The organism is Streptomyces sp. NPDC050121 (genome assembly GCF_044460385.1).
GTDB classification, from domain to species: Bacteria; Actinomycetota; Actinomycetes; order Streptomycetales; family Streptomycetaceae; genus Streptomyces; species Streptomyces soliscabiei.
This window is the reverse complement of sequence record NZ_JBITJV010000034.1, coordinates 1-107,813: the sequence shown is the minus strand read 5'-3', so window position 1 is coordinate 107,813 and position 107,813 is coordinate 1. Positions and strand designations below refer to the sequence as shown.

The window sequence follows — 107,813 nt, the reverse complement described above, 5'->3', positions numbered from 1 at the left end:
CGACCCGGGCGTCAATCGACCTCCCCGGCAGGGGCGCGTAGTTCCTGATCTCCCCCCCCCCGCAGCTCTGCCGCTCACCCCCCCCGGCGCCCCGCGGCCGGCCGGGGGGCGCACCCCACCTCTGGAAGGACACACCACCCGTGAGCACTGCCCCCCTGACCCCGATCTCCGCCCTGGACGACGCCATAGCGAAGGCGTGCGCCGCGGCGAAAGCGATGCTGCCGCTCATCGGCACGACCCTGCACGCCCAGTTCCCGACCGGCGCGTACCTCGTGCTGACCCGGCCGGTCGACTACGACACCGACTACGACTCGGTGCGCCTGGACTCCGTCCGTGACATCGAGGGCAACACCGTGCACGAGTTCGACGAGTGGGCGAAGGACGCCCCGGAACTCCCCGCGGTGCCCGACGAAATCACCGCCCTGTGGGGCACCGCCGACCCGCGCAACCCGAGCGAGGTCCTGAACCTGATCCAACGCGTCGACGAGGTCGAGCCGTACCAGTTCCTCGCGTTCCTGCCCGAGGAGCTGCGCACGGACGAGGAGATCGAGGCGGAGGACTCGGGCGGCCGTACGCCGCTGGGCATCCCGCTCGCCCCGGCCGTCTGCGTGCTGCACGGCGAGGAGTGCCCGGTGTTTGGCCACGCCGAGCCGCCCGTGCCCGTCGACTGACCGGCCGTCCCGAGGCGCCGGTGTCACAGACCGGCGTCCCTGCCCGTTCCCTTCCGCGCCCGGCACTGCTCGCCGGGCGCGGCCCAACCCACTGGAGAGACCACATGCCCACGCACAAGCCGACCCGTGAGCACCGCCCCGGCGAAGACCCGCTGCCCGACGAGCGGCTGGCGGAGATCCGCGCCGCCGCGGGCACACCGGAGGTGCGCGATCTGCTCGGGGAGCTGGACCGCGTCCGCGCGCTGCTGAGCACCACCCTGGAGGCGAACGGCACGCTCCTCAACAACTGGGCCCGGCTGGAGGGCGTAGCCCCGCACCCGTTCCTCGGTGTGTTCTGCCGGACGTGCCGCGCCGAGGTGCAGGTGGGCACGGAGGGGTGCCCGCGGCACTCGCCCACGGTGATCGGTCGCGCCCTGTACGCGATGCACGCGGAGAACCGGTCGCTCCTCGACGCGGAGGAGGCGGGCAACCGCGCGGTCGCGATGCTGGACGCGGCGCTGCCGCTGCTCGCCGCGGTGCTGAACCCGGTGGACCACAAGGAGGGGTGCCGCCCGCACGACTGCCGGTGTGCGTGCGACCGGCGGCAGAACTGCCAGGACTGCCACCGGTGCGTGTGCTGGCGGTCGGAGTGCTGCGCCGAGAAGGCGATCCGGTGGCACGCCGAGGACCGGTGGGCGCGGCTCGTCGCCGAGGCCGGCCTCGGGGCCGAGGGGTCCGGCGCCGACGCCGAGGGCCCGCGGTGCGCGGTGTGCCTGACCCCGATCTCCGAGCACGCCGGGCGGCACTGCGAGCGCCCGGCCACCCGGTACTGCTGAGCGTTGCGCCCGGTCCCGTTCGTCCACGGGGTCGGGCGCACTCGTGATTGATGGTGCAGCCGTGAGACTCGCACGAACATTTTCCCTGTTCTCCTATTGCGTGAGTCTCATTGCTGTACTGTTCGGGGTGTTGGTGGAGAGCAGCCGCCGACAGTCCCGAACGAAGGAACGCCGCAATGAGGACCCTCCCGGCCAAGGTTCAGACCGCCGTCCACGTCGCCACGCTCGCTCGCAAGGCCGGTCTGCCCATCCCCGCCAAGGTGCTCCCGGTCCTCGAAGAGGCCGCCGCCCCGTGGCCTGCCGAGTGGCTCCTCGCCCCGCTCCCCGGTGACCCGATCCGTGTCGTCGAACTGTTCGCGGGCCCCGGCGGCTGGTCCGAGGGCATCGCCGCCGTCCTCGGCGTGGCCGTCGACTCCTGCGGCGTCGACATCTCCCCGGACGCCTGCGCCACCGCCCGCGCCGCCGGTCACCGCCGGATCTGCGCCGACATCACCACCCTCGACCCCGAGCACATCGCGCTGCGCCACACCGCCGCCGTCATCGTCAGCCCGCCGTGCCCCACCTTCTCGCCCGGCGGCAAGCTCTCCGGCCTGGAGCTGGGCAACATCCAGACCCTCGGCGACGCCATCGCCTACGTCGGCGAGACCGCCGGGTTCATCCCCATGGACTGGCACCACAGCGACTACGACGACGGCGAGTGCGAGTGCGACCCGGACGCCCCCGACGGCAAGGGATGCCACGGCGACGGCTTCGCCCCCCGCTCCGGCGCCACCTGGGACGAGGTCCGCGAGATGGCCGCGGGCGTCAGTGACCCGCGCATCGCGCTCATGCTCGAGGTCGCCATCTGGCCGATCGCCCTGCAGGCCGCCGGTGCGCCGATCCGCTGGATGGCCATGGAGCAGTCCAGCAACCTGCCCGAGGAGATCATCAGCGACCTGACCATCGAGTTCCAGTGCGCTGAGTGGTTCTACACCAGCCACGAGATCAAGGAGGCCGCCGACTACGGCCTGCCGTCCCGCCGCAAGCGCGTCTACATGATCGCCTCCCGCTCCTACTCCCCCACCGTCACCCGCTGCATCCGCCCGCTGCCCTCCACCACCATGGCGCAGGCCCTCGGCTGGCAGCCGGGGGAGCGCGTCAACACCCGCGGCAACCGCCCCGTCGACCCGAAGACCGGCCGCGCCAAGGGCGGCAACGCGTTCTCCGCCGACGGCCCGTCCTGGTGCCTCACTGGCAAGTCCCGCACCTGGAAGCGTGAGAGCGACGGGTACCGCCTCACGGAGGCCGAGGCCGGGCTGCTCGTCGGGTTCCGCCGCTCCTACCCGTGGCAGGGAAGCCGCTCCAGCGCCTTCCAGCAGGCCGCCGACGTCGTCTCACCGGTCATGGCCGCGATCGTCCTCAGCGGCGTCCTGGGCGGTCTCGGCGAGGCTCTGGTGCGCGACTACCTCGCCCAGCTCTACGACATGGACGACATGCTCAGCCCGGACGACTACGACCTGGTCAGCTAGCCCGGAGCGCCCGGTCCCCGCCCCCCGCGGAGGCCGGGCGTTCTGGCGTTCCCGGGACGGCCGTAACAGCCCTGGATGGCCCGGCGTTCCCTCGAACATGAGCAACCCCGCCCCGTCCAGCCCCGTGTACGGCGCGGCCTTCAACCCGTTCGGACCGTTCGTCATCCTGGCCGCGACGGTCGCCGTGGACGGCGAGGAGGTCACGGTCCAGCAGCAGATAGACCGCGCCGCCTGGCGAATCATCGACGGCGATCCGCAGCTCCGCGCCGACTACGAGCGAAGCCTCCGCAACGGGCTCGCCGGGGCCCTCGTCGACCGCCTTGCCCCGGCCATCACCGTGTACGAACCGACCCTGCCGGGCGAAGCGGTGTCCGACGCCCCAGCGCGCACCGACGCCACGATGCGGAATGAGCCGGAGCTCTGTCAGTCGCTCGAACTAGGCTCCGAAGCATGAGCACAGCCGCCCCCGCCTCACCGCCGGCCTCCAGCGACCCGGCGCCGTTCGACCCGATGGCCTTCCCCTCCGACCTGATCGACCACCAGCGCCAGGCCGCCGAGCTGCACGCCTTCCAGAAGACCCTCCCCTGGTCCCGAGTACCGCACGAGGGTTGGCCGGAGGGGACCGAGCGGGGCCGGGAATCCTCCGGACGGGATGCGACGGACGGCTGGGAGCCCTGGCAGGCCGCCGAGTACGACCGGCTGTTCGAGGCACTCAGAAGTGCCACGGCGGCCGTACAGACGCACGGCTGGTGGGATCGCTGCAAGCGGGAGGGCGCCGACCTGTTCAAGATCCGGCAGGCCCTCAAGCGCGCCCCCGGCGCCGCCCCTCTCGGGCAGGCGGACGCGGAATGACGGGATCGGACGCGGCCGACGTCGCCCGACGGCCGCGGGGGAGCTGCGGCTCCTCCTCCGGCGGCCCGGTCTCGGGGGCAGGCATCGCGCACGCCCACGCCCCCAATTCCTTGACCATCCTCAGCACCATCTCCTGACGGGCAGTCGGGAGGAACACCCAGAGCAGCCACGCCGGGGCTGACAGGACGACGATGACGAGTACGGGAAGTACGCGAGCAGGAACCAAGCACCACTTGGCCAGGGCCAGCGACGGCATCAGGAATCGCTTTCGGATCGAGAAGGGGCAGGGCGACATGTCCGGTGACCTAGGCCGTTCAGACATTTTTTTTGAGGCCGTGCGCGGCGGACGTTTCGAAACGTCGGGCTCAGAGCTGAGCGCGCGCAGAGACCACAACCGCCCGGGGTGACCCGGGCGTCCGCCTTCCCTTTCTCGAAGGTCCTTAGTGGACCCCTTCGGTTTTCCGATGGCACGAATACTGTACGTCCCGCCATACATGATCGGTTCCGCGTCCTAAGACCGCGGCTGTGAGAGCGGGCGCGTTGCTGCTTCGGCTCGGGGCGGTGCGTACGGTGGGACATGACGGTCTCCGTTCAGGGGATGAGTCGGCTGCCCCCGCACCGCTTGTTCCTGGCCGGGATACGGTGCGGGGCGCAGTTTCTACTGCCTCAAGCCTGCTGGGTGACGTCCGCTGAATGCAGCTCCCGGCTCTCGAATCTCGATGTAAGTTCGGCGCCATGAACGAAAGTCGGCTCACCCCCTGGATCGAGGGGACGGCGGCAGATCTGGTCGCCGACGCTCTCGCTCTGGAAGTGAAGGCCAGCCCCAGGATGGTGACCTCCTGGATCGAGGACGGGCTGCTCGCCAACCCTGAGCCGCGCAAGACGAGCGCGCACGGCAGCGATCCGCGGGTCTTCCCCCGCGAGCAACGCGAGTTGTTCGCCAGACTTCTGGAAGCCCGAGAGCGCTCCCCGCTGGGGCGTATCCCGCAACGCTCGCTGGTCCGGGTCGTGCTGTACCTGTGGCTGATCGACGACACCGTGGTACTCACCCCGCAGGCGCGCCGAGCCTTGCGGACCCACGCGCGGGCCACTGGCCAGACGACCGCCGTAAGGCGACGCGAGAACGTCCGCGCCATCGTCGAGCAACTCGCCCACCCCTCGGCCACCCTCAAGCAACGGCGTGCCGCTCAGCTCGTCCTCGAGGAGGGCGAGCGGACCGGGCGGATCGACCTGGACAGGCTGACGGCGGTCCTCACGGAGTTGTACTCGCCCTGGCCAGTCCAGCCCGGAATGCCGAGGATCGAACGGGCCATGCCCGGCCCGTTCGGGCCCGTCCCCGTCCAGCACCACATCGCGATGTGGAAGGCCAGACAGCAGACGATCCGCCGCCTACGGCACGAGGAGATCGACGAGCTAGAGCTCGACAGGGTGCGCGCCGTCTTCCGGCCAGAGTGGGCGGATTACCAGGCTCGTCGGCCCGCCCTGGCGACCATCGGCGCCGGAGAGTTCGCGGCGTACTTTGCTGAGCCCGACACCATGGAGGGCCGCGCCATCGAGGCGGTCGATGCGTTCGTGTCGACGCTCGCCGGTGAACTCGGGCTGATCGAAGCCGCGTCACATGCCGCAGAGACGGCACGCCTCAGACTGGCGCGCTGAACGCCGCCAACACCCGACGATCTCCCCTGGTGCCCCTTGTCGGCCGCCCTGGGTGACTCCAAGCTGCTCGCACGCCCCATCCTCAACCCAGGCTGGGGCCGCCGGTACCTGCGGATCGTGACGGAGCGCTGGGCGGTCGCCGTACGACCATGCCACGCCCTTCGGAGGGAGACCCGTCTTCCCGGCGCCTTGGGCGGGCCGGCTGCGGCTCCGGCCTAGTGCTCACACCTCCACACTCCCGAACAGGTGTCCGATCCCCGCCGTGCACCCCGGGTCGTCAGGCTCTAGAGTTATCGAACTGGAGTGCGAATTAGGACGGCGGAAGGGGCGAGGGCATGAGCGATCGACACCTCGACGCGCTAACCGCCGCGCGTGTCCTTCATCTACGGGTACCTCCGGGCACCTCCGCGGACCGTTACCAGCAGCTTCTGGACCTGCTTACCTACGACATCTCGCCTATCGTCCAGGCCCTTCCACCTGCCGCAGCACTCGTCGACGTGGGGGGAGCACTCCGCTTCCACCGCCGTACTCCGCCCCAACTCGCCACCTTGATCCGTCTGCGGGCCATGGCATGGACCGACCTGGACGTCCACATCGGAGTGGCAGCAACGTGGGCACTGGCAGCAACCGCCTCCGCGCATCCCGGCCCCAACGGCATCTGCGTCATCCCCGACGATCCGATGTCCCTGGCCGAGTGGCTGTGGCCCTTGCCCATCGACGCCCTTCACGGCATCGGTCGACAGCAGGCGAGCACTCTGCGCCACTTCGGGCTCCACACGATCGGTGCCCTGGCAGGCGTCCCGGAGGAGACCGCGCAGCGCGTCCTCGGCGGCCGTGCCGGTCGGGAGTTGCGCGATCGTGCCTGGGGCCTGGACCCTCGCGCAGTGACCCCGACGGCGTTGCCCCGGTCGACCAGCGAGCGCCGCGACTTCGCCCGTGACGTCCTGGACCCCGAGACGATCCGAACCGCGCTCCTCGACACCGTGGTGGCCATCGCCTCCCGGCTGCGCGAACGAGAGCAGGCCGCCGCCGGCCTGGAGCTCCAACTGAGATTCGCCGACCACACGCACCTGACCCGCTCGCGACGGCTGCCCGTACCGTCTGCCCACACCGACGAACTCCGCACGCTGGCCTACGAGATGTTCGCTCGACTCGGCCTTGAGCGAGCACGTATCCGCGGCGTCAGCGTGCGAGCCACTGGGCTTCTCGACGCCGATCAGGTCGCCGAGCAGATCACGTTCGACCGGACCACGGAGAACGGGCGGTTGGCAGAGAGCGCCGTGGACCAAGCCAACCGACGCTTCGGCGCAGGGACCGTACGGCCCGCGCGGCTCGCCCATCAACCCCGGATCGCCTGACAGCGCCCCCCTCCTGCACCACGCCCTTCGCCCAGACACGGCAGGAGGAGCGTAAGTCGGCTCCATGGGACTCGAACACCCTCAAGGCGCTGGAGCAGTGATCGGTCCGAGTCCGGCCGGGGTCCGTACGGGCAAGCCGATTCGGCACCGCGCGACGCAAGACGGTCCCGGCCTCCACGATCCGCGGCCTCATCTCTTCGTCTGGAAGGCCGCACCGTGACCAAGCTCCTGTCCCCGCCGAACGACCGCACGTCCCGCCTGGTCGTCTCCGTCGCCGTCGGCCTCTTTGTGTTCGGCTTGGTAATCCTGTTCTCGCTCCTGGCCGCCGACATCGACGTCGACGACGACAGCGACGGTTCATCCGGGCGCTGTGCCCCGGCCGTCGTCGGCGCCGTCGACCCCGTGACGTGCCTGCCGTACGGCAGTACGGGCGCCGCCAGTACCAGCAACTCCGGGAGCAGTACGCAGAAGCAGCCGAAGGCGCCCGCCCCGCCGCCGGTCCGGCTCACCAAGTGATGCCGCGACGCAAGGCACCCGAGTCGGACACGGTCCGGCCTTCCAGTTCCCGAACCGAAGGACCCACCGTGTCAGAACCCGCCCCCAGGTCCGCCTGCAGCTCCCTGTGCCCGGTCGCTCTGGAGCCCGCCGAACTCGTCTCGGACGGCAACTGCCGCACCTGCATCCGGTACAGCCGCGCGATCCTGGTGCTGCTCGTGGTCAACCTGCTCGCCTCGGTCGTCTTCGGCGTGCTCGGTGCCGTACGGGACGACTCGACGGAGCCGAGCCCGAAGCCGTCGCCGACCGCCACGGCCACGCCGAGCCCCAGCGATCCGGACCCGTCCGGCGGCCCGACGCCCACCCCGGAGCCGACTCCGACGGCGTCCATGCCGCCGGACCCGACTGACGGCGGATGCAACATCTTCGACCCGGAGTGTTCCAGCACGGGCGGCAGCTCGAACGGCACCACGGGCGGCGTCGAGGCGTAGCCCCTCGACGGCGCCCCGGCCGCACCCCGCGGTCGGGGCGCAACCATGTCCAGTGCCCCGTGGCCGGCCCGGAGCCGGTGACCCCGGCACGCCTCGATCGCCCCGCACGTGATCAAGGTCTCTCCTCCTGACCTGCGATTCCACCGGACGTAAGCCGCTCGTCGTCGGCACCGTGCCCGCTCGCCCGCGCCGCGACCCCGCGGCCGCCACCTCGGCGCCCCACGGCCTGGGCAGATGGGAGAGGACGTGGAAGCACACGTCAAGGAAGCCCTCGATAGCTGGTACGGCGCGTGGGAGCTGCACCAGGAGACGGCTCAGGAAGCCTTCACCGCGGCGTTCCCCGCCCTCAGTCCGGCCACCAGGTGTCAGTGCTTCGGGCCCACCCTGCGGTGGACGACGCCCGGGGAAGGCGGGGGGAAGGTCTGCTTGGACGATCACGGCCGCGCGACGATCGAGTTCGAGAAGGTCCCGAAAGTCGCGGTCGGTACGGCCATGACGGAGTGCTGGGGCGCGGACTGGTTCGACGAAGGATCGGGCGGATTCGCTGAGGCGGAGCCCGGCCAGTACCACTACGAGGACGAGCAGACCTATGCGGAGTACGAGTTCGAGGTGAACGCCGACGGCACCGTGACGTTCGGGATCTCCTACGTGAAGGTCGACGACATCGTCACGATGCTCGACGCCCTCGAGCGGGCGCTCGCCGAACACCGCACCGCTCGACCCGGGTGAGGTGAGGAGACCCGATCGCGTCCGCCAGAGATCGTCCCCAGAGTGCCGGGAACCGGCGGGGGCGTGGAGGGCAGCACCTCCACGCCCCCGGCCTTCAAGATCAGCGGAGGTTAACCTCGACCTTGACCTGCAGGCAGGTTCCGGCGGTGATGAGCGGGCCGCCGACGAAGGGGAAGCCGGTGAAGCACAGGGCGACTCCGGAACCGACGCAAAGCACGGAGAACCCGAGCTGGCACCAGCCGAACGCCCCCTCGGAGCGCCTCCTGCTCACGGAGACGACGGGCTGGTGCTGTGCCGGATCTGCTGGGGTACCGTCGTTGGTACTCAGGACGGACCACCTCTTTCCTGTAAGCGCAGGCCCAGGGCAGTTCTGCTTGCCGGCTCTCTGCCCGGGGCCTGCGGGACTTCTACGGCTGGAGGGTTCCAGCTCGTGAGATCCATGGTGCGTGGGCTTGACAGGCCCTCGGGGTACACTGGTCTACGGATTGATCCGCATGCGTCGAGTCTCAGTTAAACGGAGCTGAAACCAGGAGATGGATAGCTGGACTAGTAACCCGGCATGCGGATCAATCGGTAGCGGATAAACCGTAGCAGTTTTTTTGAGGAGGCCGGGGCTGTGGCCCATGAGAGGGACGGCAAGGTCGAGGTCCGCATGGAGCAACTGGCGGCCTTGATGGGGAACGACCTCCCCGAGGCGGTCCGGAAGGCTCGGGAGATCTACGAGCGGGGCAGGAAGCCGAAGACAGTGCGCGTACGGCGGTCCTTCGTGCGGCTGGAGAAGTTCGGCGGGACGGTCGAGAACGAGCGCAAGCCTCTGCCTAGGTCAGAGCGCCCCTTCTCCGCACAGATGATCACGCCGAAGGGGCTCAGCCTGAAGCTCTACCTCGTGATGCTGTTCGCGGCGCAGTGCGAGGCGGCGATCGGGAAGGAGTGGCCCCAGCCGTACCCAATCGAGCCGAACGCCCAGACGACCGACTCGTGGGAGGGGTTGGTGGCGACCGTCGCCAAGTACGCCGGTCCCGGTGTTCAGGCGTCCTCGGTCCGCACGAACAAGCTGAGGCAGATCACCCAGGCGATGAAGACGCTGGAGGGGATGGAGCTGCTCAGGTCGGCGACCGGGGTCAAGGGACAGGTCGGCCGCGGCGTCCTGCTCCTGTGCGAGAACGGGAAGAGCAAGGACACCGGCGCCGCGAGTATCGCGTACACGGTGCCGGCGGATGCCGAGCTCTTCCTTGAGATCCCCGTGGGGTTCTTCACCAACGGCTGGATCTACGCGCTCACCAACAGCGAGATCGCCGCCATGTTGATGTGGTTCGACGTCCTGAAGTTCGACGGCATGAAGGTGACGCCGGATGGCGGGACACCGATGAACCTCGGCTTCGTGCTGAGTAACGTGCGCCACGGCTTCTACGGCCTCGGCCGGGACGCGTACGAGACGCACCGGCCGCTGGAGGCCTTCGGGGTCCTTGAGGTCCACCGCCACTGGAAGCGGTACGACAGCGGCAAGTGGATGGACTTCAAGGAAGAGAGCAGCGACATGGTGTGCCACCGGGTGACGCTCCAGGACGGCGCCTTCGACAGGGAGGCGGGGGCGGTCGTGCACGAGGTGCTCCGGCGGCGTGACGCCACCAACGAGTGGCGGCAGCCCATGAGCGGGTTTCTACAGCCCGGAAGGCTGTAGAAACCCGCCGCCGCAGAGTGTCACGCGCGCCTGATCGCGACGTAAGCCTCCTCGGCGCCCCATGGTCCCGCCTCGCTCCAGCCGTCCTCCCGTGGCCGCCGCTCCTGGCCGGTCCGACGAGCCGGGGCAGGACGGACGAACCTCGTGGCGGCAACGAACCTCGCCCCCGCCGGGCAGGAAGCCCTGATACCTGTGGAGGAGCTGACGGGCCCCGAGCCGGTCGTGCACTGCGCGGACGCCCTCGACCACCTTCGGACCCTCCCCGATGCCTCCGTGGACGCGGTCGTGACCGATCCGCCGTACGAGTTGGGGTTTCTCGGGAAGGCGTGGGACGCCTCCGGCATCGCGTACAGCGTGGACATGTGGGCGGAGTGCTTCCGCGTCCTCAAACCGGGCGGGCACCTGGCCGCGTTCGGCGCGACCCGCACCTACCACCGCATGGCCGTGGCCGTCGAGGACGCCGGATTCGAGATCCGTGACTCCCTGCACTGGCTGTACGGCACCGGCTTCCCCAAGGGACAGGACGTCGGGAAGCTGATCGACCGGCGCCGCGACGACCACCCCGCCCGCCGCCGCTTCACCGCCGAGTTCGCCGCGCTCCGCGACTCCGTCGGCTGGACGAACCCGCAGATCGACGCCCTGTTCGGCTTCAACGGCATGGCGCAGCACTGGACGACACAGAGCAAGACCGCCGCCGTCCCGACCGTCGAGCAGTGGGAGCAGTTGAAGGCAGAGATGGGGTTCGAGGCCCCGATCAGCGTCGAGGACCTGGTGCACGAGCTGAACGGGCGGAAGAACGCGCCCGGGGAGGCGTGGGAGGACCGGGAGGTCATCGGCAAGGGGCACCGGGCCCGGGGCGGCTCCGGGGTGTTCCCACAGCTCCAGTCCGAGACGTTCGACGTGACCGCCCCGGCGACCGCCGAGGCCGCTCGCTGGGACGGCTGGAACACCGCCCTCAAGCCCGGCCATGAGCCGATCGTCCTGGCGCGGAAGCCACTCGACGGCACGGTCGCCTCCAACGTCCTGGCGTACGGCACCGGCGCGATGAACACCGCAGCGTGCAAGACCCCGCCCGGCGACGCGGAGGGGCGTTGGCCGACCAACGTGCTGCTGTCGCACGCGTGGGCCATCGACGAGGCGGGATGGATCGTCGACGGCTGCGCGGACGGCTGCGCGGAGGGGTGCCCGGCCGCCGAGCTGGACGGCCAGTCGGGGCGGCTCACCTCCGGGGCGAACCCGCGGCGCCGCGGTTCGGACAAGTTCCGCGACGTGTACGGCGACTTCAAGGGCCAGACCGCGTGCAAGCCGGTCCGGGGCGCGGACTCCGGCGGCGCCTCCCGCTTCTACCCGGCGTTCCGCTACCAGGCCAAGGCCCCCACCAGTGAGCGGCCGCGGCTGCCGGACGGCACCGTGCACCCCACGGTGAAGCCGGTCGCGCTGATGCGCTGGCTGGTCCGGCTGCTCACCGCGCCCGGCGGGATCGTCCTGGACCCGTTCGCCGGTACCGGAACGACGCTCGAGGCCGCCCGGCTGGAGGGCTTCGACTCCATGGGCGTGGAGGCCAAGGCCGAGTACGCCGAGCTGTGCCGTCTCCGGCTGCGCCGCGAGACCGTGAGGAGCAACTGATGCGCATGACCGGCTTCAACTCCACGCACCTGCCCGGCGGCGTGTACCTCGGCTTCCAGCGGTTCGCGGACGAGGGCGCCACCTCTCGCACCTGGTACCTGAGCGGTCTGGGGGCGCCGAAGCTGTCGCTCAGCACCCTCGTGCAGACCCGGGACGAGTTCTACGGGCCCCGGGACAAGCGGCCGCCGGGGCTGTGGAAGCGAGTGCTGCGCGCGGTCGTCAAGAGCAACGGGCGTACGACGTCGTACTACTGCCCGGACATCCGGCCATCCCGGCTCGGGATCTCCCTGGCCGTGCCCCGCTACATCGTCCAACTGCGATGGGAGACGCGCCGCTGGCACCAGGCGGTGACCGAGCACCTGGGACGGCCGTGTCCGGCGTGCACGGCCGCGGGCTGGCGCCGGGCCGAGGACGCGACGTAAGGAGCGGCCGCCGTCCACTCTCCCCGCCTCGCCCCGGGGCGCGCCACCAGGACCGTGAACGACGCGGTCCGGCGCCCGGGGCAGACGAGGAGACCAGTGCTGTGGCACGACGACGGACCGGCCCCACCGACGTGGTAAAGGCCATGGTCTACGACCGCGACGGCGGCGCCTGTGTGCGCTGCGGAGCGCCGGAGAACCTGACCGTCCACCACAGGGTGAACCGCGGCATGGGCGGGGCGCGGGAGCCCTGGATCAACCAGGCGCATAACCTGCTGACCGCCTGCACCGTGTGCAACGGCTGGTTCGAGGACAACCCGCGGGAGTCGTACGAGGCCGGGTGGAAGGTGCGCCGGCCGCAGCTCCCCGGCGAGGTCCTGGTGCGCTACCCAGACGGCAGCGAATACCGGCTCACCCCGGACGGCGTCCGCGCCACGACCGTGGCGGCCGCCCGATGAAGCGCCGCCGCCGCACCCGCGGCTACTCGACGTCCCGAACGGACTGGATCGCCGCCGCGGTGGAAGGCCTCTTCGACGCCGTGGCCGAGTTCCTGTGCTCCTGGGGGCCGCGATGAAGCGCCGTCGCCAGTGCCCGGCGACGCCGGCCGCGCTCATCGGCTCCCAGGGCTGGCGGTGCCAGCGCCTCGTCGACCACGACGGCCGGCACAAGGCCTCGTACTCCGACCGGTCGACCATGCACTACTCGTGGGAAGGCGACGCCACCAGCATCTTCGGGTACCAGACGCTCCCCGGCACCGTCCGCTTCCGGTCGCCGTTCTGGACGCCGCAGCGCCGGTACCGCGCCGGCGAATGGACCGTGAGCCTGCTGATCGCCCTGACGCTGGGGTGGTGCTGGTCGCTGAGCGCGGCCGCCGTGTTCCTCGTGCTGGAGCTGTTCACGCCCATCCGGCGGGCGCACTTCGTCAACGTCGGCCGGTTCACCGCCGGCGTGTACCTCGTACGCCGGGACCACTACCCGGCGTTCTTCGCGATCGGCTTTGCCCGGTACGGGCCGGAGGCCAACGCGAAGAGGAGCGGCCTGCAGGTCGTCGTCGGGCGCCTGTCGCTGATCGTGTGCGCACTGCTGCCGCGAGACGAGTGGGCCGACTACCAGCACCGCAAGGCCGAGCGCGAGGCACTGCGGAAGGACGGCCCCCGATGAGCCCCCGAATCACGATGAAGACCCGCGTACGGCGACCTCGCGAGCTGCGCCTCGGGCCGTGGCTGCTGTGGGTCGTCCGCCTCCCGCAGGGACCGAACCTTGGTGTCGGGCGGATCGCGATCACGGACACGCCCCGCGACCCAGCTCCCGGCCAGACCCGGGCGAGAGACGGCCAAGGACGGGTTCTGATCGTCGGCGGCGTCGCGTTCGCAGTGCTCCGATGCAGGTCAGTACCTGTGCACTGACACGGCGCTCTCGTGGCTGTATCATTTCCGGCTGTGCGCAGGCGTGGGGTTACCCCAGTCGGCGTGAGGCGCAGCCCCGCGCCACAGCTTGAGACGGGAAATGGCAGCCATGCCCAAGGCCGGGATCACCTACTCGAAGAAGAAGATCGAGAAGACCGACTTCAAAGCCCTCCGCGAGGCCGCGGAGCGCGCCGTGACGGAGGAGCTGGGCAGGATCACCCGCCCGGACGACCGGATCGAGCGCGCCGCCGAGATCATCCGCCAAGCGGACGCCGAGGTCGCGCTGCACCTCGATGACCGCGACAAGGCCGTGGCCTCCCTCTGGTTCTACGAGCACGTTCCTGGTCTCGCCGGCGCGATCGGTGTCACGCCGACCGCCTACCGCGAGGTCCTGAGTAAGGCGTTCTACGGCGGCCCCGAGCGAGTGCGCACCGACAGCGGGCACTACGAGCTGCGACCCGTTCCCGACCTCCCGGGCCCCAAGCTCGTCGAGGCGGCCCGGGAAGCGGGCGTGCCGTTCGTCGAGGACGCCGACGAGAAGCTGCCGAAGCTGGCTACCGTCGTCGCCGAGGCGCGCGCCCGCCGCGGCGCCGCCGTGGTGTTCATGCGGGATGCCGCGCTGGCCCTGTCGGAGGAGCCGTACGGCTGGGACGGGCCGAGGATCGCCGAGCACGCCGGCGTGCAGAAGAAGCTGATCTGGCAGCAGCAGGCAGCCGCCCGCGCGGCCCGCGAGCGCGCTGCCAAGCGCTGACCGATCCGCCACACACCCCAGACCGGCCCCGAGCACCCACGGGCGGGTCTTGCCTTTGCTCCCAGGTCAGACCGGGGCCTGATTATCAGGCGCCGGTCACCGGGGCCTGGAAATCCGGCTTCCGGTAGGACGGACACCGGTAGTCCGGTCGCCGGTAGATCAGGCGCCTTCAGTAACAAGATCAAGCACCACAATGAAGTAAGAGTTCCGATGCCTTCGCTTCGCTCAGGCATCGGCGTGCATCGCCTCCGAAGGATCCTCGAACCGACCTCCAGCGCAGCAGCAGGGCGGCGAAGTAGGAGGGGTGTCACAGAATCCGGCCGTTGGCGTTCTCCCAGACATGACGATGCGATCCATGCCCACGCGCACGATGCTCCCGCCGAACCTGACCCGGCACTTCTACGAGACCCGCCGGGCGTTCCTCAAGAGCGCCGGACAGGACTCCACCCCGTGGTTCCAGCTCTCCCCGTTGGAGCGCGGCGTCGTCGAGTCGGAGATGGAGATCTTCCGGCAGTCGATACGGCGGGCCGAGGAGGAGCAGGACCTGCTCGCCAGCCTCGACGCCACCCGGACTGCCGCCATCGACGAGCCGGCCGCCGAGGAGGCACCGGAAGCCGCAGCCGACGAGGACTCCGAGGAGGAATGCTGCCTCGGGTGCGCGGCCGTCGCCGCAGTCCTGGCCCTCATCCAGGCGACGGACGGCAAGCCGGAGTCGGCCGCCCAGACTCCGGGCCGGAACTACTTCCCGTTCAATATCGCCGAGGTCACCAACGCCCCGCTCGACACCCGCCCCTGGGGCGTACCTCTGAGCGAAGACGAGAAGGCGCGCCTGCAGGCGGCCCCCAAGGGCAATATGCCCGCGTGGCTGATGACCGCGGGCATCGACCTCGACGTCCTCGACGGCACGGTGCCCGGCCTGCCGCTCACCTTCGACTCCCGTCCGATCAGCGTCATGCGCCTGCTGGTTGAGGACTCCCCCTTCGACGACGTTCGCGCCGAGTTCTGGCGCAAGAAGCCCCCGATCGGCGACAAGGCGTAACGGAATTCGGCGCACGACGTACTACAGAGTGCGGCTGGCCCTCTGACCCCGACGCCCCCGCGGGGAAAGCACTCCAGCCGCGGCCCCTCGGCCGGGGCGAAGCCCCTGCTCCATCTCCCCGGTGCAGGGCCATCGCCCCGGCACAGACTTCCGGCACAAGCCCCCTGAGAGGCGGGGTGGCTTCGTTCTCGAGATCGTGCCGGAACCTCGCGGCCTGGTCGGCGGTCTGGGCATGGGCCCCGGCCAGGCCGCGACACTAGATCCCTGCGGGCGGCACCTTCCCCGCCATGTCCCGCACGCAGCTCCCGCCCCCCGTACGCTCCCGCGTGGTCCCACCGGCCCGGGACCTACGGAACGGGCGTCAGCCCGGCGTCGTATCCCGTGACGCCTCCAACGTCGCCGACATCCTGCTCCGCGCCCCCGCGGGCGCCCGCCGCCACGCCTTCAAGCACGACATCACCGCCCGCGAACGCCCACACGTCATGCGGGAAGTCGAGCGGGCCACCGGCTCGATGTACGGGCTCTGGCACGACACCCCCAGCGGCTTCATCGAGGACGTACTGGGGGAGAGCATCTGGAGCCGTCAGCGCGAGATCGTCGACGCCGTCCCCTTCAAGAAGCGCATCGCCGTCCCGGCCGGCTTCGGCGTCGGCAAAACGTGGATCGCGGGCAGGCTCGTCGCCTGGGCCGGAGCCGTCAACGCCCCCGGAACCATGGTCATCGTCACCACGGCGACCCGATTCCGCCAGGTCAGGAACCAGCTCTGGCCCCACATCAGGAAGACCGTCGCCCGCGCGGGCCTGCCCGGATACTGCGACACAACCCAGTGGAAGATCCCCGACCAGTGGGGCAATGACGTCATCGTCGCGTACGGCTTCACCGCGCCGGAGAACGACGAAGCGGCCATGCAGGGCATCCACGGCACGCCCAAGCTGCTCATCGTCGTCGACGAGGCCGGCGGTATCGCCCGCACCATCGGCAACGGCACCAACAACCTCTTGACCGGCGACGCCAGGATGTTGGCGATCGGCAACCCCGCGATGGACGACCCGCGGAGCTGGTTCGAGACGCTGTGCGAGGAGGGCGAGGACCCCGAGGAACCGTCCACGGTCACCATCCCCATCGCGACCTTCGACTCCCCGGCCATCACCCGCGAGCGTGTCCCCTACTGCAACGACTGCCCCGACGGCGTACCCCCGCACTCCCTCGCGATCCACCTCCCAGACCAGGACTGGGTGGACCGCACCATCAGGGAGTACGGAGAAGATCACCCGTACGTCATCGCCAAGGTGCACGCCCGCTTCCCCAAGGGCGGAGGCGGCCTCGCGATACCCGTGACCTGGGTCGAGGACGCCCAGAACAACGACGACCCGACCGGCCCCGGCTGGCACCGACTGTGTGACCTCGGCCTGGAAGGGGAGACCGCCAAGCACACCGTGAAGGAAGGCGCCTGGATCAGGCTCGGCGTCGACGTCGCCGCCGACGGAGGCGACGAATTCACGATCTACAGGGCGGTCGGAGACGCGATCGAGATGCGGCACGCCAGCTCCGGCACCGCCAACGACAACCAGGTGAAGGTCGCAGAGAAGATCCTCGAGGAGATCCGCGCAGCGCAGCGCCTCGCGGCCGCCCTGAACTCCCCACACCCCGTCCGCGTGAAGATCGACAAAAACGGCATCGGCCACGGCGCCACCAGCATGCTGGAGGTCTGGGCGGAGAACGGCACCCACCAGGCACAGATCGTGGGCGTCATGGTGTCCGAGTCCCCCAGCCAGGACGACCCGGGCGCCGTCATGCGCCCGTACCGCAAGCGTGACGAGATGTGGCTCGCCACCAGGGCACTCCTCCAGCCGGACCCATCGACCGGCACCGGCCGCCTGCGCCTCCGCGTCGACCGGCAGGCCGGTATCCAGCTCTCCACCCCGAAGCTCGGATCGAACACGGCCGGGTACAGCATCATCGAGTCGAAGAAGACCATGAAGGCCCGCGGCATGAAGAGTCCCGACCGGGCCGAGGCCGCCCTGCTGGCCGTGTACGAGCCCGAGCCGCTGAACCAGCCGCGCCGTCGCGGCCTCCTCAACTGACGGGGCTTCCGGTCTCGGATGTAGCCATGCTGATAGCAGGCCGGGAATCTGCGGGTGCCAGAGGATCGATTCAGACCCTCGGCCTGGGGCTCACCAGTAGGGTTATGGGGATTCCGGTGTTAGGCCACGCAGCGCGCACATGCGCGCTACCGAGTGTGATGGGGTGCGAAGCGCGTTGAGCGGGACCACGACGACGGTGCACGACGTTCTGAGGGCGATCCGTGACGGCTCCACCGGGAATCGGGACCGGGGGACCCGCTTCGAGGAGTTCATGGTCCAGTACCTGAGCACCGATCCGCAGTGGACCGAGCAGTTCAGCCGTGTGTGGATGTGGGCCGACTGGCCGGGCGCCGAGCACGACAAACGGGACACGGGCATCGACCTTGTCGCGCAGGACCGGGAAACCGGCGGCTTCTGTGCCATCCAGTGCAAGTTCTACGAACCGCAGCACACGATCCACAAGGAGGACATCGACTCCTTCTTCACGGCCTCGGGCAAGGGCGCCTTCACCCGCCGGATGATCATCTCCACGACGGACAAGTGGAGCGTCCACGCCGAGGAGGCGCTGGACGACCAGCAGATCCCCGTCACCCGGCTCGGCCTGTCGGACATCGCGAGCAGCCCGGTGGAGTGGCGCATGCCCACGCCGGGCCTGCACGTCGAGTTCGAGATGACGCTGCGTCAGAAGAAGAAGCCGCGCCCTCACCAGCGTGAGGCGATCGACGACGTCTTCGCCGGCTTCGCCGAGCACGAGCGCGGCAAGCTCATCATGGCCTGCGGAACCGGCAAGACCTTCACCAGCTTGAAGATTGCCGAGCGTCTCCAGCAGGAGCGGGCGGAGGCAGGCCAGGGGGAGCACACCACTGTCCTGTTCCTGGTCCCCTCCATCGCACTCCTTTCGCAGACACTGCGCGAGTGGTCGTACGAGGCTGAGGTGCCGCTGCGCGCCTTCGCTGTCTGCTCCGACACCAAGGTCGGCAAGCAGAAGGCCCAGGGTGACGACAAGGACATGTCCACCCATGACCTGGCCCTGCCCGCCACCACCGACCCGGACCGACTGGTCGCGCAGATGGCGAGCGTGGAGGCGACGCCGGGCCTCACGGTGGTGTTCTCCACCTACCAGTCGATCGCGACCGTTTCCGCGGCCCAGCAGCAGGGCCTGCCCCGCTTCGATCTGATCCTGTGCGATGAAGCCCACCGCACCACGGGCGTCACCCTCTCCGGTCACGACGAGTCCGCGTTCGTCCGTGTCCACGACGACTCCTTCCTCGGCGCGGACCGCCGCCTGTACATGACCGCGACCCCGCGGGTGTACAACGACGACACCAAGCAGGACGCCAAGCACGCCGACGCGGCCGTCGCCTCGATGGACGACGAAGCGACGTATGGCCCCGAGTTCCACCGGCTCGGCTTCGGCAAGGCCGTGGAGCAGGGGCTGCTCACCGACTACAAAGTCCTCATCCTCACGATCGATGAGGGCGCCGTCGCCAAGACCCTCCAGGAGAGCCTGGCCGGGGCGGACGCCGAGTTGAGCCTCGACGACGCAGCGAAGATCATCGGCTGCTGGAACGCGATGGCCAAGCGCACCGGCACCTTCGCCGACGGCTCCGGTTTCGGCAAGGACGAGGCCCCGATGAAGCGGGCCGTCGCCTTCGCCCGCTCCATCGCCGACTCCAAGTCCGTCGCCGCCCGGTTCAACGAGGTCGTCGACGCCTACGACGACGCGGATGACGAGGTGCTGCACTGCGAGGTCGACCACGTCGACGGCACCTTCAACACCCTCCAGCGCAACCGGCTCCTCGACTGGCTCAAGCAGGACCCCGGCCCGGCCAACGCCCGCATTCTGTCCAACGCCCGCTGCCTGTCCGAGGGCGTCGACGTGCCGAGCCTGGACGCGGTGCTGTTCCTGCACCCGCGCAACTCCGTGGTGGACGTCGTCCAGTCCGTCGGCCGCGTCATGCGCACCGCCCCCGGCAAGAACTACGGCTACATCATCCTGCCCGTCGCCGTCCCCGCGGGTATGCCGCCGGAGAAGGCACTCGCGGACAACCAGCGCTTCAAGACCGTCTGGCAGGTTCTCCAGGCCCTGCGCGCCCACGACGACCGCTTCAACGCCACCGTCAACCAGATCGAGCTCAACAAGAAGAAGCCCGACACCATCGGCATCGGCCACATCGGCGCGGGCGACGAGACGGTCGGCGACCAGGACGGCTCCAGCACCGCCGACAGCGCCCAGGCCGCCAAGGAGAAGGAAGCTCAGAGCGCCCAGCACATCCAGGACGCCCTGTTCTCCGTGAGCGACTGGCGGGACGCTATCTACGCCCGCATCGTCGACAAGGTCGGCGAGCGCCACTACTGGGAGGACTGGGCCAAGGACATCGCCCAGATCGCCGACCGCCACGTCACCCGCATCAAGGCCGCGCTTGTCCTTCCCGAAAAGCAGGCCGCATTCGAGGAGTTTGTCGCCGAGCTGCGGGTGACCATAAACCCAGGTGTGACCGATGACGCGGCCGTCGACATGCTCGCCCAGCACATTGTCACAAAGCCCGTCTTCGACGCCCTCTTCAAGGATTACGGCTTCGCCCAGCACAACCCAGTCTCGAAGGCTATGCAGGGCATGCTCGACATCCTCGATGATCAGGGCCTCGATACAGAGACCAAGACCCTGGGGGCGTTCTACGAGTCGGTGCGGGTGCGCGCCGAGGGCATCGATAACCACGAAGGCCGCCAGCGCGTCATCGTCGAGCTCTATGACAAGTTCTTCAAGACCGCCCTGCCCAAGACAGCCGACGCCTTGGGCATCGTCTACACCCCGATCGAAGTCGTCGACTTTATAATCCGCTCCACCGAGCAGGCGCTGTCTAAGCACTTCGGCAAGTCCCTATCCGACGCAGGCGTCCAGATTATCGACCCCTTCGTTGGCACCGGCACGTTTCCTGTGCGGCTGCTCCAGTCCGGCCTGATCAAGCCGGAGGACTTGCTGCGCAAGTACACCAGCGAACTGCACGCCAACGAAATCGTGCTGCTGGCCTACTACATCGCCGCAGTCAACATCGAGGCTGCCTTCCACGACCTGGCTGGCGGTGATTACCAGCCATTCGAAGGCATCGTCCTGACCGACACCTTCCAGCTCGCCGAGGGTGGTGTGGCCAAGCTTGACGGCATGGAGGTGCTCGAGGGCAACAGTGAGCGCGCGATGAAGCAGCGCGAGCAGCCCATCACAGTCGTCGTCGGCAACCCGCCTTACTCAGTTGGGCAGGACAGCATGAACGACGACAACCAGAACCTCAAGTACGAGGTGCTCGATCGCCGCATCGCTGAGACTTACGCGGCTCGGTCAGTGGCAGCGAACAAGAGCAGGCTGTACGACTCGTACATCCGCGCCATTCGATGGGCTTCCGATCGCATTACGGACGAGGGCGTTGTGGCTTTCGTTTCCAACGGCGGGTATATCGACGGCACCAGCGCAGATGGCTTGCGTAAGTCGTTGGTCAGCGAGTTTGACGCTATCTACTGCTACAACCTACGCGGCAACCAGCGCACCGCTGGCGAGCAGTCTCGGAGGGAAGGCGGTAAAATTTTCGGCTCGGGTAGCCGGAATACCGTCGCCATCCTGATTCTCGTTAAGGGCAGTAAAATAAATACCGCCGCCTCAGGCTGCACCCTTTATTATCGCGACATCGGAGATAACCTTAGTCGCGAGGAAAAGCTTCGCATCCTCAGTGCGGAGAGCCTCAACACTTTGAAATGGAAGGAACTCAGTCCGAACCCCGAAGGTGACTGGATCAACCAGCGAGACGAGAGTTTCGCCACTTTTCAGCAGCTTGGTGACAAGTCTCGTAAGGCCGATTCGACTCCGGTGTTTGAGACTTATTCTGCGGGACTCCAGACGAACCGCGACGTATGGGTCTACAACTACTCGGCCGACCGCATGCGCGAGAACGCCGAGTCGATGATTGATTTCTACAATTCGCAGGTACTGGCCTTCGGTGCGCACTGTGAGGGACATAGAGTCACCCAACCCCGTGACCATGTTGACGGTTTCATCGACCTCGACCCGAAAAAGATCAGCTGGTCCCGGAGCCTCAAGGGGTATTTGGCCAAGAAAGAGAAGGTCGCGTTTGAGGCGGACCACGTCTCTCTCTCGATGTATCGACCGTTCATGAAGCAGGCTGTCTACTTCGATCGTCACCTGAATCATGAGCGGGCGCAGCTCCCTCGAGTTTTCCCCACGGCGGAGCATGAGAACTTCGGTTTCTACATGACTGGAGTAAGTGCGCTCAAGCCTTACTCGATTCTGATGGTCGGCTTTATCCCCGATCTAAACTTCTGGGGTTCGGAAGGTGGTCAATTTTTCCCCCGCTACACCTACCGCGAGCTCGGCCAGGGCGACGACCTGTTCTCTGTTGAAGAGGAAGGTGGCGGATATGAGCGCATCGACAACATCACCGACGCCGCCCTCACCGCCTACCGCAAGACCTACAGCCCCGCCATCGACAAAGACGATATCTTCTACTACACCTACGCCCTGCTCCACTCCCCGGAGTACCGCGAGCGCTTCGCCGCAGACCTGAAGAAGTCTCTTCCGCGTATTCCTAAGGTCCGGGATTTCCAGGGCTTTGCCGCCGCTGGCCGCGCGCTTGCGAACCTGCACATCGGCTACGAACAGTCTGAGCCGTACAAGGGCATCGTCGAAACGCCTCCGGTCGGCGCCTCCGCAACCCCGCCTGGCGAGCTGTATCGGGTCGCCAAGATGAAGATCCCCAAGGTGAAGGGCCAGCCGGATCGTTCGACGATCGTCTACAACAACCGGGTCACCCTCACCAATATCCCGGAGGAGGCGTACCGCTATCAGCTCGGTGCGCGTTCCGCGATCGAGTGGATCATCGATCGCTACCAGATCAAGGTTGACAAGGCATCGGAGATCGTCAACGACCCCAACGACTGGTCCGACGACCCGCGCTACATCATCGACCTGCTCAAGCGAATCGTGACCGTGAGCCTGGAGACCATGAAGATCGTGGATACACTGCCTGCCCTGGACATCCTGGAATAGCAACCAGCCTGGCACGGGTACGCGCTCGCCGAGGCGTACCCGTGCGGCCCGTCAGCGTTGGGAAGTCGCCCGCCCGCTGTTTCTCCAGATCACCTCTGCGTTTTGCCCTCCGGGTCGTGCATCGGGACCTTCTTGAAGGGGTCCTTGGACGGGTCCTTTGCCGGGCGTACGTACCTTTCCCGAGGGATGCGCGAGCCCTTCTTCCACCGGCCAGCCAGCTCGAGTTCTTCGTCCGTCGCGCCGTTCATACCGAGGTCGGTGGCGCCGCCGGCGCGAAGGCTATGGGAGGACACGGGGCGGCCGTCGGTCTTGAGCCCGGCCGCCGCGAACCACAACTTCACGCGCTCATTGACAGTCTGCGGGCGCAGGTGGGCACCGCGCTTGGTGGCCCCCCGCCTCGCCCGTGTCTCCGACGATGCGACCTTGCCGCTCCGTAGAACCTCGCGGAATACGGGGCCGGTGGTGATGCCCTGCTCGGCGAGATAGCCAACCCAACGGCGCAGCCGGAAGATCAGGTTGAGGTCCGGCCGGTCATGAAGGACGAGCGTCTGTTCCTCACCCTTGTGGGTCTTGTCCTCGGCGAGCCACACCAACACGCGGTCGTCGAGGATGGTCACGTCCTCGAGCTCCAGGTCGACATCCTCGACACTTCGGCCGAGGAACCGGTATCCGAAGGCGAACATCGCCGAGTCGCGCCAGCCGATCGGTCGGTCGCCAGCCTCCGCCTTCTCCATCATCGGGACCAGGTACGGCAGCGTGATGGGGAACGCTTCCTTTCTGCGTAGCGCTCGCTTGTTCTTCTTCCGGTACTGCGTCAGGAGCAGCAGGAACAGGCTGTTGTCCGGCTTCTTCCCGGGCGGCATGGACGTCCGGATCAGCGACATGTAGTGCCGGATCGTGGTGACCTTGAGCTGCCTCGCCATAAGGTGACGGCCGTACTCTGTGTACGTCGCCGTCGTGCAGGGCTTCGCCACCCGCCCCTGTTCCGCACACCATGCCTCGAACAGGCCCATGGCGGTCCGGCGCTGAGGCGATCCCTCCTCCTCGGCCTCCTTGAGGGCCTGGGCGGTCTCCTCGCTGACATACAGGTCCCGATCCGTGTACGTCGTGCGTGGATCGTCACTGGTTGGGATGGACTCGCCGGGCATCAACACTGTGTGCTCGTCGACGAGCGGACGGGCAGTCGGCGCCGCGGGCACCAGTTCCCCGTCCTCGACGAGTTCGGCGTCAATGATCTCGTGGGTATCACGCAGGCTCATGCCGGTGCCGCGTCCTGGGGGGCTCGCTCGGACGCGCGCTGGTAACCGTCGAGCAGCGTCGACAGCATGAGGATCTGGTCGTTTGTGGTCGTGTCTGCTGTTGCCTGCTCCTCAGCGAGTTGCCGGACTAGGTGCAGGACGGCCCCTAGTCCTGGCTGATCATGCGTGTAAAGCAAGACACGGGCGTTCCGGTCACGAGGAAGCTTGGAAGGGAAGTGGCCGATGGATCGGGCGGCAAGCTCCCGCTCGATACCCGCGACGACGCGGACCCCCGCGGCTTTCGCCCCGGCGAAGACGAGTAGCTCTTCAACGGTCCACCGCAGGTAGCCACCGGTGAAGAGCTTGGGCAGGTTGTCCCACGCGGCGGCCTTCGGGTTTACGGTCATTCTTTCTCCTTGTAGGCGAATCCACAGTGGAAGCACAGCAGGATGTCGGTGTGCTTGTCCGCGGCTACGCTCGCCCACATCATCACGTCATCTTTTTCACACACGGGGCAGTCCCCTGCCCCGTCAGGGTCGGCCGCGTTGAGGACGTCCCTCCAGTAGTTGACGACGGCGTCGGTAGGAAACTCGAACGCCCGCAGGCAGAATCGGCAGGTCAGGGGGGTCTCCCCCACCACTAGTGCCCACTGTCTGCAGCTCGGGCAGACCACGGTACGCTCGGCGACCGCGTCGAGTTCGCTGGCTAGGTCCTGCATACGCTTCTTCACCAGTGCGTCGATGTGCTTCAGCGAGTTCCGAACGGCATCCATCGTCTTCGAGACGATCTCGGCATCGCGTGAGAGCGTTGGGTGTAGATACTGGGAGACGAAGTCGATGAGGAAACTCATCGCGCGGGCAGCGCGTGCCTCCACGGCGTAGGCGTTGCCCGTGTGCCCGTAGTGGGTCAGGGCGTTCCTGGTCTCCGCCAAGTCGGTAATGGCCCTGCGTTGCTTGACTGTGATCGGTACGTTGGCGATTTGGGTGAGGCGGTCCAGGGCGGTGTTTGTGTCACAGCTCTTGAATTTGCCCTGCTCGTACGAGGCGCGCGTGGCACTGCCGGGGTCCGTGAAGACCAGGCACCAGTGCTCGCGTACGAGGCGAGCCTTCAGGAGAACCTCGACGGCCGCTTGGAGGTGAAGGACGCCGTACTTCAGGTGCCGGGCACTGAGCCAGAACGGCGCTGGCTGCGAGAAGACGGAGCCGTGGGCAACCTCCGGCCACAGAGGCTGCGCGTCCATCGGTACCTGGATCTTGCCAGTCAGATACAGCACCGCACTGCTGAGGTAGTCCATGCCGTTGCGCACGAGCGTGAAATCCATCTCGGGGCGCTCGGGCAGTGACTCGACGTCGGCGTTGTGCAAGGTACCCCCTGAGGCTGGTGGCTGACGTGACGCCAGATTACCGACAACAATCACAGTTGTTGTCGGCTACTTGTCAGTAACAACGTAGAGCCCTCTGGAGACTTGAGACGGCGTTCCGGGCAAGCAGTACATCAGCGGCCGCCCCGGACTACATCACGAGATTGCTGAAGTTCGCACCGAGGTGGGGCGGCTGCTCAGGTAGCGTCGGGTCATGCAGTTCCACATCACCGATGAAGAGCTCCGCGCGACTCTGCACGAGGTTGAGCTCAGCGCCGCAGCAATGCGGAGCCAGCTTGAGGCCGAACAGGGAAGCGGCCCTTCTTCGAGTGTCGCTGAGGTGAACCGGCTGTTGAAGGCGATGCGGGACACAGAGCTCGCGCTGCGGGATGGGACCATCTACGCGCTGTACGACCCGCGCACAGTCGAGGTTCGCTATGTGGGCGAGACCATGACCCCGCTGCGCGTGCGCCTGTCCGGCCACCGGAGCAAGGTTGAGCGCCCGGTCGGGCAGTGGTGGGCTGAGTTGAAAGAGCAGGGGCTGGAGCCGCTCGTTGACGATCTGCGCTACGTACCGGCGAAGTTCCGCCGGACGTACGAGCAGCAGACCATCATCCACTACACCTGGCTCGGCTTTGACTTGCTCAACCGCTCGACGGCCGATGACGATGCGGTGGCATACCGCTGGCTCCAGAAGCGCCACGGGTACCCGGCCGAGCCGGAGGCGTCCACTCCTGGGTGGTGGTGGGACGAGGCCGCAGGGGACTGGCACTGGATGCCGCCGGAGTGGCCGGTCTGGCACTCCATGCGCCAGTGGCGCTACCGGGTCCGCGGGGCTCACTGCCCTGAGTGCTCGGCGCGGCCGGGGCAGGCGTGCACCGGCATGCGGCAGTCGGCTGCATCACTGAGCGAGGGACGCTCGAACCACCTCGGGAGGATAGCCGCGCGAGTTCGCCACGAGGGCGGGTGGGAGACCTGGGCGGCTCGCAGGTGGACCGCCGGTCGCCGGCGTTCCTGGCGAGGTGCAAGCGCCCCCTGTCCGGCCGTGTGTTGACTCTCAGAGAGGAACGGCACTCGTACGCCCCGCGCGGTGTCGAGGACGCCTGCTTCAGGTGCTGGCCGCGTCCTACCGGAGGATCGCCACCACCTCCTGGAGGACCGCGTTGAGGCGGACGGGCTCCGGGATGTCGTCCATGCTGATACGCGGCACGGAGGGGCCGATCGGCCGGTGCATCACGTCGTCGGCTATGTCCTTGAAGGCCGCGAGCTTCTGGGCGTGCGACTTGTCGGTCCGCTTCACGGTGAACACGTGTTGGCTCGCGACCACCTTGAAGTCCGTGTGCCCGAAAAGCGGCGGGATGTGGTCCAGGATGGCCCGGATCATCGCGCCGCAGACGTATGGGTTTCCGGCCGCGTAGGCGTCGTTCAGTCCCTCGCACAGCGCGATCAGCTTGTGCACCCGCCACCGCGTCGTCTTCGCCGCCTCATCCAGATCCTTCAGGAGGCCTGGGTCGACGTACGGCCCGCGCGCGGGCTCGGCGGGAAGCGGCGGCCCCTCCGCAACGGTGGCAGGCACGTACTGGGAGGCCGCCTTGGCGACGGTCTCGCACGTTTGTGTGATGTAGTCCTCCAAAGTCTTCGCGTCTCGGAACTGCATCACGCTGCGGGTGATCTGCCGCTCCCAGGAGCCGTCCCCGAGTTGGGCGCCACCGGTGCTGATGAGGGGTTCGTAGGAGAGCAGCTCGGGCAGTGCTTCAACAAACCCAGGCTCGAGGTCCGGCATCGCGGCCATGAGCTCACCGGAACGCAGCATGACGGTGGTGATCTCGCTGGTAATCGGCCGGTCAAGGTACAGCTTGATCATATGGTGGAGGACTCGCAGGAACGGCTCACAGAACTTCGTCCGCCATGGGGTAATCCAGAGAGAGGCGGCTATCGTGAGCCGTACCCTCTCGCCCTCGCCGATGGGGCGGCGCATGGGGGCGGTGAGGCCGTACCCGGACGCGAACGGGGCGCTGTTGCCCACGCGCGGCAGGGAGTGGAACAGTTCCTCGGCGTCCCTGCCTTGCTTGTCGAAGTGGTGCTGGATGTGACCCCACAGTGGCCATTCGCCCTTCGGGAGTCCCTTCGGGGGCCGCGTCCCGTAGATGTAGGGGGTGGCGTAATTTGCCTGGCCCGTATCGAACCACGGCAGGGCGATGGCTTCGAGAAGTTCCCGCTGGGCCTGCGTGAGCTGTACGTCGAGGAGAGTGTCCAAGGAAACCTCTTGGTACGAGGCGGGGGTGACGGACCGCCATGGGGCGCGTCCGTGTCCGACAGAGCGTCAGGCCGCTCATCCTAACGGCGCAATTGGCATCACCCTCGCATAATTTCCCTGATACGTGCCTGGTTGTAAGGGAGGGATCCGCATGGACGGCGCTGTCGAGGCCGGAAGCCAGGGCGCGAGAGGTTCGGGTCTCTGAATCAGGCCGATGCCCTGATGAGGATCTCTGAAATCGGCCAGGGCCGCTCGTCGCCCCACATGCTCCGTCGTTCAAGCGAGTGAGGAGTTTCAGCGAGCGCCTCACAGGTGGTCGACTGTGGCCCCGCTCGTGGAGCGTGGCGTCCGTGCCAGCGGTCGAGGTGCCTAGGGCGGCGGCCGCGCGCCAGCCCGTCGGCGGGGTGTGCCCAGGTACGCCGAAACTCGCTACGGGATGATTTTGAGGATCAGTCGACCCGACGGCTACCGGCCGCTGCGTCCAAGCGCCAGAGCAACGGAGGGTCAGTCCACGTCTTGTTCGACGGAGCAGGGTTGGTCCGCTGCCTGGAATACGCTGGCCATCGCCTCGGCCCACGCTGCCGCCGGCTCAAGGTCCTGGCCCGGAGCGCTGATTCGCGCTCCGGGTTGGCTCTCTGAGGCGCGCCCCGTACGCAGGAGCCACTGAACAAACTCGGTACCAGCGTCTGGGAAACAGACCCACGCGAAGCCTGCCAGCCCCTCAGCAATGACCTCGACTCCCCCTGGGCCCTTCAGCGCCATCGGAGTAGGTCGGCATTCCTGCCTGGCCCGCTCCGCGACCATCAGCGCGATCTCGTAAAGGCTGGCCCAGTCGCCAGGAATGATCGCTGGCGAGTCAACGGCACCAGAGACCTTCTTACCGGGGGTCAGCGTGACAAGTTGGACAGGAGCATCATCCTCGATCTTCCACGCAGCCGTGACCTGCTTGCTCTGGCCGTTTAGACCGACAACCGGAGCACTGATCTCGAACCGGAGATGCTGTGCGTCTCCGTGCGCTGTTTCGTCCCTGAACTTCTTCGGCTCGGCACCATGCAGAGCCGAGAGCAACTGGATCGCGAGGAGTCTCCAGTTGCTCTGCTCGATTCCCAACTCTCGTTGGAAGAACCTGGCCTTCGAGCCGCCAACGGGATGGGCAAGGTTCAGGGCGTAGTCATGCAACTTACTCCGCAGGTCGTCCACCAGGGGCTGCTGACGTCCTACCTTGAAGGACAGGCGACGTTCGGCTTCCTGGTAGTCATGAACGAGTGCCACGATCGACTCTTGGTAGGTCCTGCCCCCGGAGAATGCGAGGGCACCTAGCGTCACCGGAGCCCCGGACGGAACCGGGGCGGGGTTCCACAGAATCTGGCAGTGGGGTTCGGCGATCGGACGATCTTCCAGGCCGATGCCATCCACCGCTATACCCGCGAAGAGTTTCCCCGCCGAGATGCCCTCCTCGCCCGGGTGATCCACCCACCCCCGCGAGTACCTCCACCCGGGAAGCAAGGAGAACACCTCTTGGTGGAGGGGGTCGTTCGGGTCGACTTCCATCGCACCGAGGTACCAGCGAAACGCCCGCAGCCGGTCGTCCAGCGGTGCACGCAGCTCGCTCGGCAGCCGCGAGATCACACCGACGTAGACATTCGATGTCCCGAGAAGCCACGGCGCGTGTGCATCCAGTGTGCTCCAGCGGCCTTCGCCGCCTCGGCACAGCGTGGAGGCTGAAGACCACAGGAGAAACGGATCGCGCGCCAGCGTCAACTTGCCGTCGGACGAGGAACTCTCACAGCGGAAGGTCGGCAACATGAGCGAGCCCCAGTACGTCTGGAACTGGCACCTTCGGGGTTCATCCACGGTGAGGATGGCCGAGAGGATCGCCCGTTTGATCCTCGAACCGTACTCAAACTCGCGCGACAGAACAGGATCGTCCGCGCTGACAAAGATGGCAATGGGCCCCTGGTGAGAGATCGCCGCTGCGGATGCTTCAGCCATGCCCGCCAGTATTCGCGACGGTCCGAGCGCCGAACACACCTGTGACGTAGACAGGTACAGATCGAGCAGGCCGGCAGCCGATCAGCACGGTCAGGGAGAGCCCGCCCCAAGGACAACGACGCGACGGCCGAGAGTGACCACTTCCGCTCGTTGCTCGCCGGGCCAGACAAAGGCGTCGCGGCGGGGGCCAATCCAGGCGGCCCCTTCCTTGTGGTGGTGCCCGCCCGCAGGTCAGGTGCGGACGGGTGAGGAGAGCCACTGAGCAGGTCTGGGGCTACCCAGAGCAAGGGGTGGCCGCTTTCAGAGAGCGCCATCAGCCCGCCGCGCAATAACGCGGCACAGCCCGGCACCTGTTCCCAGATGACGACCACGAGCACCTGCTGGGCCCGAACCCGGTCATGGGCGCGTCCGTCTCCACGGGATTCGCCCGCATGCCGCTGGTCAGCGTCGAACTGACCAACGTCCTGACGTGACGGAGACCCCACGACGGGCCTACCCGGTAGCGGGCGGCTCCTCGTTGTCCGCCCGGGGCCGCCCCTCGGGCTTCTTGAAACGGTGCCACGCGTCGCGTGCTTTCCCGGCGGAGTCGATCACGTCCGGGACCTGGTCGAGCAGCCCCTTTAGAGCGAAGAGGCAGATCGAAGCCACGCCAGCGACGGCGAGAATGAAGAGGATGGCTGCGCCGTCCACCGATCCCTACCTTCCCTGTCATGGGTCGGATCGGGTGCGCAGGCAGCCTCGATCCGAACCCTTACGGTTCGGACCGAGACACCCGCGCCGACGTGTGCGCAAATGTTCTCGGTTCTCAGCAGTCGCCAACAGTCCGAGCGAACAAGCTAGCTCGGAGTCTGGAGCGGTCCGCCTCATTGATTCCAGCTCACGCCGTACAGGTGTGCATTGCGATTGCCGCAGTGCACCCAGCCGGAATGCTCGGAAGCAGCCCGCGAGGCCTCAAGTAGAGAGCCTGACGACTTACCGGTTTGAATGTAGCACGGGTCAAGGTAGGTGCGGCCGAACGTAACTAGACCGCAGCCCGGTCGAGTTGGGGTGGGGTTGACCAGCCGGTTACGAAGAAGATGTAACAGGAACTGGGAGTTCGACGTACAGCAGATGAGGGATGGCCCGGTCTCGCCCCCAGCAAACAGGAGATGCCCCTCTATGAGCACTGAACACGCTGCGCCCCACACACCGATCTCGGATCGCGCCCACTCGGCTGGCCAGGGCGGTCACGCGTGATATCTCCCCTGTCCGTCCTTATCCCGTCCCTGGCCGCGGACGCCGCCCACGACGCCGCACATCAGACGCACGCGCAGTTCCGGCACGGCGTCTACTCCGTGCCGTGCGGGACGTGCCACGTCCCGGCCGGCGAACTGTGCCTATCCCGGCGCGCCGTGCACCCCGCCCGCCGGGACCTGTACCGGAAGAACCAGGAGGCCACCACGCTGGTGCCCCTACTGGTGGGGCGCGTCCGATGAGCGCCCTCGCCATCGAGGTCCTGGCCGCCCCGCCCGAGTGGGACGGTCGCCTGGTCGTGCGCGCCGCGGGCCGCCCCGTCCTGCATATCGGCGCCGAAGGCATCACGGCCCCATCCGTGCCAGTCTTTGCCGTGGCGCTGGAGTGCACGCCGGACGCCGAACGGGCCCCGGGCGTACGGCCGTGGGACGGCCCGGTCACCGAGTCCGCAATCTGCCCGGCCTGCCTGCGCTCCCTACGTGGAGAGGCGGAACCCGAGGCGCCCCACCTCGTTCCCGTCGGCGTCGCCAAGGCCCTGCCCGAGCCTGACCGCCGCGGCCGCCACTTGCAAGTTGTCCTGGACCCGGTCACGTACGCCGAGGCGTGCCTGCCCGACGAGCACGCCGGACGCCCGATCACGTGGTCCCCCTGGAAACCAGCCCCGACCATCTCCCACTACGACCCTTCGTGTGATTGGTGCGGCCGCCAGGACCACAGCGAGCTGAGCAGTGGCTGCCAGGGACACCCCGGATCCAAGACGCCTCCCCCTCGCTTATTCCTCGCCCGCCGGTACACCGCTTGCCAGTTGATGACCGCCTACGAGCAGGTCGGTAGCGAACTCAAGAAGATCGCACACCACAAGTCGCGCGCCCCCAAGGACTGCAACCGATGAGTTCCATCTTCACCCCCGACGCAACCGCCCTCGAGCAGCGCATCGCCTTGGTCGCGTGCGGCCCCCGCCCGGGTAAGACACAGGCCTGCGACCACCACCGGCACAAGGCCCGGGGACTGATGGAGGTCGCCTCTTGGGGCGCCATCGACGCTCTCGCAGCGGCGATATGCGATTCCACGCACCTCCGGGCCTGCGTCGTCTGCGTGGAGAAGGCCGTCGACATCATCCGCGTCGTCAACGGGGAGGTCGAGTGACCACGGCTGTTGCCGACCTTGGGTAGTCCGCGAATCTCCGCGGCCCTTATAAAACTCAAACCGCATTTGAGGTAGAGTCTTTATAAGCCTACTGTCGACTCCCGGAGGTCCCCTTGGCCCTGCCCCTCGTAACGCCGTCCCCTGAACCCGATGACGTACAGGCCCAGTTGGGCGGTATGGGGACCAGGTTGGAGTTCCTGCACGACGTATTGCGCGCAGGCGAGGCGGCGCGACGCACCGCCGTCCCCAATGACCCGACGGGGACGGCGGGCCGACGGGCCTATGAGGCGCACGTGAGGACCATCCGCGAACTGCACATCGAGCGGGAGGGGTGGGCCCGGCTCGTTCACGGTCGCCTCGAGCTTGTCTGCAACGCGGACCGGTCGGTCGCGATGGGCGTGATGGTCGGCGACGCCGCCACAGGGCAGGCAAGCCTCTTCCCGAAGAACGCACGCCGACGCGGACCCGCTACCGACATGGTCACTCGCGCCAATGCCGGTGAGGGCGCCCCGCACGTACAGACGGCTCTGTTCGTAGCCGGTGCCGGCCCTGACGGGGTTGCTCTAAGCGATGAAGAAGCATTCGCCCTGAAGACGTGGTTCCTACTGTCCTATCGCACCCAGATCGGCGAGACGGTGCGGATCGACTGTGAGCTGTCGCAGCCTAAGAGGTTCGAGGACGGCTTCGTGGTCGAATGGGGTCCGCGGATTCCGCTTCCTGCCCTCGTGATGGACGGAATCGAACCTACGAACGATGATGGGCCCGGAGAGATCGACATCCCCGTCGACTTCCGCTGAGGCCCGTCGGTGGGGCGGCGAACCCTGTCGCCCCACCGTGCACCACCAATAACTGAGGCAGCCCACATGGTGACCCCGTCCCGTATCACATTGGCCCGCAAGCGCAGAGGCCTCACTCTCGCCGAGCTCTCGGACCAGGCCGAGGTGTCACTGCAAAGCCTGTCAAACTACGAGACAGGTCGAACCTCGCCACGTTCCGAAACCCTCGACAAGATCGCCTCAGCGCTGGACTTTCCTGTTGCCTTCTTCGAAGGTCCTGCGCTGGACGAGCTCCCCGCGGAAGGCATCTCCTGGCGCGCGCGCAGCAAGACGTCGGCGAGGGTCCTCGAAGCCGCTCGGGCCGGTGGCACGCTGGGCGCGATGTTGTACGACTGGATCGATGAAAGATTCCGCCTGCCAGCAGCGAACGTGCCCTCACTGGGCAAACCCGACCCAGAGACAGCCGCTGCCATGGTCCGCACCCGCTGGGGTCTGGGAGAAGCGCCAGCGCCCAACATGGTGCACCTACTGGAGGCACACGGTGTTCGGGTGTTCTCGCTGGATCCCGATCACGCCGAGGTCGACGCATTCGCGGTATGGCGCGACGGCGTTCCGTTCGTGTTTCTTAACACGCTCAAGTCAGCCGAGCGGGGCCGCTTCGACGCAGCCCACGAACTGGGCCATCTCGTCATGCACGGCAGTGAGCACGCCTGTTCAGGGCCTGAGGCAGAACGGCAAGCGAACGAGTTCGCCTCCGCCTTCTTGATGCCTCGATCGAGCGTTCTGGGGCACATGCCATCAGGTGCGCACGTCGACCAGATCCTTCGCGCCAAGCAGATTTGGAACGTCTCCGCCATGGCATTGACCTACCGCATCCACGATCTGGGGCTACTTTCGGACTGGCAGTACCGGTCCACCTGCGCCGAGCTGAGCCGTTTGGGGTATCGGTCCGGTGAGCCCCAGGGCATGGGCCAGCGCGAAACGTCGCAGGTGTTGACGAAGGTCTTCGCCGCGCTGCGCTCGAAGCGCGTTCGCCCCTCGACCGTCGCCGCCGAGCTCGGGCTCACAAGTAAGGAAATGAACCGACTCCTGTTCGGGCTCACGCTCACCACCTTCGAGGGTCAGGGACGATTCGTGACGGCTTCGGCGAAACGCAGCCTGTCCATCGTCCCCTGAGAAACCACATCCACGCAGAGCGCGGGCAGCGCTATGGCCCCCGGGCAGTTGCGTCCTCGATTCAGCGACCCATGCGATGATCCTCCGTCATGGGGAGACACACATGGGGGAAGACTGCCAGCGCGCTGATCCTGGCCGTGACTGCGGCGGCCGCGAGCGCCTGCAGCAGCTCGAACGACGACGGCGACGCAAAGCCGGCCGCGAAGGCGAAGACGGTGACCGTGGAGGCCGCGACCACCACGTTCCAGGACGCGGTGACCAAGTTCGACACGGACGGCGGCTGTCTTGAGCAGGAGCCGGGTACGTGCTGGGACCAGATGCAGGCGCTCATGAAGCCCACCCGCGACCTGCGGAAGGCCATGAATGCGGAGAAGTCCGTGGGCGCCGACTTCTGGACCGAGGCGTACGCCCTGATCGACACCATGGAAGACGGCATCGCGGTCGGCGAGGACCAGGGCGTTCCGGCTGGCGGCGCCACGGAGCTGACGAACCGGGACGACGTCCTCGGCTCCGCGCACGACCTGTCCGACTGGCTCGACGCCCACCCAATCAAGTAGCGGAGATAGGGCCGCATCCGCGCGGGCAGCCGCTCACCGGCTGCCCGCGCTGGCCTACTCGCCCTTCGGCTCGCCTGCAGCCAAGCGAGGACCGATGCGCCCGCACCGTTCCGCATAAGCCGACAGGTGCCGGGCCTGGAACTCCTCAGCGTCCCAGTCCTCGGTGCGGACATCGACGCCCTGCCAGACGTACGCCAACCCCATCGTGCCGGTGGAGAGGGACAGTTCCCGCAGTTCGTACTGATCGTCCTCGAATGCGTTCAGAATGCGCCACTCCTCGTTGCTCAGATCGGTGAGCACCACGCCAGGCGCCGAGCAGCCGAGAGCTTGGACGACGAGGCCAGGGTAGACACGCCCCTCAAGGGCGGCTGCGCGATAGCCGGGAGCGGACGCGGGCAAGCGGTGGGGAACCCGCCCCAACAGCCCCTTGAGGACGTCATCGAACTGGAGCGTGCCGTAGCAGAACAGCCCCCTGGGGCCTGCCGGGAAGCGATCTAAGCGCCGTGAGTTGCCTGACACCAGGGTATCCACCCTCCATAGGCTTCGACTTGAGCAGAAACCTACCGGTGCCCTCCCCCGCTTCCCGAAGCCCGATACAGACAGGCAGGATCGGCACATGAGGATTCTGGTAATCGGCGGTACCTGGTTCCTGGGGAAGTGCATCGCAGAGGGGGCCTTGGCGAGAGGGTGGTCCGTCACCACCTTCAACCGGGGGCGGTCCGGCCGAGATGTCGAGGGCGTGAGTCCCGTGCACGGCGACCGCACCGACCGGGGAGACCTTCAACGGCTCGCCCAACACGGCCCGTGGGAAGCCGTGGTGGACACCTCCAGCTCCGACTTCCCGCCACGCGACGTGCTGCTCGCAGCAACCGCGCTACGCGGCGCCGCGCGACGCTGGGTGCACATCTCCACCGTATCCGTGTACCAGGGCTGGCCGCACCAGCCGCTCACTGACGCCTCACCAGTCCTGGACTGCCGCACGGATGCTGACGAGTCGTACGGGTACACCGGTGAAGACGGCAGCCCGACCATCTACGGGTTCCAGAAGGCCGGCGGCGAGCGAGCAGTGGCCGAGGCGTTCGGCGACGCCGCGGTTTTCCTCCGGCCCGGAGTCATCCTGGGCCCCGGCGAGTACGTCGGTCGGCTGCCCTGGTGGCTGACCCGGGCCAAACGAGGCGGGCGGATTCTGGCGCCCGCCCCGGCCGATCAGCGCATCCAACCCGTCGACGTCCGTGACGTCGCCGCGTTCGCGCTCGACCAGGCCGCCAGCGACACAAGCGGCGGGTACAACGTCACCCACCCGGAGGGCATCACCTTCGCCGACTTCATCAGCGAGTGCCTGACGGTCACCGGCGGAGCTGGGAAACCGGAGTGGGCGGCGCCGGACGTCCTGATCGACCACGGCGTCGTGCAGTGGACAGAACTCCCCCTGTGGCGGACGCACGCAGGCGTGTGGTCGGTCGACTCCAGCCGGGCCGTGGCCGCGGGCCTACGCTGCCGGCCGATCGTCGACACCATCCGCGACACCTGGGCCTGGCTGGCATCCGACGGACGTCCCGTGGACCACCCGAGGTGGGCGGAGCACGGGATCGCCGAGGAGAAGGAAGCGAAAATCCTCGCCTCCCTCGCCTGAGTCAGGCTTCCAACTGGAGCAGCGCTGAGCGGGTGCTTAGCTGGTGAGTGCTCGCACTGCGGGTGAAGTCCTCGACGCGGTCGCGCAGCTCGCGCGGCAGCGTCGAGGCACGGTAGACCGGCTGGGCGAGGAACTGCTGGATCTGCCCCGTCCGCACTAGGACACCCGTCACCCGCTGGTCTCCCGGGATGTCCCACAGCGGGGTCATCGCGTCGGCAGCTCCCTCGACGTCGTTCGCCAGGAGCCGGGCCATGGCGAGATCGGCAGCAGCACCACCGAGGACATGCGCCGAACGGCTGGCCTGCGGCCTCTGGCCGATGAGCTCCAGGGCACGACGTGCGGACTGCTCCGCCTGCTCCCCGTCGTGGATGAGGAGGGCGGTGGAGCTGCTGGACATGGCCAGGCGCTCCGGGGTGAATCCGAACTCGCCCCCGACACCATCGTGGAGGTCGTCCCGGACGCCGCTCTCCGCCGCCATGGAGAGCTGGAGGGCATGGCGAGCGGAGTCGGTGTCGCCGAGGTATCCGTGCGCCCGCGCCTCGATGGCGAGAAGCCGGCGCCGGGCCACATCGCCCAGTCCGCCGTAGGCCTGCGCCCGGCGGGCCTTGCTGACGGCCTCGCCCGGCATGCCGGTGAAGTACGCGATATACGCCAAGATGCCGTCCGCGTACGCCCGCAGCGGCTCGAACCTGGCGCTCTCGCCGTAGAGGTCAGCCGCGCGGGCCAGACGGCGGGCATTGTCGAAGGAACCGAGGTCGAAGGCCGCTGCGGCGAGCAGCGCCATCGTCTGGCCGGTCAGCTCAAGCAGACGCTGCTGCTGTGTGGGAATCTGCGTGCGATCGCGCTGGCCTTGCAGCTCCTCCTGGAGCGTGCGGCCGCGTCGGAACACGTCCATCGGAGGGAGCGAAGCGTAAGCGCGCGCGAGGGACGCCACGTCATCGGTGAGTTGGTCGAGGCTGGTGTCGGAGACGGACGCTGCGGCTGTTGCGCTGGCGTCGTCCTGAGCATCGCGTGCGGTCATGTTGATCTCGTGCTCCAGGTTGAACGCGGGTGCCTGGGAATCCTCGGTGGGCGGAGGAGCGAACAAGACTGCGACATCACAGCCGAACATGGCTTGTAAAACGCGCCTGGTGTCCGCGGAAAGCGACTCGGGACGGGCCTTGCCCGCCTTCCAACGGAACACTGTCCGCTCACTGCAGGTCGGGTTGTTGCCGCCCTTCCCGACGACCTCGTCAGCGGTTCCGTCGAACAGCGTCACGAAGTCGGGAGCGCCCAAGTTGCGCCTGTCGCAGAGGACCTTGAGCAGCGTCTCGGGTTGTTCGGTCACATCGCCCCCAGATATCGCGCCTCGGCCAGTTGGCGGCCCACCTACGGATCGATCCCTTTGTACGAAGGGGATACCGCCGTCTCGGTCCAGTGCAACACATCTCGCACAGATGGCAGTTGGCTAGCAGTCAGGTGTCAGTCCGCCGCCCCGATGTCGCTGAGACGGCAGCCCCTCGACATGGCGGTGACACCGCGTGCGGGACCACGCTGATCTACACCCTCGCTGAGAGTGTCCAAACACACACGTGGACGTAATCGCCGCAGTGACGGACCAACACCCCTAGAGGACGTGATGACGACGACAGCCGTACGGACGCCTCTCGCGGGTCTACGCCGCGACCAGGACGTGCTGAAGCAGTGGGTCGACATCGGCCCCCGCCAAGCCGACGGCACGCCCGGACGAGCGGCCGCGCACTACGTGGGAGTTCTGCGCCGGATCGCCGTCGCCCGAATCCGGTACCACGGCCTTGGCGCGCTGACCGACGAGGTGATGCTCCTCGTCTCCGAGCTGGTGACCAATGCGGTGCTGCACAGCGGGACCCTCAAGGTCGGCCTGGAGATGGCTGTGAAGGACGGCTTCCTGGACATCGCTGTCATCGACGGCATGCCGGGCGTCGCGACGCTCAAGGAGGCCGACGAGGACGCGGAGTCGGGGCGGGGCCTCGCCTTGGTGCAGATGGTGGTCAAGGAGCGCGGCGGAGCCTGGGGAACGAGGGACGCCGGCGCGACGACTTGGTGCCGCCTCGCCGTACCAGAGGAGGCGGAGGAATGACGGCCGCCGCCCTCTCCCCCGGCTGGGCCCATCCCGTGCGGGCGGCCGTGCCGCCCTTCACCGAGGCTGGTCTGAGACGAGTCCTGGAGAAGGTGCAGCGCTGGGCCCCGTACGTTGACGGTTCCTTACTCGACGACGTCGCGGCCGTCCTGGACGACTACACGCCCCCCGAAGACGAGGTCGAGGAGCACGCGCAGCGGCTCCGCGGCCATCTGATGCGACTCGTCAACCTCGCAGTCACCTCCCAGACAAACCAGAAAGACCAGCGAATAGCCGACCTCGTCGAGCGGGGCCGCCACATCCGATCCGAGGAAGTACCCAGCGACCATCGCCGTGCCGTTGGGCACGTCCGACAGATGGCATGGACGCTCAACGAACTCCTCGAACTGCTGGTGGAGAACCAGTGCCTAACGGAGGAGCCGTGACTTTCCCGTCCCTCAGACTCGCGTACAACCCCCGGGCCATAGAGCCCCGGGACCCGCGCCTGTCCCTAGTGCCCTACATCACGCAGAGGGCTGGGGAAGACGCAGCTCCGGAGAACCTCTTCATCATCCGGCACGCGTCCGGTCCGCGGCTGTACTACCGAGATGAGGACCCCAGGGACCGAGACCCGCGAGGCGCCCTGTGGGCCCGGTGCGGCTGGAACCCCGTCGACGCGCAAGGCCGGATCACCGGTGAACCGCAGTGGAAGCTGATGCACCCCCACCGGCAGATGGTGTGCATGCAGACGATGCTCTGTCAGATCTGCTCACTCCCTGCCAGGACGCCGCTCGGCTTCATCTTCCTCGCCGGCCCCCGGGACCACGCCCCGGCCCAGGCGAGCATCCTCACGAATCAGCCGCCCGTGTGCCGCCGGCACGCTCGTGCAGCCGCGAAGCTCTGTCCGCACCTGGAGGACAACCCGATGGTGTTCCTGGCCAGGAGCGCGCCCCTATACGGCGTGCACGGCACCGTATACGGCCTCGACGGTGGAGGCGTGAAGGTCGTCGCCCAGCCGGACGCACCGTTGCCCTACGGCCACGCGAACATCGGAACGTTCCTCGCCTCGCAGTTGGTCCGCCGCCTCCAGTCGTTCCGCGCCGTCGGCCTCGACGAGCTGCTCGAGGACCTGGCGGCGCCCGCCGCCGCATAGACCCCTGCCTGGTGACCACACGACCGGCTCTGTGGCCATCAGGCAGGCAGCAAGCTCCGCCCGTACGACAACGGCATTCGGCGCGGGCGGAGGACGGCGCTGGGGCCCACGTCCCCCAAAGGCCCCAGCGCCGGACCAATTCGCCGCAATCCGACAGTCGATCGCTGCCCCTGAGGCCCCACGGCCCCACGGCCCCACCCGCTGTCGGGCCGCCTTCGGCGCCCGGGCGGGAGCACCAGCAAAGCGACACCTCGAGGACCCCAAGAGACAAGGAAGCTCCGCGTGTTCATCGACATCCCGAGCGAACTCGAAGCCTCTCTGATCGAACGTTCTCTCCCGCCCTGGGAACTGGACGGTTCGTTCCTGGCGCAGTCCACCATTGCGGAGTACCGGACCGAGCTGACGGCCGCCCCGCGATTCGAGGAGGTCACCGCGACCCTGCGCCACGCGCTGACCGGAGAGGGTGGCGGATACGCCGTCCTGCGCCTGGGAAACCTCGCCAAGGCGCTGGGGATCGACGATGACCGGTTCCTGCGGCTGGTGACGGGCTTCGCGGCCGAGGTGGCTGTCCCCTTCTCGCCCTTCCCGCGGTGGCCCCTTTGGAAGGACATCGGGGTCAAGGTCGACAAGGACCCCGGCAAGTCCAGCGGCATCGGGTACAACGCGTTTCACATGGACCTGGTGAACGGGACCCTGCCCCCGGACTACACCACGCTCCTCTGCGTTCGCCGCGACCCGCTCGGCGGCGGCCCCAGCATCCTTTCCGACGCCCACGCGGCGGTGGCGCGGCTGTCGGAGGACAGCCGCGCTCTGCTGGCCGAGTCGGCCTACCACTACGGGACCTTCTTCGACCTGTTCGGCGTGGGCGAGGAGTACAAGCCGTTTCCGATCCTGGACGGCTCCGACCCGGGCGAGGGGTTCGTCCGGTTCACCGCCAAGATGCTGGAGAGGTCCGAGCTCGGCCAGGCGCACGCCGACGCCGCCAGGGAACTCGCCGAAGAGCTCGTCCGGGGTCAGGTCTCCTTCATGCTTCAGCCCGGGGACTACCTCATCGTGAACCAGCGCCGTTTCCTGCACGGTCGGGAGGCGCTCCACAGCGGTCAGGAAACCGTCCCGGTCTCCGACCGGCGGCTACTCCTCCAGTTGTTCCTGCGCGCGAGGGCCGGCGATGGCTCGGCCGCGTAGCCGGCCGACGGCACCGGTGACCCACCCAGCCCCGCCCCCGGGTCCAGCCCCGGAGCACGCGGCACGGCCACGGGGCTGGGGCCGGTCGGGCGCCCCCGGAAACCGTCGCGCACCCGGTTCCCCGGGCCCGTGCACGGATCTAGATGCGCGAGTTGCTCAGCGACTGCCACACAGCGCCGGCGAGCGCCCGCGTCGCCCGCGGGACCGACAGGCGCTCGTGCCGGCGGTACAGGGACCAGTTGTATTGCACGAGCGACAGCTTGTTGGAGGACAGCGATCCCGCCTGGTGGGCCCTGTAAATCGCAAGTGGCTCAGCCAGGCCACGGGCGTCAGCGCCGTCCCGCATGATCGACAGCCACAGGGCGTAATCCTGGCGTTTGCGCATCTCCGGCATCAGCCTCGTGCCCAGGACATTGCGGTCGTACATGGCGGTGAGTGCACCGATGTGGTCTCGGACCAGCATCGCGCGGTAGTCCACGTGCTCCCGCGCACGGACCACCCGCCCGTTCGGGACCCAGTCGGTGCTCTCGCCGTCGTAGTCGGCGTCCATCTTGAAGTACGAGGTGAACGTCAGCGGCGCACCACCTTCCGCGGCGAAGGCGAGCTGCTTCTCGGTCTTCTCCGGAAGCCACATGTCGTCGCTGTCGAGAAAGGCGATGTAGTCCCCGCGGGCCCGCTCGATCGCGAGGTTGCGGGCCCGGCCCGCACCGCCCCGTTCGGGTGCCGACTGAGGCAGGACGCGCTCGTCCTGCTTGGCGAACTCGCGGAGCAGGTCCATGGAGGCATCGGAGGACTGGTCGTCGGTGACCAGCAGCTCCAGGTCGCTGTGGGTCTGCGTGAGTACCGATCGGACGGCCGCGCCGAGGGTGGCTGCCGAGTTGTACACGGGCATCACGACCGACACCAGGGGCACAGCACTTCTCCTTGCCAGACCAGGAACGACGGTCCATTCAAGCACCGGAATCGAGCAGGAGCTGCCATGCAGATAGTTGTCGCTGGTCAGGGCTATGTAGGGCTTCCCCTGGCCGTACGCGCGGCCGAGGTGGGACACCGTGTCGTCGGCTACGACGTGGACACGGACCGTGTCCAGCAGCTCGCCGCCGGCCAGTCCTACGTGCGGGACGTGGACTCCTCGCGGCTGCGCGCAGTGCTGGACTCCGGGGCCTACTCCTCGACCGCCGACGGTGCCGCGCTGGCCGGCTTCGACATCGCGGTGATCACCGTGCCGACCCCGCTGCGGGACGGCGTGCCCGACCTGACCTACATCGAGTCCTGCGCCCGGACACTGGGGGAGCACCTGTACCCCGGCGCGACGGTGGTCCTGGAGTCCACGAGCTATCCCGGCACCACCGAGGAGCTGCTGCTGCCGATCCTGGAAGAGACCTCGGGCCTCAAGGGCGGGGCGGACTTCCTGGCCGGCTTCAGCCCCGAGCGGATCGGAAACAAGCGGTGGTCGTTCGACGGGACGCCGAAGCTGGTGTCCGGAATCGACGCCAAATCGCTCGACGTGATCAAGGGTTTCTACGACGGCATCTTCGAGACCACGGTGCCGGTGTCAGGGCCGAAGGTCGCCGAGCTGGCCAAGCTGCTGGAGAACACCTTCCGGTTCGTCAACATCTCCATGATCAACGAGATGGCGATGCTGGCCGATGCCCTCGGCGTGAACATCTGGGAGGCGATCGACGCCGCCGCGACCAAGCCGTTCGGATTCACGAAGTTCACCCCGGGGCCGGGGGTCGGCGGGCACTGTCTGCCCGTCGACCCGATGTTCCTCTCGTGGAAGGCCCAGCAGGAGCTTGGCATCCCGTTCCGGTTCGCGGAACTCGCCGCCGACGTGAACTTGCACATGCCCGACTACGTCGTCCGGCGCCTCGTGGAAGCACTCAACAAGCGAGGCATGCCGGTCAACGGATCTCGGATTCTGCTGCTCGGCCTGACCTACAAGTTCAACGCCACCGACCTTCGCAATTCCCCTTCGACACGTGTCGCCGAACTTCTCATCGGCCTCGGCGCCGATGTCCGCGGCGCCGAACCCAACATCCCGGACAACGACGACACCCGGCTGAACGTGCCCCGGGTCGATGCCACCCCGGAAGAGGTGGCCGCCGCTGATGCGGTGGTTCTTCTCATGGATCATCCGCGATTCGACCTCGCGATGATCGAGGAGCACGCGCCGTACGTGCTCGACTGCCGAAACCGCCTGTCCGGAGCGAACGTCGAGACCCTGTAGCTCCCGAACTCCCCTGGCCTGCTGCTGACTTCAACCCCCGGAGTTCCCTTGCGTGAAGAATGGGAGCACGTCCACACGGACTACGCCCGGCCCGCGCAGCGCCCCGCTCCTGCCTCGTTGGCCGAGAGCGAGGGCGACTGGCGCCGCTACCTGGAAGATGACACCCCGAACGGTTGGCTGATCCAGCACAGCGCGATGGCGGAAGCACTCGCCAGCGGCCGACCCATGTACCTGCTGCACACCACCAAGGACATCGCCGCGATCCGCACCAGCGGTGAGCTGCACGTCTCCACCGGGTGCCTGGTCGGGGCCCTGTACTGCTCCCCTCTGGTACGTCAGCGTGAAGGAATGCGTCCGCACAATCTCGGCGCCTACCTGATGCAGACGAAGCCCGACACCACGCCCATGATCTTCGAGGTCATCCCGGACGCTCCGATCCCAACCAAGGGTGTGGATTATCTGCGTCTCGGTGCCATCCACCTGCGTACCTACCTGCGCTACCGGAGCTTTCTCACCCGGGCCGAGAACGGCCAGCTCGACCATGTCGTGCTGGCCGGACTGGGCGCCGCGGCCGGATTCCTCGACCTGGCCCTGCGCAACGCAGTCGGCCGCGCCACGGCGGCCCCCGAGTTCATCGACCAGTTGGCCGCTGCCGTGCCCGCCGTACCGTTTCTCGGCTACCTGTACTTCGAGGTGCTGTCCGAGTACCTGATGCTCAACTCCACGACTCCGGAGACCAAGGGCTACGCCCAGGTCGGAGAGCTGAACAACTGGCTGTACAAGCGACTCGCGTTCGCCGCCGTGGACGGCATGCACCGGTTGTTCGACCTGGCCCGCTTCCATCCGCGCCACCAGCAGCTCGTCCAGCTCATCGCCAGCGTGGAACCGGCGCTCGCTCCGGGAGTCGCCGAGTACGTGCGGCGGCGGCTGTCCCATCTGTTCGCCCGGATCGCGCTGCACCCGTCCCAGGACGCGGCCACGGTGACCTTCCGGGGCATTGATCTCAGCGCGCTCCGGTACGTCGCGCCGGGACTGACCGGGCAGATGATCTTTCGCGAGATCCGGTACATGCCGCGCTATCGGCAGCTCTACCACTGCTTCGAGAAGGCCAAGGCACTGGAGGCTTGGGACTACTGGAACCACGAGGGCATCCCCACGCCCTTCAACGGCATCCTCCCCAAGGGCGAGATCGGGATACATCCCGTCTACCCCCGGTCGGCCGTCAGGGCGTGGACGGCAAAGCAGGACAGCAGAGGCTTCCTGCACCCAGCCCAGGAGATCACCGCGGTTCTCACGCCGCACCTGGCGTCGTGGTGGGCGCCCCCTCGCAACCGCGGACGGGTGATCACCACCGATCCGCAGGTCACAGTGGACCGTAGTGCCCCGTCCTCGGTTCCCGCCCACCGATCATCCATCGAGGGGATCTCCGCGTGACCACGAAACCCTTGACGATCCTCACGGGCATCAACCGCACGTCCGAGCCTTCGTCCGGCAGCATGATCCTCGTCAGCGACCTCTACCGCGCCATGCCCGACACCCATACGACCTTCCTCGGCCGGACACCGGTCCATCACGTGTGGAAGACCGCGTTCGATCACCTGATCCCCCTCTCCACGACGAAACGACCCCAGGGCCCCGGCTTCGACACCTACGTGGACAAGCTGACGCAAGAGGTAGGGACGCTCATCGAGCAGATCCGACCCGACGCCATCCACGCCCAGAACGTCGGGTTCGCGCTCAGCCTCGCGCTCAGTCGCACCGCCGGCACCATCCCGATCATCTCCATCGCTCACGGCCCCGAAGTGATGGCGGCCGAGCGCAACACGGCGGAACACGAGGCCCTGCTCGAAGTCGCCGGCGCCAGCGCCGCGATCGTCACCCCGACCTCCGTCCTCGCCGACCGCATCGACCGCCTCACCGGGCGCCGGTTCACCGACCGCATCGTCATCATCCCGTGGGGCATCCGTCTGGCCGATGCCCATGTACGTGATCAGCCCTCCGCAGGGACCGGACCCCTGTCTCTGGTACAGGCCGGCCGCCTGGACGACAACAAATCCACGATCACCGCCGTCGAATCCCTCGCATTGACCGATCAGCCACACCACTTGACCGTGATCGGCAACGGACCCCTACGCGAGTACCTGGAACAGCGGGCTACCGACCTCGGCCTGCGGGATCGGGTCCATTTTCATCCGTTCCTGCCCCGTGCCGAACTCTGGCGCCGCCTGCCGAACTTCGACGCCTGGGTCTTCACAACCACGGGTCTGGAGGCTTTCGGACTCGTCCTCATTGAGGCTCAAGCCCACGGACTCCCGGTTGTCTACTCCGATCTTCCCGGAGTGAGGGAAATCCTCGGAGGCGCTGGCATCGCCTACACTCCGGGCGACCCGCTCTCGCTGGCTGCGGCCCTAGACGAGATGGGCCGGGACTCCCACCAACGCCGGGCCCTGAACAAAGCGGCTCTCAATAACGCGCGCCGATACGACATCACTACCACCGGCCGCCAGCTTCGCGAACTGACGCTCCGCGTTACCTCCCCACGGGGCAGTCATCGGTGGGGCCCGTGCACCAAGGGCCCCACCGATGTTGGGGTGTAACAGAACGCGGTCGTTGACGTTCCGGCTGTGAAGGGGGTTGCGCTTTACGTCAATCCCGCGTTGATCCGGAGGAACGGTGACGACCGCTATAGCTGCCCTTTCGTCCACGACCGGCAGGTCGCACCTGCAGGAGTCTCTGTTCTCGTGGCTCGCCCCGGAGAGCACTCCGCCCCTGCCCGAGACCAAGGCCCTGGTGGAGTCCGACCCCGAAGGCCCGCCCGAGCCCCCCGCCGAGGAGGAGAAGGCCGACCTCTCCCACGTCTGGGTTGTGGCCGCGGAGATCGAGGTCATCCCGAAGATTGCGAAGGTGGCCGACTACCGCGGCAGCTTCAAGGCGAGCGAGGGCCAGCGCATCGACGCGCTCGAGGTCTACTGCAAGGGATGCCGACGCCCGTACGACGAAGTCACCGGCCAGGACTGCTCAGCGAAGATCGACAACCGGCACTTGATCGGCGGCGACCAGAGCACCCGGGCCAAGCGGAAGATCCCCGTCCCGCCCCGGAACGCCCGGGTCGTGCCCGGCGGCCGTATCCAGCGCCGCGGCATCGAGGCCTACGTGGGAGGGGTGTCGCGGCCCCCGCGCTGACCACGCGACACTAACGCCGCCCGCTGTCCACTGTGCGCGGCGTGACTACTCAGCGAACCTCCTGGGCGCTCGCGCGTGAAGCCGCCGGCCTGTTCCTCACCGCGTTCGGCCTGCTCGGCGTCCTCGTGGCGTTGGGCGCACTCCACTGGGCCGCCGGACTCTCCGCCGCGATGGCCGGTCTCCTCGCCACGGGCCTGTTCATGCGCCCGAAGCCGACCGCAGCGCCCTGGGCGCACCTTGCCCGTGCCGCCGTCTGCATCCTCGGCTACGGCGGTCTCACCGGCTGCGCGTTCGCCCTCTGCACCCCCCTGGGCTGGATCGGCGTCGCCCTGGCGGTCGTGCTCCTCGGCCTGTGGCTCACCACCCGTGAGCACGAGGACGAGGGGGCCGCCTGATGCCCCGCCAGTTCCTCCCCACGCTCCGGGGACTCCTCGTTCCGCGCTCCGCTGCTCCCCCACCCGCACCGACCGCTGAGACCAAGGACCTGCTCGCGGGCAACGCGTACGTGTCGATGACCTACGCCGGCGTCACGAACGTGTGGGGCACGCCCGGCCGAGCGGACGGCTGGGACATGGAACGCGTCATCGTCGAGGGTTACGAGCGCTCCATCTGGACCTTCAAGTCCATCGAGGCGATCAGCAAGCACGCCAGCACCCTCCCGATTCAAATCGGCCGAGGCGGAGACGAACGGCGCTTCGAGGAGACCCTCGACGATCACCCGCTGTTGAAGCTGCTCAACAAGAAGGCCAATCCGCTGGAGAGCGGCGATGTCTTCAAGAAGCGGCTGAGCGCGCAGCTCCTTCTGTCGAAGAAGGGCGTCTTCATCGAGAAGACCTACAGCCGTGGCGGCACCCTCGTACGTCTCGACCTGCTTCCGCCGGACCGCGTCCAGATCATCCCCGACGACCGCAACGCCGACTATGTGAAGCACTTTGAGTTCACGGACTACAGCGGCCACGTCCGGGAGCTGCTGCCCAATCACGTCATTTGGATTCGCGATCCCCACCCCGTCGACCCTTTTTGCGGCGTCACCCCGCTCGAAGCGGCGGGCCTGTCCATCGACCTGGACGTGAAGGCCCGCACCTACAACATCAGTTTTATTGACAATGACGGCAGACCGGGCGGAATTGTCGGTATCGACCTGGACGGCGTCGACCAGCGCGAGGTCGACCGCATCCAGAAGCGACTGGCCCCCGGCGCGCACAACGCCGGCCAGCTCACCCTCGTCGGCACCGGGCCCGGCGGCGTCACCTACGTCGACACCTCCGCCCGCCCCCGCGAGATGGCCTACGAGACGCTGTCCAGTACCTCCAAGGGCGAGATCCTGGCCGCGTTCGGCGTCCCAGAGAGCATCGTCGGCAATGCCTCCGAGCGGACCTACGCGAACGCCGACCGCGAGGAATACAACTTCTGGGACCACACGGAACTGCCCCACCTCAACCTGATCGCGTCCGGGTTCGACGCGGACCTTGATGACGAGTGGATCGTCCGCTTCGACACCTCCAGTGTTCAGGCGTTGGAGTTTCCCCGTCGTCAGGCCCGGGAGGAAGCCCGCAAGGAGTGGGAAGCCGGCCTCATCACGATCGACGAGTACCGGGAGATCGCGGGGCGCCCGGCATTCAACGTCCCACAGTCCCGGGCCCTGTGGATCTCTCCGCAGAAGGCCCCCGTCCCCGCCAACGACCAGGACGCCGCCGCACTGGGCCTCGGCCCCGACCCGGCCGCGGGTGGAACACCCGGAGCCGCGCCCACCGGCGCCCCGCTCCCGCCGACCGCTCCGGACACCGCGGCCGCCGACGTCGCCGCCGCCCGCGCTCTGGACGCTGGCCCGAGCGCCGCCGCGGATGTCGCCGCCGCACGGGCGCAGGGCACTCCCCTCGCCCTGCCTGCCGGTTCGACGGCTACCGACGCCGTCGCCGCGGCCCGCGCCACCACTACCGACAGCGGCCCCGGCGACGCGGCCGCCGACGTCGACCGCGCCCGCAGCACTCAGAACGCTGCACTCCCCGGCGACGCCGCCGAGGACGTCGAAGCCGCACGCGCCACGGTCGAGACCAAGGCCCTGCCCGAGGACGACGGATACGAGGTCACTGACGACGACTTCGACGCTCTGTCTATGGCCGTGGCCACAGCCGTCACCGCGCTCCTCGCACGCCAGGAAGGCGTCATACTCGCCCGGCTCCGCGCCCCGAAAATCCGCAAGTACACGAGGTACTGGGAGCCAGAGAACGACGACGACGTCCGGCACGTCGACACCGACCTCGACCAGGACCGTGTGGTCAGCGCCGCCCGCTGGGCCGAGGAGACCAGCCAATCCCTGACCCCGATCCTGCAGCAGGCGGCCATCGCCACGGCACGCAAGGTCGGCCAGGCCCTCACCAGCACGGACGAGGTCCCGCCGGCCGCGGCCGCGGCCGCCATTGTTACCGCGGCGTACGCCGGCGAGGCCATGACCACGTTCCTCCGCGAACTGGCCACCGCCTTGTTCGACGCGCAGCACGGCGTACCGACGATCAGCGACCTCGAGAACACAGTCGCCTTCTTCTACCGCTCCGCGGCCCCCAGCCTGGTGGCACGGCTGGCCGAAGCCTGCGCCGTGGCGACCATCAACGGCGCCGCAGACGCGGCCGCGGAGCACGCCGGCCCCGATGTCGTCCGGACCTGGATCACCCGCGGAGACACCCGCGTACGGCCCGCTCACAAGGCGCTCCACGGCACGACGCTGCCCGTCGGCACCCCGTACACCGTCGACGGCGCCAGCCTCCGCTACCCCGGCGACCCCTTCGCCCCCATCGCCCTCACGATCAACTGCCGCTGCCGCCTGCACTACGCCACCGACAAGGAGCCCCAGTGAGACGCACAGCCAGCTTCATCCGACGGAACCTCAGCGCGTTTCTCTGGGGCGGCTGGGCGCTGTTCTTCGCCGTCTACGAGACCATCGCGCTGATTACCAAGAAGGACGACGACACGCTGAGCGAGAACACGCGCAAGCTGTTCCGCATTCGCAGCTCGAAGGCAGGACGCGCCGCGTTCACGGTCATCTTGGGCGGGGGCGCAGCGTGGTTCCTCCTGCACATCCTCACCGAGACGATGTAAGAGCGGGCTCGCGGGCGGCTTGCACAATTGTGCAAGAACGATCTTGGGTGCGGAGGGTTGTCCCGCAGCGCGCGACGCTAACCACCCGCACTGTGCATGGTCCGCGCCATGCTGAATCGCCCCACTGCACAGGCTGAGTCGCAGGACCTGAGTCGCGACCTCGAGGTCAAGGTCACGCGCCGGCCGTGGAACCCTGCCCTGCACCCCCGGGACAGCAAGGGCCGCTTCATCGAGACCGGCGGCGTGGTGAGGACCTGGGGCGGCAAGCTCGCGCGCGTCATCCGTGCGCTCCCGCACGACCGCATCCTCGTCCAGGACCAGACCGGCCCGGACGAGTTCCGCGGCCGCAGGCACACCACCAGTGCCAAGTGGGTCAGCATGGTCGCGCGCCCCGACGGCAGCGCGCCCACCGACGACGAAGAGAAGGTCGCCGAAGAGGACGAGCGGCGCACCCAGGACCCGCGCCGCGGCAACGGCGTTGCCCGCGACGACGACGGCGACCCCAACACCCCGAACGAGCCTCACGACCAGGACGACAAGGGCCGCCCGATCGGCGCCGATGACGGCGACGGCCCGGACGACGATGACGACCAGGACGAGCCCGAGGACGGCGCCCACCCGGTCAACGTCGATGCCCTGCCGAACCAGCAGCATGCCGCCGGGGCCCGGTACGCCGATACCGCCGCCGTCCGCCGCCACTTCATGCAGGTAGCCGCCCAGCCCGGCACGAGCACGGACATGGCCACCTTCCTGCGCTCGGTGGCACACGACGACGACCTGCGGACCACACCGTCCGGCCGACTCCTCATCCTCCTCGACGACCGGCCCGAACACGCCGGCCGCTGGAACCTCACCGCAACCGGCTCCGGACAGCGCGTCGACGCCGCCGGCACCTTTGCCACCGCCGAGGACGCCGCCCGATTCGCCGAACACCTCGACAAGACCGCCGTCAACGGTCAGCTCACCAAGTTCCAGCAGCCGTTCGACTTCTCCGACCCACAACTGGACCGGGCCGCCCACGACTGGCGCTCCACCAAGGGCGAGAACATCCAGGGCGCCATCCAGCGGGCCCGCACGGAGTTCGACGGCACCCCGGCACCCGCGGCCGCGCCGAAGGCCACCACGGACAGCCCGACCGACGGCAACGGCCAGCGCTTCAGCACGCTCCAGGCCGTTCGCGCCCACTGGCAGCAGCGCCTCGACCAGATCAACGAACTCGGCCCGGACAGCCTCCGAGAGCAGCGCGCCGCGCGACACCTGGAAGGCCTGATTGGCAACGACCGGATCAAGCTTGTCGGCCGCGGCCAGTTCGTCGTCGGCCAGGACCAGAACGGCGAGTGGTACCTGGTCGCCACTGGCAACGGCCTGCCGCTCCGCCGTCGGTGGACCTCCCAGCAGGAAGCGCAGGCATTCGCCCAGTCCTTCACCGAGAACGCCCCCATGGGCGACGACGGAAAGCCACTGGACCTCTCCGACCCCAACGTCCGCATCGCGACGTGGCGCTCGGACGACAACCGGTCGATCAGCGAGGTCATCGACGCGGCCGCCGAGAGGTTCCAGCGCGACGACGCCGCGGAGGGCGGCCCGGAGGCGACCCCGGCGCCGGCCGCCGCTCCGGAGACGCCCGCCGCCCCGCAGGCACCGGAGACCCCGGAGGAGCCTCAGACGCCCGCACTGCCGGGCAACGCCGAGCCCGTCGAGGGCGTCGAGGGGTACCACTACGTCAACGACGGCGGCTCAATCACGCTGTACGGCCCGGACGGACAGGTCGCCGCGACCAGCGAGCGCGGCTACCCGCCGAAGGCCAAGATCGACGGCGTCACCGTGCCCGTGCCGCAGTACCCGAAGCAAGGCGCCGCGGTGATGGCCCGGCTGCACCGCGCCGCCCAGAACCCCGACCAGCGCGACCGGATCACCGCGGCGTGGGTGATGAAGCCCGGCAAGGAAGGCAAGCCCGCCAAGCGGGTCATGGTCTTCCGCGGCACCATCAAGGGCGACGAGCGGGACTACAGCGCCGTCGGCTCCACGCGTGCCATCAAATGGGCCCCGTCCCTGCGGGGGTACTCGACCCAGTCGAACATGACCGAGGCCACCCGGGACGAGCGGATTACCGAGGTCCTGTCCAAGCTCGCCCGCCAGGGCCGCAACATCCACGTCACCGACGAGACCGCCGCGGGCACCCCCAACGCTCCGGCCAACGCCGTCGACGAGACCGAGGCTCTGCGCGAGGCCATCGCCAACGCGGACGACCCCCGCCTGTCGCAGATGAAGCACGAGCGGTGGGGCATGCTCAACAGCACCCGCTCCGAGGCCAAGCGCAAGCGACTCAACTCCGAGATCGAAATGATCAACGAGGAGTTGAAGCGCCGTCGGCAGGAGCGGGACGAGGCTGCCGCCCGGGACGCCACATCGCTCAGCGACGACGACATCGCCAACCGCATCCGCGAGTCGCAGGAAGAACGCGGCACGTACGGCTCCCGCAGGGGCCAGGAAGCCAACGACGTTGAGCGGGCCATCTACAGCGAGCGCCGCCGCCGTTCGCAGGCCCTCGTCGACGATGACACCGATCTGACCACGGCCGCTGAGGACGACCTGGTAAAGGCCCGCGAGACGATCGCCGAACGGGTCCGCATGCACCAGGCCGCCGGCGACGACCCCGAGGCCGAGCGCATCATGCGCCAGGCCCTGCAGGCGCGGCACGACGCCGTCGTCGGCGAGCAGCAGCGCCGCCATGCCCAGCAGATCGCCGACCGGCCGCCGGTCGTCGACCTCACCGACGAGGAACTGTCGCAGGAGTACAACGACTTGCTCCGGCGCGACTTCCGGAAGGCCCCGCCGGAGGCGCAGCAGGTCCTCGAGGGCCGCATGGAGGACGTCAAGCGGGAGCGCCGCGACCGGGAGAAGCGGGCTATCACCGACCGGGACGCCCCCGAGAACCTGAGTGATGAGGACCTGAAGGCGGAGTACACCGAGCTTCGCCGAACGCGCTCCTCGTACACCGGGACCGACGACGTCAAGGCGGCCCGCAAGGAACGCATGGCCGTGCTGGAGGCCGAGCAGAACCGCCGCAGCACTACGCCGGAGGTCGAGCAGCTCGTCGCGCGCGTCGACAACCCCGACGACAACGGCATGATCAGCATCGGCGGCGGCAGCGATTACGGCTACGTCGACTACCGGGACCAGACACACGGGCACACGACCCGCGAGATCGGATGGACCTGGGGCAAGCACAGTTGGGGGCACGCAGACACCGCCTACCCCTCCCGCGCCGCAGCTCTGGCAGCGATGGTCCAGGCGTACGACAACGACCCCGACACCCGCGGTGAGCGCACCTGGGGCCGTAAGCGCCCCGTGTTCGTGCCGAAGATGTTCGTCGAGCTCTACCAGAACGAGCGTCTTCGCGACCGGCTCGCCGATGCCAGCGAGGAGCGGAAGTACCTCTACAGCCTGTTCCGGGACCGGTACGGCTGGGACGACGGCGTGAACCCCCTGGTGCCCAGCAACAAAAAGGGCCACCACATCAAGGGCCGGAAGCTGTGGGTGCCCGAAGGCCTCCTCGCCGAGCTGAACCGGGTGACGGAGGAGCTTTCCCGGGAGATGTCCGTACGGGCCACGGACCGGGACGCGGACAGTTCCGACCGGCAGAAGGCCAAGACCCGGCTCGCGTCCATCAACGTGGCTCTGCACGGCATTGAGGCGCTGCGCGAGTCAGTCCGCAAGAATGGCGGGGACGACGACCGGAAGGTCATCTCCCGCGAGGAGATCGAGGCACAGCAGGCCGCGCTCCGTGCAGCGCTGGGAGGCGACGATGACGAACATGTTCAGTCCGATGGTCCGGGATCACTGGCGGACGTACCGGCCCAAGGAGTGGGCGGCGATGACCGATCCGGAGGCGTTCGTGGAGACGAAGGCCAGGGAGATCGAGACTCAGATTCTGAAGGCCGAGGAGGCGCTGGAGCAGACGGTTCCGGAGCCGACGGAGTACGAGGAGCAGGTCGGCCGGCACAAGCAGATCAGGGCGGACGCAACGGCGATGGTCCTGGCGGATCTTCTGCCGGAGCCGGAGCCCGGGGCGGAGACGGCGCCGGAGCAGACGCCGATGGAGCAGCACCTGCAGGAGATCAGGGACCTGATGTACGACGCGTAGCGCGGTTCCGGCCGGACCCGGCCGACGCGCCCAAGGGCGCCCGCGCGCGTGCGACGGCCAATGTCGAGGCCATCCGCGTCCTCAAGAAGGTTGAGGCCGAGAACCGGCCGGCCACCGACGAGGAGCGCCGCATCCTCGCCCGCTGGTCCGGCTGGGGCTCGGTTCCGATCCTCTTCGCCAACGAGCCGAACGAGAAGGAGCCCCGCTACCAGCAGGGCGGCACCCGGTACGGCAAGTTCGCCAAGGACCACGAGCGGTGGTCCGAGTACAGCGACATTCGCAGCGAGTTGCAGCGCGTGCTCACGCCTGTGGAGTTCCGGCAGGCATCCCGCGGCGTGCTGTCCATGCACTACACGCCGCAGCCCATCGCTGAGGCGATGTGGGAAGGCCTTCGGGCATTCGGCTTCGAGCGCGGCGACGTCCTTGAAGCCGGCTCCGGCGCGGGCACGTTCTTCGGCGTCGCTCCGGACGGCGCCCGCCTGACCGGCGTCGAACTGGACCCGACCACGGCCCGGATCGCTCAGGCGATCTACCCGCACGCCAACGTTCTCAACGAGTCTTTCGCGGAGACCGACGCCCGGCCGGGCACCTTTGACGCCGCCATCGGCAACGTGCCCTTCGCTCGGGTCCCGTTCGATGACAAGCGGTACCCGGCAGAGAGCCTTCACAACGGCTTCGTCACCAAGGAGATCGCCCTCGTCCGGCCCGGCGGTATCACCGCCGTCATCACCTCCCGCCAGACCCTCGACTCCAAGGGCGACAAGGCCCGCCGCCAGATGGCCAAGTACGGCGACCTGGTCGGCGCCGTCCGCCTGCCCTCCGGCGTCTTCACCGACGCCGGCACCGGGGTCACCACCGACGTCCTCGTGTTCCGCCGCCGCGAGGACGGCACCGAGCCGGCCGACACGTCATGGCTGGACGCCCCTGAGCGGGACATCAACGGCACCGCGCACCACATCAACGCCTACTTCGACGAGCACCCCGAGCACATCCTCGGCACGCTCACCACGCAGTCCGGCCCGTACGGGCCCGAGGTGACCGTCAAGGGCGACCCGGCCAAGGCCGCCGAGCAGCTTCGCGCCGCGCTCGACGACATCGCCACCAAGGCGAAGGCCGACGGCCGCGGCTACGAGCCGCACCCCGACGGCGACAACCGGCCTCCGGTACAGCTCCAGGCGGCCCGGGAGAAGCACGCGAACGACTGGACCGGCCGCCTCTACGAGGGCGACGACGGCCAGTTGTACCAGCACGTGAACGGTGCCGAACCGGTCCTGCTGGAGCCCGCCGACGGCAACACCGCCCAGCTTCGCGCCCTCATGCAGCTCCGCGACGTCGCCGCCGAACTGCGCGAGCTGGACCGGAAGAACGACGAGGAGGAGCGCGCCGAGGCTCTGCGCGCCCAACTCCGCGACTTGCACGCCGCCTACGTCGCCGAGTACGGCCCCCTGTCCAAGCCGGGCCAGCACCGCACCAAGGGCGGCCGCCCGACGGCGTGGGGGTACTTCCGGGCCGACCCGGACGCCGCGGCGGTCCTCGCTCTGGAACGGTGGGACGCCAACAAGGGTGAGCCTGTCCTCTCCCGCGTCTTCACTGAGCGCGCCGCGGCCCGCCGACAGCCGCTCTCCTCGACCAACGACCCGAAGGCGGCCCTGGCCGCGGTCGTCGCTGCCAAGGGCGAAGTGGACCTCGGCGAGATCGCCCGGCTCCTCGACGTCACCCCGCAGGAGGCGGTGAAGCGCCTCGGCAACGAGGTCTTCACCGACCCGGAGACCGGCCGCCTCGAACTGGCCAGCGCCTACCTGTCCGGCGCCGTCCGCGACAAGCTCGACGCCGCCCGCAAGGCCGCCGAGCGCGACCCGGCGTACGCGGTCAACGTCGCCGCGCTGGAGGCCGTGCAGCCGCCGGACCGCACCATCGGCCAGTTCACGCCTGAGATGGGCGCCCACTGGACGCCCCCAGAGCTTCTGCAGGGCTTCCTGCGCGAGTACCTGGGCGACCGCACACTCCGCGTCGCTCATGACGACCGGTACGGCTGGATTCTCAACACCGGCCGCGTGCCCGAGGCCAACAACGTCATGTACGGCGTCCCGGCCGTCGAGCCCGACCCGGAAAAGGGCATCAAGGGCAACAAGGGCAAGAACGCCGTGGAGATCGCCCGCGCGATCCTCGGCTTCGGCTCGCTGACCGTCTACGAGGACGACAAGCGCAAGGAAGTCGACGAGGCGACCTCACGTCTGATCCGGCAGAAGGCCGATCAGATGCGGGCCGAGTTCGCCAAGTACGCCACGGCGAACGCCGAGCGGCTGAGCGTCCTCACCGACTCGTACAACCGCATCATGAACGGGCACATCGTCCGTTCGTACGAGGGCATGTCGCCCACCCTCGAGGGCTTCACCCCCGACCGGAACCCGCACGCCTGGCAGCGCTCCGGCGCGGCCCGGATGCAGTTCGAGCGGGGCGTGATCCTCGCCCATGAGGTGGGCCTCGGTAAGACGTCCACGCTCGTCATGGGTACCCAGGCCCTCAAGGCGTCCGGGCAGATCGAAAAGCCCATGGCCGTGGTGCCGAACCACCTCGCGCGCCAGTGGTACAACGAGGCCCGGTTCCTGTACCCGAACGCCGACATCCACCTGATCACCTCGGCGGACCTGGCCGGCGACCGGCGCGGCAGCACGCTGGAGTGGCTGCGCGCCAACAGGCCGGACCTGGTCATCTTCACTGAAGAGGCGTTCGGCTCGATCAAGATGAGCCCGGAGGCTCAGGACGAGTACGAGTTCCGGGAGCTGGAGGCGCTGCGCGAGCAGCTTGACCGCCAGTACGAGGACGCCGACAACCCGAACCACCCGTTCATCGTCGCGAAGATCGAGCAGCGCATCGCGACGGTCAGCAAGAACATCAACAAGAACGCCGCCCCGATGCGGCGACCGGGTGAGACGTACTGGGACGACCTCGGGTTCGACTACTTCGTCGTCGACGAGGCCCACAGGTACAAGGGCGTCGGCTTCCGCTCCAAGGAGGGTGGCGGCGACCCGGCGTCTATCCGCGGCGTCGACCTGCACCAGAAGACGAGCGACCTGCACCGCCGCCGCCAGGGCCGAGCCACGATCACGCTCGCCACCGGTACGCCGCTGTCGAACAGCATCAGCGAGCAGTTCACCATGCTGATGTTCGCGGCGCCGTGGGTGCTGGACGCCTACAAGGCGGGCGCCCCCGACCTGTGGGCCAACACCTTCGGCCGCAAGACCCTGCGCATCGAGAACGCCCCCGACGGCTCCGGCCTGCGCGTCGTGGAGCGGTTCTCCGAGTTCCACAACAAGCGCGCCATGAAGACCATGTGGGGCCTGGTCGCGGACACCAAGCGCGGTGACGACGTCGGCATTCCCCGTCCGAAGCTCAAGGGCGGCAAGCCGAACCTGATCATGGTCGACGCGACGCCCGACCAGAAGAAGCGTCTCAAGGGGCTCGTCGCCCGCGGCCGCGCGATCCACAACGGTGAGGTCGACCGCCACCAGGACAACATGCTCGCGGTGTCCAACGAGGGCACCAGCGTGGCCCTCGACCCGCGGCTCATCGACGCCAAGGCCCCGGCCGGCAACAAGCTCAAGGCCGTCGCAGACCGGCACATCGAGCGCTACCACCAGAACAAGGACCGGCTCTATCCGGTCGCCCTCGACAGCCTCGTCAACCACCCGGTACCGGGTGCCCTCCAGATGATCTTCCTGAACGAAGGCGTCCCGGGAGGCAAGAACAAGGGCAACTTCGACGCCTACGCCGAACTCAAGCGGCTCATGGTCGCGGGCGGCATCCCCGCGGACAAGATCGCCTTCGTTCAGGACGCCAAGAAGTCCGGCAAGCCCGAGGACATGACGGAGCTGTTCCGGAAGGCCCGCGAAGGTGAAATCGCGGTCCTCATCGGCTCCAGTGCCGTCGCGGGTACGGGCATGAACGCCCAGGACCGCATGATCTCCCTCTCGCACGTCGACCTCGACTGGGGCGCCGCGCAGATGGAGCAGCGCAACGGCCGCATCCTGCGCTACGGCAATCTGAACCCCGAGGTCGAGATCGACATCTACGCGACCAAGGGCTCCATGGACGGCTGGAAGGCCGGATTCGTCGCAGCCAAGGCCGAGGGCCTGGTCGACATCCAGCGGCCGGAGCCGGAAGACGGCGACTCCAGCGACGTCGTCCAGGAGATCGACGGCGCCGAGTTCGACTACGAGACGATGGAAGCCGAGATCGGCGGCAACCCCTACATGAGCCAGCTCATGAAGGCGAAGCGCCGTCTCAAGGACCTGGAGATCGACCAGCACAACGAGGCCGCCGAGCGTATCCGTCGCGCCGAAGCCCTCGATGCGCTGCGCCAGGAAGCCCAGGCCACCCGCGACGGTATCCAGCGCCGCGAGCAGGCCCTGCCCAGCATCCAGGAGGCCGACGACCGGTTCCGCATGACCATCGACGGCTCCCCGTACGGCGAGCGCTCCGACGCCGGCAAGGCCCTGCACCGGCAGATCACCTCCCGCCTCTTGGAGCACAACCGTGAGGGCCTGAGCGACTGGCACATCCTTGGCCAGTTCCGCGGCCTGGACTTCGGTGTCCGCACCGAGAAGACAGCGGACGGCAAGCTCGTCGCGCACGTCGGCTTCCCCGACCTGCGGCACTCCGACTTCGAGCGGACCGTGGAGGACCTGCAGAAGAAGGGCGCCGGGTCGGGCATGATCACCCGCCTCGGCAATGCCCTCGACAAGGCGCCCGCGTTGCAGGAGTCGGACCGGGCCAAGGTGCCGGAGCTGGACGAGCAGATAGCCCTGCTCCAGTCCGCGCACGCGGCCGCTGACCTCACTCCGCAGATCGACCACGCCCGCAAGCGGTCGAACCTGCTCGAGGAGATCGTCGCCCGCGTCACCAACCTGGACGCGAAGCCGGAGATCGACCCCGACGAACTCGACAAGGAGCGGTACAAGAACAAGGACGACCGCGAGAAGATCGCCAAGGGGCGGCGCGAGGAACGCGAGCCGCTGCAGGCCGCCGTCGACGAGGCCGTCGCGAACCTGCACCGCTGGGACGAGGAGAACCCGGCACCGGAGCAGGACGACACGGTTCGCCTCTCTGAGGACGAGGTGCGCGAAGCTCTTGCCCGTCTCCGCCCGGAGCCCAGCACTACCCCGCAGCCGGACGCCCCGGAGACCAGCGACCGCAGTTCCGCGGACGCCGACACCGACGTCGACGAGCCGAACACCGACGAGACGGCGACGCCTGACACCACCGGCGCAGGCAGCAGCGACGAGCCGCTGACCGACACGCCAGCCGCGGGCGACACCGGGGCCCAGAACAACGGCCAAGACCAGGACGACGTCGTTCGCCTCTCCGAGGACGAGGTGAACAACACCCTCGCCAGCATCCAGCCGGACGCCGACACGACCGCCACCGACGAGCCGGACGAGCCCCTTCGGTACGCGTGGGACAAGCCCGAGGACTTCGTCACCCTGACCATGCCGGCCGCACTCGTCAACTTCCTGAACGTCGACGAGACCGCCGCCATGGAGGACCCCGACACCCGGAAGGCTCTCAAGGAAGCCAAGCCGGGGCGCCGTGGCACGCTCCAGGTGACCGGCCCGATCGACGTACACCGCGCCCTCCTCCAGTGGGCATGGACGCTCGAGGGTGGAGAGGGGCTGGAGTCCGACCCCAGCGATGTCCGGGCCTACAAGGCGTACGCCAAGCGCATCGAGGAGGCCGACGCCGACCTGCAGCGCCGTCGCGCCGAGCGGGAGACCGCGGCCGCCGCTGACTCCGACGAGAACGACGACGCCCCGGAGACCGACGGAACGAACGACGGCGGCAGCGACGAGCCGCCGGCCGACGCGCCGAGCACGGCTGAGCCGGGCGACGAGAACGACGACCAGGACCAGCGCACAGCGGAGGACAGCGACACCGTCACCCTGACCCCGGACGAGGTGTCCGACCAGCTCGACTCTGTACGCCCCGAGGGGTCCAAGGCCCCGTCCTCGATGGACGATGGCGAGATCCGCGACGAGATCGTCGACCTGATGGGCCGGGAGATGGCTGATGAGCTGTCCGGCGCGGACCGTACCCGCCTGCAGGTCCTGGAAGCGGAGGAGGCCCGCCGTGCCGGCCGGGCCCCGAAGCAGGAGCCCAAGCCGAAGCGGACGACCGAGGAGCCCGGAGGACTCTTCGACGTCGACCAGCCCACCACCCAGCAGCCGAGCAGCGCCGCCGACGTCGACAACCCCGAGGACCAGCCCGACGACCTCTTCGGCACGCCGGACATGATCGCCGACGCCGAGGGCCGCAGCACCGAGGGCCTGCGCCCGGCGCGCATGCGCAACGCCGCCGACCTGACCCAGGGCGACCGGTACACCGACGCAGACGGCCGCACGCACACCGTGTCCGAGCCGCCGGTCAAGACGCCTCGCGGCCGGACCCGACTCGTCACCGACGACGGCGAGGAGCGCTTCTACAACGCCGATGCCCAGGTGCGCCTGCGCTACCCGGACGAGGAGATCCCCGACAACGAGACCGACGAGCGGTCCGCCGACGACGATGCCGACAACGCCCCGGCCGTCGACGAACCGGAGACCTCCGAGCCGGACGTCGACGAGCCCGCCGCCGACGAGCCGGAAACTACCGCGGACAGCGACCGCAGCAGCACCAAGGACCGCGTCGACCGCATGTCAGGCCTCATCGACCAGGCCACCGACGGGGCGGGCGGTGACGAGCTGCCCGAGGTCAGCGAGATCCGGGACGCCTTGGGCCGGGCCGAGGACTCCGCCGACCCGGACGCCGAGCTGCGTTCCGCCGCCGACCGGCTCGACGACCTTGCGGAGATGTACGAGCTGGGAGGCCCGGACGGAGAGCACGCCGCAGACCTGTTCCGGCAGGCCGCCCGTATCGCGAGGGGCGAGGACGATGACGACCGCCGCGGCGACGACAACGACCGCAGCGAGGACGACAACGACGCCCCCGCCGCGACGAACCAGGACTCCGAGGAGGACCAGGACGACGACGCGGGACGCTTGCAGCGGGACGGAGACGGCAACGCCGCCGACCCGAACGGCACCCCCGACGGAGGCGGCGCCGGTGCGCCCGACGCACCCGCCGACGACGAAGGCGACAGCGACAGCCCCGACGATGCCCCGGACAACGCTGACGACGAGCAGAACGAGCCGGACGCGGAGGACGAAGACGAGCAGGACGACGACCAGGAGCGCCGTCGCCGGCGTCGGCGCCGCCGCAACGGCGGAGGCGGTAACGGTGGCCCCGGCGGGCCTGGCGGCCCCGGACTGCCGCGCCTGAACCTCCCCGACCTCAAGACCCCGAACGCCAGCGGCGACGGCGGTGAAGGAGACAGCGAGGACGGCGCTGCCGCCCGCGGCCGCCGCCCGGCCGCACGGCACCGCGACGTGGCGTCCCTGCGGCGCGCTTGGAAGAACGGCGACGGGCTCACCGCCGCCGAGGACACCCCGGAGCGTCGCGCAGCCCTGGCCCAGGCAGCCGACCGGGACGGCCTGACGCTGTCCCCGGGCAGCGGCCTGGTCACATGGCCCGAACCGCAGGAAGACGGCACCACCCTGTGGCACTTCGCGCAGGCCCGGAACGGCAACAACCTGCCCGGCTTGTCCCTGGCCACGGACAACCCCGAGGAGGCCCGCGCCCTGGCTGGCCGCTTCGAGCAGATCACCGGCAGCGACGGTCAGCCCTTCGACTGGCACCGGCCGTGGGGCCCGAGCACCGTCACCCAGTGGCGCGACGGAGAAGGCCGCAACCTGCAGCGCGCCCTCCACGCCGTCCGCGACGACTTCGAGCAGCAGCGTGCCGCCTCCGCCCAGCCGGAGCCCACGACGGAGCCGGAACGGAGGGCACTGCCGGACGACCTCACCGGCCTGGACGACGACGAGCTGGTCGACGCGTGGAGCAACGACCTCAGCGACGAGGACCAGCAGCGCCTTATGGCGGAGATGGACCGCCGCGACGGCTACACCGACCAGCGCGTTCGTGACGTGCTGCCGGACACCCCGCCGGCCGACGCCGAAGAGGCCGAGCGCCGTGCGAAGGCCGTCGACGAGGCCCTCGGCTTCGGGGGCGTCGACGTCCCGCGCGTGCGCCGCACCCGTGAGGACATCATCCGTGCGGAGTTCGCCGACTTCGACGAGGCCCGCTACCAGGCCGCCATCGACGCCACGAACGGCTACTTCTACGCCCGGAAGTACAAGTACGGCAGCGGCATCAACGAACGAGAGCTGTTCTCCGGCGGTGAACTCGCCAAGTTCGGCCGCTGGGAGGAGTACGCCAGCGAGGAACTGAAGGACTGGTACAAGGCCAACGGCGGCCGCATCACGTACAACCAGTTCCGGCAGACCTACCGGGACAACGATCGCCGGGACCGGCAGCAGTTCGAGGAGGAGCAGCGCCGCCAGGCGGAAGTCGGGCAGACCGAGGAGCCCACGACCCCGGAGACCGAGCCGTACGACCCGGCCACGCCGCGCTTCGCGGACGAGGCGGCCCTTCGGGATCACATCCGCAGCGGGCAGCTCGACGAGGTGCCCGAGGACCAGCGTGGGGACATTCCCTCAGCCGAGGAACGCGCGGAGATCGCCGATGCCGAGAGCACCCAGCTCTCCGACGGCGGCCGACTGCTCATCTACGGCAACGAGGCCGGTCGCGCTGGCAGCCGCCGCGGACAGCGGTTCGACGTGGCCCTTCCAGGCAGCATGCAGCCCCTGTTCCGCAACGGCTTCCACAGCGCCGAGGAGGCCCGCAAGTACGCCAGCGTCCTCGACGGCATCAAGGACACGGACGGCAACGCGTTCCCGTGGGACGCCCCCAACGTCGCCGAGCGCGCCCGCGCGTTCCGCACCGCCGACGGCAACCGCCTGTTCGACGAGATCACGGAACGCCTGTACGGCTTCAACGAGCTCTACGAGCAGTGGAACAGCGACCGCGGCCAGGCATTGCACCACCGGACGTGGAGCCAGCAGGAAGCCGACTGGAACACCCGCGAGGAGGAGGCCGGCTACTCGATCCCCGTCGACCTGACGGACATCCGCCCCGGCGACGAGATCAGCTTCCCCCTGGCCACGAGCCGCGGGCAGAACACGCGGCCGCAGGACGAGTACGTGGGAACCGTGCACGCCACGGTGACCGGCGAGGGAGAGCCCTTCCAGTACCGCTCGCAGTTCTCCGCCTTCGGGAACCAGCAGCTCTACCGGTTCCCGGCCGAAGGCTCTTGGACCAACCAGTACGGAGAGCACAGCGAGATCGATGAGGCGTTCCCGAACCTGGGAGTCGTCCGTCGCCGCCCGCGGCCCGACGAGGTGTCCAGCACGGGCGACGGCCGCGACGACCGTTCGTCCCGCGCGGACACCCCGCAGGCGGAGACGCCGGGCACCGCGACGCCCCCCTCGCGCCGGCAGCCCGCCCCGGACCGCGCTCCTGCGGAGCCGGAGCCCGCCGTGCCCTCGGCGCCGGCCGACGAGCCGCAGGGTGAACCCGAGCCCGTGGGCGGTCAGCCCGCACACTGGGCGCGTGTCCGCGACCTGGTGCCGGGCGACATGGTCCGTATGGAGGGCCGCACGAGGAACGGCCGCGCCATCACGCGGTCTGGTTACGTCTTCACCGGGCCCGTCGACGTGGAGGTCACTCGCAACGGCCGCACGGAGCGGATGCTGCGCACGTACGTCACGGAGAACCCGGACGGCACCGGTAAGAGCGGCAACGTCTTCACGCCGCTGAACGCCACCGCGGCGCGGGCCGAGGCGCCCGACGACGTGGTGCCCGGGTCTCCGGCCAGCGGCGCTCAGAGCACCGTTCAGGCGGGCAGCCTCCCCGACGTGGTCCCCACGGACCGGAACGGCCGGGGCTTGTTCCCGGGTAGCACCGTCACCGGTGTTGACGGGCTGCGTACCCGTGAGGGCACCGTCACGGGCGCCACCAACACCACGGTGTCGGTGCGCTGGGACAACGACGACACCGCCGACGGCCTCTCGCCGAACACCCTCACCGTAACCGGTGGCGACCGCCCCGACGGCTGGACCTCGTCCGGGCAGCGCGTGACCCCGCGGCACATCGTAACCGACACCGAGGGCGCTCTCCTCGGGCCAGTCGACGAGGTCAACGGCGACCGCGTCACCATCACCACCGCCGAAGGCACCATCACGCGGAGCGCCGGAGACCTCCGCGTCGCCGGCGAAGTGCGCGACGACGCCCCGGGCACCGACCCCGTCACCGGCATCGACGACCCGGCGGCCGCGGACCTCAAGGAGGACGACGTCGTGGTCCTGGACCTCGACGGCACGCCGACCACCGTGGCGGTCACCGGTATCAACCGCGAAGGCGACCGCGTCACCATCGACTTCGCCGACACCACCACGGGCGAGATCGGCCAGATCGACGTGGACGCCTCCCAGGTCATCCCCCGGGCCCAGGGCGCCGACGGCACCCCGCCCGACCTCGGGCCGGACGACGCCCCAGACACCCCGGACGACCTAACCGTGCACGAGCCGCCGCACCGCGTCGAACCCGTCACCGGCCCGACCGTCGACCCCGACCTCACGACGGGCGACCGAGACGTCATCGGTGACCTCGCCGACGGCCCGGACGACGACCCCGACGCCCAGCAGGCCGCCGTACGCATCACGGCCGACCTGCCCGTCACCCCGGAGCAGGCCGCCGCACTCGCCGCGCAACTCCGCGATTCCGCCGACCCCTCGACCCCGGAGGGCCGCGCCGCCCTGCGTGCCGCCAACCACCTTGACCGGGCCATCGGCCGGACCCCTCCGCCCGAGCTCAACCGGCCGCGGCCGTCGAACGCCGCACAGGTCGCGGAAGACGACACGATCGCCATCCCCGACAACCAGGGCAACGGCGTACGCGTCTACCGCGTCCGGGGTGTCGAAGACGGCCCCGGCGGTACGCGCAGCCTCTTCCTGGAAGGCGAGGACGGCCGTACACGCCGCCGCGTCGTCCACGGAGCGATGCCGCTGTGGCAGCTCGGTGAGCCCCAGTCGGACGGCGAGAGCGGACCGGACGACACCGCCCTCGTGCCGGGCGCCCCGGCTGCGCCGACCCCGAGCCTGCCGCCGGCCGGTGCTCCGCGGGACCCCAACCCGTCTCCGCAGTCCGACGCCGACCGCATCGTCGCCGACCACCCCCGCGCCGTAGCTGCGCGGATCATCGACGCGGCGATTGCGGGCACCGAACCGCCCGGTGACATCCACGCGCTTCGTGAGCAGATCGCCCAGCGCCTCACCGCCGAGGCCCTGCGCGATGCACGTCAGGCCGCTCGCCAGGACGCCGTGGCCGCGTTGGATGCCGCGGGCATCACCGGCCGCGACCGGTCCGCAGCGCTGCAAGCCCTCAAGAGGGCGCGGCAGAAGGCGCACACCGCGACGGTGCGCGCCGCCCTGCGCACCATCAACGACCTGGAGCCGCTGCCCGACGAGAGCGACGAGGACCTCGCCGCGCGAGCCCGCGACCTCCTCAGCCTCATTCCCGACCAGATGGGAGGCACCCCCAACGGGCTCGACGACGACGGCGATGCAGACGTCGCCCGCACCGTCGCTGGGCACGTCGACGACGCCGTGAACGCGATCATGCAGCAGCTCCAGGCCGCGGGCATGGACCCGGGCGACGCCGACCGCATCGCCCGCCTCCTCACTCAGCAGATGAACGGCTCCCGACAGGCCACCGCCCGGCAGATCGCCCGTCGAGTTACGGCCGTGTCCCCGCAGGCTGGCCGCCAGCCGGGTCTGCTCGCCCGGATCGTGGCCGCGCTCGTCCGTCTCGCCAAGCGCTTCGCGGAACTTGTGCGGGCCGGAGCCCGGAAGATCGCAGGGAAGTACCGCAGTGCCCGCGAGCGGCTGCGTCGTCTGCGCGCCTTCCTCGGCCGCCTCGCCCGTCGCGTGCGGGAGTGGCCGGAGTCCCGGCGCCTGGCTCGCCTGCACCGCGCCCTCGACCTGCCCGGAGCCGACGGCGAGTCCCTGGCCGCCCGGATCTCCCACTGGGCCGGCCTGATGCCGGAGGCCGGACGCTTCGGTCAGGCTCAGCGCCGTGTCACGTGGTGGAGGCCCACGACGTGGGCGCAGCTTGCCGCCGGACGACTCCCTGGCCGAAGCGACCGCACCCAGTGGGCCCCGGACCAGGCCGCGGACGCTGGCCCCGGCCTGACCGCGCTCCGCCACCTGGCAGCGCTGAGGGCGGCCGGCGGCGACGTCGACCAAGACGTGACCCGCCGTCTGGCCGACACTCTCGGCGACGACTTCGGCGGCGACCCTCACGGCACGCTGCAGCGCGCGGACGACTACGTGGCGCTCACCGAACGCCGCCTGGTCAACCTCCAGGCCGCGCGGACGGGCGGCACCCTGCCGGATGACCCCGACCTCGAGGTCGAGATCACTGCGGCTCGGGCCGAAGCCGCGGCCGCGCGCCGAGAGTGGGCGGACCTGCGGGCTCAGTACGCCGCGGCGGTCCCGGACGCGGTCGCGGCGACCCTCGCCGAGATCCGCGACATGGGACCTGCGGGGAACGCCGGCATCGTGTTCGGCCCGGACTCCACGCCGGACGCCGAGCGGGCCGTACGGGGCGTGCAGCGCATCGTGCCTCAGGCGTGGCTCAACACCCCGGCCACGCGCCGACTGACGGCCGTTGACGGCGACGAGGGCCGCTACGAGCCCGACGGACAGCGAATCACCGTCGCCGACCTCGCCGACGACGGGCTGGGCACCGCCGGGCACGCCCTAGCGCAGCACCTTGCCCAACACCTGGGAGACCTGGACGCCGCCCAGCGCGCGTTCTGGTTCAACCAGACCCACACCGGCCGACCGGGCGCCCGCCGCATGCGGCGCAGCACCCTCAGCCGCATCCTGCGTCGCCAGCAGACGCAACCGGACACCGGTGACACCCTCGCCCGGTCCGTTCAGTCGATGTTCAATGGCGACTGGTACCTGGATGACGACCTGCGGGCGTTCCTCCTGGGCCTGCTCGCCACCCGATGAGGAGGTAGCCGTGCCGTTCACTGTCACCGGCGCGTTCGACGACGGGGCGACCTACAGCGTGCAGGTCACCGGGCGGGCCGACCGCCCGGTGATCGGGTCGTACCGGGCCAGCGCCCTGGTGGAGCTCCACCAGGGGAGCCCGATCTCCCTGTCCCCGACCGGCCCCGTCCGTACGGTGGCCGGGGACGATGAAGCGACCGTGCTCGCAGTGCTTCGGGAGTACACCAGGGTCGTCGAGGAGGGGCCTGGCGCTCCCCGGCAGGCCAGTGTTCCCGGGTGATTCAGGCGCTTGTGTAATTGCGCAAGAACGATCTTGGGCCGGGGTGGGGCAGTTGTGGCCGGGACACAAGCGGCCCCGCCCGTCATCCTCCGCCCGTGACCAGATACGGATTCGCCATCAAGGCTCTCCCCAAGGGCGGTAAGCCGTTCGGGGACGAAGAAGACGACGAGCAGCCCGAGGGCACAGAGGAGGAGACGCTCGAAGGTGACGACCCCTCAGCGGCCTTCGAAGACCCTTCCGCCGACATGGGCCAGGACCCCCTGGCGCCGCCCGAGGACCCGGCCGCGCCGCCAGAGGAACCAGCCGCCGAACCACCCGCAGAGAGAGCCGAGCCCCCGGCCGAGGGCGAGGAGCCGGTCGACGCACCGGAGCCGCCAGCCGACGACGCCCGGCCGTGGGCCGGCGACATGTACGACGAGGGAGACGAGACCGACCCGGCCGACTCCTTTTCCGCGTACACCGGCAGCAACGGTGAACAGGCTTGGTTGGACCGGGCCCCAGACGGCACACTGACCGGGTGGGTCAGGGACGGTACGGGCCAGGTGTGGCGCTACACCGATCCGGACGCGTGGGCGATCGACGTGGACGGCGCGCACATGACCCGCACGCACAGCCAGGCCGACGACCCCTCCGCCCCGCCCGCGGACGCCCCACCCGGCAACCGCGGCGTACAGGACTCGATGTTCCAGCAAGGGAGCTGACGTGCAGTTGAACCGCAGCACCGCCCTCGCGCTCCAGCAGGAGGGCAAGGCCGCCTTCGAGGCGGGCGACCCCGCTGACTCCAGCCCGTACAACAGGTTCGGCAACGCGGAGCAGCAGTTCGGCTATCAGTTCTGGACCCGCGGCTACATCACGGCGCGTTCGACGGCCGAGGGCGCCCAGGAACCTGCAGGAGCCAGCGCAGGACGTTAGCCAGACGCGAACGACACGGTGCCCGGCGGCCCACTGTCCACCGCCGGAGGTTCCCCGCCGTGCCGAGCGCTCCACCCACCAGATCGTCACACCCGAACACCCTGCGAGGCACCAGCCGGGCAATCTACGCCGTCACTGGCGTGGTCGACGAGGTCAACGACCTCATCGTCCCCGGCGCCTTCGCCCACACCCTGGCCACCCGTCGCGTCAAGGCTGTATGGCACCACGAATGGAAGGACGCCGTCGGCGTCGTCCTGCACGTGGAGGAGTGGCTACCCGGCGACCCCAGGTTCGCCGACGTCCCCGACTGGCCCGCCGAGGCCGGCGCGCTGGTCGCAACCGTCGAGTACAACCGGCGCACCAGCAAGGGCCGCGACACCTACGAGCAGGTCAAGCAGTGGTACGAGCACGGCGAGGCCGCGTTCTCCATCGGCTACCGCGTGCCCGCAGACGGAGCCACCCGCCGCGGTGACGGCGTCCGCGTCATCCACCGCCTCGACCTGTTCGAAGTGAGCCCCGTCCTGCACGGCGCGCACCCGATGACCCGGGCGCTCGAGGTCAAGGCCGCGGCCAACCCCGGCATGGAGTACAAGGCGACGCCAAACGTCGTCGAACTCGACACAGGGAAAGACGAGGACCGCATCAAGGTCGCCGGACTCGTCCTCAAGGCCGAGGACACCGGCCGCGTCCTGCTCATCCAGCGCGCACTCGACGACGAGGACCCGGCCGCTGGAACCTGGGAGTTCCCCGGCGGCCACCTGGAGAAGGACGAGGACGCGCTCGCCGCGGCGCTGCGCGAGTGGCAGGAAGAGACCGGCGCCGAACTCCCCGGATCGGCAAGCGTAGTCGGCTCCTGGACCGCCCCGAACGGCATCTATCGCGGGTTCGTAGCCATAGTCCCCGGCGAGTCCCACGTACCCCTGAACCAGCCCCCCAGCGAACGACGGGTGACCAACCCTGACGACCCCCAGGGCGAAACGCCAGAGGTCACCGCCTGGTGGCCGATCACCGCCCTCCCCGACATGTCCCTGCTCCGCCCCGCCTGCCGTGAGACCCCCTGGTCCCTCCTGGCAGGCGCCACCCTGCCGCAGGGCCCGGCGGCCAAGAAGCCCAGCGCCGAGGCCGAGCAGTTCGCCGCCGGCGTCATGAACACCTACGCCGCTCTCGGCACCACGGAAGCGAAGTCCGCGCACGTCGCAGTAGCCGCCGCCCGCTCCGTCCAGCCGCGCATCGAGCACAAGTCCGCCCGCTCCACGGTCGCCGAGGCCAAGAGCCATCCCACGCCCCTCTCGGAGGCTTCTGTGATGTCCCGCACCCCCCTGCCCGAGTCCCAAGAGCAGTTCCGTGCCCGCCTCTCCGACAGCGTCCGCGAACTCCTCGACCAGGACGGCCAGACCTGGACGTGCGTCGAAGGCACCTACCCGGACCGCGTCATCGTGTCCGTACACAGCGAGGACGAGCGGCGCAGCAGTTACTACGCCATCCCTTACACGGCCGCCACGAATGGCGAGATCAGCCTCGGCACCCCTCAGCCCGTCGAACTCGCCACGGTCGTACTCCCGGAGGGCGCCAGCGCACAACGCACGGCCACCGACGCGGAAGACGTCGACGCCCGCGTCGTGCAGCCCACAGTGGAAGCCCTCGCCGACGCCACCGCCCGCATCAACACCACCGAGGCTGACCCGGACCAACTCACGGGCGTACGGGACAAGGTGCGCACGCTGATCGCCGCCCTGTCCGCGAAGGGCCTCGACGTCGCCGGCGACGCCAGCGAGCCGACGTCCGCCCCCGCCCGGGACCGCCTGGCCGGCCCCACCGGCATGGACCTGTGGGACGACTACACGTTCGCCGACGACGAGAACGACGAGGTACCCACGGAGGCGGCTCCGCCGCCCGCCGAGGAGGACGTCGACGCGGAGGACGACCCGGACACGGTCCGGCTGGACGAGGACGAAGTGAAGTCCGTGCTCGCCATGATGCGGAGCTGAGTCGCGCGACCCAGCTTCCCCCGCTCTCGGTGCCTTTCCAACGGCATGACGAAAAACCGCAGGTCAAACCTATGCGCTGCCCGCTCTTGACTCCCTGAGCGGGCAGCGCGCGACGTTAACCCCTCTCTCCCTCTTCACTCCCGCCTCGCGTTGAGGCTGTCCCGGTGCTGGCCGGGCGGAGCGACGCACGTCAACCGCACCCCAGCACCAGGGAGAGAGCAGCAATGCCCGACAACGCTCGCATCAAGGAACTGCAGAAGCAGCTCCAGGCCAAGAGCGCCGAGGCCGAGGAGATCAGCAAGTCCTTCAAGGTCGAGGACGGCGGGTTCGTCGTCTCCACCGAGCAGGCCACGAAGTTCCGTAGGATCTCCAGCGAGGCGCAGGAGATCAAGTCCCTCATCGACGCCGAGCAGGGCCTGATCGAGGTCAAGCAGTACCTCGACACCCCGGAGACCACGCCGGCCGCGGCCGCGCACTACGGCAAGACGCCGACCCTGGAGGAGAAGTCCCTCGGTGACCTGTTCATCGAGTCCGACTCCTTCAAGCGCGCCAGCGCCTCTGGGTTCGACGACCGCCCGTACATCCGCTCCGCGATGGAGGGGAAGTCGATCTTCTCCCTGTCCGCGGGCACCGTCACGCACCAGACCCTCGGCAGCGTCCAGAACCTGGGCATCGCCGAACGGCAGTTCCGCAAGTTCCACATCCGGGATCTGTTCCCGAAGTCCTCGACCAAGCAGGCCGTCCTCTACGGCGCCCGAGAGACCGGCTGGACCAACAACGCCCGCCAGGTGAAGGAGCGCTACGCCGCCGACGGGACCAGTCCGGCGACCGGCGCGGACACCGACACCTGGGGCCGCGCACCGCGGTCCAAGCTGGCCCTTACGCCGGTGATGTACCCGGTTGCCGAGATCGCGCATTTGATCGATTCCCACAAGAACATCCTCACGGACGAACCGCGTCTGAAGACGTTCATCAATGGGCGCATGGTCGAGGGGGTCAAGTACCAGGAGGACTGGGACCTGCTCCACTCCGTCGGCGACGGCCAGTCCCTCACCGGCATCTACAACACGCCGGGCGTCCAGCAGTACACCGGCCTTGCGGCCGACAAGTACAGCGTCCAGATCCGGCGCGCCATCACCAAGGCGCTCCTGGCTGAGTACGAGCCGACCGGCATCGTCCTGTCGCCCACGATGTGGGAGCACGTCGAGGTCGAAGAGGACGACAACGGCGCGTTCCGCGTCGCCGTCGCCGTCGCCATCGGCGCGGAGAAGAAAGTGTGGAGGCTGAACGTCGTCGAGACCACGGCCATGGCAGACACGGACTTCCTGATCGGCGCCTTCGGGTTGGGCGCCCAGTTGCACGACAGGGAGAACGTCAGCGTCACCGTCTCCTCGGAGAACGCGGAGAACTTCGAGAAGGGGCTGATCACCTTCCGTGCGGACGAGCGCGTGGCCCTTGAGGTTCCGCGTCCCGAGTCGTTCGTCATCGGCACCTGGACGCAGCCCACCGGCTGACCCGGACGCGGGTGAGGGGTGTGTCCCGCCGTAGGCGGGCGCGCCCCCTCCACGTACCACCACCACGACCACGGAGGACGCCGGTGATCGAGATACAACCCCTTGGCCTCGCGGCAGAGTTGGACGCGCTTGCCAACGCCCCCGCCACCCACCGGGGCCCTCAGTGCAGCATCGGGGCGTTCCTGGCCGCCGCAGATGAGAAGGCAACGGCATCCCTGCGCGCGGCCCTGGACTCTGACCGTGTCACGGCGAAGTCCATCGCCGACACCCTCAGCCGGTACGGCGACGCGGTCACCGCGTACACCGTCGCCCGGCACCGGCGCCGCGGGCAGTCCAACGGATGCCGGTGCGAGCGATGAGCCTGGACAGCGACCTGCAGGCGCTCCTCGAACCGGCCTCCCCCGAGCAGAGCCACCCCGCGCAGGCACAGCGCACGCTGCCGGCCGCCCCCCGCGGCTGGGAGGCAGGAGTCCGGTTCGAGCCCGGCGGCACGATGGTCGTCACGGCCCCGCCCACTGAGGCGAAGCCCGGCGGCGAAGCTGACTGGCGCGAGCGCGTCGAGGAGATGGGACTTGCCGTCCCCGACGGGTTCCGCGTCCGCCTCGTGGAGGCCAAGCACGACCCAGCCGCCTGGCACCGCGACAACCAGGGCGACGACGCCGTCACCCGGGCCGTGTGGCGCTGCCGGTACGTCATCGAACCGGCCGCTCTCGCCTGGCAGTCCACCGGTGACGTCGACGCCCTCGTGCGCGATGCGATGCGCCGCCGCCGCAAGGCCCGACCAACGGTCGACACCGCGGAGCGCGCCCTGGTCGTGGTCTACGCCGACGCCCAGGCCGGAAAGGTCGGGAGGGACGGCGGAACCCCCGAGTTGATCGCGCGCGTCGCCGACCGCTTCGACAAGCTCGACGACCACGTACGCGACCTCAAGGCCATTGGTCGCGGCCCCACCGCGGCGTACTGGATGGACGCCGGAGACTGCGTCGAGAACTACGAGAACACCGCCCAGCAGGCGTACACCAACGACCTGACCATGACGGAGATGATCCGCGTCCACCGTCGGATCACCTTCGAGGGCCTGGACCGCCTAGCCGGACGCTTCGGCCGCGTCGTCGCCGCGACGTGCGGCTCGAATCACGGCCGAGTGCGACGCGGCCGTGAGGCTGTCGGACCGCCCAGCGACGATTGGGGCCTTGAAGTCCTGTCGCAGATCGCCGACGCGTACGCCCGCAACCAGGACGCCTACGGGCACGTCAGCTTCGTCATGCCGGAACGGTGGCGGGAGTCGGTGTCGCTGGACGTTGCCGGCACCATCGTGGGCCTGTCGCACGGGCACCAATACCCGCGGCCGGATAAGGCCGTGGACTGGTGGCGCGGACAGACCTTCGGGCGGCAGCCGATCGCCGACGCGGACGTGTTGATCACCGGCCACTTCCACCACTTCCGCGCCCAGCAGGTCGGCAACGGCCGACTGTGGATTCAAGCCCCCACCCTCGACAACGGGTCCGATTGGTACACCGCGCGCAGTGGAGAGGTGTCCGCGTCCGGCCTCCTCGTGTTCAGCATCGGTCCCGACGGCTGGGACGACCTTCGGCTCCTGTGAGGGGCACCAAGATCGTTCTTGCGTAATTGTGCAAGCCCACCCAGGGCGCGACCGTAGCTTTCTCTGTCCCCCATCCTTCCGCGGCCACCACACCGGAAGCAGCGGAAGGAAACCCATGGGGCTCTACCGAGAGAACGGGCAGCGGATCACGAAGGCGGCGTTCCCGGCCGCCGCGCTCACCGACCCGCCCAAGCGCATCACCGAGAACGTCTACCAGACCGAGCCGTACGGCCGCGGCGACGGCCGCCCCGAAGGCTCCCGCCGTCACCTGCTCTACGAGGCCGGGGACATCGTCCCTCAGTCGGTGATCGACCGGCTGTTCACCACGGCGACGATCGACACCGTCACGCCGGCCACCGGCCCGGCCGCGGGCGGCACCACCGTCACCATTACCGGCAGCGCCCTCGACGGCGTCTCCGCGGTGAACTTCGGCGCGACCGCCGGGACCGAACTCAAGGTCGTCTCCGCGACCGAGCTGCGCGTCAAGACGCCCGCAGGCGCGTCCGGGGCGGCGAACGTCGTCCTCGTCGACGACGCCGGCAACGTCACCAAGACCAACGGCTTCACCTACACCGCCTGATCCCGGGCGCCGGGCGTCCCCTGTGCCCTGTCTGTGGGGACGCCCGGTACCGCTGTGCGTCCGCGCTGCCCACCGCAGCGACAGGGCGCGACACAAGCGCCGCCCGGTGTGCAGGGTGCGCGCCGACCGGACCACCACCCGAGAGGGAGCCACCCATGGCAGGCAACACCACCCGCACCCGTAAGACCACCGCGGCGAAGCCCACGGAGGCCGGCGACACCCCCGTCGCCGAGACCGAGCAGACCACCGCCGATCCCTCGGGCGATCTGGCCACCGAGGAATCCAACTCCTCGGCGGGCGCCGAGGAGTCCCCCGCGGCCGAGACCAGCCCGAAGGCGCCCGACGTGGCCCCGCTGGAGCCTCCGGCCGTTCACGAGGCCCCCGAGCCCCCGGCGGAGCCCGGCTACGTCTCCCCGACCGAGGTCATCCCCGACGACATCGCCGAGGTCATCCTCGACGACGCCACCAAGGAACCCCCGGCCGACATCGACGCCGTGTTCCAGCCCGTCACCCCGTACGGCTCCACCCTCCGCTGCACCGTCCGACTGGTCGAGCGGACCTACGTGGGCCCGCACCGCAACCCGATCGAGCGGCTGCTGCAGCCCAAGGGCGCCCACGTCTCCGAGAGCATCGCCGCCCGCATCCGCGAGCGCCTGGTCGCGCAGGCCGACGCCACCAGCACCGAGAAGTAGGGGAGGCCGGGGTGTCGGTCATCGACTACGAACCCATGTACGGCGGGGCGCACTACGACCCCGAACCGGCCGGAGGGCAGGTCACGAGCCTCGTCCTCTACGACGGCCCGGAACGCACCACCGAAGTTGCCGCGGCAGGGCCGGGCACTCGACTGCGTCCCGGGACGTACCGGTTCGCGCTGCCCGACGTGCTACCCGGCCGGTACTGGGCGACCGTCACTTTCACCCCGAGCAACGGCGCCCAGCCCGTCAAGGACCAGTCCGTACGGCTGGACCTCCCCCTCGGGCTGGGGCTCGCCACCTCCCCGGAAGCCGTCGCCGACGACCTCGGCGTTCCGCTCCCGCTCACCCCCTCCCAGCGCGACTCCCTCACGACCGCGATCCGCCGGGCGCAAGCCGACGTCGAGGGCTACCTCGGCCGCTCCCTCATTCCGCGCGTCGTCACCCGCACCGCGGTCACGCCCTACTGGCGCCCCGGTGAGGACCTGACCGACCCCGAGGCGTGGCCGTTCGACATCGACGACGACTGGCAGGTGTCCGCCTACCGCGACCGCGGGGACGGCGCGTACGACGTCGACCTCCTCGTGGGCCTGGACGGCGCCGCCGAAGACCCGGTCGTCCGCTACGTCACCGCCCACGCCGCGGAGTCCGAACGCAACCGGCCCGGCGGCGTCGGCGCCCAGGGCCGCCGCGTCTCCTCCGTGAGTGCTGAAGGACAGTCGATCTCGTACGACTCAGCGCCCACGACCGGTCAGGCCGGCGCCCTGCCGACCATCGACACCCTGTCCCGGTTGAAGCGCCGCCTGTGGCAGTCGCTCGCCACCCCGCCGCGCCCGCCGTGGCCGTACTCCTCCACCCGCTACCGCCGCCGCTGAACAGGAGCTGCCCCGCATGGCCGTCGTGCTGCCGAATGCCACGCTGACGGTGCGCGCGCTCGCCCACCCCTGGGAGCGCGACGCCAACGGCGTGCCCGTACCGCCGAACCCAAATCAGAAGCCGGCCCCGCGCGGCACCTGGCCCGGGTCGGTCCTCGAGCAGACCGACGGCTCATGGTCGGTACGCCTCGACCCGCAGGCATGGCCGGTCAAGGAGGGCGACACCATCGAGGACGAGACCGGCAGGTCCTGGACCCTGACCAGCGCCCGCAACCACACCGTGCCCAGATACTCCGACGCCGACTATGTCCAGGCAACTGCCACCCTCAACCCGCCGGAGATCCCCTGATGGCGAAGTTCACGGCCGCCCCCGGGCTCGAGGAGGCGCTCGCCCGGATGGTGGCGCCCCACGTCCAACGGATCGCTCAGCAGGTGGAGATCGAGGCCAAGCGGCTCGCCCCGCCGGTCAAGCGCTGGATCACCGTCGGCGACGACAAGGTGCGCCCGACCCACGTCGCCGCCCAGGGCCAAGAGGTCCCGGGCAACCTGCGATTCGCCATCAACTCCATGGACTGGGACCGCCGGCACCGCGGCCTCGGCGACAAGACGTACATGCGAGAGCCCAAGGACCAGTCCTCCCGCGCCGTCGCCAACATCAAGAACTGCCGGTGCACAACCCACAGCGACCCGGACGGCATCGCAAGGAACATCAACACCGGCCCGCCCGTCGTCTCCGGGAAGAAGGTCACCGTGACCGTCACCGCCCGCGGCCACCTGGTCGTCGAGGCCGAAGTCGGCACGGTCTACCCCGGCAACCTCGTCGCCGACGGCGCGCACTTCATGTCCCGTGGCGCTGCCATCGTCGCCAGCCGCCGCTAGGCTCCGATGTCCTCCAGCTCAACGGTCACCCGGCTCACGGTCACAAGGGCGCGAAGTACTTCCCGCGCGGAATTGATGCCGCTGTCGAGGAGACGCAATGATGCGGGGTTTCCGTCTCTTCGGTTACGCAACTCCTGAACGTGATGCTCCACCATGCTGATGGAAGGAGTCTTTTCGAGGACCTGTACCGCCTTCCGCATATCCGAATACCGGGGATTAGGCAGCCACCGCAAGTCCAGCTCTTCGAGACGAGGTCGAACATCTTCGTCGAGAGACCGCCAGCTCAAGATGATCTCGTTGAACCACTCCGAGTCACGGTAGGAAGGATTGGCGGGGAAGAGTGCAGTCAGGGCGTTGTCTCGCGCAGCTGCAGTCTCGCGTAGAACCTCGTATCTTTCGCTGTCCGATCTCTGACGGTAGCGCTGTAGAGCCATCCTGGCCTGGTCGTTCGCATCGGATGCTCTCTCAAAAGCTGAGGGAAGGTTCGCCCGTACGTCTTCTGCGACGCGCAGGTTCAAGGCGTCACGCACGCGTGCAGCGCCCTTCTTGGCCCGTCGCCTGATCGACAGCCGCGCTTGGGTCTCGGCCTGATGAGTGTTCAGCCATCCCAACACGACAAGAGCTGTCGGGATTCCGAAGAGCACACTCGTCATGCTTGACAGCAAGTTAGTCAGGAAGCCGAAGTTGTCCCACCAGCCGACAGTGTCGCCGTAAACCCCAAAAGCTGTCATCGTGACGCCCAGCGGTAGACAAATATAGGTCGCCCACTTTGCCGATGGCGCAGTCTCAGACCAGAAACCGGTCACGCGATTCATGTGTTCCCTCCCCTTAGGTCTAGGAGGCGACGCTAGCGGGCCGTTGCCTCCACAGTGCGCGCTATGGCTACGAACACCACCACCAAGCGGACCGCCGCCGAGACCGAAGAATCCGTCGCGGCCACCACCGAAAGCACTGGGGCCCGCCCCGAGCACACTGCAAGCCGCGCCCCGGTCGTCGGCCCGCCCCTCGGCGAGGGCCAGGAGCCGGTGACCGTCACCCTGTCGCATCACCTGCGCATCGACGGCACCGACTACACGCCCGGCGCCGAGATCATCGTCTCCCCGGACTACGCCCGCCGTCTCCGCGGTCAGGGCTTCACCGCTCGCACCTGATGACCGAGCTGACCCTCGCGGACGCCGACCCGGTATCCGCTCTCCTGGCCTGGCTCCAGCAGAGCGCCGAGGCCGCCGATGCCCTCGGCGGCCCCGGACGAGTATCCGGCATCGCCGAAGCGCCGTGGCCGCACCTGGTCATCGGCCACGGCCCCGGCGGCGACCTCCGCGACTTCCGATGGGCCACCGCTCCGGAGGTGACTCTCGAGGTCCACGGAGACCCGGGCGGCTGGCCGGGCAAGGCCGAACTCCGGCGCATCCTCGTCGGCTGCGCGCAGGCCGCCCAGAGCATCGTCGAGGCCCCACACACGCCCGGCCAGCCGGTCATCAACGGCGTGAAACCCTCCGGCCTCCTCCTCTGGTCACCACTCGTCGACGGCCAACCCCGATGGCTGCTGAACCTCTCCGTGACCCTCCACCCCTGACGACGCGACGCTAACCACCTCGGCTCTCCAAGGTGGCCCGGCCTTACCACCGGACCCCCTTGGAGAGCACGTCATGGCAGGCGAAGCCAACAGCAACCAGATCGTCATCCCCGCAGTCACTCGGATCTACCTGGGACCTGTCGGGTCCACGGCGCCGGCCGACGCCACGTCGGCGATGCCCGAAGCCCTCCGAAATTGCGGCCTTTCCACCGAGGACAGCCTGAAGTTCAACACCGAGCCCAACTTCGAGCAAGTCAGAAGTGCCCAGTCCTCCTACCCGACCCGGACCTTCCAGACCACGGACGCGGCGACGATCGAAATCGACCTGCAGCAGTGGTCCGGCGAGAACTTCAAGGCCGTGTACGGCGGCGGCGAGATCAGCGAGATCACCGTGGCCGGCCAGACCAGTGTCAAGCACTACAAGTTCTCCCCGCCGAAGATCGGCGGCCGTACCGAGGTGATGGCCGTCGTCGAGGTCATCGACGGCGGCAAGCACTACCGGTTCGTCTTTCCGCGCTGCATGCAGATGGAAGGCGTCTCCGGCGACCTCGCCAAGACCAAGGAAGCCGTCCTTCCTCTGCGCCTCGCCGTCCAGGGCGGCGACGACCTCGACGCCTGGTATGTCATCACCGACGACCCGGCGTTCGACCTGACGGCGTGACCTCTCTCGGCAGCGCGCGACACAAGCCCTGACGGCTTGCCACTGTCCGCGCGCTGCCGCACCCCCGCGACTCAGCTACGCAGACACGAGAGGTCACGCACATGTCGTACGTCATCGACCTGGACGCGGAACGCCGTGAGGTCCAGTACCCCGACGGCATCCCGGTCAAGTTCGGCGGAGAGCAGTTCATCTTCCCCGCGGAACTGCCGGCCGAAGCCCTCGACCCGATCCTCTCGGACGAGTTGGACCTGGTCGGGCTCCTCGGCGACGTCATCGACTCCGCCGAAGGTGACGCGGGAATCACCGAGGTCGTCACCGCCCTGTTCCGCCGCCCGTCCCTGCCGCGGAAGTTCCTCGCCGCGATCCGGGAGACGTACGCCGTCCTCCTCCGCGACCAGCATGAGGACTTCCTCAAGCAGCGCCCGTACATCGGCGACTACGTCCGTCTGACGACCGCTCTGACCCGCGTCTACGGGGTGGAGCTGGGGAAACTCTTTCGGTCGGCCGACTCCTCCGCGAACGATTCGCAGACGTCGAAGCCGACCTCTCCCGATACCACCGGATCGACGCCCGACGCGTCTGGCTCCGACCAGGACAGCCCGGATTCCTCGGAGTCCGACGGCTGATCTCCCTCGTCGACGGACTGCCAGACGACTCCCAGGTCCGCTCCGCCCCTGCTGGGGGCTGGACCAAGGTCCTGGAACTCCTGGCCCTGATCGTCGACGAAGTCGGGCTCCTGGCCGCAGACAAGCGGCGTGAGGAGCCGACCCACGTCATCCGCCCGCCCCGCTCCAGCAGCGCAGGGCGCCAGCGCGGCGGTTCCGCACCGCCGCCAGCGCAGCCCCCACCGGAGCAGCAGGCGCCCCGCATGACCGGCCACCGGCAAATGCTCATGGCCGCCATGCAGAGAGGAATGATCCGCAGTGGCTGAGGGCCTGCAGGCCGGTCGCCTCGACGTGCCGGTCGTCGCCGACCTTGCAGGCTTCGCAGCGAAGCTCCGCACCGAGGTCGAATCGGCCGCCGAGGGGCTGGCCGCCAAGATCAAGGTGGAGGTCGACGCCAAGGGGCTGCGACGCCGCCTCAAGGACGTCGTCAAGGAGGCGTCCAAGGGCGTCACCGCCACCGTCAAGGTCAGGGTCGACGAGGAGCGGTTCCGCGCCGAGATCGACGGAATCCGCCGCCGTCTCGACGACGCCGACCTCAACCTCCCCGTGCGCCCCAACGGCGACGGGGACGGGGAGCGTAGAGGCGGACTGCTCAGCGGTCTGCGGAACCTGATCACCGGCGCCCAGGGCGAGGCCGACCGGAACCCGGTCAACGTGCCAGTGCAGATGCGCATGCCCGGCCGCGGCCGCGGTTCACTGCGGATGCTCGGCATCGGCGCGATCGTCTCCCTGCTCGAGCCCGCGGTCGCCCTCATCGGCCAGTACGGCGCCGGCCTCACCGCGCTCGTCTCAGCGGCCGCGCCCGCGGTCGGTGTCCTCGGCGCGATACCCGGGCTGATCGCCGCGGCAGGCTCCGCGGCGATCGGGACGAAGATCGCGTTCAGTGGGTTCGGCGAAGCGCTCAAGCAGTCGGCGGCCGCGCAGCAGATGCTCGCGCGGGACGGCAAGGTCACCGAGGCGCAGCAGAAGAAGCTGCAGGAGGCGCTGGACAAGCTCTCTCCGTCAGCCCGCGACGCCGTCAAGGCCGTCTCCTCGCTGCAAGGGGCGTGGAGCAAGGTCCGCATGTCGGTCAGCGACCGGTTCTTCTCCAAGGTCGCCGACGACATCAAGCCCCTGGCGAAGTCAGTCTTTCCGCTCCTGGAAGACGCCCTCGGCGACTCCGCCGCCCAGATGGGCAGCCTCGCGGAACGTGGCGCCGAGGCCATGCAGACGGGTCCGTTCCGCAAGGACTTCAAGACCATCGCGTCGACGAACTCGCGGGTCCTCGGGCACCTGACAGACAGTCTCGCCAACGTGGGGTCCGCTACCAAGGACTTCCTGGTGGCGAGCGGGCCGTTCGTCGAGCGCGTCGCCCGCGGCGGCGAGCGGATGACCCAGTGGTTCCGCGCCTCCGTGAAGGCAGGCCGGGAGACCGGCAGCCTCGCCAAATTCCTCGATCACGCCGGAGACAAGGCCGCTCAACTCGGCCGCACGACCGGCAGCCTGATCGCGGGTTTCGGTGGCGTCGGCCGGGCCGCAATGGACACCGGCAATGCGCTGCTCAACGGCCTCGAAGGCAGCATGCTGCGGTTCGAGCGCTGGGCCAACTCGGGCGCAGGCCAGAAGGCCATGCAGCAGTTCTTCTCCGACGCTGCGCCGGTCATCCACGAGGTCAACGCCCTGTTCGGCGACCTCATGCGCGGGATGGGCCGGTCCATGAAGGACGGCGGAATCCTCGACCTGGTCCGCCAGATCCGCACCGAGCTGATGCCGGCCTTGGGCACCTTCTTCAGCGCCCTCGGACAGACCGTCGGTCCGGCAGTCATCTCCGTCATCTCGAACGTCGCCACGGCGATCGGCAACCTCTCGGCGGCCGGCTCCGGGCTTGGGGTCCTGCTCGTGGCGTTCAGTGGACTGCTGAACGTCTTCAACACGTTGATGAGCGTCATTCCCGGCGCGAACACCGTGTTGGCGACCTTCCTCGGCACGATGCTCGCCCTCAAGGTGGTCACGGCCGTCGGGAACATGGTCCGCTCTTTCGGTACCTCCGTCACGGCCGCGGGCACCTCCGTGCGTGGACTCGGAACGACGATGCGCGGCAGCCTAGGCCCCGGCGTCCTTGGCCCGCAGATCACCATGTGGCAGCGGATGGGCCTCGCCTACTCGGGGGCCGCAGCGCAGGGGAACCGCTTCACCGGAGCCATGCGCGGGATCGGCGCGGCCAACCGCGTCGCCTCCCGGGCCATCGGTGGTATCACCTCGGCCCTAGGCGGCCCGCTCGGTATCGCGCTCGCCGGCGTCACTATCGGTCTCGGTCTCCTCGCCTCACGGCAGGAAGAGGCGGCCCGCGCCACTCAGGCCCACAAGGAGCGCGTGCAGTCCCTCACGGACGCCTTGGTCGCCTCCGGTGGCGCGATCGACGCCAACGTGAGGGCCCAGGCCGCTCAGCTCCTACAGGACACGGAACTGGCCGACGGCAAGGGCAAGTTGGTCGACATGATGTCCAAGGCGGGCGTCAGCCTCGGTGAGCTGACGAACGCCTATCTCGGCCAGGGCACGACCCTCGACGCCCTGCAGAAGGACCTTCAGTCGACGGCCGACGCGCACAAGGTATGGGTGACCACCGCGTCCGGTGCCGCGCAGGCATGGGACGACGAGGGCCTCGCAGCGATCCGCGCGAGGGATGCTCTCGGCACTGTGAAGGGCGAGCTCGGGGACGCCGCGAAGAAGCACAAGGAACTCGCCGACGCCATCAACAACTCCGGCACCACCGGCAACTCCGCTTACGACCGTCTCGGTGCGGCCGTGCAGACGTTCGGCGACAAGACGAAGTCGGCGGACGAGCGGGTCAACGCCCTCAAGCGGGCACTGGACGCGCTCAACGGCAACACGCAGAGCTTCCACGACGCCGAGGCCCAGCTCAACGCCGTGATGCTCCAGATCGACGACACGATGAAGTCGAACATCGAGAACGCGGACGGCTGGGGCAAGGCACTCGTCGGCAACGACAACCTGGTCGACACCTCGACGAAGAACGGCCAGACCCTCAACAGCCAGCTCACGGAACTGCGCGACAACATGCTGGCCGTGGCGACCCGGGCGAAGGAAGCCGGGGAACAGGGCCTGATGCCCATGTCCGAAGCGATGGACAAGAGCCAGACCGCCATGGAGCAGTCCCGCGCAAAGGCCATCGCTCTCGCCAGGGACCTCGGCATCCCGAAGGAGCAGGCCAAGGCGCTCGCCGACCAGATGGGGTTCGTCCCGGACACCATCACCACCCTGGTCACCGCCCAGGGAATCCCGCAGGCGACGGCCGAAATCCTCAGCCTGCGCAGCAAGCTCGAGGGCATCAAGCCGGGCAAGTCGATCAAGATTGATGCGCCCACCGCCGCGGCCCGGCAGCAGCTCGAGGCCCTCGGCTTCACCGTGACGAAGGTTCCGGGGTCCAAGAAGGTCAGCGTCACCGCCCCCACCGGCGGCGCGCGCGTGAACATCGCAGCCCTGGCCGCGGACATCGCCAACGCCCCGGACAAGAAGAAGGTGACCGTCCAGGCCATCATCCAGAAGGCCGCGGGCGACCTCAAAAGTGTCCAGGAGAAGGTCGCGGGCCTGCCCAAGGGCAAGAGCATCGACGTCAAGGCACCGACGAAGACCGCACAGCAGGCGCTGAAAGACCTTGGATACAAGATCAAGACCGTCGACGGCTCGAATGGCAAGACGGTGAGGATCACCGCCCCGACTGCGTCGCCGCTGGCCAATGTGCAGCGCATCCAGGGAGCGATCAACGGCCTCACCGGCAAGACCGTCAACGTCACGGTGCAGTACACCGAGTCAGGGAAGCCGGCCGTCGTACGGACGCACGCGGACGGCGGCATCGTGCACTACGCCAACGGCGGCATCCGCGCGGCGACCAACCGCATCAAGGCGTTCGCGGCCGGGGCTGAGCGGCACATTGCGCAGATCGGGCGGCCGGGCGAAATGCGCATATGGAATGAGCCGGAGACTCAGGGGGAGGCCTACATCCCTCTGGCCCCCGGCAAGCGCAAGCGCAGCGAGGCCATCCTCCAGCGCGTTGCGCAGATGTTCGGCGGACAGGTCGTGTACTTCGCTCAGGGCGCCCTCCGCCAGTACGCGGCCGGCGGCGTGCGCAGCTCCAGCCTGACCACGACCAGGCCCCGCGCGAGCACCGCCCCGGCGTCCACTCCGCTCGTCGGCGGTGACCTGAACCTGAACATGACCAGCGCCCCCACAAGCCCGAGCCAGGCATTGGGCGACGCGATGTTCGAACTGCGCCGCATCAAACTGGGAGGTGCGTATGCCTCTGGCTGAGGGCGAATTCAAGCTGACGTACAGCGCGAACGGTGTTCACCCGGGCGCCGCCTTCACCTTCGGGACCGAGCGGACGGGGTACTACCTGCTCGACGACTTCGAGGTGAAGGACACCGACATCACGGCCGGCGACACCCCGCTCCCGCGGGAGGACGGTATCCGGCACGGCCAGGACTACACCACGGGCGCCATCATCACGTTCGAGGTCGGAGTCGACACCGTCGACGCCGGAAGCACCCTGCTTGACCGGCATGGGGCGAACTTGGACGCGGTATCGGTCATGAAGCAGGCGTGGGACGCGAAGGCGGTGCGCGACCGCATGGCCACGCCCGCAGTGCTGTCGACGACGCAGGGCGGCCGGGCACGGCGCTGGTACGGGCGGCCGCGCCAGCTTGCGAAGGCAGCGTCGAAGCTGACGCGCCAGGGGTACACGCCCGTCGTCGCCACGTTCGCCACGGCGCACACGGGCAGCTTCGACGACGTCGAGCAGAGCGTGCGCGTCGATATGGCCCCGCCCCCGCACCGCGGCATCGTGGGCCCGCTCAAGGACCCGTTGACGATGATCGGCGAGGGAAGCGTGCGCGTCCCCGGCGAGATCGTCGTGCGCGGCAACCGCCCGGCCTGGCCGGTCATCACCATCACCGGACCGATCTCCCAACCGGTGTGCGAGTTGGTCGGCAGGTGGAAGCTGGGCCTGAACCTGACGCTCAAGGCGGGCGAGAAGGTCACCGTCGACCCGCGGCCGTGGGTCCGCACGGTCCTGCGCGGCAGCGGAAGCGTTGCGGGCCTCCTCACCAGGGGCTCACCGCTGCTCGAGGACCTGCTCATCCCGCCCGGCCGGCAGGACTTCGTACTGCGCGGCACCGACGCAACCGCCACGGCGTTCATGACGGTGGCCTGGCGCGACGCCTACGCCTACCTGTAGGCCACCAGGACGCGACATAAGCGCGACAGGCCCGTGATCCTCCGCTGTCCACCAGGACCAGCAGCGAGGAGAAGCAGAGATGGCGTGGGACAGCGTGCCGTGGTTCACCGAGGGCGGCGCCGAGCACAGCAGTGAGGTGGCGCGGCTTCTGGCGTACGCAGCGTTCGGCGGTGCGCAGGGGGTGGTCGGCTCCGGGGACCTGGCCGTGAAGGCGCTGTCGTCGCCGGCGGCCCAGATCCAGGTACGCCCCGGAGCATGCGCGATCATCAACCGGGCCACCGGGTCGACGTACCAGGCGTACGCGGGCCGACTGCCGACGTCGGACACGGTCAACGTCGCCGGGACCGGCACGTCTGCCCGCTCGGACCTGGTCGTGGCCCGGGTCGAAAACCCGTACTCCTACGGAGAGACCTGGCCGAACCCCTCGGACCCCGTGGTCGGGCCGTACATCTTCACGCGGATCATCTCCGGAGTGGCCAAGACGGTTACCGACGTCAGACAGGTCCGTCCCAACGACTCGGCGATCACCCTGGCCCGCATCGACATCCCCGCGAACACCTCGGCCATCACCCAAGCGATGATCAAGGACCTGCGGGACATGGTCAGCCCTCGCCGGGACCGACGTCTCTACACCGCGTTCCCCGACAGCCTGTCAACGCTGGCCTACTCCGACAACAAGTGGCACAACTGGCCCGGCGTGGCGTCCTGGGACATCGACGTGCCGTCGTGGGCAACCCGGGCCAAGATCGTGATGACGTTCGCGGGCTTCCGCATGACGAAGGCCGACGTGTTCGCGCGGATGCAGACCAAGTTCGGCTCCCTTCTCGGGCAGGACACCGGCATCGACGACGACCAGGGCAACAACACCCGGCGTTCCACGATCGTCCTCGCGGACAACTACGCCATCACCAGCGCGCTGCGCGGCACCACGCAGACCCTGTCCGTGCAGACGTACATGTACAAGAGCCCGACGGGCGACGTGTCCGTCGACGCCAACACCTCGATCATCGCCGATGTCGAGTTCGTCGAGAGCCCGGACGACGAGGAGGTGTGAGGCGTGGCGACCGGGTGGCGCTTCATCGCGCAGGACGCGCTCACCGAGGAGGTGCTGGACTGGCAGGTGCCGTTCACTCTGTCCTCAAATCCGAAGCGGGATCTCTCAGGGCCGGGCGCCATGGCCGGGACCATTGATCCGGAGTACGCGCGGATGCTCGGCCCGAGCGGGGACCCGATCCTGCAGGAGTGGAGCACGAAGCTGTACCTCGAGGTAGACGGCGCGATCCGGTGGGGCGGCGTCGTCACCAAGACCGCGTACGACGGGGCGCAGGCGACGGTCAACTGTGAGGGGTTCTCGACGTATCCGCACGGCATCCCGTTCGAGGGCTACATCATCTCCGGCAAGAAGATCACGCCAAAAGACCCATACGCGGGCAAAGATAAGAATCACGACGGATACATTGACGGATCGAACCCCAAGCGGAAGGTGCCCAAGCCCCCCAAGTCGTACGGCGGCCCCCGCATCGACGTGTATGACGCCTTCCGCAAAATCTGGTCGCACGTCCAGTCGAAGCCCAACGGGGATATTGGCCTGGTCATCGACTCCCACGACAAGGGGGAGCTGCTGGGGACCGCCGACGGCGAGGACCCGTGGGAACTCGCCTGGTGGGACGCACCCGACTGTGGCCAGACCCTCGACACCATGGTCAATCAGTTCATGTTCGACTGGATCGAGACGCACGCCTGGAAGGACTCGACCAGCAACACCATTACCCACCGGCTGAGGCTGGGCACGCCCCGACTCGGCCGCAAGCGCACCGACCTCCGGTTCGCGCAGGGCGAGAACATCGCCGCCATCGCCAAACCCGAGGGCATGGGTGAGGACTACGCCAACGAGGTCATCGTCCTGGGGCGCGGCGAAGGCCAGAAGATGAAGCGCATCCAAGTGGCAGACCTCTCTTCCCACGGCTGGTCACAGGGGCGGCGACTGCGCCGGGTGGCGACCGTCACCGACAAGACGCTGTCCTCGGCCGACGCGCTGCGCAAGAGGGCATCGAAGGAACTCGCCGGCCGCACGGCCGCCCTCCAGATCCCCGCCATCCAGATCATCGACCACCCCAACGCCCGGTTCGGGTCCTGGTCCCTCGGCGATGACATCCGCGTCCAGGTGCACGTCCCGTGGGTCGGGGACATCGACGTATGGCACCGCATCATCTCCGACGAGATCAGCGCGGACGGGTTCATCACCCTCACCCTGAAAAGGTCCGACAGCTTCCACTACTAGCCAGGACGCGACACTAACCACCTGGACCGTTGACCATCCCGCGCCATGGTCAACTTCCTGGACGGTCAGTCAGACGCCAAGCGCTTCGCTGCGCTCCTGGCTGACTATGACCGGCGCCTGAAGGACCTCGAGCGCACCTCCAAGGCCGCGTACACCAGCGTCGAGGGCGGCACCCTCGACATCTACACCGAGGACGGGACGCTCGCCGGATCGGTCGGTGTGCAGCCGGACGGCGGGATCGCGCTCGTCCCCGAACCCGCGGCCGCCGCCGCGCCCCCTACGCCCGGCGCCCCGACGGTGACGTCGGCACTGTCCGGCCTCACCGTCACCTGGGATGGCTGGTGGGACGACTCCAACGCCCCGCCGACGGACTTCGCCGCCATGCAGGTGCATGTCGGCGCGGCCGCCGACTTCACCCCAGACGCCACCACGCTCGCCGCGGCCATCGTCGACGTCACCGGCGGCAGTGTCTCCCTTGCGCTGGAGGGCTATGACGAGCGATGGATACGCCTCGTCGCCCTGAACACCGCGGGCCTCGTCAGCGCCCCATCCGTGGGCGTATCTGGCAAGGCGCGGCAGGCCGTAGAGCAGGACCTGGTCGACGGGATGGTCACCGAGGTCAAGCTCGCCGAGAGCGCAGTCACTCAGGCGAAGATCGCCCTTGGAGCAGTAGGGGCGGCCGCCCTCGCCGATGGCGCGGTCCTGGAGGAGAAGCTCGCCAAGGCCGCGGTCACTCTCGGGAAGATCGCGGACGGCGCCGTCACGATCAACGCCCTCGGCGGCGCGCTCAGCGACAGTGCAGCACAGCGCTACGTCGACGCGATGGGCGACCCGGCGGCCTGGACCGTCAACGCGCAGGGCACCGGCGCCACCTGGACCCACAAGTCCGGAATCGCCGACGCTCCTACCGGACAGACCGTCGGCGAGGCCGCGGGCTTCGCCCGGCTGCTCGGGAACACGGTCATCCCGTACGAGCCCGGCGTCCTGTACCGGCTCAGTGCCCGTGTCCGCCTCACGGCCGGCGCCTCCAACTCCTTCTATATCGGCGTCGCCGGTATCGCTGCCGACGGCGTGACCCTGGTCAACCGCGACGGAGTCCACGGCAGCGCGAACTCGCACTACTACGTCGCCGCGTCAGGCAAGGCCATCGCACAGGCCGACGGCTGGGTGCAGGTCATCGGTTTCATCAAGGACCGGGCCGCGGCCGGGGTGAGCGGTTCGGCCGGACCGAACAACGACCCCCGGGCCGCGGGCCTGGCGCACGCCGACGTCCGGTTCATCGCGCCGTACATCTGGCTCAACTATGCGGGCCAGGGAACGACGTCGACGAGCGTCATGCAGGTCGACTGTGTGACCCTCGAGGCCCTCAAGACGGGCATCGTCGACTCCGTAAATCTGGTGGCCGGATCGGTCACCACCGCGGCGCTCGCCACGGACTCCGTGACGGCCGGGAAGGTCGCGGCCGACGCGATCAGCGCCCGAGAGCTGCAAGCGAACTCGGTCACGGCGCAGGAACTCGCCGCGAACTCCGTCACCGCGAACGCCGTGGCGGCCGGCGCCATTACGGCCGAGAAACTGACCGTCGTTGGCGGGACGAACATCCTGCCCGACCCCAGCTTCGAGGGAGCGGTCGCCGCCTCCCTGGTGGTGGGCCTGTCGTACGCCTCGCAGGACAAGACGCGCGGCAACGGCTCGGCCGCCTCCCTCAAGATCGACTCTCGGTCCGCCACCGCCGTGTTCCGGGACATCCCGCTCACCCTGATCCCGTGCCTGGCCGGTGACCAGCTCCACCTCGCCACGGATTACTACCTCTCCGCGGACTGGGCGGGGTCCTCCGTCAACATTCACGCCCGCTGGGAGGACGCCGCCGGAGCAATCCTCGGCTACGGCGTCATCGGCACGACCACCGTCGTACGGGAAGCATGGACTCGGCTCGCCGGCACGACCACTGCCCCGGCCGGAACCGTACGGGCCGCAATCCGACTTCAGGCCGCCAGCGCCACCGCGGGCGACGCCTGGTTCGACAACGCCGCGCTACGCCCCCTCGTGCCAGGCGTGCAGATCGCGGACGGGGCGATCACCGCACCGAAGATCCTCGCCGGGGCGATCACGACGGACAAACTCGTCGCCCTGGCCGTGACCGCCGAGAAGATCGCGTCACTCGCCATCACGACGGACAAGCTCGCCGCGCTCGCGGTGACCGCGGACAAGCTCGCCGTGAACAGCGTGACGGCTACGAAGATCGCCGCCGGAGTCATCGACGCCACCCACATCAAGGCTGGCTCCCTGACCGCCGACCGCCTATCCCTTGGCACCGACGGAAACCTGATCGCCGACCCCTCGTTCGAGGGAGCCGTGTCCGCTCAACGGGTAGCGGGGAGCACGGCCTGGACCGTCGTCGCCGGAGGAAACGGCACGGCGCAAGCCCTCCGCGTGAACGCGGCGTCGCCCCCGGACATGCTGCTAGTCGGTCCGATTCCCGCAGTGCCGGGCCAGAAGATGTATCTCGCGGTCGACTACTTCGCGTCCACCGACTGGGTGGGCGACCGCATCAGCATTTACGCGGAATGGCGCGACGCCTCGGGCACTCCGCTGGACGCCGCTGTCATAACCACCGGCACGGGCCTGGCGACCCTGGGCGCCTGGACTCGTATCTCTGGAGTCTCTGCGGTAGCTGCGCCCTCGGGCACAACACAGGTAGTTGTTCGCATCAAGTCCGTCACGTCAACGGCTGGCAGCGTGCTGTGGGACAACGCCGACGCCAAGTTCGTGACCGCCTCCGGCTTCGCTGGGGCACGGGCAGAGCTGTCGCCCATAGGGCTGCAACTGTTCGACGAGGCGGGTGAGGAAGCCGTCGCGCTCCTGACCGGGCGCCCCAACTACCTCACCCTCTCCGCTGACGGCGTTCCCGTCGCCACGATCGACCAGGAGGGCAAGGCAGGCTTTCAGGCGATGGCCATCGCCGACGGCCTGACCATCGGCGGCGACGACCTACTCACGATCCTCGACCAGCGGCCGCGCGGCATCATCGCGTACGGCGTGCCGGCCACGACCGTGACGTCGACCGGCACGGAGATCGGCTACTTCGAGCTGCCTGCCACGCTCGTCGCCGGCCGGATGTACCGCATCAAGTTCCACGCCACGGCCGACTTCGACACCGCCAACGACGGTGAGGCCCGGGTCTACCTCCGGGACGGTGGGGCGTCCACACCCACGATCAATTCGACGCTGCGCCAGCACTGCATCCTCACCCCGTCGCACACGGGCCGGTACTGGACGGCCGAGCTGGAGCACATCGCGCCGGCAAGCGCACTCGGTGCAGGCCTGCACCGGTTCCTGCTCAGCTTCAACAACGAGGGCAGCACCAGCGGCACGACGTTCGAACTCGGCCTGCCCACCACCGGCAGGACTTGCTACTTCATCGTCGAGGACATCGGCCCCGAGATCCCGAAGACCGGCGGCTACAACACCGGAGGCGGCACAGCCACCCCGCCCGTCATCCAGTACACCAAGACGTACAACGCCACCTGGTCCGGCTCGTACGCCGCCCGCGGCTCGTACAACTCGTACTACGGGAACTCTTGCTACCAGGGCTACTACAGCTCGACCAACGGCATGCAGGCCAGTCTCATTGGTTTCTCGTCCGCCCTGGGCACCGACTTGTCCGGCGCGACCATCCAGAAAGCCGAGGTCTACCTGTATTTCGATCACTGGTACAACAACAGCGGCGGCAAGGCAGTGATCAAGGCCCACGGCTTCACATCGCGACCGTCCACGTTCTCCTGCGACCCCGAGTCCAAGACGATCTCCTGGGCGAAGAACGAGGGCAAGTGGGTGGACATCACATCGGTGTTCGACTCCACCAAGTGGCGGGGCATCGCCCTGGACCCAAACACCTCCGGCCTGACGTACTACGGCCGCGCCCGGGGCTACGGCCAGACCAACCCGCCGAAGCTCCGCGTCACCTACACCAAGTGAGGAGCCTCCGCCATGCCTGCTCTACCGCTGTCCCTGCAAGCCATCTGCGGTCTCGCCACAGAGCCGACGTTACTGCCCCGCGTTCGCATGGCCATCGCGATGATCGCGCAGGAAGTGTTCGCCGAACCCCCGGACACTCCCGGGTATCCCGCCCGCTGGAACCTCTCGAAGACCGTCCTCAGCCCCACCGAACCGCAGGCCGCCCAGATGATGGTCGGCATCGTCGCCTCGCCACCCATGATTGCGGCGGCCGCGGCCGCCGCCGCTGCCGCCGGCGGCGCCACGGACCCCACGGCCATGGCCGCAGCCATCACGGACGACGAGATCCTTAACGCGATCCGAATGGGCTGGAATGCCGTCGCCGGTGTCGGCCCCACGTCCGCCGAGACGACGCGGCTCGAGGAGGCCGAGACGTAAGGGCCCGGCGTGGTGCAGCGTTCCGGGCTGCGGGGAGCCGCGGACCTCAACAGGTCCCGGCTCCCGCGCACCCCTACCTGACGACCGATGACCGAGGAGGCGCTCGTGGAGTGGCTCACCTCTCTGGCGCCTGTCCTCTCCCCCCTCTTCGGCATGACGGGCGTGCTGGGCGGGGCGTGGCTGGTGTACCGGAGCAACAACCGCAAGACCACCACCGTGGATTCGGTGCAGACCATGGTCCAGGGCTTCACCCAACTCCTGGAGCAGCAGCGGGCGACGAACACACAGACGCTCGAGCGGGTGACCACCCTGGAAAACCGCGTCGAGCGCCTGGAGGAGGAACAGAGGCAGTGGCGGCGGTGGAAGGCCGCGGCAGTCGAGTACATCCACCAGCTCCGCGCCCTGCTCCTCAAGCTCTACGAGCACCCCGCCCCAGCCGCGCCCCGTGAGATTGCCGAGGACCTGGGCGACGGGCCCGACGGCTGATCCAGCACGCGACGCAAGGAGGCCGCCTCGCGCACAGTCCGCCCGACACACAACCTCGTTGAAGGGCAGGACCTCATGTCGCAGACGCTCGAATCCCTCTCCAACGGCGCCCAGGTGGGCGCCGTGCTGCCGCTCCTCACCGCGGTGGTGCAGAAGCCCGCCTGGTCGGCGAAGTACAAGAAGGCCGTGGCGGTCGTGGCCGCGCTCGTCGCCGGCGTCTTCGCCGTGGCAGCAGACGGCGGATGGGCCCAGTTCCAGCACGGACAGCTCACAGCCGCGACCCTCCTCGGCGTCCTGGCGGCCTCACAGACGACCTACGACCTCGTCTGGAAGCCGAGCAAGCTCGCCCCCATGATCGAGGCCCTGACCACCAAGAAAACGGCTCAGCAGGCCGAATAGCGCCCAGGGCACCTGCCCGGCCCTTCGCCGGCGGGTACCATCAGCACTCGAGGTGGCCGTACCGCTGCCGCGACAACAGCGTTGAGATAGCCGTCAGGCGTCATTGGATTCTCGGACACCGCGGTGACCCTTCTCCAGGGACGCGCCTGACACCAGGCATCGAGACCACCGGGTGCGTGCAGAGCACTCGGGGCCGGGGAGCACTGCTCAGCGATGAGCCGGCACACGCTGTCGCAAAGCTCGGTACGGCCACCTCTTGCTGCCCCGGCAGCGCCGAGAGCAGCGGGCCCCCCAACCCGAGGAGGAACAGACCGCATGGCCGAAGCACAGGAGATCGAGGCGGAGATCAAACGCCTGTCAGGCATGTCTCCCGATGGCCTGATGAACGCGGTCGTCCAGTACGTCACCGGCGGGTCCAAGACCGGCGCCCCACGCGACGTCCAAGGCGCGGCACTGCTCTCCCCTCAGATGGCTCCGCGGACCCTCGATGCGCTGGAGCTGGCCCTCAAGCGGGTGCGCAGCTTCATGCCCCGCCAGGAGGGCGAGAGCAAGAACCAGCAGGCGGCCCGCATCGCTCCGTTCCGGGCAGCTCTCCAGGCGGCCACGCGTCCGTACGAGGACGTCGTCGACGACCTCGCACACGAGGAAGCCAAACAGCTCGCCGCGCTCGACGACGAGACGTTCGCCCGTCGGTGGACAGCGTTCGTCCGCGACCAGCCGGTCACAGGACCGGTGCCGCGGCGGGTGCAGGCTCTCGCCTTCCGCTCACCGAGAGTAGCGAGCAGGGCTGAGGCGATCTGCCGTCTGATGATGGAGGAACCGGCCCGGTTCCTGCCGTCGGCCGCGGCTGGCGAAAGCCGCAAGGCGCGCGATGCCCGGGTCAAGGAGTTCCGCGACCGGGTCCTGGCGGAAGCGCGCTTCCTGCGGTACGCCATCCAGTACGCCGAGGCGCGCCACGGCCGGATGCCGAGCGAGCCGAACGTCCGACTGCGCGCGCTCCGTCTCCTCGGCCAGCAGCACCCCGAGGAGCTGTCGAGTCTCCTGCGCCAGGTCCGCGAGGAGCTGATGGAAGGGAAGAAGCAGGCGCGCCGAGACGCACGAGCGGTCCGCCGTGTCGCCGGGCGGAGCGCGCCGTAAGGGCGCGCGACACCGGCCGGATCGTGGAGAGAGGGCGCGCCTGGGGCGCGCCCTTCGTCGTCTCCGGGCGCGCGCGAGCGGCCCGGCCAGGCGCGCCACTGGCGCGCGCTCGAGGGGAACCGGCGCGCGCTCGATCAGTACCCGCGCCGCGCGGCGCGGCCGGACCGCGCGGTCGACGGCGCGCTCGAGGACCCGCGCCGTACTCGCCGCGCGCTGCGCTGGCCCGTTCACCCCGCGCCAGGCATGCGCGCGCCACGCAGCCCACCGGGCGCGCCTCGATGAATTCGCAGGTCACAGGGCGCGCGTCATCGACTCCGAGGGGCGCGCCGTCCTGAGCGCGCCATACCGCGCGGCTACGCAGGCGTGGGCGCGCCGGTCGAGATCAAGCGCGCCGCGCCGCGCGAATCGGTGGGCGCGCTGCGCGCCGATCGGGGGCGCGCCCTTCCCCGGCGCGCGCCATCGCGAGGGTTCGCAGGCACGCCAAGATCAGCGCGCGGCGCGCCCCACGGAGGCGCGCCCTGGGTCCCGTATGGCGCGCGTCGGATGGCGCGGGCGCGCCCCGGGAGGCGATCACGGGCGCGCCGGCCACCGACCGGAGGCACGTCTGCAGGCGGGGGCAGGGCGCGCCGCGCGCCCCGTGAGGTGAGGTGAGGTGACGCAGGGAGGGAGGCGCGCGAGAGCGGTGGGCGCGCCCCAGGGGCCCCGGGCGCGCGTCACCTCACTGCCCTGCGGGCGCGCTGTCGAAGTAGGGGGCGAACTTCTTAGCGAGACCAAGATCCGGCATCGGCGCGCGCCGGTAGACGTCGGCGAGGACGGCCTGGTCGTTCTCCTCCAGGAGCGCGATCACCTCGGCGCGCTGCCCCTGCACGAAGTCCCGGAGCTGAGCCAAACCCGGCTCTCCGTTCGCGTAGATCGGCTGGAGGAGGTCACGCCGAGTAGTGAACTTCAAGCGGGCCTGTACCTCGGCTTCGTCGAGCAGAGCCTGGCGCGCGAACTCCGTCGGGTCGTTCGGCTTCTTCTTCGGGGCGCGTCTGGCCGCGGGCCGGGCCGGGATGTCCTGCGGCTCCTCGGCCGCGCTGGTGTCCTCGGGTGTCTCAGCGGACGGCGGCTCCTCGGCCTGCGGGTCCGGCGGCGGAGGGGTGGCGCCTTCGGCCGGAGGCTCCTGCTCGGGCGTGGGCGGGACCGGCGCCGAGGACTCCGGCGGCGTCTCGCGGTGCTCGCGCGCCTGGTCCTGCTCGACCGCGGCCGGCGGAGTGCTGGTCGTCTCTGCCTGCCCGGCGTCGGTGCCGGTCGTCTCTCCCTGCTTCTTGTCCCCCGCGCCCTGCTGGCGCTTCTCGGCCTGTGCCTTGATGTACGCGAGGGAGCGGGTGATCAGGGCGTCCGCGCTCATCTTCCCGAGCCGGGACTCGGTGGGGATCTGCTGAAGGGTGCGGATGCCCCACTCCTCGCGGATGCCCTGCAGGGCCATCTCGGGGTTGGTCGGGTCTTCCAGCGCCTTCTTGATGAGCGCGGCCGCCTTCGGGCCGGTCAGCTCGTTGTCCGCGGGGCGCTGCTGAGCACGCTGGGGCTGGGGTGGCTGGGTGGGCTGCTGCTCGTCGAGGTAGGCCTCCGGGCGCGACTCGGTGACCTGACGGTGTGTGGCCGCTTCCTCGAACCCCATACGGCGCAAAAGGGCGTCGATGCTGAAGTCCTCGAACGGGACGGTATCGCCGGGCTTCACGTCCCAGTGCAGGGTGCGCACTCCCGTCAGGTACGCATCACCGATGCCGCGCATCTCCACGATCGCGTCGACGGCGGCCGGGAGATTCTTCTCCGCCTTGATCTTCCGGGTCGTGTTGCGGGTGGGCTTGTCGTTCTCGAAGGCCGTGACAACCTCCTGACGGGCGATCATCACCACGGGCCCGGCGTGGCGGCGGAGCATCCAAAGGATCTCGCCCCACCTGTCCTTGGCCCGGTTCCACAAGTCAGGGTCGACGACGACCGGATCGTCCAGGCTGGGTGCGCGACGACGGCTCTCCTGTGCCTTGTTCACGGCTCGTCGCCGGGCGAACAGGGCCTGCTCGTCGCTGATCATGTCCCACAGGTTGGAGCCATTGTCGATGACGATCATGTTCGGCTTGCCCGCGACGCGTTGCGGCTGGTGCACGGCCCATCGGATGGCGTCGAGGATGTCCTGGTAACTGCCGTCATGCGGAACGATCTCGTAGTTGGCGCCAGGGACTCGACCGTAGTAGTCGGCTGTTCCCTCAGACCCGCCGATCTCGATCCAGAACGCGATGCCGATCAGGTCGGAGCCGGTACCACGGGCGGCCTCGTGGCTCTTGCCGCATTTCTCCGGACCGCACAGCACGATCATGGGCGGGTTGGGGAGACCGGTCGGCCGGCGGGACTTGCGTTCACGCAAGGGCGTGGTGATACCAGGCATCGGTGATCCTTCGTTCGGGACGCGCGGGTTGCTCTGCCCGCGCAGAATGAGACAGCTGAACCGTTAAGCTCTCACAGTCTCATTGCTGCACCATTCTACCCGCATGAAGGCCTGCCTCAATGCCTGTTCAGCAGATCAGCGACAGGTTTTTCGAGGTCAGGGTCGTGATCCTCGCGATGCCGGGCGTACCAGGCGTCCAGGTCCTCTGCGCCTTCGTCCTCGGAGTCGGCCTCGTCCTCGTGCGCGCTCCACTCGGCGACGGCGTCCGCGTACTCCCCCTCGACCGTCTTCGGGTCGCGACGGTTCAGCGCCTTGCTGATCTCCTGCCAGTCGGCGCCGGCCAGGGCTTCGCCGAGTACGACTCGGTCCACGTACTCGTTGACCATCTGTCGCAGTTCGCGTGCGCGCCGGATGCGCTCGGTGGAACTGACGGGCTCGGCTGTCGCGCCGACCGCCTGACGGGCCAGGTCGGAAAGGTCGCGTGCGGCACGGGCGGCGGCGATCCGGGCCAGGATCTCCGGTCTCATGAACGGTCCGATCATGCAGGCGGCGGGCACCCCCGTGGAGGGTGCCCGCCGCGTTGGTGCGGGTGGGTGCAGCATGCCTTACGGCCGTGCTGCGGTCATCACGTCCTCGACCGTGAAGTTATCGGGCAGGGTCTGGTTCAGGAGTTTGGCCGCGTACGTGGAGAGCAGGCGGCGGCGGACCTTGCGGCCGTTCTGCGCGGTCTGGCCCATCGCCCGTCCGATGGCGGAGCCGGTCAGGTCTCCGCTGTTGAAGCGGTCTATGTCGCGGGCCTGGATCGCATCCTTGATCATGTCGTACACCTGCGCCTCGGTGAGCGGGGTCGACGTCGGCGCCGGAGTCGGGGCGGGTGACTGAGCAGCGGGCGCGGGGGATGGGGCTGGGACTGAGGCCGGGGCCGCTGTGGGTGCGGGAACGGTGGCGGTCACCCGGCGGGGCGTCGCCTGGGCAGCCGGGACGGGCGCGAGCGGCTTGGCGACCGGTGCCGCGGGAGCGGGCAGAGCAGCGAAGGGCCCGGCGGTCTCGATGCCGGCCGCGGCGAGCCCGTCCGGGGCGGTCTCGGCGAGGGGGATGCCGTTGCGCGCCAGGCGCAGCGGCAGCAGTGCCTCGACCGGCGCCTTCCGGCGCCACTTCCGGCCGAACCGTCCGTGGAGCTTGGCCTGGTAGACCAGGCGCTCCTGCTCCAGTTTGAGGGCGGTGTCGTACGACTCCTGCTCCCACAGGTTCATGCGGCGCCACAGCACGAACGTGGGCCCCGGGGAGAGGAGCCAGCGCTTCCAGCGGACCTTGTCGAGGCGGCGGCGACGGCCGGTCGCGGCGCCGATGCGGACGGCGTAGGCGTGTGCGGCGATCTCGGAAACGCCGACCCACAGCAGGGAGATCGCGCCGTGTGCGACCTTCGCCCACAGGGAGTTGCCCGCGGCGACGTTCAGGGCGCAGGTGATCAGGCTCAGCGCCCAGGGCACGAACCGCACCCACGCCAGAGCCATGTCCATACGGATCAGGTAGAGGTTGGCCGCGGTGAACACGGGAATTGCCGAGTCGATGGACACGGGCAGCACCCACGGGTCATCGAATCCCCAGGACACCGCTTTGAGGGAGACCGCGTCGAAGGACGCGTAGAAGCCCAGGGCGCCGACGCCGACGGCGAGCAGCGAGGTGAGGACGGCGCCGAAGCACTCCCAGCGGGTGAGCGGCGGCACTCCGGACTCGGTGAGCGGCTTCGGCTGCTTCGCCCTGCCCTTACGGGCACGCAAAAACGGCAGGTTCGACAAGACACCATCCCTTCGTTCGGGTCGCCCCGGCCGACGTATGCTCATGGCCGTCCGGGTCGACCAAACGATATAGCGTCTTTCCTTCGCACGCTCTGACGTAATTCACACCGCGTCAGTTTCGTCCCGTAAGGGGGCATTTCTCGGCGCGGTCACCAGTCGAGAGGCTTCTCCGGCTTCCGTCGGTCCGGTCCGTGGATCTTCACGAGGTGGGCGGAGGCTTCGAGCCGGGACAGAAGCCGCTCGCCGAGGATATCCACCACACCCAAGCCGGGGTGTTCCTCAGACCGGCGGCTGCGCAGGTTTGTGGAGAACGCCGTGGCGCGGCCGGCCGCGAGCCGGGAGTCGATCAGGTCGATGGTCTCCTTGCGGGCGAACTCCGTGGCGGTCATGTCCATCTCGCCGCACAGCTCGTCGAGAATCAGCAGATCGCAGGTGACGAACCGCTCCCGCACCTGGTGCGCGGTCAGGTTGTGCGGAGCGGAGTCGGGACGGCGCCACGTCAGGTAGGTGGCGTGCTTCACGAACCGCACGACCAGGCCCTGCTCCGCGGCCTCGTTGCCGAGCGCGCACACTGCAGCCGTCTTTCCGCTGCCGATGTTCCCCGGCACGATCAGGTTCAGGACCTCCGGCCGCGCCTCGCGCTTCTTCGCCTCAACCAGTGAACTCATCCAGTTCCGCAAGGTGTTCGGCTTCTGGCTCGGGTCCAAGTGCTCGAAGCGGAAGTGCAGGTACTCGTCGTGCGCCGCGTCCGTCATGCTGTTCCTCCACAAGTTCCGCCGTGCGCGGGCCTGCGGAACACTCACGTCCTCCCACAGACCGTCTTCCGGCTCCGGCTGCGCAGGCACGCCGAGCTTGGACATGTCCGCCCCGCCGCGCTCCAGAACAGCCATCAGGTGCTCGCTGAGCGCGCCGAAGGAGTTCATCCCGCGGGCCGGTGCGGGGACCGCCGGGGCGTCCGTGGTGAGAGACATCAGGGTCACGCTCCTTACGGTCGTTCGACGATGCCGAACGTGGCGTCGTCATGGTCGTCATCAGCGGGTGTGCTGGGCGGCGGGGCGTTGGTGGCTCCCGGGATGTTCGACGTGCTGTCGCCCGGACCGCCCCATGTCGCGGCGTCGTTGTACGGGACGCGGCCGCCGGCGTTCCGGGGCTGGATGTAGTTGGTGACGATGCCGAGGGCGTCCTGCCACTGCTGTGCGCTGGGCCAGTGCTTCGCGGCGCGGATAAGGGCCTTGCCGCACTGGTTCTTGGTGTAGCCCTTCTCCAGGGCGTTGCGGACCTGCTTGCGCATGCCGAGGTATCCGCGCTTGTCCCCGACGTACGGGCCGTACCGCTTCTCCGCGTCCGCCCACCACCACTTGGCGACCTCCTCGGCGTCCGCGTCGAGGAGGGCTTTCTCCGCTGCCTTCTGGGCGGCCGCTTCCTTCGGCTCCTCGGCTGAAGCCTTGGGCGTCGCCTTCTTCGCCGGAGCCTTCCTGGCGGCCGCGGGCTTGGCAGCCTGGGTGGGCTTCGATGCCGGGGCGGCCGGCGTCTCCGGCTCCTCCTCGGCGGGCGTCTCCTCCTCGGGCTCGTCGTCGACGTCGGGCTCGGCGCCCGCGGCCTCGATGGCGAACCCATCGGCGCCGAACGAGCCGTCGGGGTAGTGCACGAGGAAAGAGCCGTCCTCCTGCTCGATCACCGGGACGGTCAGGTTCTCCCCGAAGGTGACGTAGTCCTTGGCCCACTGCTCGACGCGGAACTCGGAGATGGCGGTTCCCATGGCGTTCTGGCCGTTGCGGAACCGGCGGCGCTCCAAGCGGTAATGGCCGCGGCGCGCCAACTCGTGCAGCGCTTTGCGGACGGCGTCCCGTCCTTCCCGGCCCTCTCCCTTGGAGAGCTGTTCGGACTTCACCTGCCAGTCCTCGCTCTGGTCCAGGAGGTACGTCAGGATTCCCAGGGCGCGATAGCTCATGGCGGTGTCGCGAACCGTCTGGGAGTCGACGTGGACGTAGGGGCGTCGGTTGATCCGGACGCCGTTGCGACTGGTCAAGCGGCTCACGGAGTGGCCTCGGTGGCGTTGTCGTCGACGAGGCGAACGTACGTGCGCCACGTCGGTCTGCCGGTGTTGCCCTTCTCGTAGCGCCGGTCATGCTCGATGAGGCCGGCCGCGCGCAGTTCGCTGGTAGGCAGGCGGATCTGGTGGGAAGTCATCTCGAGCTGTTCAGCGACGGAGGAGAGCGGGACCCACCCGCGTTCCATGTCTACGGCGAGCACGTAGAGGATGCGGAACGCGCGGTCGGATATGCCTCTGGCAAGTGCCGGTTTCATCACGTCAGTGGGCGTGGCCATCGTTGTTCCTCAGGAGGGAAGCGGGGCCCGGCCGCCGGGGGCTGGGCCCGGGGCGGTCAGTGCTGGGCGTCCTCGGCGGTGGGCCGTGGTCCGGCCATCAGCTCTGGCTTCTCCTTGAGGAGGTCGTTCAAGGCCCCCTCCTGGTAGAGGCGCATCAGCCGCTTCTTGCCGACCTCGCCCTGCTCCCACGTCCACGTCAGGTTCCCCGTGGGGTCCCCGCCCTTCTCGTACTTGAGGCCCCGCACGACTTCGCCGTTGCGGGTGTCGATGATCTGTCCCGTGTCCTCGTCGTACTTGGCGTACGTGAGCAGGGACGCTTCCCATGTGGGGTTCCGGCGGATGATGACCTCTATGCCGCCGTGGCTGTCGGCGTACTCGTTGAGTGCCGCTTCGTTGTCCTCGTCGACGACGACCTTCGGCTGCGCCAGGTTGACCTTGTACCGGCCGATCACGTCGTCACCGACTCGGATGATGAGGTCCGACTGTCCGCCCTCGACGTACCCCTTGATCAACGGGACCTTCGGCGCGTCCACCACCGGCTTGACGACCTTCTTCTGATGGTCGTTCAACAGGCGGGCAAGGGCGCCGATCAGACCGACGTCCGAAAGACGAGGCTCGGCTGGCTGGTCGGCCTGCGGGTCCTCCACGGCGTCGTTCACCATTGCGGTGTTCCTTCCTTCCCCGGACGCCAAGGCCCAGGGGTTTGGGACTGTCCCGGGCGGGGTGTTCCGGGGCGTCGTATGGAGGTACGACAACCGCCGATTTTTGTTACACCTAGGCCCAGGTAGCTGGGTCGCTCTCCCAGCCGCTTTGGATAGTACAGCAATGAGACTCGCGTGTGTAGACGCGACGTTAGAGGCGCGTCTTCCTACGTTCCCCCATGGCGCTACTGCTCCCGGCGACGTCACCGGCAGCGGTGGAGCCCCGGCGCCGCCCCATCCGGAACGAGGGCAGCACCGGCCCGGCGACGGGCGGGGACCGGCCATGACGGCATCGTCCTGCTTGCGAGGCAGGGCGCCGCGGTAGAAGTCCGCGGGCTCGCAGCCCCCGCCCATCGCCGGCACCGACGCATGGGAGAGGACCAACCAGCCGTGACCGAGACGATCGCCAGGCCGCCGCGCTACATCGCCTACGTGCCGCTCACCGAACTGACGCCGGCACCGCGGAACCCCAAGCGGCACGAGCTGGAACTTCTCATCGACGCCATCCGCATGCACGGCCTGGTCGACGTCCCCGTCGCTGATGAGCGCACCCAATACGTCCTCCACGGCCACGGCCGCCGCGAGGCCCTGATCGAGATGCAGAACCGCGGGATGTCCCTGCCCGGCGGCGTCGTCCTCGACGAGGACGGCGGATGGCTCGTCCCCCTGCTGCGCGGCTGGTCCTCCCGATCCGACGCCGAAGCTGAGGCCCTGGCTATCAAGCTCAACCGCCTCCCGGGCGAAGGTGGATGGGACCCCCGCGAGTTCGCCGCGGTCCTCGAGGACCTGGCGACCGGCGACGCGGAGCTGTTCGACTCACTGGCCATCCCCCACGACGAGATCGACAAGCTCCTCGGCCAGGTCGACCCCGAGACCCTGCCCGGCGGCATCCGCGAGGACGAACCGCCCACACTGCACCTGCCCGACGACGGCGAACGGGAGGGTGGCCTCAGCCCCGACGACGACGGCCGCGCCGCACACACGACCTGCCCCGCCTGCGGCCACCTGTTCAACAGCGGCCGCTGAACCCGCCGCGAGGTCCCCCCATGTCCAACCGACGCAAGGCCCGCCGGCCACAGAGCCGCGGCGGCCGCCCGCGCCTGCTCTCCGACGAGGTCGAGGCGCGCCTCGTCAATGCCTCTCGAACGGGCATCGCCGTCGAGCTGGCCGCCGAGATGGCCGGGATCTCCCGTACCAGCTTCCTGCGCTGGATGGCGCTCGGCCGTGCCGAGATCGAGGCCCGCGAGTCAGGGGAGGAACCCGACGAGGAGGCGGAGGAGTACGCCGCCCTGTACGAGAGGGTCCGCACCGCACGCGCCCACGCGGCCGCGCGCGCCATGGCGAACATCCGCAGGGTGGCAGACGGCGGAATCGTCACCAAGGTCACCACCCGACGGTTCCGGGACTCCGTCACGGGCGAGATCGTCGAGGAAACCGTCGAGGACCGCACCTCCCCGGACTGGCGCGCGGACGCCTGGTACCTCGAGCGCCAGCACCGCGAGCACTACGGCAAGGACGCTGTGGTGGCCGTCGAGATCACTGGCCTGGGCGGACCGGCCGGAGACGACGAGCAGCCCGTCGACCTGTCGGCGCTCGCCGAACGCCTCGACAAGACGCTGTTCTCGGTCAAGTACCCGCCAGAGCTGGAGGACGGAAGCGTTGTCGACGCCGAGGTCATCGACCCCTGACGGCCAGCACGCGACGTTAACCATCCGCGCCTTGCACGGTGCCCTTTCCACTGATCATCCAAGCGGAGGGCACCACCCCCATGACCACGATCATTTCCCGCGCCACCTGGGGCGCGAAGCCCTGGAACGGCACCCCGGCGTCCGTCTCGCTGACCAAGCGGACTGAGTTCTTCGTCCACTACGACGGCGGCGCGCACATCACCCGCACCGGCTACGCGATCATGCGCGCCATCGAGGCCGAGCACCTCGGCAACGGGTGGAGCGGTGTGGGCTACAACTTCGTCGTCGACCAGGCCGGGAACATCTACGAGGGCCGCGGCTGGACTCTCCAGGGCGCCCACTGCCCCAACCACAACACCACCGGCATCGGCGTCCAGATCGCCATCGGCGGCGACCAGGAGCCCAGCGCCAAGGCCCTGGCTGCGTGCCGCGCGCTGTACGAGGAGGCGTGCAAGAAGACCGGCCGCACGCTGGCCAAGAAGGGCCACAGGGACGGGTTCGCTACCGCCTGCCCCGGCACCAAGTTGTACGCGTGGGTGAAGGCGGGCATGCCAGCCGGGGACTACGCGCCCGCCCCGAACCCGGGCGGCTCCCTCCCCAGCGGCGGCACCGAGGTCTCCCGCGCCCAGGTCACCATCAACGGCCTGGTCTACGGCTACGGCGCCAAGGGCGACCACGTCACCAAGGTCGGCCAGGCCATGGAGAAGCGAGGGTTCGGCAAGCACTACACGTCGGGCCCCGGCCCCACCTGGACGGACGCCGACACCAAGAACTACCAGGAGTTCCAGAAGTCGTTGGGCTACAGCGGCGCGGCCGCGGACGGTGTCCCCGGCGAGGCCTCCCTCAAGGAGCTGCTGGGCATCCTGCCCGGCAAGGTCACCGCGAAGCCCGCGCCGCCGTTCCCCGGCGTCGACAAGTTCGGTCCCGGCAAGAGCAATGCGTCCGTCACCCTGCTCGGGCAGCAGCTCGTTCGGAAGGGCTACGGCAAGCACTACACCTCCGGCCCTGGACCGAAGTGGGGCGAGGCGGACCGGCTGAACGTCCGCGACTTCCAGCTCGCCCGCAAGGAGCTGGCGGGCGACGCCGACGGGATTCCCGGGCCGAAGACCTGGAAGCTCTTGTTCTCCTGAGCGTGTTCCGTCCGGGCCGGCCCGCACCAGCGGGCCGGCCCCGTCCCTGAAAGGCCCTGTCAGTGGCAGGCGAAACCGTCATCACCGTCGTCGGCAATCTGGTCGACGACCCCGAACTTCGCTTTACTCCCTCCGGCGCCGCGGTCGCGAAGTTCCGCGTCGCCTCAACTCCCCGCACCTTCGACCGGCAGACCAACGAGTGGAAGGACGGCGAGAGCCTCTTCCTGACCTGCGCTGTGTGGCGCCAGGCTGCCGAGAACGCCGCCGAGTCTCTGCAGCGCGGTATGCGCGTCATCGTTCAGGGGCGCCTCAAGCAGCGGTCCTACGAGGACCGTGAGGGCGTCAAGCGCACCGTGTTCGAGCTGGACGTCGAGGAGGTCGGCGCGAGCTTGCGCAACGCCACGGCGAAGGTCACCAAGACCGGAACCAGCGCGCAGCGTCCGGCGGCCGCGGCGCATGGGCGGCCCGCTGCCGATGCCCCGTGGGCAGGCCCAGCGCCCGACGATCCGCCGTTCTGACCGACACGCACTCGAGGGGCCCCGGGCTGATATCCGGGGCCCCTCGGGCTTGTTCAGGCTGCGGCGACGGTCCAGGCGGAGTCCAGGATTAGCAGGTCGCCGTCGTCGGCCTGGTCCGTGGTGTCCGCGGGCGGAGTTGCTGCCTGCCCGGGGGGCTCGGCGCCTTCTGTAGGCGTTTCGACCGGGGCCGGCGTGTCCTCGACAGGCCCGGGCGTCTCCTCGACGGGAGCGGCCGGCGTCTCCGCGGGCGCCGGGGTTTCCTCGACCGGGATGGTCGGCGTCTCGTCGGCCGGAGCCGGGACCTCCTCGACGGGAGCGGCCGGCGTCTCCTCCACCGGGTCGGTGGCCGGAGGGTCCGACGACTCCGGGGCCGTGGGGATCGTCTCTGCGGGAGGCTCGCTCGGCGTCGTGTCCCCGGTGGACGGCTCCGTCGGGTCCGTCGGGGTGCTCGGCTCCGTCGACGGGGTGGCGGTCGTGGGAGCTGGCGACGTCGTCGTCGGCTGTGTCCCTTCCGTGCTCTCAGTCGGCGTGGAATCCGTGCGGCCGTCCACCACAGGCCCAACCGGGGGCTCCATGTCCGGAGTGTGCACAGGCACGGACACCACCGGCGGCTGATCAAGACCCGCAGCGATCGCCGCGATATCGTCGCCGCCCGTGACCCACGGGGCGGTGGTTTGGACACCGAGCACTGACTGCGCGGCCAGGAGAACAGACTCATCGACCGGTGCGCTGTTCGGCGCGTACAGGATGGTCTCCACGTCCTGTCTGTCCAACCCCAACGTACCTAGGGTGAGAGCCGCCAGACGAGGCGGGAGCGGCGCCGCCAAGCCCGACACATTCGCTTTCGCCGACGAGTTGGCTTCCGTGTCTTGGATCAAGTCCGTGTACTCCGACAACCGCCCCTTGTCCGTGCCCCAGAGCACGTACCGGCCGGATCGGGAGAGATTGGGGTACAGCTCGGTCGTACCGTCTTGCCGGACCCACGTCTCCGCATAGTCCTTGTCTGCGAAGATCCTCAGCCCTATGCGCTCTGCGCCGTACGAGAAGGTGAAGATCGTACTGTCCGGTCCGATGGCCGCCTTGCTTGCCATCACCATGCCGTCAGCGTCCGTGCATTCTGCTTCGAGATTGGCGATCGGCTTGCAGTCGATCTGGCCAGCATTGGAGAAGTCCAGAAACTCCGGGCCGACGAACGGCTTCACCGAGGACTGCCCGGCCGAAGCAGCGGAAGGACTCGGCGACGAGTCCGGTGCACTCGCTGAGGTTCCTGCCGGGCTACCGGCGGTGAGGTAGCCCAGCGCCCAACTGCCTGCGAGCGCAGGCACCAACGCCGCAGCAATAACCCACCGCCTCGCTCGGCCGCGCGGGCGTCCAGGCAGGAGCGGCTCGTCAGGCATGGGGGTGATGTCGAGTGGTGGAGCTGGCTTGTCGGTTCCCAGCAGTTCACCGAAGTCCTTGAACTCCGGGTGCTCACGGACCATGCGTTCGACCTGCTCCAGTGGGAGATCAGGCAATGCAGAACGCACCTGTCGTACGGCTGAGTCGAAGCTCTGCGGCTTCAAGAACAGGAGGCGTTCACCGCCCAGGTTGACAAGGCCCAGGTCGGTGAGCTCTGCGTCGTCCTCGTCCTCGGGGGTCAGGATGTGGATTCGTACGGGAGGCTGTGACTCGGTCACGACTGACCCCAGGTGCCGCGGCCCCCGGATATTGCGCTGCTCAACTCTGGCGGTCCCTTTCCCTGGTGTTCAAGATCCGAGCGATACGCGCGGCCGTCTTCTCGGCCCGCTCAGGCGTAATGTCTTCGATGTCGGTGAGGACGAGCTGAGCGCCATCGGGGAGTTCGATCTCCTCACGATGGATCTCCGGCTCATCCAGGCCGTCGCCCGATCCGGCGTCCTCCCGCGCCTCCTGCGGATTCTGGACGCGCGCGAACTCGCGAAGCATCGCTTCCTTGGCATCGCGCACCCGGGAAGGGCTGCGTTGGTAACCAGGCCGCAGCGCACCCGCAGCAGCCAACATCTCGCGGGTCTCCTCATCGTGAGGGGTGGGCCCGCCATCCAGCGCCCGCTCTAGACGCTCGCTCTGCTCAGCGCGTCGCGACATGCGCCCTCGCCTCTCGTGTCTCTACCCGTGTTCCGACAACCCTATTTCTGCCCGCTACCGCCGTCAGCAGTTCCTCAATCAGCTGAGGAGACGACTCCCCGGCCGGCATGACTTCGGCAAGTTTGCGTAGGGCTCGCACCGTGAGGGTGCGGACCGCGCCGTCGCTCTTCCCCATGATCTGCGCGGTTTGGCCAGGGGTCAGCCCGTCGAAGAACCGCAGAATCAGGACCTCGCGTTGCTCAGGACGCAGCTTCTGCATGCGGGCGGCAACGGCCTCAGCCAGTGCCCGCCGTTCAGCGTGCTCCTCCGGGCTCTGGTCAAAGCGCGGCCGGTCGAGCTCAAGATGATCGGCGTACAGCAGTTCCGAGGGCCGCCGCTGCACCGAGCGCAAGTGATCAAGCGCGGTGTTCTTCGTGATCGTGCGCAGCCAGGCCAGCAGACTCGTCCCCGCGCGGTACTTGCCGATGTTCTGGGCGACCTTCAGCCACACCTCCTGACACAGGTCTTCCGCGAAGTGCCCGTCTCGGATGTAGAACCGCACCCAGTGGTACACGGTGTCATTCAGTTCGTCGTACAACGCCCCAATAGCGTCAGCCCCCTCGTCCCCGCCTGCTGCGGCGCGTGCGACCAGAGCCTCCAGAGTGTCGGTCACGGCGTGTTATCCCCCCAAGCCGGTGATGATCAGCTACGGCACCGCACTCGGGCCCACCTTCCCAGTTCCCCCACCAACGGACGATCGCGTTCCGATGCGGCGCTGAGGCAGCATAACCAATCCTTTACGGATCACATCGAACAGGTCTGCGACACCGAGCGCCACTCACTAACCTGCCGTGCTTGCAGCCCCCTGGCAGCACGCGCCCACCCGCATGGCGCGATCAGCGTCGATCGTGACCCGCGCGGCCATCAAACGCCGGCCTCCAGACGCCAACGGTCTTGTCGCCGAGGACCAACCCGACGGGCGCCCCGGAGCCGCGCCCTCCCCCTGCAGGCCGCCGCGCATCTCCACAGGTGTAACAGATTCCAGCGATCGACGTACTTACCGGTGCCGGACTGAATGTAACCGGCTCCATCCGGCCGGAACAGTCCGCCCGGGGGCACCTACGGATGAACAAGGACGACCATGGCGCGCGGCGGTTCAAATGCATTGCTGAGTTTCGAGACGATTGCCGAACGCATGGAAGTCCCAAAGCGCACGGTGCTCGACAACTACAGAACTTGGGACATCCCCGTCGTTCGTATCAGCGACCGAATTCTCCGCGTACGGGAGCGCGATTTCGAGGCATGGCTAGACGCGCGCACGGAATGAATCTCGGGCGCCGGCACATGAGTTATAGCTGCCAATGCTGGGTCCTCACCGGCGACACAGCCTCTGACGCGACGACTTGACCTGCCACGGCTACGCCTACGTACAGTCCAACTCCCCTGGCCAGGGAGTCACCTGAGAAACAACCAAGATCGCGAAAGGCGTCCCGTGGCACGCAAGCCCACTGTCTATAAGCGGTGCGAATGCTCCGATCAGAACAGGCCCAAGAAGGGCGGATGTCACCACAGTTGGGAATACAACCTCACGGTCGACGGCAAGCGCACGCGCGCGTCGGTTCCCGAGTCCGTTGGCCTGACCCAGGCTCAAGCTCAGGCACTTCTGGACGGAACACCTCCAGGCGCGGCACCGGAGCCGGTGGAGTCAAACCTCACCTTTCGACAGTGGGCGGCTGACTGGCTCAGCAGGCGGCGGGTGAAGGACACCAGCCTGGAGAAGTACGAGATAGCCATCCGCGTGCACCTCAATCCACGCTGGGGCAGACAACGCCTAAGAAACATCAAGAAGGCTCAGGTCGAAGCCTGGGTCCAGGAGATGGAGGACAACGAGAAGCTCGCCAACTCCACCGCTGAGGGCCACTGGAAGGTCTTCCAGATGGTCCTGAAGGACGCCCTTCAGAACGGAAAGATCGCCTCAAACCCGACCTACGAAGTCGATGGGCCGTACGTAGGCGAGTCGACGTCGTACGTCTTCACACCCGACGAGTGCTGGGCGATCTACGACGAGTTCCCCGAGCGCTACCGCCTCATCCCCATGTTCGGTTTCGCTTGCGGCGTCCGGCAGGCCGAAGCGTTCGCTGTGTGCGATGACGTTATCGACGGCGCCCAAGGCCTGCTCACCGTGCGTCGGCAGGTGCTGAGGATCAAGGAGACTCGCTACAGACCCCTCCTGGTAGACCGCCTGAAGACGAGCCCGCGCCTCAACTCGAAGAACACGCCGATGCCTCCGTACCTCCTGGAAGCTGTCGCCGAGCACACCCAGCGTTTCCCCCCTCGATCCACGAAGACCGTGATGTGGGAGCACAGGAAGAAGATCGACGACTGTAAGCGGGGCTCGGCCCGAGCACTCTTCTGGTCGTCACGGGGCAATCTGCTGTGCCGCAACCACTTCAACGATGACCTGTGGAAGCCCACCATGCTGAAGTTGGGCATCAAGGACGAGGAGGGGAACCTTCCGACCTTCCATGACCTCCGGCACACCTTCATCTCCACATGCCTCCAGAACGGCATACCGGAGCACACCGTGGCCGCCTGGGTGGGCGACTCCGTCGATGAGCTTCGGCGCACGTACAGCCACCTCCTGAAGGACCACGTCGACACGCACGGGGCGGTGGCCGCTGGCCTGACGGCGCGGCCGAAGCTGACCATCGTGCGCAACGCGGCGTGACAACTCCGCCTGTTCCGTCTGCCCCCTCATAGGCGCAGCGGCCAAGGATGAACCTCGGCGGGGGGGGGGGGGGGGGGGGGGGGGGGGGCGCCCGGGCCGCCCCGGCGGGGGGCCCCGCGGGGGGGGCGGGGGGGCGGGGGGCCCGGGCCCCCCCGCCCGCCCCCCCCCGCGC

At 68.7% G+C, this 107,813-nt stretch carries 91 protein-coding genes; 70 read left to right on the top strand and 21 right to left on the bottom strand.

Annotation, left to right across the window (positions count from 1 at the left end; all coding sequences use genetic code 11):
- Positions 1 to 140: 140 nt before the first annotated feature.
- The 10 genes from ACIBTS_RS37225 (at position 141) to ACIBTS_RS37180 (ending at position 8,575) form a co-directional block, all read left to right on the top strand.
- On the top strand, positions 141 to 671 hold the full coding sequence (locus tag ACIBTS_RS37225) for a hypothetical protein (protein WP_399325116.1): 531 nt from the start codon (positions 141 to 143) through the stop codon (positions 669 to 671).
- A 104-nt stretch (positions 672 to 775) separates the two neighbouring features.
- Positions 776 to 1,486, top strand: coding sequence for a hypothetical protein (locus ACIBTS_RS37220; RefSeq protein WP_399325115.1), 711 nt, complete (start codon positions 776 to 778; stop codon positions 1,484 to 1,486).
- Positions 1,487 to 1,662: 176 nt separating this feature from the next.
- Positions 1,663 to 2,994: a DNA cytosine methyltransferase gene (locus ACIBTS_RS37215; RefSeq protein WP_399325114.1), complete on the top strand. Its 1,332-nt coding sequence runs from the start codon at positions 1,663 to 1,665 to the stop codon at positions 2,992 to 2,994.
- 97 nt (positions 2,995 to 3,091) lie between these two features.
- Positions 3,092 to 3,448, top strand: a complete 357-nt coding sequence (locus ACIBTS_RS37210) for a hypothetical protein (RefSeq protein ID WP_399325113.1) — start codon at positions 3,092 to 3,094, stop codon at positions 3,446 to 3,448.
- Positions 3,445 to 3,846 carry a hypothetical protein gene (locus ACIBTS_RS37205; RefSeq protein ID WP_399325112.1) on the top strand — a complete coding sequence of 134 codons (402 nt, stop codon included), beginning with the start codon at positions 3,445 to 3,447 and terminating at the stop codon, positions 3,844 to 3,846. Before ACIBTS_RS37210 ends, ACIBTS_RS37205 begins: the two co-directional genes overlap by 4 nt.
- 735 nt (positions 3,847 to 4,581) lie before the next feature.
- Positions 4,582 to 5,502 carry a hypothetical protein gene (locus ACIBTS_RS37200; protein ID WP_399325111.1) on the top strand — a complete coding sequence of 307 codons (921 nt, stop codon included), beginning with the start codon at positions 4,582 to 4,584 and terminating at the stop codon, positions 5,500 to 5,502.
- Positions 5,503 to 5,837: 335 nt separating this feature from the next.
- The gene (locus ACIBTS_RS37195) at positions 5,838 to 6,860 is read left to right on the top strand and encodes a hypothetical protein (protein WP_399325110.1); all 1,023 of its coding nucleotides are present in this window, start codon (positions 5,838 to 5,840) and stop codon (positions 6,858 to 6,860) included.
- Between the two features lie 216 nt (positions 6,861 to 7,076).
- Entirely contained in the window at positions 7,077 to 7,376 is a 300-nt protein-coding gene (locus ACIBTS_RS37190) for a hypothetical protein (RefSeq protein WP_399325109.1), read from the top strand.
- 68 nt (positions 7,377 to 7,444) lie between these two features.
- Positions 7,445 to 7,846: a hypothetical protein gene (locus ACIBTS_RS37185; RefSeq protein WP_399325108.1), complete on the top strand. Its 402-nt coding sequence runs from the start codon at positions 7,445 to 7,447 to the stop codon at positions 7,844 to 7,846.
- Between the two features lie 246 nt (positions 7,847 to 8,092).
- Positions 8,093 to 8,575 (top strand): hypothetical protein, encoded by a 483-nt coding sequence (locus ACIBTS_RS37180; RefSeq protein WP_399325107.1) that lies wholly within the window; start codon positions 8,093 to 8,095, stop codon positions 8,573 to 8,575.
- 100 nt (positions 8,576 to 8,675) lie between these two features.
- Here the strand turns inward: ACIBTS_RS37180 and ACIBTS_RS37175 are convergent, their stop codons facing one another.
- Positions 8,676 to 8,846 carry a hypothetical protein gene (locus tag ACIBTS_RS37175; RefSeq protein WP_391269985.1) on the bottom strand — a complete coding sequence of 57 codons (171 nt, stop codon included), beginning with the start codon at positions 8,844 to 8,846 and terminating at the stop codon, positions 8,676 to 8,678.
- 345 nt (positions 8,847 to 9,191) lie between these two features.
- Between ACIBTS_RS37175 and ACIBTS_RS37170 the strand changes: the two genes are divergently transcribed.
- From ACIBTS_RS37170 to ACIBTS_RS37130, 9 genes are all read left to right on the top strand, one after another.
- Complete coding sequence (locus ACIBTS_RS37170) at positions 9,192 to 10,256, top strand: hypothetical protein (protein WP_399325106.1); 1,065 nt, start codon at positions 9,192 to 9,194, stop codon at positions 10,254 to 10,256.
- A gap of 144 nt (positions 10,257 to 10,400) precedes the next feature.
- Complete coding sequence (locus tag ACIBTS_RS37165; RefSeq protein ID WP_399325105.1) at positions 10,401 to 11,882, top strand: DNA-methyltransferase; 1,482 nt, start codon at positions 10,401 to 10,403, stop codon at positions 11,880 to 11,882.
- Positions 11,882 to 12,304 carry a hypothetical protein gene (locus ACIBTS_RS37160; RefSeq protein ID WP_399325104.1) on the top strand — a complete coding sequence of 141 codons (423 nt, stop codon included), beginning with the start codon at positions 11,882 to 11,884 and terminating at the stop codon, positions 12,302 to 12,304. The genes ACIBTS_RS37165 and ACIBTS_RS37160 overlap by 1 nt, the downstream gene beginning before the upstream one ends.
- Before the next feature lie 101 nt (positions 12,305 to 12,405).
- Positions 12,406 to 12,759, top strand: a complete 354-nt coding sequence (locus ACIBTS_RS37155) for an HNH endonuclease (protein WP_399325103.1) — start codon at positions 12,406 to 12,408, stop codon at positions 12,757 to 12,759.
- Between the two features lie 112 nt (positions 12,760 to 12,871).
- Positions 12,872 to 13,462, top strand: a complete 591-nt coding sequence (locus ACIBTS_RS37150) for a hypothetical protein (protein WP_399325102.1) — start codon at positions 12,872 to 12,874, stop codon at positions 13,460 to 13,462.
- A 345-nt stretch (positions 13,463 to 13,807) separates the two neighbouring features.
- Positions 13,808 to 14,458 (top strand): hypothetical protein, encoded by a 651-nt coding sequence (locus tag ACIBTS_RS37145; RefSeq protein ID WP_360393217.1) that lies wholly within the window; start codon positions 13,808 to 13,810, stop codon positions 14,456 to 14,458.
- 355 nt (positions 14,459 to 14,813) lie between these two features.
- The gene (locus tag ACIBTS_RS37140; protein ID WP_399325101.1) at positions 14,814 to 15,497 is read left to right on the top strand and encodes a hypothetical protein; all 684 of its coding nucleotides are present in this window, start codon (positions 14,814 to 14,816) and stop codon (positions 15,495 to 15,497) included.
- 287 nt (positions 15,498 to 15,784) lie between these two features.
- A complete protein-coding gene (locus ACIBTS_RS37135) occupies positions 15,785 to 17,581 on the top strand; it encodes a hypothetical protein (protein WP_399325100.1) in 1,797 nt (598 codons plus the stop codon).
- Positions 17,582 to 17,852: 271 nt separating this feature from the next.
- Positions 17,853 to 22,637, top strand: coding sequence for a DEAD/DEAH box helicase (locus ACIBTS_RS37130; protein WP_399325099.1), 4,785 nt, complete (start codon positions 17,853 to 17,855; stop codon positions 22,635 to 22,637).
- An 89-nt stretch (positions 22,638 to 22,726) separates the two neighbouring features.
- Here ACIBTS_RS37130 and ACIBTS_RS37125 read toward each other — a convergent pair whose 3' ends face one another.
- Genes ACIBTS_RS37125 through ACIBTS_RS37115 form a run of 3 tightly spaced genes read right to left on the bottom strand, consistent with a single transcriptional unit; the run spans position 22,727 to position 25,238 of the window.
- On the bottom strand, positions 22,727 to 23,836 hold the full coding sequence (locus ACIBTS_RS37125) for a tyrosine-type recombinase/integrase (protein ID WP_399325098.1): 1,110 nt from the start codon (positions 23,834 to 23,836) through the stop codon (positions 22,727 to 22,729).
- Between the two features lie 56 nt (positions 23,837 to 23,892).
- A complete protein-coding gene (locus tag ACIBTS_RS37120) occupies positions 23,893 to 24,282 on the bottom strand; it encodes a hypothetical protein (RefSeq protein WP_399325097.1) in 390 nt (129 codons plus the stop codon).
- Positions 24,279 to 25,238: a hypothetical protein gene (locus tag ACIBTS_RS37115; protein WP_399325096.1), complete on the bottom strand. Its 960-nt coding sequence runs from the start codon at positions 25,236 to 25,238 to the stop codon at positions 24,279 to 24,281. The genes ACIBTS_RS37120 and ACIBTS_RS37115 overlap by 4 nt, the downstream gene beginning before the upstream one ends.
- 211 nt (positions 25,239 to 25,449) lie before the next feature.
- On the opposite strand from ACIBTS_RS37115, the gene ACIBTS_RS37110 reads away from it, so the two are divergent.
- Positions 25,450 to 26,289, top strand: a complete 840-nt coding sequence (locus ACIBTS_RS37110; protein WP_399325095.1) for a hypothetical protein — start codon at positions 25,450 to 25,452, stop codon at positions 26,287 to 26,289.
- A 72-nt stretch (positions 26,290 to 26,361) separates the two neighbouring features.
- On the opposite strand, the gene ACIBTS_RS37105 is transcribed toward ACIBTS_RS37110, so the two are convergent.
- From ACIBTS_RS37105 to ACIBTS_RS37095, 3 genes are all read right to left on the bottom strand, one after another.
- Complete coding sequence (locus tag ACIBTS_RS37105; RefSeq protein WP_399325094.1) at positions 26,362 to 27,492, bottom strand: hypothetical protein; 1,131 nt, start codon at positions 27,490 to 27,492, stop codon at positions 26,362 to 26,364.
- Between the two features lie 504 nt (positions 27,493 to 27,996).
- Positions 27,997 to 29,484 carry a DUF6883 domain-containing protein gene (locus tag ACIBTS_RS37100; protein ID WP_399325093.1) on the bottom strand — a complete coding sequence of 496 codons (1,488 nt, stop codon included), beginning with the start codon at positions 29,482 to 29,484 and terminating at the stop codon, positions 27,997 to 27,999.
- A 492-nt stretch (positions 29,485 to 29,976) separates the two neighbouring features.
- On the bottom strand, positions 29,977 to 30,174 hold the full coding sequence (locus tag ACIBTS_RS37095; RefSeq protein WP_399325092.1) for a hypothetical protein: 198 nt from the start codon (positions 30,172 to 30,174) through the stop codon (positions 29,977 to 29,979).
- Between the two features lie 542 nt (positions 30,175 to 30,716).
- Between ACIBTS_RS37095 and ACIBTS_RS37090 the strand changes: the two genes are divergently transcribed.
- The 6 genes from ACIBTS_RS37090 to ACIBTS_RS37065 all read left to right on the top strand — a co-directional run bounded on the left by ACIBTS_RS37090 (position 30,717) and on the right by ACIBTS_RS37065 (position 34,372).
- On the top strand, positions 30,717 to 30,959 hold the full coding sequence (locus ACIBTS_RS37090; protein WP_399325091.1) for a hypothetical protein: 243 nt from the start codon (positions 30,717 to 30,719) through the stop codon (positions 30,957 to 30,959).
- Complete coding sequence (locus ACIBTS_RS37085; RefSeq protein ID WP_399325090.1) at positions 30,956 to 31,609, top strand: hypothetical protein; 654 nt, start codon at positions 30,956 to 30,958, stop codon at positions 31,607 to 31,609. Before ACIBTS_RS37090 ends, ACIBTS_RS37085 begins: the two co-directional genes overlap by 4 nt.
- Positions 31,606 to 31,863: a hypothetical protein gene (locus ACIBTS_RS37080; RefSeq protein WP_399325089.1), complete on the top strand. Its 258-nt coding sequence runs from the start codon at positions 31,606 to 31,608 to the stop codon at positions 31,861 to 31,863. Before ACIBTS_RS37085 ends, ACIBTS_RS37080 begins: the two co-directional genes overlap by 4 nt.
- Before the next feature lie 188 nt (positions 31,864 to 32,051).
- The gene (locus tag ACIBTS_RS37075) at positions 32,052 to 32,660 is read left to right on the top strand and encodes a hypothetical protein (RefSeq protein WP_391331176.1); all 609 of its coding nucleotides are present in this window, start codon (positions 32,052 to 32,054) and stop codon (positions 32,658 to 32,660) included.
- A 66-nt stretch (positions 32,661 to 32,726) separates the two neighbouring features.
- A complete protein-coding gene (locus ACIBTS_RS37070; RefSeq protein ID WP_399325088.1) occupies positions 32,727 to 33,815 on the top strand; it encodes a helix-turn-helix domain-containing protein in 1,089 nt (362 codons plus the stop codon).
- A gap of 89 nt (positions 33,816 to 33,904) precedes the next feature.
- Positions 33,905 to 34,372: a hypothetical protein gene (locus ACIBTS_RS37065; protein WP_399325087.1), complete on the top strand. Its 468-nt coding sequence runs from the start codon at positions 33,905 to 33,907 to the stop codon at positions 34,370 to 34,372.
- A gap of 54 nt (positions 34,373 to 34,426) precedes the next feature.
- Here ACIBTS_RS37065 and ACIBTS_RS37060 read toward each other — a convergent pair whose 3' ends face one another.
- Positions 34,427 to 34,903 (bottom strand): gamma-glutamylcyclotransferase family protein, encoded by a 477-nt coding sequence (locus tag ACIBTS_RS37060; RefSeq protein ID WP_399325086.1) that lies wholly within the window; start codon positions 34,901 to 34,903, stop codon positions 34,427 to 34,429.
- Positions 34,904 to 34,988: 85 nt separating this feature from the next.
- On the opposite strand from ACIBTS_RS37060, the gene ACIBTS_RS37055 reads away from it, so the two are divergent.
- Positions 34,989 to 36,005, top strand: coding sequence for an NAD-dependent epimerase/dehydratase family protein (locus tag ACIBTS_RS37055; RefSeq protein WP_399325085.1), 1,017 nt, complete (start codon positions 34,989 to 34,991; stop codon positions 36,003 to 36,005).
- 1 nt (position 36,006) lies between these two features.
- Here the strand turns inward: ACIBTS_RS37055 and ACIBTS_RS37050 are convergent, their stop codons facing one another.
- Positions 36,007 to 37,332, bottom strand: coding sequence for a DNA-binding protein (locus ACIBTS_RS37050; protein ID WP_399325084.1), 1,326 nt, complete (start codon positions 37,330 to 37,332; stop codon positions 36,007 to 36,009).
- A 291-nt stretch (positions 37,333 to 37,623) separates the two neighbouring features.
- Between ACIBTS_RS37050 and ACIBTS_RS37045 the strand changes: the two genes are divergently transcribed.
- From ACIBTS_RS37045 to ACIBTS_RS37030, 4 genes are all read left to right on the top strand, one after another.
- Positions 37,624 to 38,103 (top strand): ATP-binding protein, encoded by a 480-nt coding sequence (locus ACIBTS_RS37045; RefSeq protein ID WP_399325083.1) that lies wholly within the window; start codon positions 37,624 to 37,626, stop codon positions 38,101 to 38,103.
- Positions 38,100 to 38,528: a DUF6415 family natural product biosynthesis protein gene (locus ACIBTS_RS37040; RefSeq protein WP_399325082.1), complete on the top strand. Its 429-nt coding sequence runs from the start codon at positions 38,100 to 38,102 to the stop codon at positions 38,526 to 38,528. Before ACIBTS_RS37045 ends, ACIBTS_RS37040 begins: the two co-directional genes overlap by 4 nt.
- Positions 38,525 to 39,235, top strand: coding sequence for a hypothetical protein (locus tag ACIBTS_RS37035; protein WP_399325081.1), 711 nt, complete (start codon positions 38,525 to 38,527; stop codon positions 39,233 to 39,235). Before ACIBTS_RS37040 ends, ACIBTS_RS37035 begins: the two co-directional genes overlap by 4 nt.
- 282 nt (positions 39,236 to 39,517) lie before the next feature.
- A complete protein-coding gene (locus ACIBTS_RS37030) occupies positions 39,518 to 40,420 on the top strand; it encodes a TauD/TfdA family dioxygenase (protein WP_399325080.1) in 903 nt (300 codons plus the stop codon).
- A gap of 139 nt (positions 40,421 to 40,559) precedes the next feature.
- On the opposite strand, the gene ACIBTS_RS37025 is transcribed toward ACIBTS_RS37030, so the two are convergent.
- On the bottom strand, positions 40,560 to 41,333 hold the full coding sequence (locus ACIBTS_RS37025; RefSeq protein WP_399325079.1) for a glycosyltransferase family 2 protein: 774 nt from the start codon (positions 41,331 to 41,333) through the stop codon (positions 40,560 to 40,562).
- Positions 41,334 to 41,399: 66 nt separating this feature from the next.
- Here ACIBTS_RS37025 and ACIBTS_RS37020 point away from each other — a divergent pair, with 66 nt between their 5' ends.
- From ACIBTS_RS37020 to ACIBTS_RS36925, 20 genes are all read left to right on the top strand, one after another.
- Positions 41,400 to 42,650, top strand: coding sequence for a nucleotide sugar dehydrogenase (locus ACIBTS_RS37020; protein ID WP_399325078.1), 1,251 nt, complete (start codon positions 41,400 to 41,402; stop codon positions 42,648 to 42,650).
- A gap of 48 nt (positions 42,651 to 42,698) precedes the next feature.
- Positions 42,699 to 44,084: a hypothetical protein gene (locus ACIBTS_RS37015; RefSeq protein ID WP_399325077.1), complete on the top strand. Its 1,386-nt coding sequence runs from the start codon at positions 42,699 to 42,701 to the stop codon at positions 44,082 to 44,084.
- Positions 44,081 to 45,247, top strand: a complete 1,167-nt coding sequence (locus ACIBTS_RS37010) for a glycosyltransferase family 4 protein (protein WP_399325076.1) — start codon at positions 44,081 to 44,083, stop codon at positions 45,245 to 45,247. The genes ACIBTS_RS37015 and ACIBTS_RS37010 overlap by 4 nt, the downstream gene beginning before the upstream one ends.
- Before the next feature lie 76 nt (positions 45,248 to 45,323).
- Positions 45,324 to 45,833, top strand: coding sequence for a hypothetical protein (locus ACIBTS_RS37005; RefSeq protein WP_399325075.1), 510 nt, complete (start codon positions 45,324 to 45,326; stop codon positions 45,831 to 45,833).
- Positions 45,834 to 45,874: 41 nt separating this feature from the next.
- A complete protein-coding gene (locus ACIBTS_RS37000; protein ID WP_399325074.1) occupies positions 45,875 to 46,228 on the top strand; it encodes a hypothetical protein in 354 nt (117 codons plus the stop codon).
- Complete coding sequence (locus ACIBTS_RS36995) at positions 46,228 to 48,687, top strand: phage portal protein (RefSeq protein ID WP_399325073.1); 2,460 nt, start codon at positions 46,228 to 46,230, stop codon at positions 48,685 to 48,687. Before ACIBTS_RS37000 ends, ACIBTS_RS36995 begins: the two co-directional genes overlap by 1 nt.
- Positions 48,684 to 48,929 carry a hypothetical protein gene (locus ACIBTS_RS36990; protein WP_399325072.1) on the top strand — a complete coding sequence of 82 codons (246 nt, stop codon included), beginning with the start codon at positions 48,684 to 48,686 and terminating at the stop codon, positions 48,927 to 48,929. Before ACIBTS_RS36995 ends, ACIBTS_RS36990 begins: the two co-directional genes overlap by 4 nt.
- A gap of 108 nt (positions 48,930 to 49,037) precedes the next feature.
- On the top strand, positions 49,038 to 66,086 hold the full coding sequence (locus tag ACIBTS_RS36985) for a hypothetical protein (protein WP_399325071.1): 17,049 nt from the start codon (positions 49,038 to 49,040) through the stop codon (positions 66,084 to 66,086).
- Positions 66,087 to 66,096: 10 nt separating this feature from the next.
- Entirely contained in the window at positions 66,097 to 66,366 is a 270-nt protein-coding gene (locus ACIBTS_RS36980) for a hypothetical protein (protein ID WP_399325070.1), read from the top strand.
- A 95-nt stretch (positions 66,367 to 66,461) separates the two neighbouring features.
- Positions 66,462 to 67,067 (top strand): hypothetical protein, encoded by a 606-nt coding sequence (locus tag ACIBTS_RS36975; protein ID WP_399325069.1) that lies wholly within the window; start codon positions 66,462 to 66,464, stop codon positions 67,065 to 67,067.
- Between the two features lies 1 nt (position 67,068).
- On the top strand, positions 67,069 to 67,278 hold the full coding sequence (locus tag ACIBTS_RS36970) for a hypothetical protein (RefSeq protein ID WP_399325068.1): 210 nt from the start codon (positions 67,069 to 67,071) through the stop codon (positions 67,276 to 67,278).
- 140 nt (positions 67,279 to 67,418) lie between these two features.
- Positions 67,419 to 69,266 carry an NUDIX domain-containing protein gene (locus tag ACIBTS_RS36965; protein WP_399325067.1) on the top strand — a complete coding sequence of 616 codons (1,848 nt, stop codon included), beginning with the start codon at positions 67,419 to 67,421 and terminating at the stop codon, positions 69,264 to 69,266.
- A 224-nt stretch (positions 69,267 to 69,490) separates the two neighbouring features.
- The gene (locus ACIBTS_RS36960) at positions 69,491 to 70,780 is read left to right on the top strand and encodes a phage major capsid protein (protein ID WP_200698118.1); all 1,290 of its coding nucleotides are present in this window, start codon (positions 69,491 to 69,493) and stop codon (positions 70,778 to 70,780) included.
- An 83-nt stretch (positions 70,781 to 70,863) separates the two neighbouring features.
- On the top strand, positions 70,864 to 71,139 hold the full coding sequence (locus tag ACIBTS_RS36955) for a hypothetical protein (RefSeq protein WP_399325066.1): 276 nt from the start codon (positions 70,864 to 70,866) through the stop codon (positions 71,137 to 71,139).
- Positions 71,136 to 72,383 (top strand): hypothetical protein, encoded by a 1,248-nt coding sequence (locus tag ACIBTS_RS36950; protein ID WP_399325065.1) that lies wholly within the window; start codon positions 71,136 to 71,138, stop codon positions 72,381 to 72,383. The genes ACIBTS_RS36955 and ACIBTS_RS36950 overlap by 4 nt, the downstream gene beginning before the upstream one ends.
- Before the next feature lie 115 nt (positions 72,384 to 72,498).
- Positions 72,499 to 72,963, top strand: coding sequence for an IPT/TIG domain-containing protein (locus ACIBTS_RS36945; RefSeq protein WP_399325064.1), 465 nt, complete (start codon positions 72,499 to 72,501; stop codon positions 72,961 to 72,963).
- Between the two features lie 155 nt (positions 72,964 to 73,118).
- Entirely contained in the window at positions 73,119 to 73,655 is a 537-nt protein-coding gene (locus ACIBTS_RS36940) for a hypothetical protein (protein WP_399325063.1), read from the top strand.
- An 11-nt stretch (positions 73,656 to 73,666) separates the two neighbouring features.
- On the top strand, positions 73,667 to 74,530 hold the full coding sequence (locus tag ACIBTS_RS36935; protein ID WP_399325062.1) for a hypothetical protein: 864 nt from the start codon (positions 73,667 to 73,669) through the stop codon (positions 74,528 to 74,530).
- Positions 74,531 to 74,546: 16 nt separating this feature from the next.
- Positions 74,547 to 74,879: a hypothetical protein gene (locus ACIBTS_RS36930; protein WP_399325061.1), complete on the top strand. Its 333-nt coding sequence runs from the start codon at positions 74,547 to 74,549 to the stop codon at positions 74,877 to 74,879.
- A complete protein-coding gene (locus ACIBTS_RS36925; protein ID WP_399325060.1) occupies positions 74,879 to 75,409 on the top strand; it encodes a hypothetical protein in 531 nt (176 codons plus the stop codon). Before ACIBTS_RS36930 ends, ACIBTS_RS36925 begins: the two co-directional genes overlap by 1 nt.
- Here the strand turns inward: ACIBTS_RS36925 and ACIBTS_RS36920 are convergent.
- Positions 75,406 to 76,224, bottom strand: a complete 819-nt coding sequence (locus ACIBTS_RS36920; RefSeq protein ID WP_399325059.1) for a hypothetical protein — start codon at positions 76,222 to 76,224, stop codon at positions 75,406 to 75,408. The two genes, ACIBTS_RS36925 and ACIBTS_RS36920, sit on opposite strands and share 4 nt — an antisense overlap.
- Before the next feature lie 63 nt (positions 76,225 to 76,287).
- On the opposite strand from ACIBTS_RS36920, the gene ACIBTS_RS36915 reads away from it, so the two are divergent.
- The 13 genes from ACIBTS_RS36915 to ACIBTS_RS36855 all read left to right on the top strand — a co-directional run bounded on the left by ACIBTS_RS36915 (position 76,288) and on the right by ACIBTS_RS36855 (position 92,242).
- Positions 76,288 to 76,560 (top strand): hypothetical protein, encoded by a 273-nt coding sequence (locus tag ACIBTS_RS36915; RefSeq protein WP_399325058.1) that lies wholly within the window; start codon positions 76,288 to 76,290, stop codon positions 76,558 to 76,560.
- A complete protein-coding gene (locus ACIBTS_RS36910; protein WP_399325057.1) occupies positions 76,560 to 76,985 on the top strand; it encodes a hypothetical protein in 426 nt (141 codons plus the stop codon). The genes ACIBTS_RS36915 and ACIBTS_RS36910 overlap by 1 nt, the downstream gene beginning before the upstream one ends.
- Positions 76,986 to 77,058: 73 nt before the next feature.
- Complete coding sequence (locus ACIBTS_RS36905; protein WP_200698108.1) at positions 77,059 to 77,646, top strand: hypothetical protein; 588 nt, start codon at positions 77,059 to 77,061, stop codon at positions 77,644 to 77,646.
- Positions 77,647 to 77,747: 101 nt separating this feature from the next.
- Positions 77,748 to 78,272: a hypothetical protein gene (locus tag ACIBTS_RS36900; protein WP_399325056.1), complete on the top strand. Its 525-nt coding sequence runs from the start codon at positions 77,748 to 77,750 to the stop codon at positions 78,270 to 78,272.
- Positions 78,273 to 78,569: 297 nt separating this feature from the next.
- Positions 78,570 to 82,619, top strand: a complete 4,050-nt coding sequence (locus tag ACIBTS_RS36895; protein WP_399325055.1) for a hypothetical protein — start codon at positions 78,570 to 78,572, stop codon at positions 82,617 to 82,619.
- Positions 82,606 to 83,544, top strand: coding sequence for a hypothetical protein (locus ACIBTS_RS36890; RefSeq protein WP_399325054.1), 939 nt, complete (start codon positions 82,606 to 82,608; stop codon positions 83,542 to 83,544). Before ACIBTS_RS36895 ends, ACIBTS_RS36890 begins: the two co-directional genes overlap by 14 nt.
- 79 nt (positions 83,545 to 83,623) lie before the next feature.
- Positions 83,624 to 84,598 carry a hypothetical protein gene (locus ACIBTS_RS36885; protein WP_399325053.1) on the top strand — a complete coding sequence of 325 codons (975 nt, stop codon included), beginning with the start codon at positions 83,624 to 83,626 and terminating at the stop codon, positions 84,596 to 84,598.
- A 3-nt stretch (positions 84,599 to 84,601) separates the two neighbouring features.
- A complete protein-coding gene (locus tag ACIBTS_RS36880) occupies positions 84,602 to 85,825 on the top strand; it encodes a hypothetical protein (RefSeq protein WP_399325051.1) in 1,224 nt (407 codons plus the stop codon).
- Positions 85,826 to 85,870: 45 nt separating this feature from the next.
- Complete coding sequence (locus tag ACIBTS_RS36875) at positions 85,871 to 89,803, top strand: hypothetical protein (RefSeq protein WP_399325050.1); 3,933 nt, start codon at positions 85,871 to 85,873, stop codon at positions 89,801 to 89,803.
- Positions 89,804 to 89,815: 12 nt separating this feature from the next.
- On the top strand, positions 89,816 to 90,220 hold the full coding sequence (locus ACIBTS_RS36870; protein WP_399325049.1) for a hypothetical protein: 405 nt from the start codon (positions 89,816 to 89,818) through the stop codon (positions 90,218 to 90,220).
- 87 nt (positions 90,221 to 90,307) lie between these two features.
- Positions 90,308 to 90,706 carry a hypothetical protein gene (locus tag ACIBTS_RS36865; protein WP_399325048.1) on the top strand — a complete coding sequence of 133 codons (399 nt, stop codon included), beginning with the start codon at positions 90,308 to 90,310 and terminating at the stop codon, positions 90,704 to 90,706.
- A 75-nt stretch (positions 90,707 to 90,781) separates the two neighbouring features.
- On the top strand, positions 90,782 to 91,105 hold the full coding sequence (locus ACIBTS_RS36860) for a hypothetical protein (protein WP_399325047.1): 324 nt from the start codon (positions 90,782 to 90,784) through the stop codon (positions 91,103 to 91,105).
- Between the two features lie 315 nt (positions 91,106 to 91,420).
- Positions 91,421 to 92,242 (top strand): hypothetical protein, encoded by an 822-nt coding sequence (locus ACIBTS_RS36855; protein ID WP_399325046.1) that lies wholly within the window; start codon positions 91,421 to 91,423, stop codon positions 92,240 to 92,242.
- Positions 92,243 to 92,960: 718 nt separating this feature from the next.
- Here the strand turns inward: ACIBTS_RS36855 and ACIBTS_RS36850 are convergent.
- The 7 genes from ACIBTS_RS36850 to ACIBTS_RS36820 all read right to left on the bottom strand — a co-directional run bounded on the left by ACIBTS_RS36850 (position 92,961) and on the right by ACIBTS_RS36820 (position 99,456).
- The gene (locus ACIBTS_RS36850) at positions 92,961 to 94,667 is read right to left on the bottom strand and encodes a hypothetical protein (RefSeq protein ID WP_399325045.1); all 1,707 of its coding nucleotides are present in this window, start codon (positions 94,665 to 94,667) and stop codon (positions 92,961 to 92,963) included.
- 116 nt (positions 94,668 to 94,783) lie between these two features.
- Positions 94,784 to 95,194 carry a hypothetical protein gene (locus ACIBTS_RS36845; RefSeq protein WP_399325044.1) on the bottom strand — a complete coding sequence of 137 codons (411 nt, stop codon included), beginning with the start codon at positions 95,192 to 95,194 and terminating at the stop codon, positions 94,784 to 94,786.
- A 78-nt stretch (positions 95,195 to 95,272) separates the two neighbouring features.
- Entirely contained in the window at positions 95,273 to 96,466 is a 1,194-nt protein-coding gene (locus tag ACIBTS_RS36840; RefSeq protein ID WP_399325043.1) for a DUF2637 domain-containing protein, read from the bottom strand.
- Between the two features lie 149 nt (positions 96,467 to 96,615).
- The gene (locus tag ACIBTS_RS36835) at positions 96,616 to 97,437 is read right to left on the bottom strand and encodes an ATP-binding protein (RefSeq protein WP_399325042.1); all 822 of its coding nucleotides are present in this window, start codon (positions 97,435 to 97,437) and stop codon (positions 96,616 to 96,618) included.
- A gap of 14 nt (positions 97,438 to 97,451) precedes the next feature.
- Positions 97,452 to 98,495, bottom strand: coding sequence for a hypothetical protein (locus tag ACIBTS_RS36830; protein WP_399325041.1), 1,044 nt, complete (start codon positions 98,493 to 98,495; stop codon positions 97,452 to 97,454).
- 5 nt (positions 98,496 to 98,500) lie between these two features.
- Positions 98,501 to 98,794, bottom strand: coding sequence for a hypothetical protein (locus ACIBTS_RS36825; protein WP_399325039.1), 294 nt, complete (start codon positions 98,792 to 98,794; stop codon positions 98,501 to 98,503).
- 56 nt (positions 98,795 to 98,850) lie between these two features.
- Entirely contained in the window at positions 98,851 to 99,456 is a 606-nt protein-coding gene (locus ACIBTS_RS36820) for a hypothetical protein (RefSeq protein WP_280843938.1), read from the bottom strand.
- 429 nt (positions 99,457 to 99,885) lie between these two features.
- On the opposite strand from ACIBTS_RS36820, the gene ACIBTS_RS36815 reads away from it, so the two are divergent.
- From ACIBTS_RS36815 to ACIBTS_RS36800, 4 genes are all read left to right on the top strand, one after another.
- Positions 99,886 to 100,521, top strand: coding sequence for a ParB N-terminal domain-containing protein (locus tag ACIBTS_RS36815; RefSeq protein WP_399325037.1), 636 nt, complete (start codon positions 99,886 to 99,888; stop codon positions 100,519 to 100,521).
- Positions 100,522 to 100,541: 20 nt separating this feature from the next.
- On the top strand, positions 100,542 to 101,183 hold the full coding sequence (locus tag ACIBTS_RS36810; protein WP_399325036.1) for a hypothetical protein: 642 nt from the start codon (positions 100,542 to 100,544) through the stop codon (positions 101,181 to 101,183).
- Between the two features lie 80 nt (positions 101,184 to 101,263).
- Positions 101,264 to 102,313, top strand: a complete 1,050-nt coding sequence (locus ACIBTS_RS36805) for a peptidoglycan-binding protein (protein WP_399325035.1) — start codon at positions 101,264 to 101,266, stop codon at positions 102,311 to 102,313.
- 62 nt (positions 102,314 to 102,375) lie between these two features.
- The gene (locus ACIBTS_RS36800; RefSeq protein ID WP_399325034.1) at positions 102,376 to 102,831 is read left to right on the top strand and encodes a single-stranded DNA-binding protein; all 456 of its coding nucleotides are present in this window, start codon (positions 102,376 to 102,378) and stop codon (positions 102,829 to 102,831) included.
- Positions 102,832 to 102,884: 53 nt separating this feature from the next.
- Here ACIBTS_RS36800 and ACIBTS_RS36795 read toward each other — a convergent pair whose 3' ends face one another.
- From ACIBTS_RS36795 to ACIBTS_RS36785, 3 genes are read right to left on the bottom strand one after another with little or no spacing between them, the layout of a single operon-like run.
- Entirely contained in the window at positions 102,885 to 104,507 is a 1,623-nt protein-coding gene (locus ACIBTS_RS36795) for a hypothetical protein (RefSeq protein WP_399325033.1), read from the bottom strand.
- A 40-nt stretch (positions 104,508 to 104,547) separates the two neighbouring features.
- Positions 104,548 to 104,934: a hypothetical protein gene (locus ACIBTS_RS36790; protein ID WP_399325032.1), complete on the bottom strand. Its 387-nt coding sequence runs from the start codon at positions 104,932 to 104,934 to the stop codon at positions 104,548 to 104,550.
- Positions 104,918 to 105,586, bottom strand: coding sequence for an RNA polymerase sigma factor (locus ACIBTS_RS36785; RefSeq protein ID WP_399325031.1), 669 nt, complete (start codon positions 105,584 to 105,586; stop codon positions 104,918 to 104,920). The genes ACIBTS_RS36790 and ACIBTS_RS36785 overlap by 17 nt, the downstream gene beginning before the upstream one ends.
- A gap of 468 nt (positions 105,587 to 106,054) precedes the next feature.
- On the opposite strand from ACIBTS_RS36785, the gene ACIBTS_RS36780 reads away from it, so the two are divergent.
- On the top strand, positions 106,055 to 106,240 hold the full coding sequence (locus ACIBTS_RS36780; protein ID WP_355754053.1) for a DNA-binding protein: 186 nt from the start codon (positions 106,055 to 106,057) through the stop codon (positions 106,238 to 106,240).
- Positions 106,241 to 106,405: 165 nt separating this feature from the next.
- The gene (locus ACIBTS_RS36775) at positions 106,406 to 107,641 is read left to right on the top strand and encodes a tyrosine-type recombinase/integrase (protein ID WP_399325030.1); all 1,236 of its coding nucleotides are present in this window, start codon (positions 106,406 to 106,408) and stop codon (positions 107,639 to 107,641) included.
- Positions 107,642 to 107,813: the final 172 nt, after the last annotated feature.

Coding starts and splice junctions, on each gene's coding strand:
- ACIBTS_RS36930 (WP_399325061.1), top strand. CDS start 74,547: ATGGCCGTCGTGCTGCCGAATGCCACGCTGACGGTGCGCGCGCTCGCC.
- ACIBTS_RS37080 (WP_399325089.1), top strand. CDS start 31,606: ATGAGTTCCATCTTCACCCCCGACGCAACCGCCCTCGAGCAGCGCATC.
- ACIBTS_RS36870 (WP_399325049.1), top strand. CDS start 89,816: ATGCCTGCTCTACCGCTGTCCCTGCAAGCCATCTGCGGTCTCGCCACA.
- ACIBTS_RS37205 (WP_399325112.1), top strand. CDS start 3,445: ATGAGCACAGCCGCCCCCGCCTCACCGCCGGCCTCCAGCGACCCGGCG.
- ACIBTS_RS37200 (WP_399325111.1), top strand. CDS start 4,582: ATGAACGAAAGTCGGCTCACCCCCTGGATCGAGGGGACGGCGGCAGAT.
- ACIBTS_RS36860 (WP_399325047.1), top strand. CDS start 90,782: ATGTCGCAGACGCTCGAATCCCTCTCCAACGGCGCCCAGGTGGGCGCC.
- ACIBTS_RS37160 (WP_399325104.1), top strand. CDS start 11,882: ATGCGCATGACCGGCTTCAACTCCACGCACCTGCCCGGCGGCGTGTAC.
- ACIBTS_RS37215 (WP_399325114.1), top strand. CDS start 1,663: ATGAGGACCCTCCCGGCCAAGGTTCAGACCGCCGTCCACGTCGCCACG.
- ACIBTS_RS37140 (WP_399325101.1), top strand. CDS start 14,814: ATGCCCACGCGCACGATGCTCCCGCCGAACCTGACCCGGCACTTCTAC.
- ACIBTS_RS36915 (WP_399325058.1), top strand. CDS start 76,288: ATGGCTACGAACACCACCACCAAGCGGACCGCCGCCGAGACCGAAGAA.
- ACIBTS_RS37100 (WP_399325093.1), bottom strand. CDS start 29,484: ATGGCTGAAGCATCCGCAGCGGCGATCTCTCACCAGGGGCCCATTGCC.
- ACIBTS_RS37110 (WP_399325095.1), top strand. CDS start 25,450: ATGCAGTTCCACATCACCGATGAAGAGCTCCGCGCGACTCTGCACGAG.
- ACIBTS_RS36985 (WP_399325071.1), top strand. CDS start 49,038: ATGCTGAATCGCCCCACTGCACAGGCTGAGTCGCAGGACCTGAGTCGC.
- ACIBTS_RS36900 (WP_399325056.1), top strand. CDS start 77,748: ATGTCGTACGTCATCGACCTGGACGCGGAACGCCGTGAGGTCCAGTAC.
- ACIBTS_RS36845 (WP_399325044.1), bottom strand. CDS start 95,194: ATGAGACCGGAGATCCTGGCCCGGATCGCCGCCGCCCGTGCCGCACGC.
- ACIBTS_RS36850 (WP_399325045.1), bottom strand. CDS start 94,667: ATGCCTGGTATCACCACGCCCTTGCGTGAACGCAAGTCCCGCCGGCCG.
- ACIBTS_RS36835 (WP_399325042.1), bottom strand. CDS start 97,437: ATGTCTCTCACCACGGACGCCCCGGCGGTCCCCGCACCGGCCCGCGGG.
- ACIBTS_RS36780 (WP_355754053.1), top strand. CDS start 106,055: ATGGCGCGCGGCGGTTCAAATGCATTGCTGAGTTTCGAGACGATTGCC.
- ACIBTS_RS36905 (WP_200698108.1), top strand. CDS start 77,059: ATGGCAGGCGAAGCCAACAGCAACCAGATCGTCATCCCCGCAGTCACT.
- ACIBTS_RS36825 (WP_399325039.1), bottom strand. CDS start 98,794: ATGGCCACGCCCACTGACGTGATGAAACCGGCACTTGCCAGAGGCATA.
- ACIBTS_RS36820 (WP_280843938.1), bottom strand. CDS start 99,456: ATGGTGAACGACGCCGTGGAGGACCCGCAGGCCGACCAGCCAGCCGAG.
- ACIBTS_RS36910 (WP_399325057.1), top strand. CDS start 76,560: ATGACCGAGCTGACCCTCGCGGACGCCGACCCGGTATCCGCTCTCCTG.
- ACIBTS_RS37040 (WP_399325082.1), top strand. CDS start 38,100: ATGACGGCCGCCGCCCTCTCCCCCGGCTGGGCCCATCCCGTGCGGGCG.
- ACIBTS_RS36940 (WP_399325063.1), top strand. CDS start 73,119: ATGGCAGGCAACACCACCCGCACCCGTAAGACCACCGCGGCGAAGCCC.
- ACIBTS_RS36885 (WP_399325053.1), top strand. CDS start 83,624: ATGGCGTGGGACAGCGTGCCGTGGTTCACCGAGGGCGGCGCCGAGCAC.
- ACIBTS_RS37220 (WP_399325115.1), top strand. CDS start 776: ATGCCCACGCACAAGCCGACCCGTGAGCACCGCCCCGGCGAAGACCCG.
- ACIBTS_RS37070 (WP_399325088.1), top strand. CDS start 32,727: ATGGTGACCCCGTCCCGTATCACATTGGCCCGCAAGCGCAGAGGCCTC.
- ACIBTS_RS36855 (WP_399325046.1), top strand. CDS start 91,421: ATGGCCGAAGCACAGGAGATCGAGGCGGAGATCAAACGCCTGTCAGGC.
- ACIBTS_RS37120 (WP_399325097.1), bottom strand. CDS start 24,282: ATGACCGTAAACCCGAAGGCCGCCGCGTGGGACAACCTGCCCAAGCTC.
- ACIBTS_RS36945 (WP_399325064.1), top strand. CDS start 72,499: ATGGGGCTCTACCGAGAGAACGGGCAGCGGATCACGAAGGCGGCGTTC.
- ACIBTS_RS37045 (WP_399325083.1), top strand. CDS start 37,624: ATGACGACGACAGCCGTACGGACGCCTCTCGCGGGTCTACGCCGCGAC.
- ACIBTS_RS36790 (WP_399325032.1), bottom strand. CDS start 104,934: ATGTCGCGACGCGCTGAGCAGAGCGAGCGTCTAGAGCGGGCGCTGGAT.
- ACIBTS_RS36875 (WP_399325050.1), top strand. CDS start 85,871: ATGGTCAACTTCCTGGACGGTCAGTCAGACGCCAAGCGCTTCGCTGCG.
- ACIBTS_RS36960 (WP_200698118.1), top strand. CDS start 69,491: ATGCCCGACAACGCTCGCATCAAGGAACTGCAGAAGCAGCTCCAGGCC.
- ACIBTS_RS37020 (WP_399325078.1), top strand. CDS start 41,400: ATGCAGATAGTTGTCGCTGGTCAGGGCTATGTAGGGCTTCCCCTGGCC.
- ACIBTS_RS37055 (WP_399325085.1), top strand. CDS start 34,989: ATGAGGATTCTGGTAATCGGCGGTACCTGGTTCCTGGGGAAGTGCATC.
- ACIBTS_RS37135 (WP_399325100.1), top strand. CDS start 15,785: ATGTCCCGCACGCAGCTCCCGCCCCCCGTACGCTCCCGCGTGGTCCCA.
- ACIBTS_RS36920 (WP_399325059.1), bottom strand. CDS start 76,224: ATGAATCGCGTGACCGGTTTCTGGTCTGAGACTGCGCCATCGGCAAAG.
- ACIBTS_RS36950 (WP_399325065.1), top strand. CDS start 71,136: ATGAGCCTGGACAGCGACCTGCAGGCGCTCCTCGAACCGGCCTCCCCC.
- ACIBTS_RS37210 (WP_399325113.1), top strand. CDS start 3,092: ATGAGCAACCCCGCCCCGTCCAGCCCCGTGTACGGCGCGGCCTTCAAC.
- ACIBTS_RS37150 (WP_399325102.1), top strand. CDS start 12,872: ATGAAGCGCCGTCGCCAGTGCCCGGCGACGCCGGCCGCGCTCATCGGC.
- ACIBTS_RS36810 (WP_399325036.1), top strand. CDS start 100,542: ATGTCCAACCGACGCAAGGCCCGCCGGCCACAGAGCCGCGGCGGCCGC.
- ACIBTS_RS36865 (WP_399325048.1), top strand. CDS start 90,308: ATGACCGAGGAGGCGCTCGTGGAGTGGCTCACCTCTCTGGCGCCTGTC.
- ACIBTS_RS37065 (WP_399325087.1), top strand. CDS start 33,905: ATGGGGAGACACACATGGGGGAAGACTGCCAGCGCGCTGATCCTGGCC.
- ACIBTS_RS36995 (WP_399325073.1), top strand. CDS start 46,228: ATGCCCCGCCAGTTCCTCCCCACGCTCCGGGGACTCCTCGTTCCGCGC.
- ACIBTS_RS37085 (WP_399325090.1), top strand. CDS start 30,956: ATGAGCGCCCTCGCCATCGAGGTCCTGGCCGCCCCGCCCGAGTGGGAC.
- ACIBTS_RS36805 (WP_399325035.1), top strand. CDS start 101,264: ATGACCACGATCATTTCCCGCGCCACCTGGGGCGCGAAGCCCTGGAAC.
- ACIBTS_RS37145 (WP_360393217.1), top strand. CDS start 13,808: ATGGCAGCCATGCCCAAGGCCGGGATCACCTACTCGAAGAAGAAGATC.
- ACIBTS_RS36890 (WP_399325054.1), top strand. CDS start 82,606: ATGCCTCTGGCTGAGGGCGAATTCAAGCTGACGTACAGCGCGAACGGT.
- ACIBTS_RS36925 (WP_399325060.1), top strand. CDS start 74,879: ATGGCGAAGTTCACGGCCGCCCCCGGGCTCGAGGAGGCGCTCGCCCGG.
- ACIBTS_RS37195 (WP_399325110.1), top strand. CDS start 5,838: ATGAGCGATCGACACCTCGACGCGCTAACCGCCGCGCGTGTCCTTCAT.
- ACIBTS_RS37130 (WP_399325099.1), top strand. CDS start 17,853: ATGGTCCAGTACCTGAGCACCGATCCGCAGTGGACCGAGCAGTTCAGC.